The following is a 115,343-nucleotide window of genomic DNA, read 5'->3' on the forward strand; positions in this document are numbered from 1 at the left end:
GGCCTCCACGTCTCCCGGGCTGCATGGGGGCGCGTGGAGGCGCTGGCGGAGCAGATGGCCCTCGCCGGCATCCCCCGCGCTCACCGCTCCGGCGCGCTGGACATGCTCCTGGTGCAGCCAGAGTTGGCCGCGCAGGTACTCGCCGGCGGATGCCGCGTCTGCCGGTGCGCCACCTGCGGCACCTGGCTCCTGAACGCTCGCGAGGCCCTGACCCACCAGGACGAAGGGCCCGAGCACGACGTGCAGGGGTTCACCGTGCCGCCGCGCTGACGGGCAAATTACGAAATTCGTGAAGTCGTCGAGGGGCGCTCCTGCTGGCTGGGGCGCCCCTTCTCTTTCGGCACGGAGACACCCGTGCGACGAGCCCGCCCAACCGCCCCGACTCCTGAGCAACTCCACCGCCGCAACATCCGCGAGGACTTCGAGCGCGGACTGCGCCAGCTCCGTGGCGAGCCCGAACCCCAGGCACCCGCAGCGTCGGTCCTCCCGCCATCCGAGCGGTGCTACTGCGGTGGACCACTCCTGCTCGTCGGCGGTCGGAGAATCTGCGAGCGGGGCAGCCACGACGACTGATGCCTTTCGTGGCGGGTCAGGCCACGGCGCGGCAGCTCGGCCTGTTGTACCGCCACACCCGCTCGGCATCGTGCCGGGCGGGGTTGTTCTTCTCCCCTGCCGCGAGGACCCATGCTCGACGTGCGATGGCAGGCCGAGGACATGCGCGTCGTCCAGGAGCTGGGCCGCGCGCCGCGCCTGGAGGTCTACGACGCGCACGGCGACTGGTCGCCCTGGTGGGAGCCTGCGGAGCTGGCCGGACGGGACGCAGTGTCCCTCCGGCGGCTCCTGGACCGCCTCCTGGACGTACTGGCGAGGCAGGGCGGCGCGAAGTAGCAGTCGCCGACAGGGCTCACCGAAACGCGCGGCCGTCGCTCCACTCGGGCACGGGCACGAACCTGATTCCCTCAACCGGTGGCGCAAGTGCGAGCACGCGCTCCATCACCGTCCGGTGGACGAGATGGAGAACCACCTCCCGGACGCGGAATACCATCCGCTCCTCAAGAGGAGTCTCCTGGAGCACAGCCTCGTCCAGTACAAGGCTCTCGATGTCCAGGATTCCGCCGCTCGGGTACAGCGTGACGGAGGAGCGCGCCATGTCCACGCACGCCAGCCGCCGCCACATGTGGACGAGCCAGTAGCGGCGCGTGTCGCCCTCCGCAACCTCGACATCCGCGGGGACGAGTTGGACGCCAGGGAGGGCCGTCTCCCGGAGTACATCGGCCAGTCGCTGTGAGACGACGGGGGCTGGCAGCGAGTGGAAATCCACCATGCGCGGGTGCTGGGGCACCGGCTCCCCCAGGCGAAGCCTCACGGGCACAGACACGTCCACCTGCAGCCCCTTGCGAAAGGCCATGGCGGACTCCGCCCATGCGAGGAGTGGGTGTTCCTGGGAGCGGGCGCGCGTCACCACGTAGTAGTCGTCGTTCAGCGCCATCTCTACGTCCCCACTTTCAGCGGTCGTCGCGCGAGCGGCTTCCGCGTGTCGCCATGCTGCGCCCCATGCTTGCGTCCTCGCGGACACGCCCGGTCAGGCTTGCCGGGGATGCTCCCTGCCCCGGCACACCCGTTCCCTCCCGGGAGGTAGTCGAGGCCATCGGCGGAAATCGTCCAGGCGCCCTTGGCCACCTTCGTGAGGATGGATGAACTCAACGCATCGAGTTCAGTGACAAGCGCGCTGGGCGCCGGACAGAAGTCGCCATTCACCGCGCGCTCTCCCACCTGGTCCAACTTCGCTTTCACCGCGTCAGGGTACGACAGGTCCAAATCGAAGGCCCAGCCTGCGGCGTGAGGTCCCCGGTGGACGGGCACGTGTAGTTCGCAGGCGATGGGGAGTTGGCTCGGCAAGACGACGCCGTTGGGGCATCCGTTGATGTCGTAGCCGAACTGCCAGCAGATGCGGTGCCAGTCGTCGTCATCCGCCATCGCCTCTGAGCAGATGAGGTGATGCGCGGCGATGCTCCACCTGCCGGTGTACCAGGGATGGACCGTCGACTCCGCGCCACGGAGGATGTTGTTGAGCAGCACCGCAGAGTTGCCCACGCTCCAGCCGGGCGTCGCCGCGAACTCGTGCTCGGGCTTGCCGCAGTAGCTGCACGGGGGACGCTTCGGTGGCTTGGGCCCGTCGTTTGGCCCGGCCTGCTCAAAGCGGACTCTCCGACCTCGAATGACGACAGGCATAGGGCAAGCACACCTGCGGTCCTGCCGGCTGTGAACTCCAGAGGGCCGGCCCTGTCGCCGAGTCGCCAATGCAGCCCAGCGATGCCCACCGGTGCGCGGTGCCCTGCCCCGAAGTACGAGACAGGCCACCGCGCCGACGGCACGGCTCAGCCCGCGTGCTCCGGGCCCACGCGCCGTTCCTCCTCCAACCGGCGCGCCGCTGCCTCGCAGTAGCGTTCCTCCAGCTCCACGCCCACCGCGCGCCGGCCGAGCCGCTGCGCCGCCACGAGCGTGGAACCGGAGCCTGCGAACGGGTCCAGCACCATCCCTCCGGCGGGGCAGCCGCGCGCCAGCAGGAAGGCCATCAGCTCGACGGGCTTCTCGGTGGGGTGCGTGCGCCTCCGCGGGGGAACAGGGGCGATGCCGGACAGCACGGCACCGTGGCGCTTGCCGAGCAGCGCGCGCCGCTGCGCTCCGGTGGAGTGCAGCACCATCTCGTAGTTGGGTGCGAAGGATGCCGCGCAGTCGCCGACGCCACCCCGGTCCTTCCACCAGACTAGGCCGCCCTTCGACCGCAGGTGCGCGCTCAGCGCATCGGTGAAGTCGGGCCACGAAGCCCAGTGGCAGAAGACGAAGGCGTGCACATCCGGCTTGAGCGTGGGGCCCGCCGCCGTGAGCACCTGCCGCAGCATGCGGACGCCCTCGCGCGCCCCATCGGCGCGGATACTGCCGGCGGTCGCGCCATCGCCCTTGAAGGCCATTCCATAGGGTGGGTCCGTGAGCAAGCAGTCCACGGACTGAGACGGGAGGTCCAGCAACAGGTCGCGGCAGTCCGCGTTGTACAGAGTGACGGTGTCGGTCGAGTAGTACGGCTTCAAGGTCCCTTTCAGGCACGGCGAGGTTGGCGACTGCACCCGCTGTGCCTGAACCAGGACGGCCCGCATTGGTGGGAGAGCGCGGACTTGGTCGGACGGGACGCCAATGATCTCCGGCGAATCATCGACCGGGTGCTCGACGTGCTCTCGCGCCCGGGAGGCCAGCGACGGCGGCCCAGTTCGATTGTATTGACACGAAGGGGGGCGCCGACGACGACACAACTTGCCAGGTACGGCCACGGACCGTGCCCGGCAACGGTCACAGTGGGAGATGAACGCTAAGCCCACTGTTGGGCTTGTTCACCCCGAGAGCGGTGTCCGAACCAACGTTGGTACGCAGATCATTCAATAGCTTTTCGGGAACAAGCGCGCGGCCTATTCGCAACTCGCTCTCACGGCGAGGCGCACTAACGGCCTTCGCCCTGTAGATGACAAGATGCTCCACCCCGTCATCAATCGCACGGCGGCAGAGAGCTCTACAGTAAAACCGGTTGAACTCGTTTTCTGCGAACGTTTCCGGAGCAGTGACGGGCACCTCAGCGACGCCGTTCCCGTTCCGCTCATGCGTCATGAAATAGCCTGGAGCCCGCAGTGCCTCCGTCAACGAAGCTTCCGTTCCGGATTGAACCGCATTGAGCAGATGCTGAGCGTATTCAGCAGCCCCCAGCTCCGTGAACCTCTTGCTCAGGTAAAGGCTGTCGTTCTCGATATCAAGCTCAACCTCTTCCTCCATCAGCTCTCTGGTACGCGCATCCAAGTTCTTCCAAGAAAACATTCATCCGCCCTGCGAGGAGGGGATGCTCCCCGCAGACGGCAAGTAATGACGTGGCAATTTGACCGAAACCTGCCCTCAAGGGAGGGGTTGTGACGACCCATCGGGTCGGTCAGTTTCAGGCGAGTGAACGACGACGGCCCGCTCCGGGACTCGGAGCGGGCCGCGCACTACAAGCCGAACGTCAGCCGGAGCCCTGCGCCAGCCAGTCGCTCGCGCTGGTTCGCTTCGGCGAAGGCGAAGAGCCCCAGGTCCGGTCTCAACCTCGCGCCCGCCTCCATTCGCGCGTACGCACCGGAGAGAGAGGAGGCGCCAACCTGGGCTGCCAGGTAGCCCGTCCTCACCGGTACGTCACCGAGGACGAGTGTGAGCCCCGCGGCGACTGCCGCGCGCGGGGCATCTAAGGGACCGCCGAGGCCACCGGGGCCAGCGCGGTCTTGCTGCCGATGGCGCCGAGGGACAGCGCCGCGTTCATGACCTGGCCGGCGACGTCTCCGGCCCTGCTGGCCTTGACGCGGTCCAGCGCCGCCTCGATGAGGCCCGACAAAAACGTGCCCACCATGCCGTCCGTGAGCCCCAGCGCATGCTGCAGCGCCGCGAGGCCGTGCACGCCCAAGCTGGCCCTGAGCTGCTCCATCGCCTTGGCCTTGATGTGCTGGAGCTCGGCGGTGGTGAGCTTGCCGTCGGCCGCCGCGGCTTCCAACTCGGCCTTGAGCGTCACCTCCATGTCCCTGACGACGCTCTCGGCGAGCATCGTCGCCCGCGCACCGATGGCAGCGAGCTTGGACTCCTTGGCCTGGGCCTGGAGCTTCTCGCGCAGGCCAGAGAGCCACGCCACGGCGAGCGCGGCGACGGCGGCGAACAGCACCGGCACCACCTCGACGACGGCGGACGCGAGGATGGAGGCCACCGTCGGCGTGGGCGGGCTGGTGCCCTCGGCGGCGAGCGCGGGCGGCGCGGCGAGGACGGCCATCATGAGGACGGCGAGGACTGCGAAGTGCTTCTTCATGGGTGCGGCTCCTGGACTTCGAGGAAGGACAACACCCCCGAAGAAGAGGCGGTCATCCCGCGAGAGGCAGGCGCGCAAAGCCCATGAAGCCAGGGCGGTAGTGCGGTGTCTGGAACACCTTCACCCGGGCATCCGCGAGCTTCGCGTCCTCCAGCGTGAGAGTCCTCCGGCCACCACCCGCCGCGCCCACAACCAGCCCATCGCCCAGGTACACCATGACGTGCTCCGGGTCGGACGGGTCGGCCTTGGAGTGGTAGAGCACCAGGTCGCCCGGCTTCGGCGCTTCTCCGGGGCTCACGCGCACGCAGTCAGCCCACAGTCGGTCGGTGTTGTGCGAGCCCCGCCAGTCCGGGCCGCACACCTCACGCAGCGCCCACGTGACGAGGCCGCTGCAATCGAACAGGCGCTGCTGGGTGACGCCGTCGCGCTCGCCCTTGGCGCCCCACCTGTAGGGGGCGTGCATCTGCGAGAGGACGGTGGCGACGAAGGCGGTGCGTTGCGTGGGTCGAAGCATGGACAACACTCCTGGAGGCGAGGGTTACCCTCCAGGAGAAGAGGCGGCCCGCGCCGAGACGAGCACGGGCCGGGGCGCCACTCAGGAGCCGGTGCCCAGCTCACGCGGCGGCAGGTTGAGGCGCGCGACGGCGAGCCATCCGGACCGCACCAGGACGGGGCACGCGCCGAAGGGCGGCAGCTCGGCTCCCGTCACCGCCGAGCGCCCGTCGGTCGCGCTGCCATACGCCTGGTAAGCGCGCTCGGCCTCGCGCAGTTCCGTCTCGCTCGCCGCCGCCAGGGCGACGCGGGCGCGCTCCACCAGCTCGTCGGGCGGAGTGTAGGTCGGCGCCGCGGGCTTCGCCGGCTCGGGCGGCCAGAACCAGGTGCCCGGCTGGTCGGGGCCGCCGAACGTGGCGTTGGGGACGGAAGGCGTGACGGGCAAGACGTCGTCGACGGAGCGGTCGGTGAACACGTGCAGCGCGACGCGCCCGCCGTCGACGTTGGTGATGATGGCAGGACGCACCTGCCCCTTCGTTGGGCCTTCGGGGATGACGTAGTTGACGATGCGCCTGATGGTGGGCTGCTGGCTCATGTGGTGCTCCCGGGACTGCGAGGGGACAACACCCCGGGAGAAGGGGCGCGCATCAGGTGTCGGAGCGCTCGCCGCCGGCAGCCGCCACGAGGTTCGCCGCGCGATGGAGTTGCTGACGCGCCCCGCGCTCGCCCATCAGCACGTGGACGTTGTTGGTGAGCTGGCCGAGCTGGGGACGGGCTTCACCCTGCCAGGACTCCAGCGCGCGCAGACGCTGGTCCACCAGCCGAAGCTCCGCGTCGTGCTCGCGCACCACGCGCAGCTCCGTCTTGATCTCCTTCACGTCAGCAGCGATGCCCTCCATGCGCTGGACCAGCAGCGGCACTTGGTCGGCGGCCTGCTCCTGCCGCGTCGCACGGCGGGCCAGCAGGCCGTTCAGCAAGGGCACCAGGAAGCCGCTCACCGCGAGGGCGAGGACGGCGGTTTCCATCGAGGGGTTCATGTTCCGCAAAAGGGTCGCCCGGATGCCGAGGAAAGCATCGACCATCCGTGAGTGTCACTCTTGCTTGCTCTCATTCACACCCGTCACTCCTTGCGCCACAGAGGGACTCGACTCAACAACCACATCCGAAGCCGCGTTACGCACGTTCACAGCGCGCCCACCAAATCGCACCATCTCCTGGGCAATTCTCTCTTTTGCCCACATTCGCGGAGCTCCCCGAGAGACGGCCCTATCCAGAATGGTCGACTCATCAAACCCATTCCTCGCAAGGGCACGAATATAACTCCTCGCCTCATCCGGCCCAAATTCCCTTTCGGACAGCCATCTTCGTGAAGTGCCTGCTCGCCCATCCGAAAGAAGCTCGGACTTCAGCAAATCCATATCTCGCTTTAACTCCAACACCTCCTTTTGCTCAAGCGTGACAGTCGACTGCGTCTTCCTCTCGCTGACTTTCAGGAAAATCGGCAGAATACGCTCAAGTGGAGAAGCCAGAACCTCTCGGAGAGCCTTCTCGATAGACTCTCGCAGAGCCTCCCCCCAGTTTGGCCTGTTCTTATCGTAAACAAGAATACGCAAGGCTCGCAAATCGAACGGAACATCATCTATGCTCGCCGCAATCATCACAACTGGCTTTGCCGATGCATGGGCAAGACCAAGCTCATAAAAGACATTCGGATTCTTGTTTGTAAGGTCTGCGAGAATGACGCGCGCCTTCTGGGTGTAGCCCCAGATATCACTGACTATTGCCTGGGGACCATAAAGATCATCAGCGCGGTGAGCAGCAAGCCCCACTGCCTCGATGGCTGGGACATAAACCGAGCCAAAATATGAATCGGAGTACCCGCCAAACGGCATAATCACAAAACAAATATCCCCTCCCGACGGAGGGTTTTCCTTACGTGCCGACTCCTCGCGAGGAATGATCTCATTCTTCGCCCCCTTCGTCGTTCGCTTCTTGGTGGCCATGACGTTCCTCCCTAAGTCTACGTCTATAAACCGATGAGACCGACGACAAATCCATTAAATCAGAAGCCAAGAGCAACCAGAGCCCCAATCCTATGTCACACTCGAATGAGCCAATAGAACTGGGAAGCGTTCCCTGTAAATCTATTCGTCCCACCTCACATGGTAGGCCAGCGTGGATAACTGAAGCGTTCAGCTACAAGGCCCCTCACGAACACACAAGTAGGTACTTCTCGACCCCCTGGGTGGAAAACTGGGAATGGGCTCCTAACTCCGATTGCTCGGCGCCCCACAATCTCGCGTCACGGATTTATCCGCATTTCTTCGAGGGGGAACTGAGGGCAGACCCCCCATTTTTTGGGCCCCCTCAGTTCCTGAGCGGCCCGCTGGCGCGTCCTGGAGGCCCGGTCGTGGCCCCGATGGCCTGGAGGCTCGCATCGCGTGGCGGCCCGCTGGCGCCTCTTCTGCGAGGGCATGACCAAGACGACCCCCGCTGTTGAGTCGCAGTCCCAGTCCACCCCCCCGTCCGCCGAGGGCGAGGCAGTGCTCTCCGCGTACATCGGCGACCGGCACTTCACCGTCACCTGCCGCCCGGTAGACGCGCTCTCCAAGTTCGGTGAGCTGGTCGCGTCGGCCCTGCGCACCGCACCGCCCCCTGCGCCCGACGAGGGCGAGCCCACGCCCCGCCTCCGCGTCGGTGAGCTGGACGTCAAGGTCACCGCCGACACGTCCGAGGCCATCGCCAACCTGGAGCTCCTGGAGGAGCGCGTCCTGCGGACCGACGCGCGCCTCCGGGTCGTGAGTGGCGCGGGCTCGCTCCAGGGCCTGCTCGACACCATCAACACCGGGGCCGCGTTGCTCGGCGTCCTCGTCAAGGCGTCGGCGGACACCAACGCAGTCACCGAGGCAACCGTCGCGTCGGTGGCCTCCCGCATGGCGTCGCTGCTGGAGCACGCCGAGCAGGTGGCGCGCGGCAAGTAGGCGTCACCCCTTCTGAGGGGGCATGTCCCCTCCACGCGGCTACGACCCGGCCGCGCCCCCCACCGGACGGCCCCCGAAGAAGAAGCGTGGTCGGCCCTCGAAGTTCAGCGGGCCGGCCACGTCGCTGACGTACTCCCTCCAGACGGCGCTGGTGGCTGAGCTGCGCAAGGGCCGCACGCGCCGTCTCGCGGCCTCCCTCGCTGGCACCAGCCCGAAGCGATTAGAGAACTGGTTGCGGCGCGGGCGCGAGGCCATCGAAGCCGGCAAGCGCAGCCGCTACACCGAGTTCGTCCAGGAGGTCGACCGCGCCGAGGCCGAATACCAGGCAGGCCTGCTCACCGCAGTGGACGAGGCCATCCGCGACAAGACGATGAACGACAAGGCCCTGCGCTGGCGCCTGGGCATCGCGGACCGGGAGTTCCGCGCGGTGCGCGAGGCGGCCGAGTCCAGCGATGGCCAGGGGCCCTTCGAGTTGGTGAAGCCCGAGGACGCGGTGCGCGCCCTCACCGAGAAGCTGGAGCGCTTCCTCTCCGACTCATCGACAGCTCCCGCCCCCGAAGTGGAGGCCGAGGAGCAGTCCGTAGAGTCGCCGGGCGCCAGCGTCGAGGGGCCTCCCGCGGTGAGGGAGGACGACGATGACGACGAGTAAGGCCGTCGTCGAGAGCGGGAACCTATTGGATGGGCTCCCCATCCTCCGGCCGGAGAAACACGGCCGCTACTCGCGGCTGGACCGGCTGGCGCTCAAGCTGCGCGAGCGCTTCGGCGCCGTCCACGGGTTTGCCGGGCGGCTCGAGCTGACGCCCCAGGAACTGCTCACGCTCCACTACGAGCCCCAGTTCAGCCTGCGCCCCATGCAGCAACCGCCCGACCTGGTGGACGCCTCGCTGGCGCAGTGGCGCGTCTGGTTCCTGCTGGGCGGGCGCGGCGCCGGCAAGACGCACGCGGGCGCCGCCTCCGTCATCCGCGAGGCCCGGCAGGACACGGGCGCGCGCATCCTCATCGTCGGCCCCACGTACACGGAGATTCAGAAGAACCAGCTCGAAGGCCCCAGCGGCATCCTCACCCTGGCGCCGCCCTGGTTCAAACCGGAGCACCGCAAGTCGAAGAAGCAGCTCATCTTCCCCAACGGAGTGGTGGCGGACTACCTGCCGGCCGCGAAGGCGAACAAGTTCCGCGGCTACGGGTACACCTTCGAGTGGCTGGATGAAATCGTGGCCTGGGACAAGGACCCCGAGGGCGTCTACGAGGAATGCTGTCGTGTCGGCCGCGGCACGTCCACGCGGATGCGAGAGCTGGGGCTCTCCTCGCGCAAGGTCATCACCACCACGCCCGCGCCCACCCAGCTCTTTCGCGCCATCCTGAAGGACAGAGAGGGGCTGGTGTTGTCGCGCTCCTCGACGTTCGACAACGCGGCCAACCTCGACGCGGCCTACATCCGCCAGGCGCGGGCCGCTGCGGCCGGCTCCTCCATCGGCCGTCGCGAGTACCTCGGAGAGCTCGTCTTCGACCTGGACCCGGCGCTGTTCCGCAAGGTGGACTGGAACAAGACACGCATCAGCCCCAAGAGCCGCCCCGAGCTGTTCGACTTCGTCGTGGTGAGCGTGGACCCCGCCACCGGAGAGAAGCGCAACGCGGACATGCACGGCATCGTCGTGGTCGGCGTGCGCGAGGAAGCGGACGGCCTGGACCACTGCTACGTGCTGGCGGACCTGTCCCTGCGCAGTCCGGAGCCGAGCGCCTGGGCGAAGAAGGCCATTGCGGCGCTGCACCACTGGGAACGCTTCGCGCGCAAGGATGCGCGTAGTCGTCCCCGCGCCTGGGTGTTCGCGGAAACAAACACGGGCGGCAGCATGGTGCCGCACACCATCCGCCAGGTGGAGAAGGTGAAGATGAAGACGGAGCGCGCTCGCCAGTCCAAGGCTGCGCGCGCGGCCCCGGTGTCCATGCTCGCGGAGGCGGGGCTGGTCCACATGGTGGGCAAGCACCCGAAGCTCGAGGAACAGCTCGCCAAGTTTACCGGCCAGGAGGGCGGCCATGCGCGGGATGACCGTGTGGACGCCCTGTGCTGGCCCATCTTCAAGTGGGTGGTCCAGAAGAGGAAGAACGCGGGCGCGGCCGGGCGTGCCGGGTCGATGCCTGCTTTCGAGGTTCTCGACCACAACGAAGAATAGGAGCAGCCACCAAGGCGCAGCAGCGCGAATGACCGTTATTTGCCATAAAAACCCAAAACAGCCTCAACATTCACAAACTGCCGACTCCTTCTGTCAAACTTGAGAACAGGAATGTTAGTCCATCTGCTGGGCTCACCGACCTCCACAGGAACGACAAGTATCGGCTTTATCGGCCTATTGTCTCCTATGCCTCGATTGACCCGAGCAAGCATGTCGGCAGCATCCGACAATTGCAGACTCGCCATACCCACAACGCCGTGCGAATAATCAACCTGGAACTCAAAAACATACACCGCATCTGCCGCCGAAAGCAGTGCATCAAGCTCTCGAATTCTCGATCCAAACCGTACTGGGACATTTCTATTTACTGAGGTTGCACCAAACTTTCCGGAAATTCTCCAGAGGGCATCCATTGCAGAATCCTCAAACTCCTTACCCAGAGAAAGAGGCAGTGCTTTAGCAGCCGGAAGTGCCTCTTCCCAATGCGGCGTCATTTTAGCGAGATATGACTCCATGTAGCCACACTCAGGGCATGAGTAGACCGTGATTGGAATTCCCTTCATTGGCTGAAAAACCAACCCCTGTGGCCCAGCCTCCATGGCTGTGATTGCGTTAAGCCCAGCATTCTTCAGCATGATCTGGTCGGGATGATTAATGCACTCAACGACGCCGTTCTTAATTGGCATTGGTGCCCCCTTTTCGACCGCGCCCCGAGTACAAACTGACCACCACCGGTGCCACACTGCCTACTAACGACAGCAACCCGCCTAAAGATAAAATGACCCAAGTCCCGTTGGGAGGTCGCTCAGATGTAAGATAGTTGATTGCAATCCCCACCAGAATCACTCCACATAGATTTACGACTGCATAAGTCGTAAAGACAAGCACGTGGTTTTTGCTCTTGCTTTGCTCCGCATGGAGGTTACCTACTTCCTCTCTAAGGCCAGTAACGTCATTCTCAAGCGTCATAACTTCGCGCTTGGAGACGTTCAGTTCGTTGATCGCCATCCTCAGTGCAACCTCGTTACCAAGGAGATCGGCCACCGCGATGCCATAGAGATTGCCCCCCTGGAATATCGAGTCCTCGGTCGTCGGAAGATTGAGATCCGTCGTAGGCTGTTGGCTAGAAGTGGGGCTTGTCATTTTCAAGAACCACCGTCGGGAATAGGCTGGCTAGTTGGAACAATGCAGCGACAGCTTGCGGCAGGACAAACCGGGGCTCCAACCAAATTCTAGCCCCAGGAGGCGTCCGTCGCATCTCCGCACCCCTTCTGCCTTGGCATGGCGTCCCTCTTCCTCCGAGCCCTTAAGACCCTTGGGTTGCTACCGACCCTCCAGGGGCCTCTCGTCCATGCACTTCCCCTCGTCAGCTTCTCACCGCGCCGGGGCAGCCGCGCCGTCCTCGCCGCGTACCGCGAGAGCGGCTGGCTCCGCGCCGTGGTGGACACCGTGGCGGACGCCGTCGCAACCCCGCGCTGGAAGGCGTTCAAGCGCGTGGCGCACGGCGACGCGAAGCGCTGGAGTGGGGACCCGCGGTGGAAGTCCTCCGTCAAGGCCGAGCGGCGCAAGGCGCTGGAGGACGGCACCGAGGCCGGCGAGTTGGTGGAGCTGCCGTCCCACGAGATACTCCGGCTGCTGGAGTCGCCACACCCGGAGTTCCCCGGCCGGGAGCTGCGCAAGCTCGCGCAACTGCACCTGGACCTGGTGGGCGAGGCGTTCCTCTGGCTCCGGCTCGGAGAGAACGGCCGCCCCGTGGGCTGGGAGGCGGTGCCGCCGCACTGCGTGCTCCAGACGCCCCAGCCCGGCGCCCCATTCTTTGCCGTCTCGTATGGTCTCTTCCACGGGCACGTGCCGGCCGCGCACATGCTCTGGCTCAAGCACCTCGACCCGGAGAATCCCCTGGGGCGTGGCACCGGGCGAGGCATGGCGCTGGGAGACCAGCTCGACACGATGGAGGCCATCGACCGAGCGGCGAAGGCCACCTTCGAGCGCGGTGGCATCCCTGCGGCAGTGGTGGGCCTGGATTCGAAGCGCGACAGCTTCGAGGGCGAGGAGGCGGCCGAGGATCTGGAGAAGAAGTTCAAGGAGGAGCACAAGGGGCCGGAGAACGCGGGCAAGGTGTGGTTCGCCCCCGGCGGCGTCTCCCTCGCGCAGATTGCCGTCAACTACCGCGAGCTGCAGGCGGACGAGCTGGCGAAGGGCCTGCGCTCCTACGTGCGCCAGACGTACAACGTGCCGCCCGAGTTGCTGGGCGACACCGCCTCCAGCAACCGGAGCACGTCCGAGGCAGCGAAGTACCACCTTGCCGAGTATGCCGTGGCCCCGCGCCTGGAGTTCCTCCTCTCCTGGTTCCAGCACCGCCTGGTGCCGCTCGTCGACGCGGATGTCATCCTCGACTACGAGGACCCGCGCCCGCAGGAATGGGAGAGGGTTTTCCGCGCGATGACGACGCCCATCACCCCGGCCTTCACGCAGAACGAAGCGCGCGAGCTGGCCGGGCGTCAGGCGCTGCCGGAGCTGGAGGGCGTGCTCGGGCCGACGCTGCCGGGCCAGGACGGTGGCGGCAACAACGTGGAGAGCGCCGCCGCCAACGCCACGCCCGAGCCGCCGCGCGACAGGACGGGCGAGGAGGGGCGCGTGTAGCGCCGCCCCTTCTACCGGGGCATGACCAAGCCCAAGTCATTCCAGAAGCTGCTGGAGTCGAAGCCTGCCGTGAGCGGCGCCACCACCGCCGCCCCGGTGTTCCGCATCACCTCCACATCGTTGGACAGGCACAAGGACCGCGTCCTCGCCATCAAGTCGGCGGGAGACGATTTCCGGGTGCCGCTGTTGTGGAACCACGACTCCTGGAGCCCCGCCATCGGCGTCGCGCGGTGCTTCCGCGAGGGCACCGAGTGGTTGATGGAGCCCATCTTCGACGAGGTCTGCGACGCCTCGAAGATGGTGGCGGCGAAGGTCAAGGCGGGAACGCTGAACCAGTGCTCCATCCGCTTCATCCCCGCAGACAGCGAGCCGGTGCCGAACGCCGAGGGCGGCTACGACTTCCCCCTCGTCGAGACGTTGGAGGTGTCCATCGTCAACATCGGCGGGAACCAGGAAGCCGTGCGCCTGCGCTCCGCGGAGCCGGTGGCCGAGGACGAGGAGGCGAAGTACCGGGCTGCCGGACTCGCCTTCAGGGCGAAGGTGGAGGGCGCGCTCGAGGAGCTGCGGGCCAACGTGGTGAAGCTGCACAAGCTGCTGCCCGTCGACGACGAGGAGCCCGCCCCCGAGGAGGAGCCGACGGAGCCCGAGGACGAGGAGCCCGCGCCGGAAGAAGAAGAGGAGCGCGAGGCCCCCGACGAGGAAGAGGAGCCCTCCACCGAAGGAGCGGAGCCGCCCCCTGGTGAGGAGGAGACGGCGGACGAGCTGCCCGACGAGGAAGCCAAGGCGTTGCGCCTCCGTCTCACGAAGCGCTTCGGCTTCACGTCCGCTCAGTTGAAGTCCTTCTCGGGCTCGGAGCTGCGCAAGTACGCAGCCCTGCTGCCGCCCGTCGCGAACTAGCCGCCCCTTCTACCGGATGAACGCGCCGTCCGGCGCACCACCCACGAAACCTGGAGCCATCCATGAAGCCCACCCCGAAGTCCACCCCTGCGCCGAGCGCGCCCCCGCCGCTGCCCGAGTCCCTCCAGCGCGCCATCGACGCGTCCGCCACGCGCGCGGTCGAGGCGGCCGTCGCCGGCCGTCCCAACCCGCCCGCCCAGGGGCCCATCGCCTCCAGCGCGAAGGACCTGCAGATGGACGCGCCCGAGGGCCAGGCGGCCTACGCTCGCCTGGGCGTGTTCATCAAGGCGCAGTACCTGGCCGCCGCCGAGCGCCACCAGCTCATGCACAAGGACGGCATGGAGGCGCTGAAGAAGTACGTCGAGCGCTGCAAGTCGGTGGGTGCCTTTGCCTCCATCTTCGAGCAGGGCGGCGCCCTCTGGACTCGCGAGACGAGGAGCGAGGAGGTGGTGGAACTGCTGCGCGCGGACGCCATCCTCCTGCGCGCCGGAGCGCGGACCGTCTCGGGCTACGGCGGGAAGTTCGTCGTCGGCCGCATCAACGACGGGCCGCGCGTGTTCTGGGTGGGCGAGGGCCAGCCAGCGGAGAAGTCGGAGCTCAAGACGGGCACCATCGAGTTGGGCGCCCACAAGGCCATGGCCCTCTGCCCTATCAGCAATGACCTGATGCGGCTGGGGAATAGCTCCGCGTCAGCCGACGTGGGGCGGGAGGTGTCCCAGTCCATGGCGCTGGAGGCGGACGTCACTGGCCTCTACGGCAAGGGCGCGAAGAAGCCGACGGGCGTCTTCGAGGTGATTCCCAGCGGGCACAAGAACGCCATCACCGGGGTGAGCATCGACCAGGTGCGCTCGGACCTGAAGCTCAAGCTCATCAAGCCGATTCTCACTGCGAAGCTGAAGCTGGCCGGCAACAAGCCCTTCTACTTCATGTCGAGCGCGCACCTCCTCTTCCTCTCGGAGCTGCGCGACGCCGCGGGCTACGTGTTCCCGGGGCTCCAGGACCTGGAGGCGCCGATGCTGAACGGCTTCCCTGTTCAGGCCACGGAGTCGATGTATGGGAAGGGGCACATCGGCTTCGGCCTTGCGGCGCAGCTCTGGTACGGCGAGGCGTCCGCCATGGAGACCACCGTGGGTGAGGCGTCGGGCGACTTCGAGTCGGACCAGATGACGCTGCGCGCGGTGTGGAACGGGGATTGGGCGCTGCGCCACCGCGAGTCCTTCGCCTTCCTGACGGGCGTCACCTACGGCGACTGATTCCTTCCTGCCACAACCCCTCACGGAGATACCTATGCACCCGACTCGCAACAACGTTGGCGCGTACATCCACGCGGCCAACCTCTCTCACGCGCCGGCCGCCCAGGCTGCCGGCTCTCGCAACGGCGCAGTCCTCACCATCGGCACCTTCCGCAGTCTCGTCTTGAGCGTGGTGACGGGCGCCACCACGGGCGCACCCACCAGCTTCTCGGCGACGTACAAGCTCCAGACGAGCGCCGACGGAACCACCTGGGCGGACGCCAAGGACAGGGACGGCGACACGGTAGCTCTGGCTGTCGCGGCGGCCGGCAGCGTCGCCGAGTTGGACGTGGACCTGCAGGAGGTCTGCCCGGACGGGCACGACCGCTGCCGCGTCGTGGAGACGGTGGCCTTCACCGGGGGAACCGCGCCCACGGTGCTCTCGTCCTCCACCGTCATCTTCGGCGGTGGCCAGACGCTGCCCATCTGAGGTGACGACATGGCCTCGCCCCTCGACTTGCTGGTGCCCGAGCAGCTCCCCGAAGCCGCGCGCAGCGCGATGGAGCCGGCGCGGCTGGGGCTCATCATCACCGCGGTGAGCGAGGCCGTGGCCCGCTACGTGGGCTATCCGCTGCACCGTCGTCTCGGAGTCGTCGAGACGGCGGTGGGGAGCGGCGGCGTCTACCTCTGGCTGCGCAGCGGGGCCGTGAGACAGATACACCGCGTGGAGGTGCGCGGCGAGGAGCGCGACGCCGGCACCTACGCGCTGGAGTCGCCCACGCTGGGGCGCCTCCTGGCCCGTGGACAGCCCTGGCCCTTCACCGGGGAGTGGACGCAGGGCGTGTCACCGACGCCACTGGAGGCCCGGGACACGGGCGAGCTGCTCGTCACCTACGACGCGGGCTGGGGGACGCCGGGGCAACACGTCCTCGAGGAGTCCCTGGTGGTGGACCTGCCGGCGTCCATCCAGCTCGCTGCCGTCGAGGTGGTGGTGGCCACAGTGAGTCGCGACGGGAAGCCGGGCGACGTCGCTAGCGAGAACATCGGCGCGACGAGCATGTCCTACTTCGCCGGCGAAGATGGCGGGCGCACGGCACTGCCGTCCACCGCGCGCCAGCTCCTGGCTCCATACCGGAGGCCACGATGACGCTCATGGGCCACACCTTCCGCCAGACGTTCCACCTGGCGCGGCACCTCTCCACCAACGCGGGCGGGGAGAGCGAGTACTCGGAGCCGGAGCCGCACCGCTGCCGGTGCGAGGGCGACACGAAGCGGCTCGTCACTGCCGATGGGAGCGAGCGCGTCTCCGAGTTCCTGGTGTTCACCAGCGTGGCGGTGCGCCCTGAGGACCGGGTGTACCCGCCAGACGCGGACCCGGATGACGACAGCGCGGGGCGGGAGCCCTTGCGCGTCATTGCGCGGCGCGGCCTGTCCGGCGCAGTGGACCATTACGAGGTCTACCTGTGACGCCCAAGCACGTGGAGCGCGAGCTGGCGCTGTACCTGGAGGGCGCGGGCCTGGGCCTGTCCACCACCAGCTCGCCGCCGACGCTGTACTGGGGCCAGGTGCCGACGAAGACGCCGGACCTGATGGTCGCGGTGCGGGACACGGGTGGCGAGCAGAGCCTGTATCTGGGCACTCGCCGCGGGCTCCTCGCGGCTGACGTCCAGGTGGTGGTGCGCGGACTGCCCAACCGCACCGAGGCGGCGCGCGAGCTGGCGGTGGCGTGCTGGAGCGCGCTGCACCTGGCGCGGGTGCCGGGCTACGTCGACGTGCGGTGCGAGGGCGTGGGCCCTGTGGCCCAGCCCCAGGACGCGAGTGGCCGGCCGCGCTACTCGTTCAACGTCGCGGCGAGCTACGTCGCGTAGTCGTCGCCCCTTCTGACGGGGCATGCCGGTCAAGGTGAAGTTCAAGGCGTCCGAGCTGCACCGGCTGACGAGACAGCCGAAGGCGGTACTCCGCGCGCTCGACGTCCCCCTGTGGAGAACCGTCCGAGACACCCACACCATCGCGTCATTTCTTGTCCCCCGGGGCGATGACGCCGAGCGCGACTGGAGTCAGCCGTCTCTGGCGGACACCAGCTTCATCTCCGGGCCGGAACACCGCCTCGACAAGCGGCTCTCCGTGTCTTGGACGGCGGGGTACGAGCATCCGTCAGCGGGCCCCATTCACGAGGGCTTCCACTACGGGGACCAGATTTTCAACCCGCCCTCGCACTGGCTGAAGCGCTCCTTCCGCAAGACGCGAGGTGCCGGGCGCAAGGGCGTCGCGAAGGCGCTGGCGGACTTCCTCAAGAGTCAATTCCCCGCTCGCTGAGCGGGCTTCAAGGAGCAGCACCAATGCCGGAAGCAACCGTTGCGTATGTCCAGGCCATCCACCTGCTCGCCACCGCGGCGACGGCCCCTGCCGAGGCGAACAGGCTGGACGGCATCAGCGAAGCCCCCGTCAACATGTCGGCCGACACCGTCGACGGGAACTACCTCGGCGGAGACGGCTGGAAGCGCACGGCCGTCACGCTGAAGGGATTCGAGATTCCCCTCTCGGGCCACTTGATGGTGGGCTCTGCGACTCACGCGCTCCTCAAGACCCTCTTCGACACGAGCGCGACGGGCTACTTGGCCATCGTCAAGGACGCGGAAGCCGACCCGGGCGCCGTCGGCGTCCGCTACCCCGTCAAGGTGTCGAGTTACGAGGAGGGGCGCTCCGCCTCGGACGTCCTCACCATCTCCGCGACCCTCGTCGGCCAGGGCAAGCCCGTCGACTTCTAGGCCGCAATCACACGCAGGAAGGAGCCACCAACATGTCGCTGAAGGAGCGGTTGAAGAACGCGAAGCGAAAGGTCATCAAGACGGTGTCCCTCGGCGAGGAGACGGTCACGCTGTGCCGCCCGACTCACACCGAGCGCATCGCCGTCATGAGCGCCGCGAGGGCGGCGGGAGAGATTGGCGAGGACGAGAAGCCCATCGGTGTCGGGGGCGCGCTGCGGTCCATCGCGCGGATGGCGGCAGCCGTCATCTACAACCCGGAGGCGACCGAGCGGGTGTTCGACCCGACGGACAACGCGGACGTCGACGCCGTCTGCTCCGCGCCCTGGGCCGAGGACATCGCCAAGGACGTCGCGCAGGCGTTCACGCCGAGCTTTGAGGAGGTGAAGGGAAACTCCTGAGCAACCCACGGGAGAGGCTTCTCCTGCGGGTTGCACGCGTGATGAATCAGCCACCGAGCGCAGTCCGTGAATGGCCTGAGGAGGACCTGCTCGGAGTTGTCGCGGACATGGCGCTTGAGGCAGAGGAGGCCAAGGAGGCACCGCCACCACCGGCCGCCCCAGCCACACGGAGAGGGCGCGCGAAGTCCGAGTCCAAAAGCATCATCTACCGCGTCGGGAAGCCTCCTGACGCCTCTCCGTCTGGCAAGCGCACCACCCCTTCTCGGTGAGCAAGGACCAGGGGCATTTCTTGCCCCTGGTCCGCTCCAGGAGCGCGCATGAGCGGCGGACTCAAGGCAGGCGACCTCTACATCATCGCGACGGCATCGGTAGGCCAGGCGCTCAAGTCGCTGGGCGAGCTGGTCAAGGGAGCCGAGGACGCGGCCAATGCCGTGAAGGAGGCTGCCGAGCCCATTGGCGCGCTGGGTGCCGTCGTCGCTGCCGGCATCGGCGCTGCTGTCGCGGCGGCCGTCCAGTCGAACGAGGACCTGAATGCGACGGTCACCGAGCTGACCGACCTGCTCTACACCCTCGCGAGCGACATCGGGGACCTCTTCGCTCCCGCAGTGGGGAAGCTCTCCGAGTACCTGTTCAAGCTGGTGGCCACCTTCCAGCGCTTGAGCCCCGAGACGAAGCGCGCCGCTGCCAACGTCGCCCTGTGGGTCGCTGGCGCGGGGCTCGCCGTTGGTGCGACGGGCAAGCTCGCCGGCGCCGTCGAGGCTGGGGCGAAGGCCATGGGCCTCATGGTGAAGGTGCTGACGGCCCTCAACACGTCCGCCACAGTCGCGGGCGTCGCTTCGGGGTTCTCCTCGGCGGCCGTAGCGCTTCGGAAGCTCGCTGACATGCAGCCCGCCGCGCTCATGACGAACATCAGCAACGGCGCCAGCTCCGCGGCGAAGGGCATGGGCGGGCTCAAGTCCGCCCTGGTCGACGTCGCCCATGGCATCCGCTTCACTGCGGCCTACTTCGCGTATTTCGCCGCTCCTGTTGCAGCCATCGCCATAGCTGTCGCGGGACTCGCCCTCCTCGCAGGCTCCCTGTACGGCGCGTGGAAGGACACGAGTACAGGTCTCAAGGACTCCGTAATGGGCATTCTCCAGGCCATCGGCACCATGGCCCAGAAGATTTGGAACATCCTCACGGGGCTTTTCGAGGGGCTCGCGACGGTCATCGGCGCCATCGTCTATCAGTCGCTTCGCACCGTCGCATGGCTCATCCAGCAAGCCTCCAAGCTGCTCGGGAAGCTCGCGAAGGGCGCGAACATGCACACGCTCGCGCGCGTCCTCAAGGCGGCCGAGTCGACCTCAGCGGCCGACCTGGTCCAGATGGGCAAGGACGTGGGTGGGGATGCCTTCAAGGCCGTCGGTGATGCCAGCTCCAAGCTCAAGGCGAGCATCACCGACGCGTTCGCCGTCGGTTGGAAGGAGGGCAAGGAGTTCATCACTTACGGGGCCAGCAAGAGCTGGGAAGGATTGAAGCAGGCCGTCGAGGACTCCGGGGCGCTGGGACTCAAGGACCTCTTCGCCAAGCTCCTCGACATGCCGAAACTCTCCGACGGCGACGTCGACATGCGCTACTCGGAGTCCCGTCAGAAGGAGATGGCGGAGGCCGATAAGGAATGGGCCAAGTTCGTGAGGGACCTCGCGGACATGACCCGGAAGGCCAACGAGGAGGCAGCCGCCGAAGCCCTCGCTGCAGACCGGGAAGAGTCGTCCCGCTTCGCCGAGGCCATGCGGGGGATGCGCGAGGAGGCACAGCGCATCAAGGACGCCATGGAGCAGGCGCGGCAGGCCCTGGTGGACAAGATCGTCGGTGGCCTGGGGCAGCTCGGCGCCATCATCAACGCGGCGGCCCAGGGGTTCGAGGCGGGCGGCGTCTACGGAGCGGTCATCGCCGGTTTCGCGGAGCTGCTCATGCAGTCCAAGGGCTTCGCTGACGTCATCACCATGTTGAACGGCGTCATCCAGACGGTGGCCGATGCGCTGGGGACCATTCTGGAACCCGTCGGGCCGCTCCTCGGCGCCATCAAGCTGATTATCGACGCCGTCTTCTCGGTGCTCACGCCCGTCTTCGAGATGCTGAACGAGGCGATAGAGCCCATCGTCCCGCCGCTCGTCATGGTCGGGAAGATTCTCCAGGGGCTGGCGCCGCTGCTTGAAGCTGTCGCCAAGTCATTCATGTCTGTGCTGGACCCGCTCTCGAAGCTCGCCGGCCCAGTCATGGAGGCACTGTTTGGCATCCTGAAGTTCGTGGGCATCATCATCCTCGAAATCGCCATCATGCTCGGCGACGTCTGGAACGCCATCGTGAAGGCCATCCAGTGGGTCCTCCGGCAGATTTCCAAGGCCATCGAGTGGATGGGCATCAAGGCGCTGAAGAACCTCGCGAACAGCCTTGAGGGGATGAAGGTCAACACAGACGAGATGGGGCGGTCGCTGGAGGATTTGAAAGACACCACGTGGGAGTCCGCGGACGCGCAGGCTCGGCAAACCGCCGAGGTGCTGCGCGGGACCACTGCGCTTGAGAAGATGACGGAGGCCCTCACAAACGTCCCAGCGGCCTGGAAGGTGGCCTACCGCCGCTTCCAGGCCCAGGACGCCGCAGACGGGCCGGGCACGCCAACTGCCCCCGGGTCCGGCACCGGCGGGGGTGGTGGTACTGCCAGAGAGATTCCTCAGTGGTTTCTCGACTTCATGGCGCTCCCGGACGCGCTTCGCGAGCGCCGCGAGGACCGGTCGCGAGACCCGTTCATGGGTGGGCGCAGTGGCGGTGAGTACATCCCCAAGACGAGCGCGCCAGTGCAGTCGCTCAAGGGCCCCACGTACAACCTCGCAATCAACACAATCGACGCGGACGAGGGAGTGGAGCGTGCCGTGCGCTTCGTCAGACGTGTCGATGCAATGACGAAGCTGGCCGACTCCGGCAGGCGCATCTCCAAGTCATCCCGGTACGGGGGCTGAGCACATGGCGTTCCTCACACTGTCTGGCATTCCCATCCCCCTCGACGCGGGCAGCCCTCTCCAGTACCGACAGGAGCTGCTGGGCGAGGTGCGTCGCAGCTTCGCCGGGCAACTCCGCTCGAGCGAGCGCGCACGACGTTGGACGTATTCGGGCAACACCATGCCCCTGGTCCTCGAGGAGTCGCTGGCGATGAGGAACCTCATCGACGGCCGGGGCCACTCCTGGTCATTCGATGGGGGGACGGTGTCCTCGACTGGTATCGGGCCTCCCGTCGTTACTGGCGACGCTGGCGGGCAGATGGGGGGCGGGCGGTTCGGCACGGGACGCCTGCGCTGTGCGCCAGGAGGGCGCGTGCAGTGGCCGCTCTCCCTCGGCGCCGACCTCGGGCGTACCACCCTGGCCTTCTGGGTCCGAACCCCGGACCTCGACAACGTCTGGACTCACCTGGTCATCGATTGGGCGACCGCTGCGGTCTACCGCGATGGCGCGCTGTGGACCACGGTGGACGTGTTGGGCGACTACTCCATCGTCGTGGCCCTGACGGCAGCGTACCTTGAGCTGGGCTGTAACACGGACGGCGGTGGCGAGATTTCGTACGACGACCTTGTCGTCCTGCCGTACTGCGTGCCCGCGTCGTGGCTGACCGCGTGGGCAACCTCGGGCGCACCCTTCGGGCCCCTCCCAGCCCATGTCGTCGGCGGGTCAGGCGTCCACACACCGGGACTTCTCATGCGCGGGCAAGCCCGCGACGGCACGGCGATGGAGCTCTGGACCGAGGGCGGGCAGTTCCTGACGCACGAGGCGTTCGACTTCGAGTTGCGCGAGTAGCCGGCCCGCGCCCGTCTTGTCGCAGGCCGCCTCTTCTCCTGGGGGAACCCTCTCCCAGGAGTGTTGTGCCCATGAGGCCGATTACCCAAGCAGAGCAGAACCTCATGATGTCCGACGCGGGCTGCACGACGTGGCTGCGCGTGCGACTCCTCGTGGGCACCGTCGACGTGGACCTGTCGTCGGTGCGTGGCCATGACTGGCTGCTGGACGCGTCGTGGACTGCCACACTCGACGCTCCCGTCGGGACTGCGACTGTCACGCTTCGTCGCTTCGTCGGGCCGGACGAGGCCCTCACCCTGTCCCCGCAGGTGGTGTCGAGCCCCGTCAACAGCTCCGGACTCCTCTATGACCCGCTGCTCCGCGAAGGGCGGACGATTCGCATCGACTGCATGGTGGTGCCGCTCGGGCACGGCAAGGTCGGCACCTGGCGGGAGAGCTTTTACGGGCGAGTCGAGGACGTGTCCGTCGAAGGGGCGACCATCCTCCTCACCTGCCGCGACATGGCGGGCATACTCCAGGACGTGGTCATCAAGGAGGAGCGTGACTATGGGTCTGCGACCGTCGGCGTTGCCGTCCAAGTCGTGATGAACCAAATCCTCAGCGCCGAAGGGCTCGGGGCCTTCGGGCCGTACTGCCCGGTGGACCCGATGTGGCAGTTGGGCCGGTTCACCCAAGGCAAGATGCCGGTGATGGACGCGCTCCAGGACCTGGCCGGACAGCTCGGCTGGGACCTGCGGCTCCGGTGGCGGGTCGGGCACGGCTTCGCTCTCACGCTCGCGGAACCGGAGCGCACTACCACGACGCCCGTATGGTGGTTCGGACCCGAAGCGTACGAGGACCTCGACGGACTGGCGCGACGGCTCACGGACATCCGCAATGCGGTCAGGGTGGTGTACGCGGACGCCAACGACAGGGATGCCGCGGGGAACGGAAAGCGGAAGATGCTCACCGAGGTGAACTCCGTGAGCATCGCCGAGTACGGCGAACGCTGGTCCGAAATCGTCGAGGCGTCGACCAGCAACATAAATACGGAGGCCGAGGCTCGCCGGTTGGCCCGCGCCTTCATCAACGACATGTCGGAGCCCGCGCTGGAGGTGACCGTCACAGTCGCGCTCTGGTGGCACCTCGAACTCGGAGACTTCGTGCAGCTCTGGCCGGACTACATCAACTTCGATGAGCCCCAGCAGCTCGCTGTTCAGTCCATCGAGCACGTCTTCACTGCCGACAAGGGCGCTGCCACGAAGCTGGTGCTAAGGGGCCGGCCAAGCACGTCACGCGTCGCATGGCTCAAGCGAGAGGCGGTTCCGGGCATCGGGAAGGCAGCGCCCTTCACGGGGCCCGACGCGCCTACGGGACTCACCGTCGCCAACACCGTCAACGGGGGCACGGTGTCCTTCACGCCGGCCGCCACGGGCTCCGCCTGGGACGACTTCGAGTTGCACCTCTCCAGCACGTCCGGATTCACGCCGAGTTCGGCGACGTACCGCGGGCTCTCCGGCACCACGCGCTTCGACGTGACAGGGCTCACCCCGGGCACCACCTACTACGCGCGTGTGCGCGGGCGAGACGCCAAGGGCAACCTGGGGCCGGCTTCGTCCGAGGTAACCCTCATGCCGAGGTACCTGGCGCCTGTTGACCTCCAGCCCTACGTCAACATCACCACGCTCCCGCCCAACGGAGACTTCGAGGCGCTCACCGACCCGACGGGACTGCCAGACACCTGGCTCATGGACGTCGGAACCTGGGGTACGGATGCGTCCGTGGTGAGCGACGCCCTCACCGGAGCAAGAGCCCTGCATCTGTCGACTGCGGGGACGGCCATCCGCTCCCAGCTCATGGTGGTGCGGGAGGGAAACCGGTACGGCGTCGACCTCTACGCCAAGGCGTCTTCCGCATCGACGGTCTTCACGGTGTCGATTCGGTGGCTGAACTCCGCGCAGGCGTTCTTCGGCGAGTCAACGGTCATCCAAACGGCCCCACCCGTCGGTGTCTACGCGCGGTTGAGTGGCTCTTCCGGGGCTCCGCTCGGCGCGCGCTACGCGCGAGTGGTCATCACGCTTCAAAACTCGGTGGGGCCTGGCCGAACGCTGACGGTGGACTCGCTCGTCTTTGCCCCGCTGTCGCTGGTCTCGGAGCGGCCAACGCCCGTAACTGGGACGATGTTTGCGATGGGCGGTGGCGGCTGGGCGAACGTTGGGGCTCCCGAACAGGCTGCGATGTACTCGAAGGGACTGGGCGAGGAAGTGGCGCTTGAGGGCGCAATCCGCAGCGGGACCATCGGTGGCATCGCCTTCTACGTGCCTGCGGGCTATCGCCCGTCCGCCAACATCCGCTGCGTAACCGCAGCGGCCAACGGGTTCGCTCGCATCCGAATCGAGCCCACGGGCGCTGTGATTGTGGAGTCCGCGCCGGACTCGACGCGGGTCCACCTCGACGGCGCCAGGTTCGTCGCTCGTGGATAGCTCTTCACTCCGGCGCACCAGCAGGGTCGGTGGTGTCCCACCCGGCGCCCCAGGCCTACCATCCAGATTGCCAAGACCCGACTGGTCGAGCCTACGCTTGACGCATGACGACCCGTCCGCTCCTCATCCTGTTCTTGCTGCTCTCGATGGCAGCCAATGCCCAAACGCAACCCAGATTCCGCCCCACTGAGGTTCGGCAGCAGTGCAAGCGCTTGAGCGAGTCGCTGAGGATGATGGAGGGGACTTCGCTCGCGGGAGCGGCCTTCCAGATAGGGCTGAAGTCAGCAATGGCGTCTGCGCAAATGGGAGATGCACGCGCCGCCCGGGCGACGATCCGGAAGGCGACGGCGGAAATGAGAACCCTCCTTGACGGCCTCGAAGCGCTGATTGATGCGCAAGTATATTTTGCGCAACTTGTCGAGCACCTCAAGTCCCTCACCAGTCGTGAACGCGAAAAACTTAGAGTGCCGATGACAGAATGCTTCGTCGCGACTGGCCAACTGCATTTGCTTCCTTCAACGGATGACGAAGTGGCATCGGAAGAACCTGCGGAGGTCGACACGACCCAGGATGGCGTCGTGTACGACTAAGAAGCACGTCTTTACGTGCTCGCCCCCGATGCCCTTGGGAAAGAATCTCGCCCTGTCAGGCCTCCTCGTACTATTCGGGACGTATGCCGGGCTCCCTCCCGGCCAGCCGGGTAGGAGTCGAGCGTGAGAGAGGCCGAGAATATCTGGCGCGGTGGTACGTCGGAGGTTCCGCGCGGAGGTGGTGGTGGGAGCCAGGGAGGGCCGCGCGCCATCAGTCGTGTTTCGAGGACGACGCGGCAGCAGCTGGGCATCATCATCCGCAGGTATCGGGGCGTCTTGTTCGGGCGGCTCTACCAAGTGCGCCACCCAGTCTCCGGCTCTCTCTCGCTGGAGTTGGAGTTGACGGCACAGCAGCGGCACCTTGCACCGGACGTGGGGGTGGAGATGGTTATCTCTGCGCACCCCTCGACTGATGACAGCGCGCCGCCGCGGCTGAGCATGCGGCTGGCCCAGTCACCTGCCGGCGCCTCGGACGCGGACGTTGCACGCTGTGTAGAGGGTACCTTGAGCTTAAGTAAGGCGATGTTCCAGGCGGCGGCTACGCGCTCTCACTTGGCTGACACGATGGCGCACCTGCGTGCGCCGCCCGAGCGTCGCGGACCGGTGCTGCGCTCCCGACCGTTCATTCGGCGGGCGCGTCGGTCGCTGCGGCGCGCGTGGCGAAACTCAGGGACGGCAGCAACCGTGGCACTCGCGCTGGTGGGCGCGGTGCTGGCCGGCTCGTACTTCGTTCCTCCACCAGAGCCCCCCACCCCCAGTCCAACGCCGGAGTGGAGCGGCGGCGTGCCAGCCGGATGGATGGTGCCGGTGTCGATGGCACCTGTCCGGCTCGCATTGGACCTCCCACCCCGTCCATTCCCCGACCAGAAGACGCGGAACTGCGACGAAGACCAAGCTGAGGTGAAGATTAACGGCGGATGCTGGGTCGGGACCGACAGGGCGCCACCCTGCGGGGAGAAGATGTACGAGCACAAGGGCAAGTGCTACCGCCCAGTGGGGAAGGAGAAGGAGCCCGCTCGCGCGTTTATGCGCTAGGAGCTTGCACGCCTGCTCGCGGCGTGCTACCCATTTTCCCAGTATTCGACGTACCACGCAGCCCGCTGAAGCAGTGACCTTAACCAGCGCGTTGCTCCCACAGAGATTCGGCGACTCCAGGCGCATTCGCGCGTGTTTGTCGCCACCAGAAAAGGCCCGTGCACCCAGGTAGCGCTGGGACACGGCCCCTCCGGTGCCCCGTCGGCGTTTGTTAAGGTCCGCCGACGGGGCGCCACTTTGTTGTTTCTGGGGGTCTCCTCGTGGCGCCAGTTCCAATCACAGGCACCTTGACGGACACCCTCAGTGCAGCCAGGGCGGCGGCCCCCGCCCGTTGGTGTCCTGTCGGTGTCGGTGATTGCCCGCCGACAGTGCGTCACCTTCGCATGGACGTGCGTCCGTGCTCAGTCTCGGCGCGCGGACGAGCGTCCGCATCCAGTAGCTCCCGTGCCGCGCGCACCGTGTGCGTCGTTGCGACCATCGGTGGTGATTGCGTCGTGGCGCGTGGATTGGCGTGCGCTTTGCTCCGTGGTGGCGCGGCCCCTGCTGGCGACTGCGGCAGGGTGTCCTCGGGTAGTGCGGTGGCGGGCCACGGCGTCACTGCGCGCACTTCAACGCGATGTTCACCAGGGTCCCGAGCGGGGTGGGGAAGTCGATGATGACGGAATCGGAGATTGTGCAGTTGGTGGTGCGTACCGTTGAGAGCGAGTTCCAGCGCCGCGAAGCCACGCCCGAGCGCGAGTACCTGACCCAGAAGGCGGCATCGCGGCTCGCGGACTGCTCTCCGAGCACGATTCGTGCGTGGTGTGATGCTGGGCACCTCACTCGCCACCACAACGGGCGCGTGCTGAGGGCTGAGCTGGTGGCGTTTCTGGCCGGTGGCGCTGCGAAGCAGCCGGGCAACAACGTGGTGGACGCGAAGGCGTTCGCAGCGAAGGTGCTGGCACGCCGGGGTGCCCAGCGATGAGCACCGATGGGGGTGGGCTCTACCGACGCAAGGACAGCAAGAACTGGTGGGCGCACTACTACGACGTCAACGGGCAGCGCCTCCCCGTGTCGCTGGGGACTCCCGACGAGAGGATGGCCCTGGAGCGGCTCGACGCCATCCGTCGCGAGGTCGCTGCTCGTGTCGACATGGGCTTGCGCGATTTGGGGCCGGTATCGGTTCAGCGCTATGAGGACAGGTGGATTGCCGACCGGCGCAAGCGCGGGGTGGCCAGCGTCGACGACGACTTGGCCCGGCTCCGACATCTGCCAGTGGACTTCAAGGCTCGCGAACTCGCATCGGTGCGTGTTCGGCATGTCCGGGACGCGATGGCGACTGTCCGAGCCAACCCCGACCTGGCGCCGCGCACCGTCCGTCACGTCTACTCGGTGCTCCGGACCATGTTCTCGGACGCGGTTGCGGACGAGCTGCTCACGGAGACGCCCTGCAAGCTGCGCCAGCGCCGCGACGAACTGCCGGCGAACGTGGATGCTAACCCAACGTGGCGCGATACGGCCGTCTACACGAGGGAGGAGGTGGTCGCCCTGGTGACAGACCTGCGCCTCCCTCTGTATCGCCGAGTCCGCTACGGGCTCGTCTTCATCGGGGCTGCGCGCTTTGGCGAGGCGGCGGCTCTCACGTTCGGCGATTGGGATGGTGTCATCGGACCGCTGGGGGCCTTGAGCATCATCAAGACCTATGACCACCGGGAGGGGGAGGTGAAGGACTCGACGAAGACGGACGCGCCGCGGCGCATGCCGGTGCATCCCTGGCTGAGCGCATTGCTCTCTGAGTGGGGCGCCACCGGCTGGGCTCGTGAGTTCGCCCGCTCGCCCAAGTCGGACGACCTCATCATCCCCAGCCCCAAAGGACGTCACCTCAGGCCCCAGAACGCGCTTCGGGCGCTGCACAAGGACTGCGACCTGTTGGGGTTCCGCCGCCGCCGCATGCATGACGCCCGGCGCACCTTCGTGTCGCTGGCCCTGGCCGATGGCGCCTCAAAGGACCTGCTCCAGTGGGTCACCCACGGAGTGCGCCGCGACATCATGGACGCCTACACCACGCCACCGTGGGACGCCCTTTGCCGTGAGGTGGCGAAGCTGACGCTGACGCACTCGCAGACGGAGAACGACCCCATGAGCTGGTACGGCACTGGTACGGCAGGCCCAGAAAAGAAAAACCCCCTGCAAGTCCGAGGACTTGCAGAGGGTATCTTGGCGAGGAGTACGGGACTTGAACCCGTGGCCTCCGGCGTGACAGGCCGGCGTTCTAACCAACTGAACTAACTCCCCATAACCTTGGGCGGAACAGGGATTGAACCTGTGACCCTCGCCTTGTAAGGGCGACGCTCTGCCGCTGAGCTATCCGCCCGCAGGCGTGTTCCGCGTTGCGACGAGCGGGCTTTTATAAGTGGCTCACTCCACTGTCAAGCACCTGTTTCGAAGACCCAGGATCTTCCGTCACCGGCCGCGCGGAGCGTGAAAACGCTCGTGCGGCCGGTGACTTAGGGGCCTAGGGGACGGGCGCGACGTCCACTGTGCCCAGGTTCTCCGGGGCCACGCCGTTGGCTGAGCCGCCCTCGCCAGGATTGGGTTGCCAGTCGCCGTAGCAGTACGGGCCGGTGCCCACCCGGAAGCGCCACAGGTAGCCGTGGTTCAGGGCGGCGTTCACCGGAAGGTCCGCCTTGTACTCGTCGTCGTTGCCGCCATCGCTCTGAACCGTGCCAGCCACCCAGGTCCAGGCCGGGCTCACACCCGGGTCCTGTGTCTTGGGGCCGTGGCCCAGCTCCGCCGACAGGGTGGTGGCCGGAGGAGGGGCGTTGGTGACGCCGTCCTCGTAGATGAATCCGTACATGGTTCGGTTGCCGCTCAAATCACTGAGCTTCAGCGGCCACTGGAGCCGGCAGTAGTCGATGCCGGCGTGGTTTCCGACGGTGAGGGCGTGTTGCTGGCCCAGCGTGTAGCCCCCCACGTCGCTGCCGTCCTTGTCGCAATAGGTCCACGTGGAGCCATCCGTGCTGTAGCGCAGGCTCACGGCGCGACTCGTCGTGTAGGCCGGACGCAGCTCGGTGGTGAATTCATCCGTGTCCGCCTCACCCGAGGCCTCTCCGGCGTACGTCGCCGGCTTCCAGGTGAACGACGCCGAGGTGGTGGAGGCGTCCGTGTCCGCGTTGCCCAGGCCGACCTGCACCTGGATCCCTGTGCCCGCACCGGGGCCATTGGTGACTCCGGGGATGCGCACGCGGCCTGTCACGGTGACAGCGTCGCCGCTGCCCACCGTCGTCCCACTCACGCTCTGCAGCCGGCAGACGCCCGTGGCCGCCGCCTGCACCGTCAACGTGCCGGCGTCCGCGATGTCGAAGTCGTCATCCGTCCCGTCCGCGTCGCAGTACACGTAGGGGCCCGTGCCCAGCTTCACGCGGTAGGCGAACCGGAAGCTGCCCGCCGTGCCTGGGTTGGGCAGGGTGGCCCGGTACTCGTCGTTCTGGGTGTTGCCCGTGTCGGCGCCATGTGTCGCGGCCGTCCACTGCCAGCCTCCGCTCGTGTGGGCGCTGCCAGCCGGTCCGTAGCCCAGCTCCGCGACGATGCCCGCACCGGCGCCCGCGCCCGGCGTCACGCCCGCCTCGTGCACCTGGACCGCGATGACCTTCGAGGCCGCCTCACCAATGGCGTAGGCCTCGACAGGGGGCGCGGCTTGCGTCTCACCGCCCAGGCGGCACCAGTCCACCTGCGGCGGCACCACCGCGGCCACCGTCAGGACCGACGCCTGCGCCGTCTGGTAGCCGTTGGCGCTGCCGTCCCGGTCGCAATAGGCCCAGGCCTCGGTCTGATACCGGAAGCGCACGGCCACCGCGTAGGTGCCCTCCGCGGCGGGCGCCGTCAGCGACGTCTCATAGGAGTCCTGCGCGCCGCTGTCCATCTCGCCCGAGAAGCTCGCGGCCTTCCAGTTCCAGCCCGTCCCCGTCGCCGGGTCCGAACTCGCCGGGCCATACCCCACTTCCGAGGTGATTCCCGCGCCCGCCGCGCCGCTGGTGCCGTCCGTCACCGTCGTCACGAGCACCTTGCCGTGCACCACCTGCGTGGCGCCGCCCGGCGTCGCGCTCAACGTGGCCGGACCCACCAACTGGCACGCGTCCACGGCCACGGGCTTCACTTCCAAGCCACCGGCCTGGGCGAGCGTGAAGCCGTTGCCGAGGCCGTCCGCATCGCAGTAGCGGTACGCACCGCCATTCACGTTGAAGCGGATGGCGAACTTGTAGCGGCCCACCGTCCCAGGGTTGGGCAGGGCGGCCTTCCACTCGTCGTTGCTCCCGCCTCCGCCTGACTCACGGTTGAAGCTCGCGCCCGTGGAGGTCCACTGCCAGCTCGCCGTCTCCGGCGCGTCCGCCTCCGGGCCGTAGCCCACCTGTCCCTGGATGCCCGCGCCCGCGCCCGTGCCCGGCGTGACACCCTCCATGTAGACCTGGGCGTAGATTTCCTTCGTCGCCTGGCCCACGCGGTACACCTCGCTCGGCGGAGGCTCGATGGCCTCACCGCCGAGCTTGCACCAGCCGATGGAGATGTCCTGCGCCGCGCTCACGGTGAGCGTGCCCATCTTCGTCGGGTCGAAGCCCGCGGCCCCGCCGCTGTTGCCGTCCGAATCGCACAGCAGATACGCACCGTCGTTCACCTTGAAGCGATAGGCGAAGCGGTAGCTGCCCAGCGTGCCCGGGTTGGGCAGCGTGGCCTCGAACTGGTCGTTGTTGCCGACCTCGTCCTTGTACGCAGCCGTCGTCGTCCAGTTCCACTGTGCCGACGTGGCGGGGTCCTCCGCCGCGGGCCCCCAGCCCACCTGGCCCACCAGTCCGGTGCCCGCGCCGGCGCCGCTCGTCACGCCCTGCACGAACACCTGCGCCACCACCTTGCGGTTGGCCACCGCGTCCGTCGCGTACGTCACCGTCTCCGGCGTGTCGTTCCCGTTCGGGCCCAGCTTGCAGTAGCCGATGACCTTGGGGACCACCACTTCGCCCGCGACCGTGAGCTGGCCGAGCTGCGCGAGCTCGAAGTCCTGGCCGCCGTCATCCACGCCGTTGCCGTCGCAGACGCGGATGGGACCGCCGTTGGCGCTGAAGCGCACCGCGTAGCGATAGTCGCCATTGAGGCCGGGGTTGGGCAGCGTGCCCTTCCACTCGTCGTTGACCTCGAAGTTGTCCTTGGCCCAGGCCAGCGGCGTGGCCCAGTTCCACAAGGGCGAGGTGCGTGGGTCCTCCCCCGCGGGCCCCCAGCCGAGCTGGCCGGAGATGCCCGGGCCCGCGCCCACCTTGTCCGTCACGCCCGGCATGTGGACCTGGGCGAAGACCGTCTTGAGTCCCGACGTCTGCGTGGTCTGGTAGTTGATGACCTCGGGGGCCTTCTGGTCCTCGCCAATCTTGCACCAGCTGACGGGCGGCTTCGGCGCCTCGGTGCCCACGGTGAGCGTGCCCAGCTTCGCCAGGCTGAAGGTCAGCTCGCCCTCGACGCTGTCGTTGACGCCGTCCGCGTCGCACACGCGCCACGCGTTCTCACTGATGCTGAAGCGGAAGGCGAGCTTGTACGTGCCCACCGTGCCCGGGTTGGGCAGGTCCGCTTCCCACTCGTCGTTGTTGCCGTGTTCGGCCTTGTAGACGGCGGGGACCCACGTCCACGCGGCGGAGTTTCGAGGGTCCGAGTCCACCGGCCCCATGCCCAACTGCGCCACCAGTCCCGAGCCCGCGCCGGCGCCCTGGGTGATGCCCGCCGCGTACACCTGGCCCGCGACCTTGATCAGCGTCGAGTCCGTGGGGCGGTAGAACAGCTCCGGGTTGGCGCGGTTCCCGTCGGGACCCAGCTTGCAGTAGTCCACGCGCGGCCGGGTGATGAACACGCGGCGCAGCATGTCCTCCGTCACGCCGTTCGCGGTGCCATCGCCATCCGCCATCACCCACGTCTTTCCTCCGTCGATGGAGAAGCGGATGGTGATGACCCACTCGCGGCTCTCTCCGCCGATGGCTGGCTGCAACAGCACGTTGCCCTTGTAGATGTCCGCTTCACCGCTGTCGGAGTCGCCCTCGTACGTGGCCTCCTCCCAGGTGTAGCTCTCCGTCTTGAGCAGCTCGCCGTTCGCCGGAGCAAAGCCCACCTGCGCGCGCACGCCGCCGCCCTGACCCACGCCTCGGGTGAGGCCGGCCACGGTGATGGCGCCTCGCACCAGCACGCCCACCGGCTGCCCGCCGCTCACCGCGTCGGTGTTGCCGTTGATGATTTCGGCCTGGTCGATGTTCGCCGTGGGGGGCCCCTCGTAGAGGAAGCCCTTCACCAGCACGCCATAGGCGCCGTCCGGGTTCACCACGCGCACATCCACCTGCGCGGTGCTCGCGGAAGGGGAGTAGCCGTAGATGCGGAAGGCGTTGACCACGACGACGCGCAGGGCTTCCTGGTTGCCGAGGTAGAGCTTCGCGCCCGGCTCGAAGCCGGAGCCATAGACGTTGATGAGCGTGTTGCCCGCGATGGGGCCACCGGTGGGGGTGATTTCCCTCACGGTGGGCGGGGTGAGCGAGGGTGGCTGGCCGCCCTCCGGGTCATCACCACAGGCCACGACGAGCAACGACAACACGAGAAGAAGGGACCGCGGACAACGCGACGACATCGGCCATCACCCCTTGACGCCGCCAGCGGTCAACCCGCCGACGAGGTGCTTCTGGAGAGCGAAGAACAACGCCATGACCGGCGCGGAGACAATCAACGCGCAGGCGGCGAACTTGCCCCATTCCACCTTGTACTCGCCCACGTACCGCTGGAGGGCGACGGGCAGGGTGAAGCGGGTCGGGTCATTGATCAGCGTGGCGGCGAGGACGAACTCGTTCCACGCCGTCATGAAGGAGAACAGCGCCGTCACGGCCAGCGCGGGGCGGGCCAGCGGCAATACCACCTTGATGAACACCTGGAAGGGCGAGGCTCCGTCCATCACCGCCGCTTCCTCCAACTCACGCGGCAGCGTGTCGAAGTAGCCCTTCAGCATCCAGATACAGAAGGGCAGGGCGGTGGTGGCGTACACCAGCACCAGCCCGGTGAGGCTGTCGAGCAGCCTCAGCTTCTGGAGGATGCCGTAGATGGGCACCAGCATCAGCGTCGCCGGGAACATCTGGGTGACGAGCAGGGCCTGCATGCCACCCTCCTTGCCCGGGAACTTGAAGCGCGACAGCGCATAGGCCGCCGTCACCGCGAGCGTCAGCCCCACCACCGTCGTGGCGCCGGAGACGATGAAGCTCGACAGCACCTGCCGGCCGAACACCCAGCGCCCCTGCGCATCCGAGCCGAGCAACACCTCCCGGAAGTGGTCGAACGTCACCGCGTCCGGGAACGGGTTGGCGGTGAGCGACAGGCCGTCCGACGGCGACAGCGCCATCTTCACCACCCACAGCACCGGGTAGAGCGTCACCATGCACATCAGGCTCAGCCCCATGTGGATGACGGCCATCTTCAAGCCGGAGGGCTTCTTCATGACGCCTCCTCGGGCTTCATCAGGCGCCGGGTGAAGACGGACCAGCCCATCAGCACCACGAAGATGAGGACCGAGTACGCCGCCGCGAAGCCGTACTGCTCATTGCGCTGGAAGGCCCAGCGGAACGCCTCCGACACCAGGATGTCCGTGGCGCCGCCCGGCTCGCCTCCGGACACCAGGTAGATGATGTTGAACATGTTGAACGTCCACACGCTGCCCAGGATGACGGCGGGCAACATCGCGGGCTTGAGCAGGGGCAGGGTGATGCGCCGGAACTGCGTCCACTTGCTCGCCCCGTCCACCTCCGCCGCCTCGTACAGCTCCGGGGGGATGGACTGCAGTGCGCCCAGCGCCACCACCATCATGAACGGGAAGCCCAGCCACGTGTTGGTCGCCACGTTGGCCGCGAAGGCCGTGGAGAAGCGGGTGAACCAGCTCACCGGCTCCAGGTCCAGCGCGACGAGCAGGCCGTTGATGGCGCCGAACTGCCGGTGGAACATCCCCTTCCACATCAGCGCGGTGATGTAGTTGGGCACCGCCCACGGGATGATGAGCAGCACCCGGTAAATCCCCCGCAGCTTGAGCAGCGGGTCCTTGAGCACCAGCGCCAGCCCCAGGCCGATGCTCACGTGCAGCACCACGTTCACCACCGCCCACAAGAGCGTCACCGCGAGCGTGAAGTAGAACGAGAGCGGCTCGGTGATGCTGTAGCCACGGCTGGCCAGGATGTCGACGAAGTTGGCCAGGCCCACGAAGGTGTACTGCCCCGCGTCGTGGTGGAACAGCGACAGCGACAGGCCCACCACGAAGGGGATGAACACCAGCACCAGCAGACCCGCCGCCGCGGGCGCGACATACGCCACCGCGCGCGACACATCCGGATAGCGCTGACGGAATGTCTGGCTCTGTGCCGGCCGCCGCAGCACCCACGCCGTGCCTCCGCCCAGGACCATCACTCCGGCGAGACCCAGCCAGGGCATGGGGCTGGCGTCGGGTGGGCGCTCCCGGTGCAGGGCCCGGTAGCGACGGTCAGCGAGCGCACCCGCGTCCTCGGGCCGCGTTCCGCCCTGGAGCACCGCGCGCAACGTCAGCTTCATCGGCTCCCACACGCGGGCCATCTCCAGCGTGTTGGGCATGGGCGTGGCGTCCTTCGCCGCCTCGCGGAAGGAGGAGATGAGCGTGTCGTCCTTCACCTCCTGGAGCTGGTACGCGGCCACGTCCGCCGGAATCTGCCGGCCCACCGTGGTGCGCACCCGCGACGCCTCGCCCAGCGACAGGAATCGCGCCAGCTCGTGCGCCCGCGCGGCCTGCTCCGTGCGCGAGGAGACGAACGCCGCCTCCACGCCGAGGAAGGGCTTCATCGGCGTGCCTGTCTCGCTCACCGTGGGCAGCGCCACCACGCGGTACTGCACGGACGGTGCGATTTCTCCCGCGAACCAGGGGCCGCTGATGGTCATCGCCACGCGGCCGTCGTTGAAGAGCGTCTTCACCAGCGCGCCAGACACCTCCTGGGGCATCATCCGCTCGTCCTGGAGCCGCTTCACGAAGGCCAGCGAGCGCGCCATCCCCGGCGTGTCGAAGCTCGCGCGGCCCGTGGCGTCGAAGAGCGGCCCGTCGAAGCCGAAGAGGAATGGCGCGTGGAAGTAGAAGTCTCCGCTCTCGTACGCCAGCCCGAAGCGCCCCTCTTCGGGCTTCGACAGGGTGGGCAGGAGCGCCAGCAGCTCCGCGGTGGTGGTGGGCGGGCGCGGCACCAGCTTCGTATTCACATAGAGCGCCAGCGACTTGAGCGACATCGGATAGCCGTACACCTGGCCATCCACCTCCAGCGCCTCCACCGTGTTGGCGAAGTAGTCGGCCCGGACGAGGGTCGCCGTCGTGGGCGCCAGCAGGTTCTGTCCCTGGAAGTTGCGCAGCCGCTCGTGGTTGAAGATGAAGACGTCGGGCCCCGCGCCGTGGGGAATGGCGTTGGTCAGCTTGGACGCGTAGGCGTCATAGGGCAGGGCGAGCATGTCCACCCGCACGCCCGTCTTCGCGGTGAAGAGCGTGGTCGCCTGGAGGAGCGCGGCCTCTTCGCCACCCCGGTACGCGTGCCACAGCTTGAGGGGTGCTGTCTGGGGCTCCGCCGCGTGCGCGCTCCACGCCGTCGCGAGCAGCACCAGCGCCAGCAGCCTCTTCAAGACGCCACCTCGAGCGACTCGCGGTCCACCGGGTGGCGCAGGGCCACGGACCCATCCTCGGTGAAGACGTGCAGCGCGTCCGCCACCGGCGATAGCGACACCTTGTCTCCCACCGAAACCTGGGAGCCCTTGTCGAAGCGCGCGGCCACCGGACCCGCCTCCGTGCTGACGAAGGCATAGCCGTCGAAGCCCAGCCGCTCCACCGCGTCCACCGTGCCCGTCAGGGGGCCCAGCGCCGCCACGCGCAGGTCCTGGGGCCGCAGGCCCACCAGGAGGTTCGTCGCACCCGGGGCGAGGTCCGAGGGGGACAGCAGCGTGAAGCCCTTGCCCACCAGGTTCGCGCCGTCGCGCCGGGCCTCCAGGAAGTTCATCGCGGGCGAGCCGAGGAAGCCCGCGACGAAGCGGTTCGCCGGGCGGTTGTAGAGCTCCAACGGCGGTCCCACCTGCTGCAACACGCCCGCGTTGAAGACAGCCACCCGGGTGGCCAGCGTCATCGCCTCCACCTGGTCGTGGGTGACGTAGATCATCGTCGCGCCCAGCCGGCGGTGCAGCCGCGCCAGCTCCCCGCGCATCTGCACTCGCAGGGCGGTGTCCAGGTTGGACAGGGGCTCGTCGAAGAGGAAGACCTTCGGGCGCCGGACGATGGCTCGCCCCATGGCCACCCGCTGACGTTGTCCACCCGACAGCGCCTTGGGCTTGCGCTCCAGCAGGTGGCCCAGCTCCAGCATCGTCGCGACTTCAGCCACCCGGGAGGCGATCTCCGCCGGGGGGAACTTCCTCAGCGTCAGGCCAAAGGCCAGGTTCTCCCGCACCGTCATGTGCGGGTAGAGCGCGTACGACTGGAACACCATCGCCACGTCGCGATCCCTCGGGGGCACGTCGTTGACGCGCGCCCCGCCGATCCGCACCTCGCCCGAGTCCACCTGCTCCAGCCCCGCGATGAGCCGCAGGAGTGTCGTCTTTCCACAACCCGACGGCCCCACCATGACCAGGAACTCGCCCTGTCCCACCTGAAGGTCCACGCCCTTCACGATGAGGTTCGGGCCAAACGACTTCTTGATTCCGCTCAAGGTGACTTCGGACAAGACGCGCTCGAAAATGAGGGGAGAGAACGGCGGGGCACATTACCCGGAGCGTCGCGCTTTCCCCAAACCTCGCCGGTTGGGCGCGGTGCGTTATTCTCGCGCCGGGCCATCCGGAAGTTTCCGGGGTCCGTAGAGGGACAACTGGGGTGGCCGCCTTGTCAGCCCCAGAAGGCGCTTGTTATGGAAGCTGACATCCGGTCCGTCGAGGTCTACCCCACCGTATGAGCACTCCCCGTTGGTCCCTCTCGAGGGGCGCGACCCTGGTCGCTTTTCTGTTCGCCGTCGGTTGCAGCGAGAGCGACTACGTCCGGCTCTACCACAGCGAGGCCCGCGCCCCGAGCTACACCGTCGAGGACGTCGAGTCGATGAAGCACATGGGCGCGACGTTCACCGACCAGGGGGTCAACTTCGCCCTCTACTCGGAGAACGCGACGCGGCTGGAGCTGCTCCTGTTCGATGATCCGGAGAGCAACCGGCCCTCGCGCACCTATGAGCTGACGCGCTACGGGGACGTGTGGAACGTCTACGTGGAGGGCGTGGGCCTGGGGCAGCACTACGGCTTCCGGGCCTGGGGTCCCAACTGGGAGTTCGATCAACGCTGGTTCCCCGGCTCCATCCACGGCTTCCGCGCGGACGCGGACGTGGACGGCAACCGCTTCAACCCGAACAAGCTGCTGACGGACCCCTACTCGAAGGCGCTGCACCGGGACCACGACTGGAGCAAGGGCAGCACCGCCAGCGGGCCCGCGCGCACGGAGGTGACGTACGCGGCCTCCGCCAAGAGCGTCCTCGTCCAGAGCGACTACCAGTGGGGCGACGGGGAGCGGCAGTGGCGGGACAACCGCCAGAACGAGCAGTGGGCGGGCCACAAGTGGCAGGACCTCATCGTCTACGAGGTCCACGCCAAGGGCTTCACCGCGGACCCCGCCAGCGGCGTGCGCTTCCCCGGCACCTACCGGGGCCTGGGCGAGAAGGCCGACTACTTCAAGGACCTGGGCATCACCGCCGTGGAGCTGCTCCCCATCCACGAGAAGCCGCTGGACGGCGGTTACTGGGGCTACCAGACCATCAACTTCTTCGCGCCCGAGCTGTCCTACGCCGCCTTCAAGCGGCCGAACGAGGTCGTCGACGAGTTCAAGTGGATGGTGGAGGAGCTGCACAAGCGCGACATCGAGGTCATCGTCGACGTCGTCTACAACCACACCGGCGAGGGCGGCCTCTGGCGCGAGAAGCTGGAGTCGGACGACGTGCTGCCCGGTGAGCCGCTGGACTCGTTGGACCCGGCGGAGGTCGCCGGCGTGTACTCGTTCCGCGGCATCGACAATCAGGCGTACTACGGGCTCAACGGGGACCGGCGCACGTACTGGAACAACACGGGCGTGGGCAACCAGACGCGGCCCAACCACCGCCCCATGCGCAAGCTCATCATCGACAGCCTGCGCTTCTATGTCGAAGAGCTGCACGTGGATGGCTTCCGCTTCGACCTGGCGCCGATCCTGGGCGAGAGGGATCAGGACTACAACCGCTGGGACGACCCGAAGAACACGGTGCTTCAGGAGATCGTCGATGACCCGGTGCTCCAGCGCTACAACACGCGCATCATCGCGGAGCCCTGGAGCGCGGGCGGCTGGTACTGCATGCCCATGGGCGAGTTCCCCAACTCGCTCACCCAGCCCGGCAACGGCTGGTACGAGTGGAACGGCCGCTTCCGCGACTGGTGGCGCGCGTTCATCAACCGCGACGACTGGAAGCTCAACTCCAACGAGGGCTCGCTGTGCGGCAGGCCGGGCTCCGCGGACGGCGCCTTCCTGATGTACGGCAGCAAGGAGTGGTACTCGCGCAACGGCCGGCGCCCATACCACTCGATGAACTTCATCACCGTGCACGACGGCTTCACGATGTATGACTTGTTCACGTACGAGGTGAAGCAGAACAAGTGCGGCCCGCTCAACCCGGTGTGCTGCGACACGCCCAACAGCCCCTTCTGCGACAAGGTGAGCGGCGAGGACCACAACCGCTCGCGCAACTGGGGCCCGGTGGGTGACACGCGCGGGGAGAGCATGCGCCGGCAGATGATGCGCAACGCCTTCATGGCGATGATGATCAGCCACGGCACGCCCATGATTCTGGGCGGCGACGAGTGGATGCGCACGCAGCTGGGCAACAACAACGCCTACTCCACGCGCGCGGACAACCCCTTCAACTGGTACCAGTGGGGCGCCTACCTGGCGCGCGACGAGCGGCACCGGATGTACGAGTTCGTCAAGGCCGCCATCCGCCTGCGCAAGGAGCACGCCTACGCCTTTGCGCCGCCCGACTACGAGAAGGGCTCGCCCCTGGTGTGGAAGAGCGCCCAGAACACCGAGGAGGTGGGCTGGGACACCAAGCAGTTGATGATGCACTACCCCGACACGTCGTTCGGCCCGGAGCTGGTGGTGCTCATCAACATGGAGCCGCGCGCGGTGGAGTTCACCCTGCCTCCGGGGCGCCAGTGGAAGCGGCTCATCGACACCCAGGCGTACTTCGACAGTCCCGAGTACCTGTCCGCCACGGGCCTGGAGCCCCGTGTCACCGGCAACTCCTGGCTCGACGCGCCGTCCCCCGTGACGGGGGTGACCTACGGGGTGCCCGAGCGCACCATCGTCGTCCTGCGCGCGGAGTAGGGGCAGGCAGGCGAGGTGCGCTATAAGCGGGGCCCGTCCATGCGAGTCCTGCCAGCGCGCCTCGGCGCCCTCCTGCTGCTCTTCATCCCGCTCGTCACCCTGGCCGACGCGTCGAGAGATCGCTTCGGCGCCGCGGGTTACTTCCGCATCATGACCCGCCCGGATTTCTCGGGCGGCTCCGGCCAGCTCGGGTACTACTGGCTGTACGGCCGGCTCCTCAACGAGAGCCCCTACGGCGAGCTGAACCTGAGGCTGGACGTGCTCCAGTCCGCGCCGGGAACCGACGAGGCCTGGGCGGAGGTGCACACGCGCTTCTCCGGCACCTCGTTCCGCTCGGCGGACCCGGGCAACGGCTCCTTCGTCAACTTCCGCGCGGACTACCTGTTCGTGCGCGCCGGCAACATCCTGCTCGACAGGGTGACGTGGCAGCTCGGCACGCTCGAGGACCGCTGGAATGACTTGCACATCTACGACCAGCGGCCGGCGACACTGCTCTGGGACACCGTGGGCCTGTCCGGCACATACCAGGGAGACCGCTACGACGTGCTGCTGGCGGTGGGTGACAGCGGCTACACGCTGCGTCCCCAGAAGTACAACACGGTGCTCACCGGCGCCGCGTCCTTCCGCTACCGCCTGATTCCGGGGCACCTGGAGTTGGGGGTGCGCGGGCAGCTCGGCTACGAGCCGGACGTGCGGGGCAATCGCAACGCGCTCTACGCGTCGCCCAACACCAACTACGAAGACTACGTGCGGCGCGAGGTGGTGCAGCGCTACTTCGAGCAGAACCCGGGTCAGGCGGACTACGAGGTGGGCAACCTGACTCCCCGCAGCGCGCTGTCATACCGGGCCATGGGCTACGTGGGCTTCGGCAACGTGGGGCCGCTCATCTGGGACAACCTGTACCTCACCTTCGAGCGCAAGCACCCGGACCAGTCCTACACGGAGCGCGTTCGCGACAGGGAGTTCTCGGTCTTCATCGCGGACCAGACCGACGAGCGCTACGAGGCGGCGCTGGGCAACGAGGCCTACATCAAGCTCATCCCCGACAAGCTGGAGGCTCTGTGGGGCGTCTGGGTGGGGTACGCGTTCAACGAGGACAACGCCATCAAGCCCGGCGACGACGACCGCCTCATCGCGTCCACGGTGCTGCGGCTCCAGTACTTCCTCACCGAGCGCGTGCATCTGCTGGTGGAGACGAGCATCGCCACGGAGCGCAGCAAGAACGGCAACCTGTATCGCAACCACGTGGACTCGGTGTTCACCAACTCCGGGGGCATCCCGGACTCGCGCGGCCTGGAGTACGGCGACAGCGACACGCGCAACACGTGGCAGGGCAAGGTGGGTGTCGTCCTCAATCCAACGGGACGAGGCATCTACGCGCGCCCCAGCTTGCGGCTGCTGTATGGCTTGCAGCACTCCTCGCAGCACGCGGCGTTCGGCAACTCCTTCGTGGATAGCCTGGACCAGTACAACACGTACATCGGCCCCGAGCGCCACTGGCACTCGGTGGTCGCCATCGAGGCCGAAGGATGGTTCTGAGACAGCGGTGGGTGGTCGTCCTCATCCTGGCGCTCATGGCGTCGGGCTGCCTGAAGCGGCAGGGGCCGCCGGTGCTGGCGCCCGAGGGCACCGTGGTGGCGGTGGCCTATATCCGGGACGACGCGCAGCGACGCGGCACCGTGGCCCAGGTCCCCGAAGGCGTCCGTCAGCGCGTTCTGGAGGCGCTGGCCAAACGCAACCTCCAGGTGCAGGAGGTGCCCTACGAGCGGTACGCCACCGACTTCGCGAAGGTGACGGATTCGCAGCGCCGCTTCGCGATGCTCAAGGCGCAGGCCCCGGAGGCTCCGCTGCTGCTGCTGGTGGAGACGCGGGTGTCGTTCTTCGGCCAGGTGGGGGGGCGCTTCTCCTGGGACGTGTACGTGAAGACGACGGCGAACCGCGCCACGTCCACGCTGGAGCCGACCAGTGATTTGCAGGACTACGGCGCCGCGCTCCAGTTCGACCAGCAGCGCGAGGATGACGCGCAGAACGAGGTGTCGCGGCAGATTTCGGGACAGGCCGCCGCGCTGTTCGACTCGTTCCTCGCCTCTCCCATGCTGGTGCCGAACACGGAAGGGGGCCCTGGCGTGGTGCCCGGCCTGGACGCGCCGGCCGGCGAGGGAATCGAGCCGGGCAAGAGCACGCCGACGGAGCTGCCGCCTCCTGGGCCCGAGGCTCCTCCCGTGCCGCCTCCCTCTCCCGCGCCGTACAGGGGCCTGTGGACGCCGCCAGCCGGAGACGCCATCTACTTCGTGATGGTGGACCGCTTCTCCAACGGGGACGCGGGCAATGACGGGACGGTGGATGCGAAGGACGCGCAGGCCTTTCACGGCGGAGACCTGCGAGGTGTCATCGACCGACTGGACGGGCTGAAGTCGCTCGGTGTCCGCACGGTGTGGCTTTCACCCGTCTTCCAGATGCGGACGGAGAAGTTCTACGGCTACGGCGCCTTCCACGGCTACTGGGTGGAGGACTTCGGGCGGGTGGAGCCGCGCTTCGGTGACGAGGCCCTGCTGACGCGGCTGTCGGACGAGCTGCGCCGCCGGGACATGCGGCTGGTGCTGGACGTGGTGCTCAACCACGTGGGCCCGGAGACGCGGCTCACGCGCGAGAAGCCCGAGTGGTTCCACGGCCTGGGGCCCATCGACAACTGGAATGACTCGCGCGAGCTGGTGATGCGCGACGTGCACGGGCTGCCGGACCTGGCGGTGGAGCAGGAGGCGGTCTACGCGCACCTGCTGTCGAAGTCGCTGAAGTGGGTGGACGCGGTGAAGCCCGCGGGCTTCCGCCTGGACGCCGTCAAGCACCTGCCGATGGACTTCTGGGCCCGCTACAACGACGACCTGCGCGCGCACGCGGGCAACGACTTCCTCCTCCTGGGCGAGCTGCTGGACGGCGACCCGGTGCTGCTGTCGCGGGTGATGAAGGAGGGCCGCTTCGGGACGATGTTCGACTTCCCGCTGGCCTTCGCGCTGGTGGATGTCTTCTGTCGGGGTCGCTCGCCGGCGCATCTGGGCGCGGTCCTCTTCAACGACCGGCTGAACCCGGCGCCCGGCTCCATGGTGACGCTGCTGGACAACCACGACCTGCCCCGCGTCATGAGCGAGTGCGGCGGCGACGTGGAGAAGGTGAAGCGGGCGCTGGCGGTGCAGCTCACCGCGCGGGGGGTGCCGGCGCTGACGTACGGCATCGAGGAGGGGCTCACCGGCGCGAAGGAGCCGGAGAACCGGGGCGACATGCGCTTCACGCCGGACCACCCGCTGCGTGCGTGGATTGGTCGGCTGTTGGAAGCGCGGCGGGGCAGTGAGGCCCTCCAGCGTGGCGAGACCTTGGTGCTCGCCGCCCGGGAGGACCTCTTCGCCTACGCCCGTGTGACTCCCGACGAAGCCGTGTTCATCGGCATCAACTCCGGGACGAAGCCCCGGGATGTGTTCCTGCCGGAGGCGCTGGGCGAGGCCGGCCAGGGCGTGGATCCGCTGACGGGCTCGCAGGGCATGCTGGGGCGGCTCGCCGAGTCCGCGTACTTCCACGTCACGAATCCGCCCGGTCAGGTGACGCTGCGTCGGCTGAAGCCGCGCACGCCGGGTGGTTTCGCGGCGCTCGCCCGGAAGGCACGGGCGTGGTCGCGCGGCGAAGGCGAGCGGCGCACCGTGGTGCTCGCGACGGGAGATGCGTCCGTGCGCGTGGTGGGCGGCGGGCCGGAGCTGGGCGGGTGGAAGGCCGAGCGCTCGCTGCGCCCCGAGGCCGGCGCGGTGACACTGTCGCTGCCCGTGGGGGGCGTCTTCGAGTACAAGCTCGTCCGCGACGACGGCCCGGGGAAGTTCTCCTGGGAAGCGGGACCCAACCGTCTGCTCTACGTTCCCCAGTCGGATGAGTCCGACGTCGCGAGCCAGGAGCCCCTTCGCGTGGAAGTGGCCTGGGAGCAGCGCCCCGCTGCCGCGGCACCGTGGTCCCTCATCCGTCCCATCCTTCTCCGCTCCCGACCGGAGCTTTGACCCAGAGCCCGAAGTGAACGACCGACTCCTCCGCGCCGCACGCCGCCAGCCCACCGACACCACGCCCGTGTGGCTCATGCGTCAGGCGGGCCGCTACCTGCCCGAGTACCGGGCCATCCGCGGCAACATCGCCTTCCTGGACCTGTGCAAGCACCCGGACCTGGCCGCCGAAGTGACGGTGCAGCCGGTGACACGGCTGGGCGTGGACGCGGCCATCATCTTCTCCGACATCCTGATTCCCGTGGAGGCGATGGGAATCACGCTGGAGCTGGGGGACAAGGGCCCGCACTTCCCGGAGCCCGTGCGCACCGCGGCGGACATCGACAGGCTGGGCGTGCCGGACCCGGTGGAGGGCACGGGCTTCGTGGCGGAGGCCATCCGCCGCACCCGCAAGGCGCTCAACGACTCCGTGCCCGTCATCGGCTTCGCGGGCGCGTCCTTCACGCTGGCCGCGTACATGGTGGAGGGCGGCGGCTCCAAGAGCTACATCCTCATCAAGCGGCTGATGTTCGAGCAGCCCGCGCTCGCGCACCGCCTGTTCGGCAAGCTCACCGACACGCTCATCCCCTACCTCAAGATGCAGGTGGAGGCGGGCGCGAGCATCGTCCAGATTTTCGACTCGTGGGGCGGCGAGCTGTCGCCGTGGGACTACGAGCGCTTCTGTCTGCCCTACCTGACGCGCATGGTGTCCGAGCTGAAGGCCACCGGCGTGCCCGTCATCGTCTTCGGCGTGGGCATGTCCACGCACCTGCCGCTGCTCCAGCGCACGGGCGCGGACGTGGTGGGCCTGGACTGGACGCTGCCCATGGACGAAGGCCGGCGCGTGCTGGGGCCGGACATCGCCGTCCAGGGCAATCTGGACCCGCTGCACCTGTTCCTTCCGCGTGAGGAATTGGATGGGCGCGTCAAAGACATCCTCCTGCGCGCGGGCCCCGTGGGGCACATCTTCAACCTGGGCCACGGCATCCTCCCGCCCACGGACCCCGAGGCCGCGAAGTTCGCCGTGGAGGCCGTGCACCGCCACGGCTTCGCGCTTCGTCAGGGAACGCTGACACCGTAAAGCTTCAGGGCCGCTGCGCGCCGTCTGGGAATGCGCGCGGCCCGACGTAACCTTTCACGCCACACGGAGCTCGACTCTTGTGGCGTGAAAGGTCTCTGCGCGAGGCATTGAGCGGTGCGTCATCCCCGCAATGTCTTTGTTTGGTTTTGGGCACGAGCATTGCTCCCTCTCCAGCCGCAGCCCGCCATTCATTCACTCATCTCGATTCTGACCTCTTCGACCCGGACCGGTGCGGCTGAACCCGCGGCACCACGAGGAGCGTATGCAACATCGTCACTCACACCCCCGAACCATCCTTGGCTCAGCCATCACCTTGTTGGCCCTGATGGCCTTCACCTGGAGCGGCACCGCCCAGGCGCAGACCTTCACCCACGGCGTCGCGGACGGCTTCGTGCTGCCCACCGAGCCGGTGTCGCCCAGCACGGGCATGCTCAACTACATCGCGGCGAACTACACCTTCCCCGGCTCGCGTGCCTTCGACGACACGAGCATCGACCGGTGGTTCGCCACCACCTTCACCAACCTGCGTCGCAATGGCCCCATCTGTGGCGCCACCCTGCGCATGTCGGTGCGCAACCTGGGCAGCAATGACTCCATGGGTCTGCTGTTCATGGGCCCCGCGGGCACGCAGGTCGCCACCGGCTTTGGCGACTCCCTGACGAACCTGGGCATCGCCTTTGGCGCCACGGGCACCATCAACCTCAACCTGGCGGCGCTCCCCGGCGCGGTCAACCTCATCCCCACCCTCAACGCGCAGGGTTTCGTGGATGTCATCGTCCAGGACGACTCCGCGGTGGACTTCGTCTCGCTCACCATCACCCAGTGCCGCGTGGACGTGTACTCCAAGGACAACGGCAGCGACTTCGGTCTCACGCCGACGGTGGACCCCATCTGGATCAGCCCCGACATCCGCGTCTGCCAGACGGCCGGCTGCGTGGGCCACCAGAACCCGGAGTTCGGCCAGACGAACTTCGTCTACGTGACGCTGCGCAACAACGGTCCGCTCGTGCCCCCGGGCAACCCGGCGAGTGGCACGCTGCTCGTCTATTACACCGGCTCCGGTGGCGCGGCCGTGTGGCCCACGGACTGGGCGCCCATTGGCACCATCGCCGTCAGCATCCCCGCGGGCGCCACGCAGGAGTTCATGGTGCCCTGGACGGGCGTGCCGGCGCCGGGCCACTACTGCCTGCTGTCGCGGTGGGTGTCGACGCAGGACCCGATGACGCTGGTGGAGGTTGCGGGCTCCAACACGCTCAACAACACGCGTTGGAACAACAACCTGGCGTGGAAGAACATCAACGTGGTGAACCTGACGCCGTTCGCGCCCGCGAGCGAGTACGACTTCCGTCTGCGCAACCTGCTGCGTGACGCCCACGGCACGGCGGCCCTGGAGGTTCGCATTCCGGACCGCACCGGCGGCCCGTCCTTCCTGGAGCGCGGCCAGCTCTTCCTGACCCTGCCCGAGGAGCTGTGGGCGCGCTGGCAGCACCAGGGCACGGGCTTCGAGGTGGTGGGCGAGCGCCAGGTGCGCATCGTCAACCCGAACGGCGCGCGGCTGGAGGGCCTGATTCTGGACCCGAACGGCGCTCACCATGTCGGCGTGCGCTTCGTCGCGCAGGTGACTGATGCGGACCAGGGCAAGTTCGCGGTGGACCTGGTCCAGCACTCGGCCAGCGAGGAGAAGCCGGACAAGGTCGAAGAGGCGGGTGGCGTGCGCTTCGACATCACCGTGGGTCCGCAGTCGGACACCGGCGCGGGCACCAACGCGAAGAAGTAGGTGAACGGGGCCCGGCCCCGTGAGTAGCAGGACGAGGGGGTGGAGGTGCCCGTCATGGGTCCTTCGCCCCCTCGCTCTATTGGGAGCCGGACGTGCCTCGCGACAAGTGCTCGCGGATTGACTCTTGAGTCAATCGCGGGTTGACGCGGCGCATCACCGCCCGTTAGATGGACCTCACTCGTCGTCGCAGGAGGGTGAGGCACACATGGCAAGCGAGAAGCGTAACGGTCACCGCAGGGTGGCCATCGTCCGCGGCCTGCGGACCCCATTCGTCAAGGCGGGCACTGTCTTCGCCGGGCTCACCGCGTTGGACCTGGGCCGCATGGTGGTCCAGGAGCTGGTGCAGCGCTCGGACCTGGACCCGAACGTCATCGACCAGCTGGTGTTCGGCACGGTGATTCCGTCGCTGACCGCGCCGTCCATCGCCCGCGAAGTCGTCATCGCCGCGGGCCTGCCGATGAAGATTGAAGCGGCGACGGTGACGAAGGCCTGCGCGACGTCCATCCAGGCGATGACGACGGCGGCCAACTCGATTGCGGTGGGCGAGGTGGACGTGGCCATCGCCGGCGGCACCGAGGCGATGTCGGACGCGCCCGTGTTCACCAGCCGGCCCCTGGCGCATGCGCTGGCGGCGGCCTCCAAGGGGCGCTCGCTGCCAGAGAAGCTCAGGCCCTTCCAGAAGCTCAAGGCGACAGATCTGGTGCCGGTGCCGCCCGCCATCGCCGAGTACTCCACGGGCCTGTCCATGGGCGAGAGCGCGGAGAAGATGGCCAAGGAGAACGGCATCTCCCGCGACGAGCAGGACCGGATTGCATGGGCGTCGCACCGCAACGCGGCGGCGGCCTGGAAGGACGGGCGCTTCGACAACGAGGTGATGCACGTCTCGGTGCCGCCCCAGTACGAGCAGACGGTGACTCGCGACAACATCATCCGCGAGGACTCCACGCTGGAGGCACTGGGCAAGCTCAAGCCGGTGTTCGACCGCAAGTATGGCACCGTCACCGCGGGCAACGCGTCGCCGCTCACGGATGGCGCCGCCGCGCTGCTGTTGATGAGCGAGGAGCGGGCGAGGGCGTTGGGGTACGAGCCGCTGGGCTACCTGCGCTCGCACGCGTACGCGGCCACGGACCCGGGAGACCAGCTGTTGCAGGGGCCGGTGTACGCGGTGCCCACGGCGCTCAAGCGCGCGGGCATGAAGCTTTCGGACATCGACCTGGTGGAGATGCACGAGGCCTTCGCCGCGCAGGTGGGCAGCAACCTCCAGGCGCTCGCGTCCAAGGCGTTCGCGAAGAAGGCGGGCTGGAGCGAGCCGGTGGGGGAGATTGACCGCGAGCGGCTCAACGTCACGGGCGGCTCCATCGCCATTGGCCATCCCTTCGGGGCCACGGGGGCGCGCATCGTCACGCAGGCCCTCAACGAGCTGAAGCGTCGGAACAAGAACACGGTGATGTGCACCGTCTGCGCCGCCGGCGGCCTGGGCGCCGTGGTGGTCCTGGAGCGTGCGTGATGGCCATCAAGCTTGAAGAGCTGGAGGCGAAGCAGGGCTTCTCCCTCACCGTGGAGGACGGCGTCGCCGTCGTCTCGTTCGATTTGCCGGACTCGGCCGTCAACACGCTGTCCCCCGAGGTGGGCGCGGCCTTCACGCTCCTGCTGGAGGAGGTGGAGCGCGAGGCCCAGGTGAAGGCGGTGGTCTTCATCTCCGGCAAGAAGGACAGTTTCGTCGCCGGGGCGAAGATCGACTACCTGCAGACGCTCAAGACGGCGGAGGACGCCACCGCCATGAGCCAGCAGGGGCAGGTGGGCTTCGACCGGCTGGAGGCGTTCCCCAAGCCCGTTGTCGCGGCCATCCACGGCGCGTGTCTGGGCGGAGGCCTGGAGTGGGCGCTGGCGTGCCACTACCGCATCGCCACGGACAGCCCCAGGACGACGCTCGGCCTGCCGGAGGTGCAGCTCGGCTTGATTCCGGGCGCCGGCGGCACGCAGCGGCTGCCCGCGCTCATCGGTGTGCAGGCGGCGCTGGACCTCATCCTCACCGGGAAGAGCGTCAAGCCGTCCAAGGCGAAGAAGCTGGGCATCGTCGACGAGGTGGTGCCCACGCCCATCCTCCGCGCCATCGCGCTCCAGCGCGCCCGGGAGCTGGCCGCGGGCACGCTTACGCCCGAGCGCGCGCACGGCCAGGGCTTCAAGGCGGTGGGGCAGAAGAAGGGCGTCGCGGGCTTCTTCCAGGGACTTGCGAACAAGGAGCTGTGGGCGGAGGTCGCCCTGGAGGACAACCCGCTGGGCCGCAAGGTCCTCTTCGACCAGGCGCGCAAGCAGCTGAGGAAGAAGACGCGCGGCAAGTACCCGGCGCCGGAGAAGGCGTTGCAAGTCATTCGCGTGGGCCTGGAGTCCGGGCGCAAGGCGGGCCTGGAGGCGGAGGCGAAGGCGTTCGGCGAGCTGGTGATGTCGGACGTGTCGAAGCGGCTGGTGGAGGTCTTCTTCGCGACCACGGCGCTGAAGAAGGAGAACGGCACGGCGGACGCCAGCGTGAAGCCGCGCGAGGTGAAGAAGGTGGCCGTGCTGGGCGGCGGGCTGATGGGTGGAGGCATCGCCTACGTGGCCGGTGTGCTCCAGGGCGCGCAGGTGCGGGTGAAGGACAAGGACGACGCGGGGGCCAGCCGCGCGATGAAGCAGGTGCAGGGCATCCTGGACGAGCGGGTGAAGCGGCGCTCGCTCACCTGGCGCGAGGCGGCGGCGAAGCAGGCGCGGATTACGGCCGGCACCGACTACAGCGGCTTCAAGGCGGCGGACCTGGTCATCGAGGCGGTGTTCGAGGACCTGAAGCTCAAGCACCGCATGCTCGCGGAGGTGGAGGCCGTCACCGGCCCCGACGCCATCTTCGCGTCCAACACCTCCAGCATCCCGATTACCGAGCTGGCCAAGGGCAGCCAGCGGCCCGCGCAGGTCATCGGCATGCATTACTTCAGCCCGGTCAACAAGATGCCGCTGCTGGAGATCATCACCCACGCGGGCACCGCGGACTGGGTGACGGCCACCTGCGTGGAGGTAGGGCGCAAGCAGGGCAAGACGGTCATCGTCGTGAACGACGGTCCGGGCTTCTACACCTCGCGCATCCTCGCGCCGTACATGAACGAGGCCGCGCACCTGCTGGCCGAGGGCGCGGACATCGCCGCGCTGGACAAGGCGCTGGTGGAGTTCGGCTTCCCGGTGGGGCCGATGACGCTGTTGGACGAGGTGGGCATCGACGTGGCCCACAAGGTGGGGCCCATCATGGAGGCGGCCTTCGGCAAGCGCATGGCGGCGCCGAAGTCGCTGGATGGCGTGGTGGCCGATGGCCGGCTGGGCCGCAAGAGCCAGAAGGGCTTCTACCTCTACGAGAACGGCAAGAAGAAGGAGGTGGACCCCACCGTCTACGGGCTCCTGCCGCACGGCAAGGAGCGCAAGTCGTTCGATGCCTCGGAGATGGCGGAGCGACTGGTGTTCCAGATGGTGAACGAGGCCATCCGCTGCCTGGGTGAAGGCATCCTGCGCAGCGCGCGCGACGGCGACGTGGGCGCCATCTTCGGCCTGGGCTTCCCGCCGTTCCTCGGGGGCCCGTTCCACTTCGCTGACAGCAAGGGGCCCGCGGAGTTGCTGCGGAAGCTGGAGCACTACCAGGACAAGCTCGGTGAGCGCTTCACGCCCGCGCCGCTCCTGGTGGAGATGGTGAAGGCAGGCAAGACGTTCTACCCGCGCTGAGCGCGAGGTGACCGGGGTGGGGGGCGCGACTTCCCACCCCGGTGCTTGACCGGGGCGGTGTTCTAGGAACAGCCTGCCGCCCGCATGGCCCGCTCCGCGTCCCGCACCATCGCCCTGGTTGTCCTCGTCGCAGTCCTGCTCTGCGGCGCAGCCGCGGCGGCGGGGGCGTGGCGCTACTTCCACAAGAATCCGCAGAACCCCGTCGTCCGGTTGGACGAGTACGTCACCATGGGTTGGGTGGCGTGGGATTCGAGCTGGTACATGCGGATTGCCCAGGAGGGCTACCAGTACACGCCGGGCGAGCAGAGCTCGGTGGCCTTCTTCCCGCTCTATCCGCTGGTCATCCGCGCGGTGGAGACACTGGGGCCCAACGTCTATCAGGCCGGGGTGCTGATAACCCTGCTGTGTGGCCCGCTGGCGCTGCTGATGTTCACGCGCTGGGCGAAGCTGCTGACGGATGACGACACGGCGCTGAAGGCCGGGCTGTTGATGGCGCTGTATCCCTTCACCATGTACTTCTACGGCGCCATGTACTCGGACGCGCTGTTCGTCCTGCTGGTGGTGTCGTCCTTCCTGCTCCTGGAGAAGGGGCACCTGGCTCCGGCGGTGCTGGTGGCGGCCGTGGCCACGGCGGCGCGGCCGGTAGCGCCCGCGGTGGTGCTGGGGCTTCTCGTGCGGCGGCTGGAGTGGAAACACGCGCGGGGCGAGAAGTGGGGCGTGGTGGACTTCATGCCGGTGCTCTCGGGCCTGGGCTTCGGTTGCTACATGCTCTACCTGTGGCACCAGTTCGGAGACCCGCTCGCCTTCGTGAAGGTCCAGGGCGCGGCGGGCTGGTCGCAGCAACCCGGCTGGCACACGTGGCTCAAGGTGGGCTGGTTCGAGCGCGTGGTGCTCAATCCCACGGACAAGCGCGAGGCCTTCCGACTGGCCGCGCACGCGTTCTTCACCTTCCTGGCGCTCGCGTTGGTGTGGCCCACGCGCAAGCTTTTGGGGTGGGGCTACGCGGTGTATGTGCTGGCGATTGTCGGCCTGCCTGCATGGTCCACGAAGGACTTCATGGGCATGGGGCGGTATCTGCTGTCCTCGTTCCCGGTCTTCCTCACGGGCGCGCTCTTGTTGAGGCAGCGGCCGCGCGTGCTTCAAGGGGCGCTCGCGGTGGGCGCGGTGTCGCTGCTCGTCCTGTCGTGGGCCTTTGGCGCGGACTACTACATCTCATGAGCACGCTCCTCGAGCAGGCCCTCGCGCTGTACGCCGGACTCCCTGCCGCCGAGCGCTTCCATGTGCATGCGCGGGCGTCCTCCGCTCCGCTGCTCGCGGTGGCCGAGCGGGTGTCGGGTGGCATCGTGGCGGACATCGGCTGTGGACACGGCCTGCTCTCCGCGCTGCTCGCGTTGGCGGAGCCGAGTCGCACGGTGCACGGCGTGGACCCGGACCCCCGAAAGGTGACGTGGGCGCGCGAGGCGCTGTCGGGGTTGCCGCAAGTGAAGCTCGCGGAGGGGACGGTGGAGGACGTGCTGGCCCCCGCGCTGCCGCGCGCATGTGACACGGCGGTGGTGTGCGACGTGCTCTACCTGCTGCCCGAGGCGAAGTGGCCCGCGTTCCTTCGCACGGTGCATGGCCTGCTCAAGCCGGGAGGACGCTTCCTGTTGAAGGAGGTGGAAGGCGACGGCTCCTGGAAGCACCGCAAGGCGCTGGCGCAGGAGTGGGTGATGGTGTCGCTGCTGGGGCGCACGAAGGCGAGCGGTGGAATGGTGCTCAAGCCTCGCGCGGAGATGATGGCCCTGCTCCAGGACGCGGGCTTCACCGTGCGCGAGGTGGTGGACCTGGGGCGCGGCTACACGACGCCTCACGTGCTGTACGTCGCGGAGGCGAGTGCTCCGTAGGTCGTGCCGCGACGACGCGAGGCGGCCGCCTTCTGTCGTGAGCCAGGCGAGCGACGCGAACGTTGTGCCGCGATTCAATGCGGGCTGAACTCGGTCGTGCGCGCCATTGCGCCGCGGCGAGTGACGCGAGGCGGGTTGCCTTCGCTCGTGTGCTCTACGTCGCGGAGGCGAGCGTCCCGTAGCTGTGGAGCCGGATGCCTCGCTCGTCGAGGCGCGCCCTCACGCGAGGACTGGTGAGCGCCGCCAGCTCCGCCTGCCAGCCATAACGCCACGCCGGGTCCTCTGGCACCTGCGGCGCGCCCTCACCGGGATGGCAGCCCAGCTCGAAGTCACCCGAGGGCAGGGCGTCCAGCGCGGCGAGCAGCGCGGCCTCGTCCAGTCGCCCCGCCTCGAAGACGCCTCCCGCGCTCACCCGTCGCACGCCTTGGGGCGCACGAGGCGCGGTGCGCGCCAGCACCGTCAACAGCGTCGTCTTCAGCGCGGGCCCAGGCGTTCGCAGCCACGACACGCGGGGCAGGGCGTCCGGCCAGCGCACGGGGAGCTTCTCGCGCGCGGCCAGTGACTCCACGAGCGGCCGGATGCCCGGCAGCACATGCAGGTGCTGGTGCCCGTCCAGATGGTCCACCGCCACGCCCAGCTCGCGCGCTCGCTGAAGCTGCGCGTCAAGCTCCAGCGCCACTTCCTCGCGTCGCACCTTCCCCAGGAGCCAGTCCCGCGCGAAGTCCGCCCAGCTCCCCCGCAGCCTGCCTCCAGGGGCCACCGTGCTCACCGCCTCCGCGGGCGCGGCCGGAGCCAGCCGCGTGGACAGCGCCAGGTGCAGCCCCACCGCGAGCCCCTGCGCCTTCGCGCGGGAAGCGGCCTCGCTGGCCGTGGGCCCCATGGCCAGCAACGTGGCACTGGTGACGATGCCCTCGCGGTGCGCTCGGAGGATGCCCGCGTCCAGCGACGGGTGCAGCCCCAGGTCGTCCGCATTCACCACCAGGCGCGTGGGGCGCGAAGTCACGGCCCGCTCAGCCCCGCGCCGTACGGCCGCCCGAGGACACCGTGCGCAGCGGCTGCACCGACGGAGGCAGGCGCACCGGCTGCGTGGGCGGGGTCGGCGTGCGCGTCTCCGGGTACAGCTTCACCAGCTCCTTCACCATCTTCACGATGACCGAGGGCGAGGCCAGCGTGGACACGCCACGGGTGCGCGGGAAGTAGTCCACGCCCATCTGGAACACGCGGAAGCCCTTGCGGATGGCCTTCACCACCAGCTCCGCGTCGATGAACGAGCCCTGGCTCTTGAGCTCCATCGACTCCAGCACCCGGCGGTGCATCACCTTGAAGCTGAAGTTGACGTCCTTGATCTGGATGTCGAACAGCGCCCGGATGAGCATGTTGTAGACGAACGAGTAGACGATGCGCTTGGGCCCCTCGCTCGTGCGGTCGAACCGGAAGGCGCAAATCATGTCCGCCTCCAGGTACTCCAGCAGGTGCAGCGAGCGCTCCAGCTCCCGCAGGTCCCACGGCAGGTCGATGTCCGAGTAGACGACGATGTCCTTCGTCGACGCCGCGAGGCCGGTGCGCATCGCCCCGCCCAACTTCAGATTCACCGGATGGGTGATGACCCGCAGCTGCGGAATCCGCTGCGCCATGGCCTCCGCCAGCTCCTGCGTCCGGTCCGTCGACGCGTCGTTGACGACGATGATTTCAAAGTCGTCCGTCAGTTGCGGCAGCACCTCCATGGCCCTCCCCACCGCCCGTTCGACGTAGTCCTCCTCGTTCCAGGCGGGAAGGAAGAGGCTGATGCTGGGGTACTTGGCCACGGAGGACCTCGGGGTACGGGGGGACTGCTCGGGCGGTTCGGTACCAAGCCCTGGGTCCTAAATCAATCATGGGGCTCCCACCCGAGAGCACCTGTGTGGTACCGTGGAGTTACCATTTTCCGGGGATACTGTGACCCTCAGGCCCTGCACCTTGTTGGTGGTGGACGAAGCGGAGTCAACCCTGGCCCGGCTGGCGCGGGCGCTCGGGCCGGAGGACTTCTGCCTCCGGCTGGCCTCCCCAGGGCCCGAGGTAGGCCGGCTGGCGCGAGAGGTGGACCTGGTGGTGTGGGTCGCCCGCTCGGCTGGCGAGCCGTCATCCCTGGAGTGGCTCGACAAGTTGCTGGCCCTGGAAGGACCGCCAGGTCCCCCCGTCGTGCTCCTGGCGGACAGGGAAACCCGGGGCGTCTGGTTGGGTGCGCTCGCCCAGGGAATTGAGGTCGTCTTTGACCCATGGGATGCGGAAGAACTGCGGGCCCGGGTGGAAAAAAGCCTGCGGACCCAGGCCCGGCTGACCCAGCTATCCAACCAGGTGGGTGAGCTGCAGCGGCTGTCCTCGACGGACGGGCTGACGGGGGTCCACAACCACCGCCATTTCCAGGAGCGGCTGCGCGAGGAGTTCCGCCGGGCACAGCGTTACGACGACCCGCTGGCACTCATCCTGTTGGACCTGGACCACTTCAAGCAGGTGAACGACAGGCACGGCCATACCGCGGGGGACGGAGTGCTCCGGGAGGTGGCCGCCGCCCTCCAGCGCAGCGTGCGCGAGACGGACCTGGTGGCTCGATATGGGGGCGAGGAGTTCGCCGTCCTGCTGCCTCGCACCCACCTGACGGGTGCCCTTTCCGTCGCGGAGCGTGTCCGCCGGGATTTGGCGACCCTGCGGGTAGGGCCGGATGGAGCACTTCTGGTGACGGCCTCGTTGGGCGTCTCCAGTTTTCCCCACCGCACCGTCCTCAGCCCCGAGCAGCTGCTGCTCACCGCCGACGAGGCCCTCTACCGGGCCAAGGACGAGGGGAGGGATCGCATCTGTCTCCACTCTCAAATGTCCCTCTTGCCGCCCTCCTCCTCGCAGGGCGACTGACCTGGGTCAAAGACCCTGGGTTGGCATTGACCCATGAATAGGGGATGAGTCTAAGATGACCCCGGCCCTCGATTGTCGGGGAGTCGAATCATCTCGTGATTCCATGGGTTTGCAGTGCCCCACCGGCTGGCAAACGCATTGCAAATGTCATGGGACGGAAAGAATCCCATGGGACCCCTCGCCGCACAGCTCCCGAAGCCCGAAGCCGCCCCGCGCGGCCGGCTGCTGCTCGTGGACGACGAGGAGAACATCCTCAAGTCCATCCGCCGGGTGCTGCGTCGGGGTGACTGGGATATCGAAACCGCGACGGACGCCGAGCAGGCGCTGAGGACGGTGGAGGAGTTCCGTCCCGAGGTCGTCATCTCCGACTTCCGCATGCCGGGGATGAACGGGGTGGAGTTCCTGACGCGGGTGAAGCAGCAGGAGCCGCGCGCCCAGCGCATCATGCTCACCGGGCAAGCGGACCAGCAGGCCATTGAAGAGGCCATCAACCGCTCCGAAATCTTCCGCTTCATCTCCAAGCCCTGGAACGACAGCCACCTGGTGCTGACGGTGAAGAGCGCGTTCGAGCAGTACGCGCTGCAGGCGGAGAACGAGCGGCTGTACCGGGTGACGCAGGCGCAGAACGCGGAGCTGAAGCTGCTCAACGCGGACCTGGAGGAACGCGTCGCGCAGCGCACGCGGATGCTCAGCCAGGCCAAGCGCGAGTGGGAGCTGTCGTTCGACTGCATGGAGACGCCGCTGTGTGTCGTCCGCGGTCGCGACTTCGCGGTGCGGCGGGCGAACCTGGCGTACGCGCATGTGGCCGGGCGCTCCATCGAACAGATTCCGTCGGACGTCGCCTGCTATCGCTACCTCTTCGGCCGCAACGAGCCGTGCACGGGCTGCCCGCTGCCGGCGGCGATGGAGAGTGGCAAGGGCGCGCGCGGTGAGGTGCAGCAGGGGGGCAGGACGTACGTGGTGGCCGCGTACCCCATGGCCGGGGATGAGCGGGTGGTGTGCACGTATCGCGACGTCACCGAGGAGCAGGCGATGACGCGCCGGCTCATCGAGACGGAGAAGATGGCGGCGGTGGGGCAGCTGGCGGGGGGCGTGGCGCATGAAATCAACAATCCGCTGGGCGGCATCCTGGCGTTCGCGCAGCTCATGTCGCGCGACGCGGGCCGCGATGACGCGGACCTGGAATCGCTGGGACTGATTGAAGAGAGCGCGCTGCGCTGCAAGCGCATCGTCGAGAGCCTGCTGAAGTTCAGCCGGCACAGCCGCGTGGAGGACCGGCGGCTGTTCGACCTGTCGCGCTGCGTGGAGGACGCCGCGGTGCTCTTCCGCGCGCAAATCAAGGCCACGCCTCGCGCGGAGCTGTCCCTGGGTTTGAAGGAAGGGCTCCCCAAGGTGTACGGGGACCCCGGCACGCTCGCGCAGGTGGTGCTCAACCTGCTCCAGAATGGCCTTCAGGCGCTGCCCCGGCGCGAAGGAAAGCTGACGCTGGAGACGGGCCGCGAGGGAGACCGCTGCTTCTTCGCGGTGTCCGACACCGGCTGCGGAATCGAGGAGCGGCACCTGCCGCGCATCTTCGAGCCCTCCTTCACCACCAAACCCCCCGGTGAGGGCACCGGGCTGGGTCTGTCCATCGCGTACCGCATCGTCCAGGACCACGGGGGCAGCTTCCACGTCGACACCCAGGTGGGCGCCGGCTCCCGTTTCACCGTCTTCCTGCCCATTCCCCTGCAGCTCGAGAGGTTGCCGTGAACCAAGTCAAGCGCGCCAAAGTCCTCGTCGTGGATGACGACTCCGTCGTCCTCAAGGCCGTGACGCAGATTCTCCAGCGCGAGGGCCACCCGGTGGTGGCCATTGATGACGCGGTGGAAGGTCTGACGGCGGCCAAGGACCCGTCCATCGACGTCGTCGTCCTCGACATCAAGATGCCGAACCTGTCCGGCATGGACCTGCTCCGCGGAATCAAGGCGGACCGTCCGGACGTGGAGGTCATCATGATGACGGCCTTCGCCACCGTGGAGACGGCGGTGGAGGCGGTGAAGGCGGGGGCGTACGACTACCTCACCAAGCCCTTCGAGAACATCGACGAGGTGAGCCTCACGGTGGCCAAGGCGGCCGAGCGCAAGGCGCTCAAGGACCGCACCCGCGCGCTGGAAGAGGCGCTCACCGTGCGCAGCCAGTTCGAGGACCTCATCGGCCAGTCGCCGCAGATGCGCTCGGTCTTCAAGCTGGTGGAGACCGTCAGCCACTCCACCGCCACGGTGCTCATCCAGGGCGAGAGCGGCACGGGCAAGGAGCTGGTGGCGCGCGCCATCCACTACCGCAGCTCGCGCAAGGACAAGCCCTTCGTCGCCGTCAACTGCTCGGCGCTCACGGAGACCTTGCTGGAGAGCGAGCTGTTCGGCCACATCAAGGGCAGCTTCACCGGCGCCACGGGCAACAAGAAGGGCCTGTTTGAAGCGGCCGACGGCGGCACCATCTTCCTGGATGAGATTGGCGATGTGCCTCCCGCCACCCAGGTGCGCCTCTTGCGCGTGCTGCAGGAGGGTGAAGTCAAGCGCGTGGGCGCCAACGAGCCCGTCAAGGTGGACGTGCGCGTCATCGCCGCCACCCACGTGGACCTGTCCCGCGCCAAGGAGCAGGGCAAGTTCCGCGAGGACCTCTTCTATCGCCTCAACGTCATCACCATCGACCTGCCGCCCCTGCGCGACAGGCCGCAGGACGTGCCGCTGCTCGCGCACCACTTCCTGAAGCTGTACGCCTCCAAGGCGGACAAGAAGGTGGCGGGCATCTCCCCGCGCGCCATGGAGGCCCTCACCTGCAACCGGTGGACGGGCAACGTGCGCGAGCTGGAGAACGTCATCGAGCGCGCGGTGGTGCTCACCAGCAACGAGGTCATCGACGTGGAGGACCTGCCGCCCGGCTTCCAGTCGGCGCCGCAGGCCGACTCGGCGGTGGAGGTCTTCTCGCTGGCGCACCTGCCGTACGCCCAGGCCAAGCGCCTGGCGATGCGCGCCTTCGAGCGCCGCTACCTGTCCGCGCTCCTGGAGAAGAACAACCAGAACGTCTCCAGCGCCGCGCGCGCCGCGGGCGTGGACCGCTCCAACTTCCGCCGCCTGCTCAAGCAGTACGAAGTCGCCGGCCGCTCCATGAAGCCGCGCGTCCTCAAGGACGACGACGTCGACGGAGTGGAGACGTTGGAAGCAGCCTCCTAGTTCATCCCTCCTCGCCAGGCTCGCGGACTCGCTCCGCGAGCTGGCGTTGGATGGCTTCGTAGCGCTCGGCCAGCTCCGCCTCGTGCCCGTTGCGGGTGGGGGTGTAGAAGCTCCGGGCGCGCAGGGCCTCGGGCAGGTAGTCCTCCGGGACGTAGTTGCCCTCGAAGTTGTGCGGGTACTTGTAGCCGCCCCCGTAGCCCAGGGACTTCATCAGCTTCGTGGGCGCGTTGCGCAGGTGCAGCGGCACCGGCAGCGCGCCCTCCTTCGTCACGGCCTCGCGCACGGCGGTGTACGCGGCGATGACCGCGTTCGACTTGGGTGCCAGGGCCAGGTACGTCACGGCCTGGGTGAGGGGCAGGGTGCCCTCCGGCAGGCCCACGAGCTGGAAGGCTCGCAGCGCGTCCACCGCAACGCTCAACGCGCGCGGGTCCGCGTTGCCGATGTCCTCCGAGGCGAAGATGACCATGCGCCGGAGGACGAAGATGGGGTCCTCGCCCGCCTCCAGCATGCGCACCATCCAGTACAGCGCGCCGTCCACGTCGCTGCCGCGCATGGATTTGATGAAGGCGCTGATGACGTTGTAGTGCTCCTCGCCGCCCTTGTCGTAGAGCAGCGTCTTCTGCTGGAGGGCCTCCTCGGCGACCTTGCGGTCCACCTTCTCTCCGCCGTGGGCCGCGGCCACCTCCAGGCCGGTGAGGGCCTTGCGGGCGTCTCCGCCGGCCGTGCTCGCGAGGAAGCTCAGCGCCTCGTCCTCCACCACCACCTTGCCGCCCAGGCCGCGCGCGTCCGCGACGGCCCGGCGCAGGAGCGGCACCAGCTCCTCCTCCTCCAGGCCGCGCAGGGTGACGACGCGGCAGCGGGACAGGAGCGCGGCGTTGACCTCGAACGACGGGTTCTCCGTGGTGGCGCCGATGAGCGTCACGGTGCCCTTCTCCACGTGGGGCAACAGGGCGTCCTGCTGCGACTTGTTGAAGCGGTGGATTTCGTCGATGAACAGGAAGGTGCGCTGGCGATGCAGGTTCCACCGCTCCTGGGCGCGGGCCACCGTCTCGCGGATGTCCTTCACGCCGGCGAGGACGGCGGACACCGAGTCGAAGGCGGCGCCGGTGGAGCGGGCCACCAGCCCCGCGAGCGTCGTCTTGCCGGTGCCCGGAGGCCCCCAGAGGATGAGGCTGGGCACCTGGTCGCTCTCGATGGCCCGGCGCAGGAAGCGGCCCTCTCCGGTGATGTGCTCCTGGCCGACGAACTCGTCGAGGGCGCGTGGACGCATCCGCTCCGCGAGCGGGGCCCGACGGGCCTGCTCCTTCTGGCCGGCATGTTCGAAGAGGTCCATGGAAGCTCCAAACCTAGCGCCCCGAAGGGCTCCTCGCCGGGGCGTCTGTCCGATGGGAGAGCCCTTGCGCAAATCAGGGGAGCGCCCGGGTGCCCGCCTGGATTAAAAAGCCTCCCGCGTGCAGACCCTCGTCATCGTCGCGAAGAAGGACAACCCGGAGGCGGTGGCGCTGGCGGCCCGTATCCGCGAGCACTACCCGCATCTCACCGTGCTGGGGGACCGCTCCCTGGCCCATGTCCTGGGGTGGCCTCGGGTGGAGGACCGGGAGCTGGCGGCCCGAGCGGACCTGACGGTGGTGCTGGGAGGTGACGGCACCCTCATCTACGCGGCGCGGCTCCTGGGAGGGCGCGGCGTCCCCATCCTGGGCGTCAACCTGGGCAGCCTGGGCTTCATGACGGAGGTTCCCGTGGAGGAGCTGTTCTCCACGCTGGAGGAGGTGCAGGCCGGCCGCTTCCAGGTGGACTCGCGCATGAAGCTGACGTGCCGGCTCATCCGCAACGGCAGCGTGCTCATCGAGGACGAAATCCTCAACGACGTGGTCATCAACAAGGGCGCCCTGGCGCGCATCGCCGACCACGAGACGTCCATCGATGGGGTGCCCATCACCACGTACAAGGCGGACGGCGTCATCCTCGCCACGCCCACGGGCTCCACGGCCTACTCGCTGTCGGCCGGTGGCCCCATCGTCCACCCGTCGGTGGACTGCACGGTGCTGTCGCCCATCTGCTCGCACGCGCTCACCCAGCGCTCCATCGTCGTGCCGGCGGACCGGACCATCCGAATCACGCTGCGCAGCGAGACGGCGGACACGTACCTCACGCTGGATGGGCAGACGGGCCACGGCCTGCAGGGCGGCGACTGCATCGAGGTGGTGCGCTCCGCCAACCGCGTCAACCTGGTGCGAAACCCCCGCGTGGCCTACTTCTCCATCCTTCGCCAGAAGCTCCACTGGGGCGAGCGCTGAAGGGCCTCCGCGCCACGTGTTCCTGATTCTCTCGAAGGTGCTGGACCTCTTCCTGGCACCGCTCACCTGGGCGTTGCTGCTCCTGCTCGTCAGCGGCCTTGTTCGCCGCGGGCCCCGGCTCTCCCGAGGGCTCGCCGCCGCGGGACTGCTGGTGCTCTACCTCTTCTCCACCGAGGCGGTGTCCACGCTCCTGACGTACGCGGCGGAGTCGGGCGCACAAGACACGTCCGTGCCGGGCGTGACGTACGACGCTGTCATCGTCCTGGGCGGAGGGTTGGACCCGTCCGCCACGGAGCGCTCGGGCCGCATCGAGTTCAACGCCGCGTCGGAGCGCGTGCTGAAGGGCTTCGAACTCGTGCGCGAGGGGCGCGCGAGTCACGTCTTCATCTCGGGAGGCTCGTTGGACCCGCGTCCCCAGGCGGTGGTGGAGGCGGACGTGCTGTCGCGCCTGCTCCAGGAATGGGGCGTGCCCTCGGAGCGCATCGTCACCGAGGGCAGGAGCCGGAACACGCGGGAGAACGCGCTGGAGTCCGAGCGCATCATTCGCGAGCGGGGCTGGAAGCGGCTGCTGCTGGTGACGAGCGCGGCGCACATGCCTCGCGCCGCGGGCTGCTTCGCCGCGGTGGGCCTGCGGCCGGACACGCTGCCGGTGGACGCGCGGATGCCGGCCACGCGCCCGGGGCGATTGAGCTGGGTGCCTCGGGCGTCCTCCTTGTCGCAGAGCACCGACGTGCTGCGCGAGCTGGCGGGGCGAATCGTGTATCGGCTTCGAGGGTGGACGACGCCGTGACGGTGGCGTCGTCGTCCTGAGGGCTCAGCTCGCCGCGCGGTGCAGGGGCAGGGGCAGGTCTTCCACGGGCGCGGTGCGCAGGACGGCGTCCTCTCGCAGCCAGGCGAGCGTCGTCAGCCGGTCCTCGTCGAGGATGCGCTGGGTGGTGATGCGGTCCGGGTAGCAGCGCATGAACATGTTCGTGAAGTGCGAGCCGTAGTGGATGTACTCGTCGGGCCCGGGCGTCATCAGGGGGCGGACGCACGCCTCGAAGTGGGGCTCGTGGAAGTAGGCCATCGCGAAGCGCTCGCGCGTGTTGAGCGCCACCTTGTGCGGCGTCGACAGGAGATATCCCCGCGTGAGGAACTGGAGGATGTCGCCCGGGAACACCGTCAGGACATCGGGCACGGGCTTCACGAAGGTCCACGGCTCGTCGTGCTCGTACATGCCCGCGGAGCTCTCACCTGGCAGCCAGTTGCGGCGGCGCTTCTCTCCCTCGACGGGCGGGCGGATGTAGAGCCCTCCCACGTCGTCCTGCGCGGCGATGACCAGCAGCCCGTAGTCGGTGTGCGCGCCGATGCCGCGCGTCGCCGTGGCGGAGCGGGCGGGGAAGCGCAGCACGCGCATGTGGTGCCAGCCATCCCGCGTCAGCGCCGTGAGGGCGCCCACCTCCAGCCCCAGGCCCAGCGCGACCAGTCGCAACAGGCGCTCTCCCGTGGAGCCGAGCTCGTCGGTGTGGTCCTTCATGTCGCGGCGGTACGTCTCGTCCGGCCAGGGCGCGGGGCCATGGCAGGGCCAGCGCGCCTGCACGCGCGCATCCGTGAGGGGCACGTCCTTGCAGACGGTGAAGATCTCCGAGTAGTCCGCCTCGCCCGCCGTCAGCTCCTCGCCGGAGGCGACGTAGCCGCTGTACGTCGAATCACTCACGCACCGGGCCTTGTCCTCCAGGGGTTGGCGGAAGAAGCGGCGGCTCGACTCGAAGGCGCGTTGGGCCTTCTCCGACTGGGCCTCACTCATCCGGAGCTGGAAGATGCCGTCGCGTCGCCAGGCTCGAATCAGGGTGAGCCCGAGCGCGACGTCGGACTCGCTTCCACTCACGGATTGCGGCAATTGAAACGTCTCCAACTCGGCCATGGGAACTCCCGCGTGGGGGTGGTGGGGAGCTCTCCCGGGCCGGGTTTGTCTCGTCGGAGATGAAGGGGTGCTCCGCCGGCGCGCGAGTGGAGCAATCCCTCGCGTTCATTGCCAGACACGGGGCGAAATGCACCCAGGTTTCAAGCGGTCGGATTGTCTGAAACTGGATGCGAGGGCGCGCGAATTCCAGCCAGGGCTATTTCAGCGCAGGTGCGGGTCTGCGCGCATCCGGGGCGAGCGCGCTTCCGCCCAGGCGGGTGATGCGGCCTTCGGCCTTCGCGCGCGGCGCGGGCTTGCCTGACTTGAACGCGTCCGCGAGCACGTCCAGCGGCGAGCGTCCGTCCTTCAGCGCGGGCGTGGTGGGCTGGCCCTTGAGCACGTCGTAGCCATCCTTGCCGCTGGTGAGGAAGCTCAGCGTGGCGAGCCGGTACGTGGCCTCGGCGTCCAGCGGCTTGCCGTGGACCTTCACGTCCACCACGCGCGCTCCGGCGGGCTTGCGCGGGTCGAACGTGAAGCGCATGCCGGAGACCTGGAGGAAGCGGCCCGGCCTCGAGTCCTCGCGAGCCAGGCTGACGCCATTCTCCAGGGCCGCGCGCAGCGTGGCGCCTCGGAGCTCCACCACCACGAGCTCGTCCGTGTAGGGCATCAGCGAGTGCAAATCCCGGCGCGTCATGACACCCGCGGGCAGCACGGTGTCCGCGCGCAGCGCGCCCCCGTTGACGACGGCCACGTCCGCGCCCGCGGCCTCGCGGAAGGCGTCCGCGACGAATGAGCCCAGGTTCGTCTCCCGCGTGCGCACCTGCGTGCTGCGCGCATCCAGGGCCACCGGCGTGCGGCCCACGGGCTCCGCCAGCCGGGCGAACAGCGGCCCATAGGCCTTCATCGCCTCGTTGAACTCCGCGTCCTCCGGCACCTTCTTCGTGACGGGAATCCGCGTCCAGGACACCTTGCGCACCGTGCCCGTCGCGGGGTCCACGTCCAGCGAGAGCCGGCCCAGCTCCTCCGCCTCCGCGGGCACCTTGAAGATGGGCGTGCCCGTGGTGCGGTCCGCCGCGCCCACGTGGTCATGCCCGCCCAGAATCACGTCCACCTTCACGCACTTCGCCAGCTGCCGGTCCTGCTCCAACGGCAGGTGCGTCAGCCCCACGACGACCTTGGCCCCGGCCTCGCGCAGCTTCGCCACCGCGTCCTTCGCCGCCGCGCAGATGTCGCCAAACTGGGTGTCCGGCCCCGCCTTCGTCGAGGTCTTCGTCTCGGTCAGCACCACGCCGAACAGGCCCACGGGGATGCCCCCCAGCTCGCGGACCTCGTAGGCCTTCACGCCCTCGAACAGCGCGCCCGTCTTCGCGTCCGTCACGTTGGCGCCCAGCCATGGGAAGCGCGACTGGCGGATGCGCTCGCGCAGCACGTCGTCGCCGAAGTCGAACTCGTGGTTGCCCAGCACCGCGACATCCAGGCCCAGCGCGTTCCACGCATCCACCATGTGCCGGCCCTTGAGCTGCTTGCCGTCCACGTCGAGCAGCGACTCCACCGACGGCGACAGCGTGTCGCCTCCCAGCAGCGTCAGCACATGCGGAGCAGGGGACTCCTTCAGCACCTGCTTGCGCAGCGTGGCCACCCGCGCCAGCCCTCCCCGGTCGCCATGCTCCTGGGGCTGCACCTGGTACACGTCCGCCAGGTGCAGGAATGTCAGTCGCGTCGTGCCCTTGGGCGCGGCGGGGACGGCGGCCCGCGCGTGGCTCGGAGTCAGTGCCAGGAACAGCGCGAGCGGCAGGAGCAGGGCCCCACGTCGGGCCAGCGCTGTCGAGGTCGTCATCGCGAGTCGTTCTCCAGGGGCGCCCGCACGGCGCCGGGGCTCGCGGAAGTAGCGCACTCACGAGGCGAAGGCGAGCACCCCCGCCTTCACGCCCCGCCTTGATTCGACGTCATCCCTGGAAAACGTGAATCGCTGCTGCGGCGTGTCATGACCGAAAGTTACAGGAATCACACGTAGGCGGTTTGCTCGCACTTCACTGCGGTTGCTAGGACCCGCCTTGACCACAAGAGGAGGTTGTCACCATGCGACACAACGTGTTGAGCGCGTTGCTGCTGGCCGGTTTGTTCGGCTGCGGCGAGGCCGCGCTCGAGAAGCAACAGGGCTCCGGTCAGGAGACAGCGCAGGTCGTCCAGCAGCTCACGTCATCGACGCGGCCGGGCATGGGAGCCACTGTCTATTCGGGTGGTACGACGTTCCGCACCTGGGCGCCGCTGGCCAGTCGCGTCTTCGTGGCGGGCGACTTCAGCAGTTGGGGTTGGGTGGAGCTGGGCAACGAGTTCAACGGCAACTTCTCCGCCGACGTCGCGGGCGCGGTGAAGGGGCAGAAGTACAAGTTCGTGACGCGCAACCAGTGGGGCAGCGACGCGTGGCGCGCGGACCCGCGCTCGGCGTGGCAGGAGAACTCCACGGGCGCCAGCATCATCTATGACCACGGCGAGTACTGGTGGAACGCGCAGCAGTTCAGCACGCCGGCCTTCAACGACATGGTCATCTACGAGATGCACGTGGGCACGTTCCACGACTCTCCGGGCTTCGGGCCGGGCAACTGGAACAGCGCCATCGCCAAGCTCGACTACCTGCGAGACTTGGGCGTCAACATGGTGAAGGTGATGCCGGCGTATGAGTTCGCCGGGGACTTCTCCTGGGGCTACAACGCGGCCTTCCCGTTCGCGCCGGAGAGCGCGTATGGCTCGCCCAACGACATGAAGCACTTCGTGGACGAGGCGCACTACCGGGGCATCGGCGTCATCTTCGACGTGGTGCACAACCACTACGGGCCCAGTGACCTGCCCATGTGGTGCTTCAGCGGCGACTGCCTGGGCAACGGCGGCGAGTACTTCTTCACCGACAACCGCAAGGTGACGCCGTGGGGCGACACGCGCCCGGACTACGGCCGTCCCGAGGTGCGTGCGTACATCCGCGACTCGATGATGAACCTGCTGGACAACTTCCGCGCGGACGGTCTGCGCTGGGACGCCACGAAGTACATGCGCACGATTGACGGCTCGGGTGACATCCCGTCGGCGTGGCAGGTGTTCCGCTCCATCAACCGTGAAATCAACGCGAACAAGCCCTGGAAGATCTCCATCGCCGAGGACTTCGGCGGCGGTGACTCCATCACCAACGACGCGACGAGCGACTTCGCGGGCGGCGCGGGCTTCGACGCGCAGTGGACGGCGGAGTTCGTGCACCCCCTGCGCACGGCGGCCATCGAGCAGAACGACGCCAACCGGAACATGCTCGCGGTGCGTGACGCGATTACCCAGCGCTTCAGCGGCCGCTCTCACGCGCGCGTCATCTACACGGAGAGCCACGACGAGGTGGCCAACGGCCATGCGCGCGTGCCGGAGGAAATCTGGCCGGGCAACGCGGGGAGCTGGGCGGCGAAGAAGCGCTCCACGCTCGTCGCGGGGATTACGTTCACCTCTCCGGGCATCCCGATGATGTTCCAGGGGCAGGAGTTCCTGGAGGATGGCTACTTCGCGGACGGGGACCCGCTGGACTGGGGCAAGCTGACCCCCTATGGCGGCATCAAGACGCTGTACCGCGACCTCATCCGCCTGCGCCGCAACTGGAACAACAACACGCGCGGCCTGCGCGGTGGCAACGTCAACGTCCACCACGTCAACAACACCAACAAGGTGCTCGCGTATCACCGCTGGGACAGCGGTGGCGGAGGGGATGACGTCGTCATCGTCGCCAACTTCAGCGGCACCTCCTACTCCAGCTACAACATCGGCTTCCCCCGGGCGGGGACGTGGTACCTGCGCTTCAACAGCGACTGGAACGGGTACTCGTCCGACTTCGGCAACACCCCGTCGGCGAACACCTCCACGAACAGCGGCGCCAAGGACGGCATGGCCCAAAACGCGAACTTCGCCATTGGCCCGTACTCGCTGCTCATCTTCTCGCAGTAACGGGTGACTGGGACGTGGGCGCCCGTTGCCTCACCGGGCGGGCGCCCGGTCCTCAGACGGTGTAGCGACGGCCTTGCTGCAGCGGCTCGATGACGCTGGCCGCGGTGTCGAAGTCGTCGGGGTAGTGGATGAGGCGCATGCGCGCGCGCAGTCCTTCGGGCAGCGCGGCGAGCTTTTCGTAGGGCGTGTGCACGCCGTAGTTCGTCTCGTGGATGACCAGGTCCGCGCGTGACAGCCAGTCGATGAGGCCCTCGTCGAAGGCGGTGTCCGCGCTGTAGCCCAGGCATCGGCCTCCCGCGTGGATGCGCAGCGCGGTGGTGGGCACGTGGTGGTACGTCATCCGGGCTTCGATGAGGAAGGGCCCGTGCCGCACGGCCGACTCGGTGGAGAGCGGCGTGTGCTCGAAGTAGTCCTCGAAGTGCTTCGGGTTGGGAGGCTCTCCCCGCTTCTCGATGAGGCACTCCATGCCCGCGGCCAGGTGGCCCTCCCAGAGCCGTTCGGCCACGTCCGGATGGGTGAGCAGCTCCAGCTTCTTCTTGAGCACGAAGAAGGAGAAGTAGCCCAGGCCCTCCAGGCCGGAGGCGTGGTCCGCGTGCAGGTGCGTGAGGGCCACGGCGCTGACGCGGTCCACGTCGAGCGGGACGCCGGAGGACAGGGCCGCCTCGCGCATCATCTTCCGGATGGGGTGCGGACAGTCCACGAGGAGCACCTGGTCCTCCGCCTCCACCGCCAGACACGAGGAATAGTAGAGGGCGGAGAAGGCGTCACCGACGCCCAGGGGAGTGAAGGACAGGCTCATGGCTGGCTCCGGAGGGACGGGTCGAGTCGCTCGCGCAGCTTCGCCGCGACCGAGGGAGGACAGAAGGCCGAAACGTCCTCGCCCCGGGCGACGCGCTGCTTGAGGCCGCTGCTGCTCACCTCGGCGAGGTGGGCCTCGGCGGGGAGGAAGAGGGTGGAGATTTCGGGGGCGAGCGCGCGGTTGTTCTGGGCGAGCTCCGTCTCGAATTGCGCATCGGTGGCCCCGCGCACGCCGCGCAGGAGCACGCTTGCGCCGATGGCCCGCGCGTAGTCGACGATGAGGCCTTGCGTCCACGCCACCGTGACGTTGGGGTGCATGGCCACGGCCTCGCGCACCAGCGCCATGCGCTCGTCCTGGGAGAGCAGGGTGTTCTTGGCGGGGTTGATGGCCACCACGACGACGACGTGGCCGAACAATCGCGCGGCCTGTCGCACGACGGACAGGTGTCCCGCCGTGACGGGGTCGAAGCTGCCTGCATAGACGGCGATGGTCACGACGACACCTCGGGTGTCCCGGGCGTTGGCTCTCGGGACGGGTGGAAGGCGAGTGCCACGTAGAGCGTGCCCGCGAGGCAGAGCATCGCGGACAGGGCGAAGTGTCCGGGGTAGCCCAGGGCCTGCGCGCTGAAGCCGCTGACGGCCGCCGCCGCGCCGGTGGCGAGCACCACCAGCGAGGCCTGCACGGTGTAGTCGGTGGCGGCGTGCTCGGGCCTGCATGCGTCCATCATCGCGGTGAAGACGGTGGCGGTGGCCATGCCGCTGGCCACGTGCTCCACGGCGCACACGGCGGTGAGCCAGGGCATCGACGAAGGGAAGCTGGCGACGAGCGCGTACAGCAGCACCGCCGTGGCCTGGATGACGCCGAAGAGCAGCAGCGCCCTGCGCCGTCCGAGCTTCACCACGAGGCTGCCGCCGATGAGCGCGCCCAGGAGCCCCGCCGTGAAGCCCACGCCTCCCAGCAGCCACGCGATGTCCGTCAGTGTCAGGCCCCGGTCCACCAGGAAGGTGCGCAGCATGCCCGTGGCCAGCGCCTCGCCCGCCTTGTAGACGACGAGCAGGATGAGCCACGTCGCGGCGCCCGGGCGTCGCCACCACCATTCGAGGCCCAGGCTCGCGCGGGGGGCGGGCTCGGTGGGCGGCTCGCGGTAGAGGGCCACGGGCACGGTGGCGACGAGCAACGTCAGGCCGAGGGCCAGGAGCGTGGGGCGCCAGCCCGCCTTGTCGAACACGGCGAGCATGACGCCGCCGCCCAGAATCATGCCCACGCGATAGGCGGCCACCTGGATGCCGTTGCCCCAGCCGCGCTCGGAGGGCGAAAGCAGTGTCACCGCGAGCCCGTCGGTCGCCACGTCCTGTGTCGCCGCCAGCAGGTTGACGCCGAGCACCGCCGCGAGCAGCAGGCGCGTGTCCACCGTGGAGTCGGGCAGCGCGAGCGACAGCAACAGGCCCGCGCTGAGGCACTGCAACGGGAGGATGTAGCCGCGACGCAGCCCCCAGCGCGCGGAGCCATGCCGGTCCATGAAGGGGGCCCAGAGGAACTTCAGGGCCCATGGCAGCGCGAGCAGATGGGCCAGTCCGATGGCCGGAAGCGACAGGCCCTGGTGGCGCAGCAGCACCGGGAGCGCCTGTGTGAAGAAGCCGAACGGCAGGCCCTGCGAGAGATAGAGGCTCGAGAGGAGGCCCAGCTTCGTGGAGGTCTTCATGCGCCCTCCCTCGCCGCCGAGGTGTCCAGGAGGCCCGCGGCCATGTGCTTCACGGTGTTCGCGGCGGAGCCTGCCGGCACCAGTCCGGGCGAGCTGGCCGAGAGGACGAAGTAGCCCTGCACCGCCGCGAAGAGTCCCGCCGCCAGCGCCCGCGCCTTGCGCTTTCCCACCAGCATCGCCACCAGCGCCTCGAGCTGCTCCAGGTCCGCGCGCACCACCTGCTCGTAGGCGGCGCGGACCTCCGGCTGACGAATCGCCTCCGCGCTGATGGTGACCCAGCCCGCCACCGCGCTCGTGTCCGCGTCCGCGCCCGTCGCGAGGAAGGCGTCCAGGAAGGCGTCGATACGGCCGCGCGCATCGTCGGCTCCAAGCCGCTCGAAGCGCTTCGCCACCCGCTCCCGCGCGCGCGCCGCGAGCTGCTGCACCAGCACGAGCAGAATCTCCTGCTTGTCGCTGAAGTGGTAGTGCACCAGCCCCGGACTCAGGCCCGCCGCCTTCGCGATTTCGTTGACGGAGGCCCGCTCATAGCCGCGCTCCGACATGACCCGCAGCAGGCCCGAGACGATTTGCTGTCGGCGCTCCTCGGTGTTGGACGGACGGGGCATGATGGCCTTGTTTATTGGTTGTGTGACCAACTTATAAACAGGCGGAGTCGTGGTGTCAATCGCTCCTGGGGCGGCGGGGGGAGGTCAGCCCTGGGGGCCGAGGTCCGGGTGGGTCGTGCTGACGGCGGTCCTCCGTCCCGAGACGAGGGCCTCGATTCCGACGGCGACGAGCCCCGGTACCTCCAGCGTGGGCAGGTGGCTGACGGCGGGCAGCCTCATGACGTGGAACCACGGATGGGTGGCGGCGAAGGCCACCTGGGTCTCCAGGTAGTCGTGCGTGTCCGGCTGCGAGTACAGGTGCAGCGTCGGCGTCGCGGGGCTCAGTCCGGCGAGTGCGCGAAGCGGTGAGCCCTCCCGCGAGTAGGCGGCGGCGATTTCGCGCGCGGCCCGGGCCCACATCTCCTCGGAGAACTCGAGCATGTCCTCATGGACGGCGCGCAGGACGTCCTTGTTCTCCACGCCCCGGGTCCACTGCTGGAACAGCTCGTCGCGCGTGCGTCCCCAGCGCTCCGACATCAGGCCCCGAAGCGTCGCCAGGAAGGGCGGGGGCGGCTCGGTGACAATCCAGTCCAGCACCACGAGCTGGGGGATTCGCTCCGCGCCCAGCTCGCGCCGCAGCTCCAGCGCCAGGAAACCCGCATGGGAGATGGCCACCGGCACCACCTGTCGCGCGCCGCTGGCGTCAATCACGGCGAGCAGGTCCTCGAGCACGGTGTCGCTGTCGAAGTCTTCGTCACCGTGTTCGGATTCTCCGTGGCCGCGCAGGTCCACGCAGAGCACCCGGTGTCGCTCGGCACAGAGGGTGACGAGAGGACTGAAGATGTCGCGGCGGGTGCACCAGCCGGGAATGAAGAGCAGCGTGAGCGCTCCCTGGCCGACGTCGTCGTAGCGAATGCGGGCACCACCGGTGGAGCGCACCTCGGGCATGTCTCCCCCTGTCGAACGAGGCTTCTTTCCTCAGGTGGACATGCGCCGGAAGCGTGGCAGCAGGCGGGCGGGGAAGGGATGGAGGCCCGGGCCGCTCGGACTTGCCGGGGCGTCCCGTCAGAACGTCAGCAGCGTCGTCACCTTGTCGCGCCCCAGTCGCTGGGGCCCCTCGAGGAAGTCGAGGCTGATGAGGAAGCTGAAGCCCACCAGCTCTCCGCCCAGTCGCTTCACCAGCTTCGCGGTGGCCTCCGCCGTGCCTCCGGTGGCGAGCACGTCATCCACCACCAGCACGCGCTCGCCCTGGAGGATGGCGTCCTCGTGCATCTCCACGCCATCCGCGCCGTACTCCAACGAGTAGCGCTCCACGATGGAGCGGTGGGGCAGCTTGCCCGGCTTGCGCGCCGGGACGAAGCCCGAGCCCAGCGCGAGGGCGATGGGCGCTCCGAGGAGGAAGCCGCGGGCCTCCACGCCGACGACCTTGGTGATGTGCTGGCCCCGGAACGGCGCGGCCATGGCGTTGATGACCCGGCCGAACAGGCGCGGGTCCGCGAGCACGGGGGTGATGTCCTTGAAGACGATGCCCGGCTTGGGGAAGTCCGGCACGTCGCGCAGGCGGGCATTCAGGTCGGCGACGAGGGTGGTGTCGGTGATGCTCGCGGCGGGCAGGCTCATTCGAAGACCTCCGGGTTGACGCAGTGGGGTGGCCGCCGTCCCCCCAGCGCGGCCAGCAGGTTGTCCACCGCCATGGAGGCCATGCGCCCCCGCGTGGCATGTGACGCGCTGGCGATGTGCGGCGCCAGCAGGACGTTGGGCAGGGTCATCAGCGGGCTGTCCGGGGAAAGGGGCTCGGGCTGCGTCACGTCCAGGGCCGCGCCGCCCAGCTTTCCCTCGCGAAGGGCCTCGACGAGGGCGTCCTGGTCGATGACTCCGCCTCGCGCCGTATTGACGAGCAGCGCCCCCGGCTTCATCGCCGCCAGCTCCGCGCGTCCCACCCAGTGCTTCGTCGCGGGCGTCAACGGGACATGCAGGGTGAGGATGTCCGCTTCGGCCAGGAGCGTGGCCTTGTCCACCTGGCGGGCGCCCGTCTGGGCCTCCAGCGCCGGTTTCGGCTCGCGGCTGACGTACAGGATGCGCATCCCGAAGCCCCGGGCCCGCCGGGCCACCGCCAAGCCGATGGCCCCCGGGCCGACGATACCCAGGGTGGCGCCGTACACATCCGTCCCCAGGAGGAGGGTGGGGCTCCAGGTCTTCCACTTGCCCGCCCGGACGAAGGCGTCCGCCTCCGCCACGCGCCGGGCCAGCCCCAGAATCAGGGCGAAGGCGAAGTCCGCGGAGGTCTCCGTGAGGGCGCCTGGGGTATTTCCCACCGCCACGCGCCGCCCGGTGCAGGCGGGAACGTCGATATTGTCGTAGCCCACGGCCACGTTGCTGACCGCCCGGAGGTTCGGGGCGCAGTCAAGCAGGCGAGCGTCGACCCGGTCCGTCAGCAAGGTGACGAGCCCCTCGCAGAGGGCCGCCTGGGCCATCAAGGTGTCACGGGAAGGTGGCAGTTCCTCCTCCCAGACGGACAGGTCCACATGCCTGCTCAGTCGGCCGAGGGCCTCTCCAGGGAGCTGGCGGGTCACGAAGACACGGGGGCGGACGGTCCGGGCCATGGCGAGCGTTGATGGTCTCATAGCCTGATGTCGGTGGCTGCTTCCGCTGGCCGACTCATCCACATTTCCCGCGAGCGGGAGCCCTCTTGCTGTGCTAGTGGCAGGGGTTCCCCGGCGCTTAGGAGCCAGGGGCCTGTGCCAGCCGTGCAATCCACCGCCGACATCCGAGACGCCCTCCCTCCTCAGGACACCCAGTGGCTCAGGGCCCTGAAGGCTGAAGTCCAACCCACCATCTTCAAGAAGGGCCGAGAGGTGGCGGAGTCCCGCCGCGTCTTCGGGCTCCAACGTGAAGGGGACCACATCCGCGCGCAGGTCGCCTCCTCCACGGGCGAGCGCTATGAAGTCGTGCTCGCGCTCGGAGATGGTCGAGCCACGTCCACCTGCACGTGTCAGTCGTGGAACGTCGATGGTCCCCACTGCAAGCATGTGGTGGCCGCCGCGCTCATCTATGCCGCGCGTTTCCGGCCGCCTCCCCGGCCCCAGCCGGTGGTCGCCGCGCCTGTCGAACCCACCGCGCCCAACGGCAACAACGAGGTGGTGGACAACGAGGTCCCCGTGGAGCCGGAAGGCCCCGTGGTGGACGCCGTCAACCTGCCCGCGCTCGCGAAGGTGGAGAGCTGGCTGGGCCTGTCCTCGCAGCCGGACTATGAGTTCTTCTACCGGCTGACGGCGGCGAACACGAACTCGGGCAGTCGCCAGTGGGTCGTGGACGTGCGTCGGCAGGACGCGCAGACCAAGGGGCCCATCCACGTCAAGCGGACCCTCCAGACGGGGGGGCGCATCTCCCCCGCCGACGAGCGCGTCTTCATGGCGTTGTCGCGCCACGAGCATCGCTACGACTCGCGCATCGTCCTGTCGGACGAGGAGTTGAGCGAGGCGATGGACCTGCTGCGCCAGCGGCGGGTCATCTACCGGGGCACGGCGCTCATCAACACGGAAGTGCCCATCCGTCCGCAGATTCGCCTGGAGTCCCGGCCGGACGGCGCCACGGCGCGCATCGAGCTGCTCTTCCCGGACGGGCTGAGCTACTCGCTCAAGGACGTCATCATCCTGTCGGGCCGGCGCACCTGGGTCATCCAGGCGCAGAACCTCCACCCCGTGGAGCCCGACTTCCCGCCCCGGCTGCTGCGCAAGTGGCTGCTGGAGCCCAGCATGTCCTTCCCCTCGGGACAGTTGGACCGGGTGCTGACGTTCTTCGCCGCGCACCTGCCGCGCTTCCGCATGTCGTTGAAGGCGGACGACATCGAGGTGGACGAGGCGGTGGAGCCGCACTTCGTGCTGACGCTCGAGGGCACTCCGGAGCGCGTGAAGGCGCAGCTGGCCGCGCGTTACGGGCAGACGACGGCGCCGGTGTCTCCCACGGCCACGCACCTGGGCTACGCCAGTGGCGTGGGTGGGGACAGCCGCAAGTTGTACCGTCGTCGTGAGGACCTGGAGCGAGCCGCGGGCAAGCTGCTGTTGGACCAGGGCCTGCGCTTCGAGCCGCAGGCGCAGGTGTTCGACGCGACGGGCGACGTGGCGCTGGAGTTCTGGGCGCGCGGGCTCGCCTCGCTGCCGGCGGAGTGGGAGCGCTTCGGCGTGCAGGCGCCCAAGGTGCGGCTGCGCCCGAAGCTCAAGCCGCGCATCCGCGTGGGCATGAGCGGCGTGCAGTGGTTCGACCTGGACGCTGAGTTCGTCACGGACGACCAGGCGGTGGACCTGGGCGCGGTGCGCATGTGGCTGGACTCCGGCCGCAAGTTCGTGCCGCTGAAGGACGGCTCGTTCGCTGAAGCGGACCCGGTCGAAATCAAGCGCGTGGCGGACCTGCTGGAAGAGGCGGGTGCGCTGCCGGGCCGGTCCCGCACGCGGCTGCCGTTGCACCAGGCGGTGGCGTTGGACCTGCTCGCGGACCTGGGTGAGTTCACCGAGGTGGAGGCGAAGGCCCGGCAGGCGATGCTGGAGCTGCGCGAGACGGCGGGGGTTCCGAAGGTCGCGGTGCCCGACGGGCTCCACGCCACGCTCCGGCACTACCAGGAGGCGGGCCTGTCCTGGCTCTGGTTCCTGCGCCGCCATGGCCTGTCCGGCATCCTCGCGGACGACATGGGCTTGGGCAAGACGGTGCAGTCGCTCAGCCTCCTGCAGAAGATGGCGAACGAAGAGGGGCGCAAGCCGTCGCTCGTCGTGGCGCCCACGAGCGTGCTCGCCAACTGGGAGCGCGAGGCGGAGCGTTTCACCCCGGGCCTCAAGGCCATGGTGTGGCACGGGCAGGACCGCAAGGAGCGCGCCGAGGACCTGAAGGGCATGGACCTGGTGCTCACGTCCTACGCGCTGGTGCGAAGAGACCTGGATCAGCTGTCCCAGGTGGGCTTCCGCTTCGTGATTCTGGACGAGGCGCAGAACATCAAGAACGCGGACAGCGCCACGGCGCAGGCGTGCAAGTCGCTTCCGAGCGACACGCGACTGGCGCTCACGGGTACGCCGCTGGAGAACCGGCTGTCGGAGCTGTGGAGCATCTTCGACTTCCTCATGCCGGGCTTCCTCGGCAGCGCGGACAGCTTCAGCGACAGGTACGAGCAGCCCATCCAGGTGGCGAACGACGCCTCCGCGAGGGACAGGCTGCGCCGGCGCATCCAGCCCTTCATCCTGCGTCGCCTGAAGACGGAGGTGGCCAAGGACCTGCCGCCGAAGACGGAGAGCGTCGCCTGGTGCGAGATGGAGCCGGGTCAGGCCGCCCTCTATCGCGAGGTGATGGAGGAGAGCCGCCGCAAGGTCAGCGAGAGCATCGAGAAGGTCGGCTTCAAGCGCAGCCGCGTGTCGATTCTCGCCGCGCTCATGCGGCTGCGGCAGGTGTGTTGTGATCCGCGCCTGCTCAAGATGCCCCCGGGCACGTTGTTGCCGCCCAGCGCGAAGGTCGAGCGCTTCATGGAGCTGGTGGAGGACCTGGTGGCGGAAGGCCACCGGGCCCTGGTGTTCAGCCAGTTCACGGAGATGCTGGAGCTGCTCAAGCAGGAGGCGGACAAGAAGGGCCTGCGCTACCTCTACCTGGACGGTCGCACCAAGGACCGCATGGGCAAGGTGGACGAGTACAACCGCCCGGACGGACCGCCCCTGTTCTTCATCTCCTTGAAGGCGGGTGGCACCGGCCTCAACCTCACCGCGGCCGACTACGTCATCCACTTCGACCCGTGGTGGAACCCGGCCGTGGAAGACCAGGCCACGGACCGTACGCACCGCATCGGTCAGACGCGCGCCGTCATCAGCTACAAGCTGATTACCCGCGGCACGGTGGAGGAGAAGATTCTCTCCCTCCAGCGTCGCAAGCGAGACCTCGCCGCCGGAGTGCTCGGTGGAGAGGGTGACGAGATGGCGAGGACCCTCACCGAGCAGGACATCCAGGAGCTCTTCACCGAGAGCCAGTCCTGAGACGGAGGGGAGGGTTGGGGTTCCAACGGAACTTCGCCCTCCCCCCGCCCGCCATCCGTGCGGCTGACCAGAACGCCTGTGCAGTGTCAGTGGGACCTGCTAGGGTGTTCAGTGCCAGGGCCGTCGTACGGACATTGGAGGGCGCGCGTGCTGCTGGGTCTGCGGATTTCGAACGTGGCGGTGATCGAGGAGGTGGAGGTGGCGTTCGGAGCCGGCCTCACCGTCCTCACGGGTGAGACAGGTGCGGGCAAGTCCATCCTCGTGGATTCATTGGGCTTGCTGCTGGGAGGCAGGGCGGACGCGGATGTCATCCGCGCCGGCTGCGAGGAGGCGTCCGTGGAGGGCGTCTTCGCACGCACGCCGGTGCTGGGCGCGCGCCTGGAGGAGCTGGGCCTTCCAGACTTGGGCGAGGAGGTGCTGGTGCGTCGCGTGTTGGGGCGCACCGGAAGGGGCAAGGTCTACGTCAACGGCGCCCTCGTCACGGTGGGGGTGCTGGCCAAGCTGACGCGGGGGGCGGTGGACCTCGCGGGGCAGCACGAGCACGTCAGCCTCTTCGACTCGGGCCTGCACCGGGTGCTCCTCGACAGGTACGGGGAGGTGGAGGTGGCGCTGGCGTCCTACTTCGGGGAGTACTCCGCGCTGCGGGAGGTGGACGCGCGCATGGAGGCCCTGGGTGGGGACGAGGCGAAGGTGCGGGAGCGCGCGGAGTTCCTGCGCTTCCAGCTCGACGAAATCGCGCGCATCGACCCGGAGTCGGGCGAGGACGTGAAGCTGGACGTCGAGCGCAAGCGCCTGTCGAGCGCGGAGAAGCTCAAGCGCCTGGGGGCGGAGGCGGAGCTCCTCGTGGCGGGGGAAGAGGCCTCGGCGCTGGAGACGGTGGGCCGCGCCCTGGGGCTGGTGCACGACGCGGTGAAGTTCGACGCGACGCTGTCGCCGGTGGCGCAGTCGCTGAGCACGGCCCTGTCGGAGCTGGAGGAGGCGCAGCGGCGGCTCAACCGGTACGTGGAGGGGCTGGAGTCGGACCCGACGCGGCTGGCGGACGTGGACGAGCGGCTGGATGGCCTCAAGCGGCTGTGCCGCAAGCACGGCGCCACGCTGGACGGCGTGCTGAAGAAGCGCGGCGAAATCGAGGCGGAGCTGGGCACGCTGGAGAACCGCCAGGAAGTGCTCGAGGAGCTGGCCACGGAGCGGCGCAAGGTGGAGGAGCGCGCGCGCAAGGCGGCCCGGGTGCTGTCGAAGGCCCGGACGACGAGCGCGGTGGAGTTCTCCGCGCAGGTGCGCGAGGGCCTGGGGCACCTGGCCATGGGCAAGGCGGCCTTCGAGGTGCGCGTGACGCCCGGGGAAACGCTGCGTCCGGATGGCGCGGACGAGGTGGAGTTCTTCTTCAGCGCGAACCCCGGTGAGCCGGCGCGGCCCTTGGCGAAGGTGGCCTCGGGTGGTGAGGCGAGCCGGTTGCTGTTGGCCCTGAAGCGGGCCCTGGCGGGCAGCGACGCGTGTGGCTGCTACGTGCTGGACGAGGCCGACGCGGGCGTCAGCGGCGCCATCGCGGACGTGGTGGGGCGGATGATCAAGGAGGTGAGCGGTCACCGTCAGGTGCTCTGCATCACCCATCTGCCCCAGGTGGCGGCCTACGCGGACGCCCACCTGCTCATCCGCAAGGCGGTGAAGGCGGAGCGAACCGTCTCCCAGGTGACTGTTCTGGCGGCGGGCGCGGACCGCACGCGGGAGCTGGCCCGGATGATGTCCGGCGTGGAGGTCACGCGGGAGGCGCTGGGGGCGGCGGAGGCCCTGGTGCGCTCGGCCCACCGTTCCCTGGGGGCACCGAGGACCCGGCGGGAGTCCGGACCCGAGGGAGGACCCCGTGGCCGCCTCCGAAGATTGGCTTGACGCGCTGCAAGGTCATCCGTGTCCTTGCCCCATCGGTGGGTCTCACATAGCATCATTGGTGTGTCCAACACCGCAGGGCTGACCGCGGCCTCCCGCCTCAAAGTCGTTTCCGCTGGCCTGACGGACGTCGGGCGGAAGCGCAACCACAACGAGGACAGTTTCCTCATCGACGATGAGCTGCAGCTCTACGTCGTGGCGGATGGAATGGGCGGCCATGCCGGCGGCGGTACCGCGTCGCGCATCGCCGTCGAGACCATCGACAAGGAGCTCCGGCGGGCTCGGGAGGGAAAGGACAATCCGTTCCTGTCCGTGCCCAACCTCCAGGACTCACCGATACCGGAGGCCCTGCGCACGGCCGTGGAGAAGGCGTGTCTCGCCATCTACACGGCGGCGCAGGAAGACCCGCGGCTGTCCGGCATGGGCACCACGGTGATTTCCCTCGTGGTGCGCGATGAGCACGCCTTCTTCGCCCACGTGGGTGACAGCCGCGCGTACCTCATCCGGGGCGACCTCATCCAGCAGATCTCCGAGGACCACTCGCTGGTCAACGAGCAGATCAAGGCGGGGATGATCACGCCGGAGGAGGCCAAGCACTCCCGCTACAAGAACATCATCACCCGCTCCGTGGGCTTCGAAGAGGAAGTCCAGGTGGACGTGATGGGGCTCGTCTCCGAGCCCGGCGACGTGTTCCTGCTGTGTTCGGACGGCCTGGCCAACATGCTCGAGGACCGCGAAATCCACGAGGTCGTGGCCCAGGCGCAGAGCTTCGAGGACGTGCCCAAGCGCCTCGTCGACTTCGCCAACGAGCGCGGCGGCGACGACAACATCACCGTCATCGTGGTGCGGGTCGCCCCCTGAGGCACCCGGCCCCGTGGCCGACAAACACCTCGTCAGGTCACTGTTGACCTTGACACTCTTGGAAACTGAATGGTAGCTGCCCAAACGTTTCCAACCCTGGCAGACGTCGCCGGGAGACGAAGCAGGCGGGGTGTGGCGGTGGGGGGAGGTGTTGGGCGACACGGAGCGACTTAGCTTCTGGCGCCGGATGTCCCACGCAAGCAGGGAGCTGTCCCGTGGCGAAAAAGTCCTTCACGTTGATGGTGATCCCGGACCATGACGCGCCGGTGAAGCGGTACACCATCCAACGCTCGTTCCTGATGCAGGTGGGGATGGGGTTGATGCTGGTGGTGGGACTGAGCGCGGGTGCGAGCATCCACTACTTCCAGGTGGCGGCGGACGCCTCCGAGAACCGCATCCTCCGCGAGGAGAACCTGACGCTGCGCTCGCAGCTCAAGTCGGTGCGGGAGCGAATCGAGCACATCGGCTCCACGTTGGACCGGGTGGAGCGGTTCGACCAGAAGCTCCGGGCGATGACGCTGCTGTCGGACCCGCAGCGCAACCTGGCCATGGGCCCCACGGAGCCGGAAGCGGGCACCCAGGTGCCGACGACGGACACCCAGTTCACCCAGCTGACCACCACCGAGACGCCCAAGCTGCTGATGGGCCGGTTGGACAAGCTGAGCGCGGAGGCCACCCGTCAGGAGCAGAGCCTCCAGGAGCTGCAGGCGTACTTCCAGGACCAGAAGTCGCTGCTCGCCTCCACGCCGTCCGTCTGGCCCGCGCGCGGCTGGGTGACGAGCGACTTTGGCCAGCGAGTGGACCCGTACACCGCCGACCGCGTCATGCACGCGGGTCTCGACATCGCCGCGCCCCATGGCAAGGAAGTCTTCTCGCCGTCGGACGGCACGGTGGTGTTCGCGGGCCTGGAGGGCGGCTACGGCAACGTCATCGTCGTGGACCACGGCTACGGCATCAAGACGCGCTACGGCCACCTGGCGAAGATGCTGGTGAAGGCGGGAGACCGCGTGAAGCGCGGCTCGCTCATCGCCGCGGTCGGCAACACGGGCCGCTCCACCGGACCGCACCTGCACTACGAGGTCCGCGTCAACGGCATCCCCCAGAACCCGCGCAAGTTCATCCTCGAGGAGTAGTCCTCGGAGTGCGCGGTGCCTCTCGGGCCTGGCTCGGGAGGGTGGTTGCGGGTGTTGAACCCCAGGGACGTCGGGCCTTCCGGCTCGCCCCTGGGACGCAAAGCCCCCCTGGCCTTCCTCAACGAGAGAGCGTGGCGGGCCCTGGGATGGATGCGTCCAGCCGGAGCCGTCGCTGCTGGAGTCCATCGGCGCGTCCGCTGCGCTGCATGACGTGGGCGCGCTCCAGCTCCGCCCAGAGCAGGGGGCCCAGCACCTGCCAGTGCGAGGGCGAGTCCACCGTCACCTCCAGCAGGCTCACCGTCCAGCTCGGGGCGTCCGTGTCGGGCGTGCCCTCGGGGAGCACCCGGCGCACGTCGCGTGAGAGGCGCTCGTGGGTGGGGCCGGCCAGGTCCGCGCTCACGGTGAGCTGTGAGGTGGGCACCAGCAGCGCGGCGAAGGCGTCCGGGTGCAGGCGAATCACCTTGGCGCCCGGGTACTGCGCGGCGAGCGACTCCACGGTGGCGCGCAGAATCGCGTCGCCAATGGCGAAGCCGAAGCGGGCGTTGAGGGAAATCATCTCCTTCACATCCGCGATGACGGCGCCCACGCGCCAGCCGTCATGGTGCGCATGCGTGGACAGGTCGTACTCCTCTTTCAGGAGACTCCCCTGGGTGAGAGCGGGGACCTGGAGCGCGCCCGTCTTCGGGTCCGGGTGGCCGCGACGGGCCTGCTCGGCCTGGAGGAGCACCTCGACGGCGGCCTGCACGGGCGCCTGGGGGCTGCGGGTCAGCACCCAGGGGTGGAGGGCGATGAGGGCGGTGGCGGTGGCGTCGTCGAGCGGATAGGGCATCTGACTGGCTTCTCTAGCGCGTCGCGAGGACGCGCGCAGGGGCTTCCCGTCAGCGCAGCCGGTGGGCCGTCACCGTCACTTCATCCCGGTCATGGTAGAGCTGGCGGACGGTGAGGCCCTCCCAGCCGCCCTCCTCGACGAGCGTGTGGCGCACGCGCAGGAGGACCGGGTTCTTGTCCTTCATGGGCAGCTTGATGTTGGCCACCAGGTGGCTTGCCCAGCCACGGCGCCCCCACTTGGCGAGCAGCTGGGCCACCTCCAACGGACGCCACGCCATGTCGCAGAAGAGCCAGTCGGCGGGCTCCTCGGGGGCATAGGAGAAGGCGCTCTCCTGGATGTGCTTCACCCGGCCATTCGAGGCCAGCTCGGGCATCAGCTTCGCCGGGTCCACCGCCACCACCTTCGCGCCCCGGGCCACCAGCCGCTGCGTCCAACCCCCGGGCGCCGCGCCCAGGTCCACGCAGACGTCGCCGCGCCCTGGCTCGAAGGCCAGGCCGTCCAGCGCTTCCTCCAGCTTCATGGCGGCGCGCGAGGGGGACTCGACCTCCCGGCGCATGCGTCGTCGCCCTCCGGGGGCCAGGGACAGGGCTTCGCGCGCGGAGACCGCGCCCACGGCCGTCACGCCGTCGGGTGCCACGCACAGCGTCACCAGCCGGGCGCCGGACTCCCGCGCCCGCGCCGCGTCGTCGAGCAGCCGCTCCGAGGGCAGCCGCGTGCGCACCGCCGCCTCCAGCGCCTCCGCCACGGCCGCCAGCGTGTTGCCCCGAGGGCTGTCGGGCGTGAAGGACTGGAGGACCCAGGGGGCCGTCCCCGGCAGGGAGATGATGGCCCGGGCCGCCGCGTCCGCCTGGACGTCGGGCGTTCCCGGAGGCAGCGAGGCGACCACCCGCCAGGTTGCGCGGGCGAAGGCGGGAGCGAGGCCCGGCTGCGAGTCGCTCTCCACCAGGGCCTCTCCAAGCAGGCGAGGGGCCATGCCCGCCCAGGCCAGCTCCTCGAAGAGGTGGGGCTCGAACCCGGCCCGACAGGTCCACAGCCAGCGTCCCACCTGGGGCGGCTGCGTCTGTGCGGGCATGGGGGGAACGCGCGCCCTCGGGGGGGCGGGGGGAGGGGGCGGCGCGGTGCGTGCAGGGGCCGACCCACCCTGGGTGGGGGCGGGCTTGCGGTGGGCGGGCGGCGCCGGGCGGCCGGGGCGACGAGGGGACTTCGAGGGGGCGCCCCGGGCAGGCCGGCGGCGGGGATTTCGCGGAGGGGACATTGCGTGGGCTCCGTTCCGCTTTACTCTGAACCGATGCGCGCTGGGCAACCGGCCGAGAGGAAGTTTCAAGAGGCGCGCGTGGTTTCCCACCAAGCCTCCCTTACATCTCCAGGGATTTCCCTTCACTCGCCGCCGTCCTTCGAGGATTCTCCGGCCGCGAGAGAGTCAACGAATGATCGAATGGACGCTGAAGAAGCTCATCGGGACCAAGAATGAGCGCGAGCTCAAGAAGGCCCGCGAGAAGGTCATCCGCATCAACGAGCTGGAGAGCCGGATGCGGGCCCTCAAGGACGAGGACTTTCCTGCCGAGACGGCTCGGCTGAAGCAGGAGATTCAGAACGGGAGGCCGCTCGACAGCATGCTCTTCGAGGCCTTCGCGCTCATCCGTGAAGGCGCGCGCCGCGAAATCGGCCAGCGTCACTATGACGTCCAGCTCATCGGCGGCATGTTCCTGCACGAGGGGTGCATCGCGGAGATGCGCACCGGTGAAGGCAAGACGCTGACGGCCACCTTGCCCTGCTACCTCAACGCCCTGTCCGGGCGCGGGGTGCACGTGGTGACGGTGAACGACTACCTCGCCCGCCGCGACGCGGAGTGGATGGGGCGCGTCTACAAGTTCATGGGCATGACGACGGGCTGCGTGCTCCACGAGCTGTCGGACAAGCAGCGCCAGGAAGCCTATCGCTCGGACATCACCTACGGGCAGAACAACGAGTTCGGCTTCGACTACCTGCGCGACAACATGAAGTTCCGCCTGCAGGACTACGTCCAGCGCGAGCTGAACTACGCGATTGTGGACGAGGTGGACTCCATCCTCATCGACGAGGCCCGCACCCCGCTCATCATCTCCGGTCCCACCGAGGACAGCACGGACAAGTACTACCGGGTGGACCAGGTCATCCCCGGCCTCGTCCCGGACCAGGACTTCACCCTGGACGAGAAGCACCGCTCGGTGTCCCTGACGGATGACGGCATCGAGAAGCTGCAGAAGCGGCTGAGCGTGTCCAACCTCTACGACCCGGGCGAAATCGAGACGCTCCACCACGTGGAGCAGGGCCTGCGCGCGCACACGCTCTACAAGCGCGACAAGGACTACGTGGTGAAGGACGGCGAGGTCGTCATCGTCGACGAGTTCACCGGCCGCCAGATGCCGGGCCGCCGCTGGTCCGACGGCCTCCACCAGGCGATTGAGGCCAAGGAGGGCGTGAAGATCGAGAACGAGAACCAGACGCTGGCGACCATCTCGTTCCAGAACTACTTCCGCATGTACACCAAGCTGTCCGGCATGACGGGCACCGCGGACACGGAGGCGGAGGAGTTCGCGAAGATCTACAACCTGGACGTCCGCGTCATCCCGACCAACCGCACCAACGTCCGCAAGGACCAGCAGGACGTGGTCTACAAGACGGAGCGCGAGAAGTTCGAGGCGGTGGCCGCGCAGATTGAAGAGCTGCACAAGAATGGCCAGCCGGTGCTGGTGGGCACGGTGTCCATCGCCAAGAGCGAGGTGGTCGCCAACTTCCTGAAGAAGCGTGGCGTCCCCCACAACGTCCTCAACGCCAAGCAGCACCAGCGCGAGGCGGACATCGTCGCGCAGGCGGGCCGCAAGGGCGCCGTCACCATCTCCACCAACATGGCCGGCCGTGGAACGGACATCCTCCTGGGCGGCAACGCGGAGGTGCTCGCCAAGGCCTCCGTGGGCCCCCCGCCGGAGGCCCCCGCGCCGCTGCCGCCCCCGGTGGATGGCGCCGCGCCGCAGGTGGACCCGATGGTCGCCTACCAGCAGGAGCTGGCGGACTGGGAGCAGCGGCTCGTCGCCGCCCAGGCCCGGCTGGAGACGGAGACGAAGCAGGAGCGCGAGGAGGTGATGGCGGCCGGCGGCCTGTTCATCATCGGCACCGAGCGCCACGAGTCGCGCCGCGTGGACAACCAGCTGCGCGGCCGCGCCGGTCGCCAGGGTGACCCGGGCGCCAGCCGGTTCTTCCTCTCGCTCGAGGATGACCTGATGCGCATCTTCGGCTCGGAGCGCATCCAGGGACTCATGGAGCGGCTGGGCATGGAGGAGGGCGAGGTCATCGAGCACATCTGGCTGTCCCGCGCGATTGAAGGGGCCCAGAAGCGTGTCGAGGGACACAACTTCGACATCCGCAAGAACCTGCTCGAGTACGACGACGTGATGAACCAGCAGCGGCGCACCATCTACAAGCTGCGTCGTCAGGTGCTGGCCGCGGGCGCGGGCGTCCCCCTGGTGGAGTTCACCGAGGACCCGAAGACGCGCGTGAAGAGCCGCTCCGAGCGGATGGTGAGCTGGGCGGACTTCAAGGAGATGGTCCTGGACGCGCTGGAGGACGTCATCGTCTCCACCGTGGACACGTACGCGCCCACCAAGGGCTCGGACGGGTGGGACCTGGACGCCTTGTCGAAGAACGTGAAGGAGACGTTCGACCTGGAGATGGGCTTCGAGGGCGTGGGCAACCGCGACGAACTCCAGGACCACATCTACAAGGCGGCGGAGAAGGTCTTCCGCACGCGCGACGAGGAGTTCGGCGAGAACTTCCTGCGCTTCCTCCAGTACAACTACCTGGCGACCATCGACCGGCTCTGGAAGGAGCACCTGCTGGGCATGGACCATCTGCGCCAGGGCATCGGCCTGCGTGGCTACGGCCAGAAGGACCCGAAGCAGGAGTACAAGCGCGAGGGCTACCAGGGCTTCATCCAGACCCTGTCCGCCATCAAGGCGCAGTTCGTCTCGCAGCTCATGCGCGTACAGCCCCGCTCCGCCACCAGCGCGGAGGAAGAGGCCGTCCGCATCCAGCGCCAGCTGGCCCAGCAGCAGCGCAAGGCGGTGGAAGGCCGTGGCACGGCGGAGGGCAAGCTGGACGAGGCCTCCGTGGCCGCGGCGGCCCGTACGCCGGCCGCCCAGCAGGGCCCCCGCGTGGGCCGCAATGACCCCTGCCCCTGCGGCAGCGGTCGCAAGTACAAGAAGTGCCACGGCGCGGCGGAAGCCAGCGTCTAGGCGCCTCTTCGCGGGACGTCGGAAGTAGGGCGCCGGCGCGGCGCCGTCCGGGGTTGTCGGACGGCGGGCCGCGCCGGTCCTCTTTCTGGCGCTCGGTCCTGTCCCCGGGGCCCTGGAAAGGGGCCCGGAGGGTAGGGGAGCGAGCACGAGCCTTCTTCCCGCCACGGGCGGTGAAGCGAAGCTTGCGCCGCCGGGAAGGGTTCTGTTAAGGACCCCCCGCCTCGTAGTCTGGGGCCGGGGGTGTTGACCCCGAGTCGTACCCACTTCACACACGCCCGTGCCGGTCGCCGGTGCTCCCGTGAGTGGAGGACTTCTCCGAAAGGAGAGCCCTCGCTCCCGGCAGTCACGGCCGGAGCAACACCCGGGTGTGGCGGAATAACCGGAGAAACAACATGTCGATCGACACGCAGGAAACGCAGACGCAGCAGCAGGCCATGGCCGCCGCCGGCGGCATCACGATGCGGCAGCTCCTGGAGGCCGGCGTCCACTTCGGCCACCAGACGAAGCGCTGGAACCCGAAGATGAAGCCCTACATCTTCGGTGCCCGCAACGGCATCTACATCATCGACCTGCAGAAGACGGTCTCCATGGCCCGCTCGGCGTTCCGCTTCGTGGCGGACGTGACGGCCCGTGGCGGCACGGTGCTCTTCGTCGGCACCAAGAAGCAGGCGCAGGACGTCATCCGCGAGGAGGCCGCGCGCGCCGGTCAGTACTTCGTCACCAGCCGCTGGCTGGGTGGCACGCTGACCAACTTCAAGACCATCAAGCAGGGCATCGACCGGCTGAAGACGCTGGAGAAGATGGCCGAGGATGGGACGTTCGAGCGCCTGCCCAAGAAGGAAGTCGCCTCGCTGGAGCGCGAGCGCGAGAAGCTCGAGAAGAACCTGGGCGGCGTGAAGGAGATGTCGAAGCTGCCCCGCTGCGTCTTCATCATCGACCCGAAGAAGGAGCACATCGCCATCCACGAGTCGACCCGCCTGGGCATCCCCGTGATTGGCCTGGTCGACACGAACTGCGATCCGGACGGCATCGACTTCGTGATTCCCGGCAACGACGACGCCATCCGCTCCATCAAGCTCTTCACGTCGAAGATCGCCGAGGCCTGCATCGAGGGCGCCGCCCGTTACCGCGCCTCTGGCGCGGCGGAGCGCGACGAGCAGGAGGAGCGCGAGGGCCGTGATGACCGCCGCGACCGCGACGACCGCCGTGGCCCGCGCCGTGACAACCGGGATCGCCGGGGTGGCGACCACCGCGGTGGTGGCGACCGTGGCGGCGAGCGCCGGGGTCCTCTCGTGGAGATGAAGGGCGCGCCGGCCGTGGCCGAGCAGCCCGCGGCCGAGCAGCCCGCGGCGGCCGAGGGTGGCGAGGCGGCGAAGGAGTAGTCGCCTCTCGCTGTACTCCAGTGTTCGTGGCGGCCGGGTGGCGCATCAGAATGCCTGCGACCCGGCCGTCCTTGTTTTTCGCTGTAGCCGTATCCCTTGAAACCGGATGCTCCGCCCGGCGCCTGGCGCCCTCGTGACGGTGGAGACAGGAGACGAACATGGCCGAAATCACGGCCCAGATGGTGAAGGACCTGCGCGAGCGGACCAGCGCGCCCATGATGGACTGCAAGAAGGCGCTCACGGAGACGGGCGGCGACTTCGCGAAGGCCGAGGAGTGGCTGCGCAAGAAGGGCATCTCCAAGGCGGCGGGCAAGGAAGGTCGCGTCGCGGCCGAGGGCCTCGTCGGCACGTACGTCCACGGCGGCCGTATCGGCGTGCTGGTGGAGGTCAACTGCGAGACGGACTTCGTCGCCCGCAACCCTGACTTCCAGGACCTGGTGAAGGAAGTGGCGATGCAGATCGCCGCGACCGGCCCCAAGTTCGTCCGTCGCGAGGAAGTCCCCACGGACAACATGGAGAAGGAGCGCGAGATTCAGCGCGACCTGCTCAAGCAGCAGGGTAAGCCCGAGGCGATGCTGGACAAGATCCTCGTCGGGAAGATGGAGAAGTACTACGAGCAGGTCTGCCTCGTGGACCAGCTCTGGGTGAAGGACGACAAGAAGAAGGTCGGTGACATGATCACCGAGCGCGCCGCGAAGATTGGCGAGAAGGTCTCCGTGCGCCGCTTCGTCCGCTTCGAGGTGGGTGAGGGCATCGAGAAGAAGAAGGACGACCTCGCCGCCGAAGTCGCCAAGACGCTGCAGGGCTGAGCCCCCTCGCGGCCCTTTCGGGGGCCGTGAAATGGTTCGAGCAGGGCCCTGAGGGCCGCGCGCTCCGTACCCCTGATGGGGGCGGGGGACGCGGCCCTCGCCTTTGCGGGCCTTTCCAGCCCCTCCAGGCGATTGGCATCTGACGGTGTGAGCAGGGGTGTCCGACTCGGGCGTTGATATGGCGCCAGACGGGGGATAGAAGCGGACGCGCATGTCCTCCGACACGACCCAACCGCTCCGCTTCAAGCGCATCCTCCTCAAGCTCTCGGGTGAGGCCCTGATGGGAGAAGGGAAGTACGGCATCCACCCACCCACCCTCAGTGGCATCGCGGACGAGGTCATCAAGCTGGCGGCGGCCGGCGTGGAGGTGGCCCTCGTCATTGGCGGAGGCAACATCTTCCGCGGGGTGGCGGGCGCGACGGAGGGGATGGACCGGGCCAGCGCCGACTACATGGGGATGCTGGCCACGTGCATCAACTCCATGGCCATGCAGGACGCGCTGGAGAAGAAGGGCATGCACACGCGCGTGCTGTCGGCCATCAAGATGGAGCAGATCGCCGAGCCCTACATCCGCCGGCGCGCGGTGCGCCACCTGGAGAAGGGGCGGGTGGTGATTTTCGCGGCGGGCACGGGCAATCCGTACTTCACGACGGACACGGCCGCGTCGCTGCGCGCCATGGAAATCAACGCCCAGGTCATCCTCAAGGCGACGAAGGTGGACGGCATCTACAACGCGGATCCGAAGAAGGACCCGACGGCGCGCCGCTACCGCTCGCTGACGTACATGGACGTGTTGAAGCAGAACCTCAACGTGATGGACTCCACGGCCATCTCGCTGTGCATGGACAACAAGCTGCCCATCATCGTCTTCGACCTCACCGTGCCGGGAAACATCCAGCGCGCGGTGCTGGGGGGCGGAGAGATTGGTACCGTCGTGGGCGGCAGCGAGACGGTCTGGGCCTGACCGCTCGCATTCATCCCGACTCGTGTTCAAGGAGAGCTCGCATATGAGCGGTGACATCGTCGTCGAATTGAAGGGCCGTATCGACAAGTCCCTCGAGGACCTCAAGCGGGAGCTGACCAAGGTGCGCACCGGGCGCGCCAGCACCGCCATCCTCGACAACATCCGGGTGGACTACTACGGCACGCCCACCCCGCTGTCCGGCGTGGCCAGCGTCAGCGCCCCGGAGCCCCGGCTCATCATCATCAAGCCGTGGGAAAAGACTGTCCTGAAGGAAATCGAGAAGGCCCTTCGCGAGGCCAACCTCGGCATCAACCCGATGAATGACGGGGAGATGATTCGCCTGCCCTTCCCGCCGCTCACCGAGGAGCGCCGCAAGGACATCGCCAAGCAGGTGAAGACGAAGGGTGAGGACCACAAGGTCGCCATCCGCAACATCCGCCGTGACGCCAACGAGGCGCTCAAGACGCAGTTGAAGGACAAGAAGATCACCGAGGACGACCACAAGCGCATCTCCGAGAAGGTCCAGAAGGAGACCGACGGCGGCGTGGCCCAGGTGGATGAGATCATCAAGAAGAAGGAGAAGGAGGTCATGGAGGTCTGATGGCCTTCGTGCTCCTGGCCGAGCCCGCCGCTCCGGTGGCGGGTGTCTTGCGCCGGTTCCTCGAGGGAGCCGGCCACGAAGTGAGTTGGGTGGCCAGCGCCGACGAGGCTCAACGCGCCTCGCGAGAGCGGCCGCCCTCGGTGGTCCTGGCTTCGGGGCTGGGGCCGCTGGATGGAGAGGCGCTGTGCCGGAGCCTGCGTGCCCAGGGGCTCCACGTGCCGGTGCTACTGGTGTACCCGCCGGACGAGGAGCAGGCCGACGAGCGTGCCGCCCAGGCCGGTGCGGATGGCAGTCTGGTGGGCCCCCTCAAACGCGGCACCGTCCTGACGTGTGTCTCGCTGCTGCTGCAGCGCGAGGAGGCCCGGCGCACCGCCGTGGTGCCTTCCGTTCCGGTGCCGCCTCCTGCCCCAGCTCCGTTGGTGGAGCCCGAGGCCCGGCGCGTCACCCGTCCGGAGCCGGCTCCATCCACGGGCGGCACGTCGGCGGACTTCGAGTTCCTCAAGCGGCTGATGCTGATGGAGGTGAAGCGCAGCCGGCGCTACCGCTATCCCATCGCCCTGCTGATGGTGGAGGTGGACCGCTTCACGGAGCGGTCCGCGGCGCTGTCACCCACGGCGAGGCGGGGCGCGCTGGCGGAGACGCTGGGTCTGCTGGTGGAGGGCGTGCGAGACATCGACGTGGCCGTGCCCTTCGCGGACAGCCGCTTCGTCGTCTTCCTCCCGCACACGCCTCGCTCGGGCGCACGGGTGGTGGCCGAGCGCCTGAGAGAGAAGCTGAAGGCCGTGCAATCCCTGCCCGCGGGCACCGCATCCGTGGGCGTGGCGGTGTCGGAGCCTCCCGCCGGAAACAAGAGCGCGCCGCCGGGCGCCACGGGCCAGCAGGTCAGCTTCGGCGGTCTGCTGAAGGACGCGGGAGACGCGCTGCGACGCGCGCAGGCGGCGGGTGGTGACTGGGTGGAAGTGGCCAGCGATGCCGCCAGCCGCACTCAGGACGGGTAGATGAAGTCCACGTCGCTGATGTCGTGCACGACGTCGGCGACGAAGCGGAACAACTCCATGCCGCGTGCCTTGTCGTCCTGCCAGGTGCCGCTGGCTTCGTCGTAGTTGAAGTGGATGCCCTGGCCTCGCCCCGCCACCCAGATCTGCTTCACGGCGCGCTGGGTGTTGACGATGCACTTCTCCCGGGAGCGGGCGGTGAGGGTGAGCATGTCACCCGTGCTCTCCGCCTCCAGGAGGTCTGGATCAATGGCGTCCGCGGCGGCAAGCATCCGCTTGAAGACCATGGCCACGAGCTGGTTGTAGCGGGCTTCTTCCATCATGGCCGCACGGGCCTCACTGAATGACGTCAAGCACCTGCTGGCCAGGGGCCGCGTAGAACAGGAACTTGAAGTGCGGCGACGTCTCGCTCTCGACGCGCTCCAGGGCGATGACGGTGCCCGGGTGAACGGACTTGGGGAAGGACTGCATCCCCGTCAGGTGCGCCGCCAGGGCGCCCATGGATGGCTGGTGGCCGACCAGGACGAGGTTCTCATCCGCGTGCTCGGCCAGCACCGGCTCCACCGCGCCCACCGGCATGTCCGGCAACAGGCAGCGATGCGCCCGCAGCAGCCCTTCGTGTTTCGTCACGAAGGACAGAATCTGCGACGTCTGGACCGTGCGAACCAGCGGGCTGGTCAGGATGAGGCCGATGGGGCCCATGCGCTCGGACAACGATGCGAAGTGCGCGGCGGTGTTCGCCCGAGCCTTCGCTGTGAGCGCGCGCGCCTCGTCACCGAGACCCTCGGGGATCTCAGCGTCCGCATCGCCGTGCCTAACCAGGAAAATCCTCAAAGTCCCTCCACCGGTACGACAGGACCGCGGTTCGTACATGACCGCAGCCGGGTTGGTCAAAGGTAATGCGGCGATTGTTCAGTGGCCGCAACAACCTCGGCATGACAGACAGGAGTTGGCCGCCCTCCTCCGCACGCGTCCGCGCAGCATACACGCGGGGACTGACGTGCCGTGTCTCTCTGGAAGGAGTCTGGATGCGCAAGGCGCTGTGGGTCCTGGCAGGGCTGTTGGCCTTCTCGGGCTGTAAGAAGGATGGGGCCACGGGTAGCGATGCACCCGGGGTGGCGGATGGTGGTGGTGTCGCCGGCCTGGTGGCCGAGGAGGCGACCGGCGCGGGGCCCTATGTGGTGACGCCCGAGAAGCTGACCGCCTACGTGGCCTACCAGCGGCGGATGCTGGAGGTGTACGGCTCCCAGGTGAAGGGACTCCAGGGGTTGGGCGCGCTGGTGGATGCGGGCACTCCGGAGGCGATGGCGGAAGTCCGCGCGGGCCTCAAGGTGGTGGAGGCGAAGGCCAAGGCGGAGTCGGAGGCGCGCACGCAGGCGGGGCTGAGCGTGAGTGACGTCAACGGCCTGGCCGAGGTCGTCACGGCCGTCATCAGTCAACGGCAGCTCGGGCGCACGCTCCAGTACGAGGAGGAGCTTCGGAAACTGGAGGAACTCCAGGAGAAGCTGCCGCCCGAGCAGCGTCAGGAGCTGGCGGCGCAGGTGGCCTCCATGCGCCACCAGGTGGAGTCGTTCCAGAAGCTGACGGATGTGCGGCGTGAGTACGGCGACGCCAACGTGGACGTGGTCCTCACGCGCGAGGACGAGCTGATGAAGAACTACCAGGAGATGCTGCGGGTCTTCACCGGCACGCGTCGATGAAGACCCGGGAAGGCGTGCACCTCAGACGCGCTTGAGGTGCGGTGCCTTCTTGAGCAGCTGCGCCAGGTAGAGGTCGGCGACCTTCTCCATCACCGTGTTGCCGCGCAGGCGCTGGTTCAGGTTGACGAAGTCCACCTGGTCCAGCCGCTGGTCCTGGTTGTAGCAGGAGAACACCCACGTCTCCTTGCCGGTGCGCGGGTCCACGTGCCGCTGGAGGCACTGGGCGCAGATCTCCTTCATCATGCACTGCATCGGCGAGTTGATCGAGCCGATGGCCTCGTGGTCCGGCTTCAGGTACGGCTGGAGCACCTTGTGCCGGGCCTCGGCCACCGCGCGCATCATCCGGTCCGATCCGATGGCGATGATGCGGTCCACTTCCGACAACGGGATGAGGCCGGGCGTGGCGAGCTTGCCCTCGGCGTACGCCACCATCGCCTGCACCACGTTGCCTCGGAAGGCGGCGTCCTGCGGACGGCGCGGCTCAATCAAGTCGCCGCTGTCCACGGACCACACAATCTGGTCCGTGCCGGCCTCGATTTCGTCGTGCTTGAAGGAGTCCGACTTGAGGCGGTAGGCGGCGAAGTAGACGACGCGGCAACCCGCCGCCTTGAGCGAGCGGGCGATGGAGAAGAGCACCGCGTTGCCCAGGCCACCGCCCACGAGCACCACCGTCTCGTTGTGGGCAATCTCGGTGGGCGCGCCGGTGGGGCCCATCAGCACCACGGACTCGCCCGGGGTGAGCGCGGAGCACAGGCGCGACGAGGAGCCCATCTCCAGGACGATGGTGCCCATCAGTCCCTTCTCCTTGTCCACCCACGCGCCGGTGAGGGCCAGGCCCTCCATGGTGAGTCGCATGCCGTCGACGACGGGCGCGTTCCGCTCGAAGTTCTGGAGCCGGTAGAACTGGCCGGGCTGGAAGTGGCTGGCCGCGAAGGGCGCCTTCACCACCACCTCCACAATCGTCGGCGTCAGGCGGGTGACGGACACCACGGTGGCGTTGAACGCGGCGTCCAGCTTCGCGAAGTGCGCGGCGCGCAGCTCCTCGCGACGGGCCTGGGCGACCTCGTCGTCGAAGTCGAGCGACGCCACTTCCTTCGCGTACAGGCGCGCCACTTCCGAGTAGCCATCCTTCGCGCTGGCCATGGCCTTCACCACGTTGCCCGCGTACGTCGGGTGGTTGTCTCCGTAGAAGGAGATGAAGCGCCCGTCCTTCGCATACGACGTGAAGAAGCCCACCTTGGAGTCCAGGTCCTCGCTGGCCTCCACGGGCTCCAGCGTGAAGCCCTGCTCACCGTCCACCAGGGAGTAGCCCTGGAAGTAGTCGCCGCCCTCGTCGAGCTTGAAGGTGCCCGGGTACTCGCGCTCGTACGTGACGTTGGGCGAGGTGCCGGCGGCCACGCACACGGTGCGCGCGGGCAGCTCGAAGAACTGGCCGCTGCCCTTGAGCTTGCCGTCCACCGTCACCATGCGCTCGAAGCGCAGCGCTCGCACCGCGCCCGTCTCGTCCTGCAGCGCCTCCACCGGGCTCATGCGCTCGATGAAGCGGATGCCCTCCTCCAGCGCCTTGGACACTTCCTCGTGGTTGAGGCGGTAGGCGGGGGACTCGGTGAGGCCGCGGCGGTAGGCCAGGCTGACGCCGCCCCACGCTCGCACCAGCTTGATGAAGTCCGGCGTGCGGCCCTCCGCCTTCGCCTGCTCGCGCTCGGCGCGCACCGCGCGGCCGTGCTCCAGGAAGGTCTGGTAGGTGGCGCGCTCCTCGGCGTCCAGCTTCGCGAGGATGGCCTCGTCGCCCAGCTCCGCGGAGAGCTTCTCGTGGCGGGCGAGCGCCTTCTCCACCTGCACCGGGTAGTACGCCATCAGCTCCGTGGCGGTGTCGACACCGGTGAGGCCGCCGCCGATGACGATGGCGGGCAGCTGCACCTGGAGATTCGCCAGCGAGTCCTTCTTGAAGGCGCCCGTGAGCTGGAGCGCCATGAGGAAGTCGCTCGCCTTGCGGATGCCCCGGATGAGGTTGTTCTTCATCCCGATGATGGTGGGACGTCCGGCGCCCGCGGCGATGGCGATGTGGTCGAAGCCCAGCTCCCACGCGTCCTCGATGGTGAGCGTGCCACCGAAGCGCACGCCGCCGTGGATGCGGAAGCCGTCCCGCCGCGCCAGCGTCAGGTGGATGAGCGTGAGGAAGTTCTTGTCCCAACGCACGGTGATTCCGTACTCGGACACGCCGCCGAAGCCCTCCAGCACGCGCTCATCCAATTCGCGCGTGAGCGAACGCCAGTCGCGGATGGGCTTGAGGGCGTGGCCATTGCGGCCGGCCAGCTCGTCGGAGAACGGCTCAATCTTCAGGCCGTCCATGCCCGTGACGCCGAAGCCCTCGTTGAGCAGGTAGTGCGACAGCGTGTAGCCGGCGGGCCCCAGGCCCACCACCAGCACGTTGCGACCCACGTAGGGCAGCGCGTACGGACGGCGGATGTTGAGCGGGTTCCAGCGCGTGAGCAGTCCGTAGATTTCAAAGCCCCAGGGCAGGTCCAGCACGTCCGTCAGCGCGGCCGTCTCCGCCAGCGGGATGTTCACCGGCTCCTGCTTCTGGAAGATGCACGCCTTCATGCAGTCATTGCAGATGCGGTGGCCGGTGCCGGGGCACATCGGGTTGTCGAGCGTGATGACCGCCAGCGCCGCGAGCGAGTTGCCCTCGCGCTTGAGCAGGTGCGCCTCGGAGATGCGCTCGTCGAGCGGACAGCCCGTGAGGGGGATGCCCAGCGGGTTCTTCTTGTAGCTGTGGCCCTCGGCCACCTTGTCCTTCGCGGGGAAGCCCGTGGAGCAGGAGTCCTTCTGGCGCTCGTGGCAGAGCACGCAGTAGTCCACCTCGTTCATCACGTCGCGCGCTGTGCCGCGGCGGTCGGTGAGCTTGAAGCCGTCGCGGTGGCGAAGGTGGTGCGGGAGTCCTTCGGTGGCCTCGGGAAGAGCGGCGTCCGGGCGCTGGAGCTGCACGAGCTGGTCGAACACCAGCGGCTTGGGCACGCGGTGGGTGGGCCAGGTGTGGAACTGCTCCTTGGTCTCCGGGTGCAGCGCGCGCGCGTACGTCCAACGGTCCGCCAGCGACAGCAGCGCGCGGACGGCCTGCAGCTCCGCGGCGTCATCGCCCTGGGTGACGAGGCTGGAGCCGAAGGCCTCTCGGCCCTCCGGCGTGGCCGTCAGCGAGGTGCGCAGCGCCGACCAGCGGGCGCGCAGGGCCTCCGCCTTCGCCTGCTCCTCCGCGGGCAGGTTGCCGGAGAACAGCCGCTCCAGCTCCATGAGCGTGAGGACGGACTCGGCGAGGCCGCGCTCGAAGTCGCCCAGGGAGAGCGCCTCCGGGAAGCCGAGCTGGAGCAGCAGCCGCATGCGCCCATCCAGCGACGGGAACTCGGCCAGCGCCGGACGGTCCGGCGCGCCCTTCTTGAAGACGCGGCGGGTGATGAACTCGCGCTTGAAGTCGAAGAGGGGCAGCTCTCCCTTCAACTGGCCCATCTGCCGCTCCAGCTCCTGGTCGACTCGGAAGAGCCGGGAGATGAAGCGCGACGTGTGCCGGGCCACCCGCACCAGCAGGTCCGACTCGGCGGGGCCGGTGAGGCTGGTACCGCCGGACTGGCGGTAGGCGTCGAAGGCCTTGAAGAGCTCGGGCTCGTCCTCGGCGAGCTGCGCGTCGAAGCTCTTGGCCAGCCGGCGCAGTCCGCGCGGGCGGTAGAGGTCTTCGAAGGTGAAGCCCGGCAGACCCAGTTGAAGGGAGGGGCCAGGGTCGGAGGGCAGGTCGGTCAGGGCGCGCATATCACTGAAGGTGTAGGAGGAACCCGGAGCAACGGCTCGCGTGCGGGGCCTATTTCGCGGTGAGCCGCCCGGAAAGCAAGCGGCCTCGCGACGCCGCGTGAAAGCAGGCGATGGGAGGGAGTGGCTCTGCTGGAGTTGTAACGCGGGAGCCCGACGCCGGCCTCCCTGTCGGCCCGGGCCCCGGGGGCAGGAGCTCCGTCCCGGGGTGCGACGGCACACCGCGCCATGTGTTGAGGTGCCCGCACAGGGGGGCGGCTGTGTGCCGACCCGGCTGGATTTCCTCTGGAGCAGCACCCGGAGGCGGCCCCTGACGCCCTGTCGGCCACTCTCCTGGCGAGGAAGGGGGCCCTTCGCCATGTCGCGGGAGCCCCGTGGGTGGCACGCCGGTCCACGGCGCTGCCGCTGTCACCGGGTTTCGATACCCGGCAGCGAGGTAGGCAGCGCCCTTCCTTGCCCGGGGGCGGGCAGGGTGACGTGTTCCAGGCGGCGGCGGAGCTTGAACAGCCCCCAGAACATGCGGGCCGCGTCCAGGCCGGGGATGACCTTGGAGCCACCGAAGTCCTCCCAGTCGATGGGGACCTCGAGACAGCGGGCCCCCTGTCGCTGGAGCAGGGCCAGGAGCTCCACGTCGAGCAGCCAGCGCTCCTCGCGCAGCACGTCCAGCAGCGGGCGCAGCACCGAGGCTCTCATGAGCTTCACGCCGCATTGCGTGTCGTAGAAGCGCAGGCCGAAGTGCAGGTCCGTCAGGGTGGCGAAGATGCGGCCCTGGAGGTGGCGGTGGAGATTGCGCACCACGCGGCGGCCAGCCATGAGGATGCGGGAGCCCGCCAGCACGTCCACGCCCTCGGCGTCGGGAGTGTCGGTCAGCCGCACCAGTCGGAAGAGCTCCTCGGCGTTGATGGCCCCGTCCGCGTCCAGGAAGGCGAGCCAGGTGGCTCCAGGAGAAGCGTGGCGCCAGCCGAGGCGGATGGCGGAGCCCTTGCCGCCATTGCGGGGCGCGGCGACATACGTGAACCGGTGGGGCGAACTCGCGGCCGACAGTCGGGCCTGGGCCGCCTCGATGCTGGCTTGGTGCAGCGTGGCGTGCTCTGGCGCGCTGCCATCATCCGCGACGATGAACTCCACCCGGGGCGTCGGCTGGAGCAGGGCGACGCGGGTGAGGGACTCCACGAAGCGAGGCAGTCGCTGCCCCTCGTTGTAGGCGGGGATGACGACGCTGATGGAGGGCGCTTCCACGCGCCGGGTTTGAGCACGGTGGGGGAGGGGCGTCAATGCGAGCGCGCGAGGCCCTCACTGCCTCGGCGCGAGGGGTGCTCGTCAGGTGTGATTCCCCGGGGCTGGGTGGCCTGACGGCACGAGCGGCGAGAGGGCGTGCCTGCCTCCTGCGTTTCGGCGGTGGGGATGCAGGTGTCCATCCGTGTCGTCGACCTGCCGGGCGGAGCGACGGGCGGAGGCTTCCGTCGCGCCGGGTTCTCGGCAGGGGTCGGCGCCCTCGCTACCTTCGCTTCGGACGTCGCGGCTTGGAGGTGTTGGGTCCGCGAGGGTGCTTCTCGGGCGGGGACGCCGGCTTCTTCTTCGCCGAGACGCCAGCCGGAGTGGGGGGCGACTGCACCTGCCGAGGCTCCGTCTCGTTCTTGGGAGACCGGGGCTTGGGGAGTACGGCCGCGGCGCCTGTTGACGGAGACGCGGCGTCGTGAGCTGCACCTCGCGCACCGTGGCTCCGCGCAGCGGGGCTCGCCTTCGGCACGGGGGGCGTCGGTCGCGACTGCTCCGCCTGGGGGCGAGCAGGGCCGGTTGAACTCTCGGCGCGCGGCCGGGGTGCATGCCGCGCGGCCGGGGGCTGTTCGGTGCGCGCCGGTTCCTTCGTCACCTGCGGAGAAGGGGAGCGCTGTGCTTCCAGCGAGGGCTCGGCGGCCCGTACCTGAATCGTGCTCGACGAATCACTGGCCTGACGGGCGCGCAGTTGCTCCACCTCGCGGCGCAGGCGGACGACCTCGGCGGAGAGCTGGGCGTACGAGTCGCGCACGTGTCCGTTGAAGACGCGCTGTCGACCCAGGGCCTCGTTGATGAACACCTGGCACGACTTGCGGAAGGCCCACTTGGCCACCACCACGAGCTGACCCACGCCACCCCGGTGCGTCTGCAGCGGCAGCGCGCGCGTGGCGTCGGCGTTCTCTTCCAGCGCGTGCAGGTTGAAGGTCAGTGGCTCCACTCGGGGCTCCACGCCTTCGGCGGGCACCTCCACCGCTTCGGAAGTGGGCAGGCCTCGCGTTCGCAGGCGCTCTTCGATGCGGGTCAGCAGCTCCCGCGCCGGAATGTCGCGTCCCAGCAGCTTCATCGATGCTTCTCCTCGAGGATGCGTTGCAGCTCGTCCCGATAGGCGGCCACCACCTGCGGCCACCCTTGTTTCTTCACGTACGCCAGACCGCTAGCGCCCAGCGCGCTTCGCGCCTCGCCCACTTCGCGCAGTCCCTGGATGAACGAATCCAGGTCCGTATACGCGCGGCCCGCGCCACTGCGTTGAACCTGTCCCACCAGCACGTCCGAGCGCCCGTTCACCAACACCGGCGTGCCCTGCGCGAAGGCCTCCAGCGTGAGCAGTGACAGGCTCTCGTAGCGAGAGGGCACCACCACCGCCAGGGCACCGGCCAACGCGTCGTGCTTGTCCTGCTCGGGGATGCGTCCCAGGTAGCGCACGCCATCGCCCTCCAGCGGCATGTGCGCGTCACCCGCGAGCACCAGGTCCGGCGCGTCCGCGTACCGCTGCTTCAAGGCCTGGTGGAACTGGAGCAGCTCGGGCACACCCTTGCCCGGCTCTTGCCGGCCCACGTAGAGCAGGTAGTCGCGGTGCACGCCGTGCTTCTCGCGGAAGCGAGCCCCATCGGCGGCCGGCCGCTCCACGCCCACGCCCACCACGCGAGTCCTCGCATGGCCCGGGAAGTACTTCTCGATGATGGTCAGCTCCTCCGGCGTCAGGCAGAGCAGCGCGCGAGGGAGCTCGAAGACGTCACGGTACGCATCGAACCGGATGGGCGCTTCGTCATGCGTGGTCGGAACCAGCAGCGCGCGGTCCGCCACCAGGGGCATGCCCCACACCGTCGGCGCGTAGAGGTACGTGAAGAACAGGTAGCCGTCGTACGCGTTTCGCGTGTCGGCCAGATGGCGCAGAAGCCCCGGAGCCAGCGGGCCCTGCTCGGCAATCCACTGCTCTTCGCGCAGCCGCTCGTTGCTCTTGTCGAAGAGCTTTCGCGACAGCCCGTTGAAGCCTCGGATGTTGCGCACCCGCGTCACGGGGAAGCGCAGCACGTCCACGCCGCGCACCGTGTCCGGCCCCGCCGGGAAGTCGTTCTCCCAGGAGAGGTGGTTCTTCGCGCACGTGGTCAGCACCGTCAGGTCCCAGTGCGGCGTGAGGCGCTCGGCCACCTGCGCGGCCAGCATCTCCGCGCCTCCTGTCACCTCGCCATAGCGCTGCACGACTACCGCCACGCGAGGCCGCTTCGGAGGCGCACGACGGGGACGCGACGCGGGCAGGGACGAACCCAGCGCTTCCGACAGCGCCCGCTGCACGGACGCGGCGGAGAAGTGCTCCAGCCTGCGTCGCTGACCGGCGATGACGGGCTCGCGAAGCGACAGGTCCTCGCTCAGGTCCACCGCCAGCTCCGCGAGGAACGCGAAGCGTTTCTGGTCGAACGCGATGCCCGCGCCGCCCAGCGTCTCCGGCACCGCCGCGGCGGCGTACGCCAGCACGGGCACGTCCGACGCCATGGCCTCGATGAGCGGGACGCCGAAGCCCTCGTGCTCGCTCATCGAAACGAACACGGAGGCGGAGCGGTACGCGGCAACCAACTCCGCGTGGCTCAGCCGGCCCAGGAAGCTCACGCCGCTCAAGCCCCGCGCCTCGCGCTTGAGCGAGCGGAAGTAGCGACTGCCCGGCTCGTACCCGCCCACCATCAACAAGCGCGCCTGGGGGCGCAGTCGCAGCACCTCTCGGTGCAGGGCGATGAGGTCCTCGAAGCGCTTGTGCGGCATCACCCGGCTGACGCCGAGCAACACGGGACCGGGGCCCGACAGCTTGCTCAGCAGCTTCGCGTCCGCGCGCTCGGGACCGAAGCGCTCCGGTTCGATGAGCAGCGGCACCGTATGGACGTTGCGGTAGCCCGCGACGCGCAGCTCGGCGGAGTTGTAGTCCGACACGCCGATGGCCACGTCCACGAAGGGCGCCATCGCCGCGAGCTGGGCGCGGCCGGCCACCAGCGCGTTCTCCAGCGACAGTCCCGAGTAGAAGCGCGCGGGGCTGATGTTGTGGAACACGAGGCCGCGCCGACACGGCAGGTGCATGAGCCGGCTGCTCAGCGGAGAGGCGATGCCGTGGTGATAGAGCACCAGGTCGCCCGGCTCCGGCTTCAACGTCGAGGCGGGACTGGCCAGGCCCTCCAACCCCGCGCCGACTTCATCCGCGTACAGGCCGCCCCACACACCCAGCCGGCGCAGGAGGAGCTGCAGGTGCAACGCGGCCTGCCCGGTGGCGTCGCCGGGCACGAAGCTCGCTATCAGCTGGTGAATCGCCATGCGCGCCCTGCCTATCACAGGGGCGTGGTATGAGGCGCACCGTGTCCACCGGCCCCATCGCTTTCGACGCGACGCTCTGGGATGAGCCCACCACCGGAATCGGCCTCTACACCCGCTGTCTCGCGGGCGCGCTGGAGGCCAAGGGTGTGCGGTTGGAGAAGCTGGGCGCGCGCGGCTCGGGCGACCATCCGAGGGGAGCCAGCGGCCGCACCGCCTGGACGCTCGCCCGACTCCCTCGGGTGCTGGAGCGCTCGAAGCCCGCGCTGTACCACGCCCTGGGCAACTTCAATCTCCCCCTGACGCGGATACCCGGCACGGCCTACGTGCTCACGGTGCTGGACCTGATTCCGCTCATCATGCCGGACACCGTCTCGGCGAAGTTCCGCTGGCAGTTCCGGCTGTGGCTGTCACGCAGCCTGATGCTGGCCGACCGGGTGGTGTGCATCAGCGAGCGCACGCGGCAGGACCTGCTGGAACGCTTCCCGGAAGTGGAGTCGCGCGCCGTGGTGGTGCCCATCGGCGTGGACCATGTCCACGCGCCCGTGCTGGACGCGACGAGCGTGGACTTCCTGCGCGCCCTCGCCCTGCCCAAGGACTTCGTCCTCTACGCGGGCTCGCTCGACGTGCGCAAGAACGTGGACCTGGTGCTGGACGCGATGGAGCGACTGAAGGCGCAGGGGCGGCCCGCGTCGCTCGTGCTGGCGGGACAGAGCTGGTTCGGCTCGGGGCGCGTGGAGTCGCGCATCGCGCGGCTGCGCTCGGAGGGGCTCGATATCCGCCCGCTGGGCTATCAGTCCGAGCCGGTGTTCTACGAGCTGATGCGGCGCGCGGCCTTGTTCGTGTTCCCCTCGCGCTACGAGGGCTTCGGACTCCCCCCGCTGGAGGCGATGCGGCTGGGAACTCCGGCCATCGTCTCGACGGCGGGCTCGCTCCCGGAGGTCTGCGGCAGCGCGGCCCTGGCGGTGAGTCCGGACGACGCGGAGGGGCTCGCGGAGGCCATCCATCGGCTGCTGCGCTCACCCGGAGAGCGCGGCGCCCTCGCCGAGAAGGGCCGGGCGCGGGCCGCGGAGTTCACCTGGGAACGGACGGCGGAAGGAACGCTGGCGGTGTATGAGGCCGCGCTCCGACGCTGAGGGTTGGAGCCTCGCCGTCGGAGCCTCGGCGGCGAATCGAGAGTGGAGGATGCGGATGCGAAAGCTCGTGTGGAGTGGTCTCGTGCTGAGCGGTCTTCTGGTCGGGTGCGCCAGCGCTCCGGCGAAGCAGGACCCCGCGGAGCCGCAGGTGGAGCAGGACGTGGCGGTCTCGCCCGACGCGGAGGCCAGGGCCCCGTCGCCCGGTGAAGAGGCGAAGCCGGCCGAGGCGCTGCCCATCCTGGTGAGGGCCAACCCCCAACCCAAGGACCCCATCAACATCGAGGGGGCGAGGGTGGACGGCAACATCCTGACGCTCAACGTCTCGCACGGCGGTGGTTGCGCGGAGCACTCGTACACGCTGGCCTGGGACGGCACGTTCCAGCAGAAGTCTGGCGCTGCGCCCGTGGCAAATTTGGTGATGATTCACGACGCCAACGGAGACCGGTGCAAGGCCATGAAGTTCGCCGAGCTCCGGTATGACTTGAACACCGTCTCCCAGACCTGGGCCGCGCAGCCCGGCAAGGACTCCGGCACGGTGGAGCTGGCCCTGCCCGGCCTGTCCGCGCCGGTGAGCTACTCGTTCTGAGCCCCATCGAGAACCTGGACGCGACATGAAGCTATCGGAGGCCCTGGCCGTACTGGAGCGCAGCTTCAGCGGCCTGGAGGAAGGAGCCCCTCGGCTCGTCGAGGCGGAGGATGACCGCTTCGCCTTGCGGCCGAGCGCGGTGTGGCTGGAGTACCGCTGGTACGTGCGCACGGGCGGAATGGCGGAGGTGTTCCTCAAGTCCGAGCGCGTCCGCGCAGGAGTCCGCTTCCACGCGGAGGCCACGGTGCTGCGGGTTCATCTGCTCGGCGCTTCGTCGGAGCTGTCGGAGCGCGCGGCGCAACTGCTCGTCGGAGGGCGCCCCGCGCCGGAGCGGCTGATGGGACTGTTCGGTGACGATGGTGTGCGCCGCGAGGTGGTCGCCTTCGGACGCACGAGCGTCACCGTGGAGCACTGGGACACGCCCGGCCCGCGCCCTGTCCTGGCCGAGGCGCGCTTCCGTGCGCTCGCGGAGCGCCTGGCGGACCCGGCCTCGACGCCGGAGGAGCGCCACGAGGCGGTGCAGCGCCTCGCTGACGAGCGCAGTCCTCGCGTCGTGGAGGTGCTGCTGGAGCTGCTCTCGCGTCAGTCCTCGCTGATGGCGCTGCGCGTGTTGTCCGAGTGGGGTGAGGAGCGCTCCAGGGCGCCTCTCCTGCGCGCCCTGGACGCGGTGCGCCCCGACAACCCCGCGGACTTGTGGACGCTCACCGCCCTGGTGCGGCGTCTGGATGCGTGGACGCACGTGAAGCGCTGACGGAGGCCACGGTGATGCCCTCCGCGATGAGGTCTTCACGCAGGCGCGTCAGCACCTTGCCCAATAGATTCAGTCCCCTCCACTTAGACGGGTCCTGGATGTTGGGATTGTCCATGCTCAACCCCACACCCCAGATGCGGTCCATGGGACTGGCTTCCACCAGCTCCGTGCCAGCCGTGGCCAGCAGGGCCTCCAGCAGCGAGGCGTTCTGGGTGAACTTCGCGCGATTGCCCTCATGGACGACGCGCTCCCGCTCACGCTCCCACGTGGCGGCATCGAAGTTCCGCACCTTGCGACCCAGCGCCTTCTGCGCCTTGGGCGCCGAGGTCTTCAGGATGCTGGCGAGCACCTCCATGTCACCGAAGACGCGCGCCTTGCCCGCCATCATGTACTGCTCCGTGCAGCCGTAGTGGACCCCGTCCACCACGAACTCGGAGCGGTGCCACTGCGAGAAGGGCGACTCCTCTTTCCAGAAAAAGGTGAACCTGCCCTGCCGCTGAGTGCCAGCCATCGCGAGCCTCCTGGTTGGTGTTGATTGTACACCAACGCTCGGGGCGCGAGGCCCTGACAAGCGCCATGCGGTCGGCCAGCCGCTGGACGGGAGGCGCCCCAGGCGAGGCACCTCCCGTGCAGGGCGATTCAGCCCTGGGCTCGGGCGGCGCCCGGAACCTTGGGGCCGAGCACGTCGCGCAGCGCGTCCGTCACCGTCAGCTTCGGCGTCCATCCCAGCGCGCGCAGCTTGTCCGGAGCCCCGATGAGGCTGGGGATGTCGGAGGGACGCAGGCGCGCGGGGTCCAGCTCGATGCGCGCATTGACGCCCGCGAGCGACAGCATCTCCTCCAGCAGGCTGCGGATGGTCCGCCCCTCGCCGCTGCAGATGTTGTACGCCTGCCCGGGCTCGCCCTTCACGAGCAGCAGCCGGTAGGCCTCCACCACGTCACGCACGTGGGAGAAGTCGCGCACCGCGTCCAGGTTGCCGGTGCGCAGCACTGGGTCCACCGTGCCCAGGCCAATCGCTCGAATCTGCGAGGCGAAGGAGGGCACGACGAACGTCGGGTCCTGACCTGCGCCCAGGTGGTTGAAGGGCCGCGCCATCATGACTTCCAGCCCGTAGCTGCGGTGGAACTGCACACCCGCCAGCTCCGCCGCGGACTTGGAGGCCGCGTAGGGACTCAGGGGCACCGCGGGGGTGTCTTCGGTGGCGCGCGTTCCTTCGGGCACCGGGCCGTACACCTCACCCGAGCCCACGAGGACGACGCGCGTCTTCGGCGCGTTCTCCCGCAGCGCCGTCAACAGATGCACCACCCCCATGGTGTTCACCGCGAACACGCGCGAGGGGTTGTGGTGGCTCTTGGCCACCGAGCTGAAGCCCGCGAGGTGGATGACGCCGTCCGGCTTCGCCTCGGCCACGGCGGCCTTCACCGCGGCCTCGTTGGCCACGTCGAAGTGCAGGGCGCTGCTGCTGACGCCCTCACCGCGCGGCCCGTGCGCTTCAACCACCTCGTCACCGGCGGCGCGCAGAAGCGCGCACAGATGCCTGCCGACGAACCCATCCGCTCCCGTGACGAGAACCCGCATCTACCGCTGCCCCGCCTTCACGCGCTCCAGGTCCGCGTCGACCATCATCTCCACCAGCTGCTTGAAGCGCACCTTCGGCTCCCAGCCCAGCTTGGCCTTGGCCTTCGCCGGGTCGCCGATGAGCAGGTCCACCTCGGCCGGGCGCACGAAGGCCGGGTCGGTGAAGACGAACTTCTGGTAGTCCAGACCGACGCGGCCGAAGGCGATCTCCACCAGCTCGCGCACCGTGTGCGTCTCGTTGGTGGCCACCACGTAGTCCTCGGCCTGGTCCTGCTGGAGCATCAGCCACATGGCTTCCACGTAGTCGCCCGCGAAGCCCCAGTCGCGCTTGGCGTCCAGGTTGCCCATGGGCAGCTTCTCCTGGAGGCCCAGCTTGATGCGCGCCACGTTGTACGTGACTTTGCGCGTGACGAACTCGAGGCCACGGCGCGGAGACTCGTGGTTGAAGAGGATGCCGCTCACCGCGAACAGGCCGAAGGACTCCCGGTAGTTCACGGTGATGTGGTGGCCGTACGCCTTGGCCACGCCGTACGGGCTGCGCGGATAGAAGGGCGTGTCCTCCGTCTGGGGGACCTCCAGCACCTTGCCGAACATCTCGCTCGAAGACGCCTGGTAGAAGCGCACCTGGGGCCGCGTGTGGCGGATGGCCTCCAGCATCTTCGTCACGCCCAGCGCGGTGAACTCACCGGTGAGCACCGGCTGGTTCCAGCTGGTGGGGACGAAGGACTGGGCCGCGAGGTTGTAGACCTCGTCCGGCTTGACCAGATTGAGCAGCGCCGCGAGCGAGAACTGGTCCAGCAGGTCTCCCTGGTGGAGCTGAATCTTGCCGTGCAGGTGCTGGATGCGCTCGAACTTCTCTTCCGACGAGCGGCGCACCATGCCGTGCACCTCGTAGCCCTTCGACAGAAGAAGCTCCGCCAGATAGCTGCCGTCCTGCCCCGTGATGCCAGTAATGAGTGCGCGCTTGGTCGCCATGGTCTTTTTCGCTGTTGGCTGGAAGACGCACTTTGTACCTGACGCGGTTGCCCGGAGCCAACCGTTCCCTCTGGCTTCGTACTTGAAAGGCACACCCCTCGTGCGAAGTTAGGGAGGACCCACCTGCCTGGAGCCTTGGTCATGCGTCACCCTCTCGTCTTCGCCCTGGCGGCTGTCGTCGCCGGCTCCGTTGCCTCCGCTCAATCCACCCAACCCTTGCAGGTCCCCGCCTTCCGGGAGACGACGCCCGGGCCCGCCGCGACAGGCGGTCTCATCCAGGACGTCGCTGTCTGGGTAGGGTCGCCCGTCGCGGGGCAGGGGGATGCGGGCATCGGGCTGCTGCTCACGGCCTATGACAATCAGAACTCCGGCCTCTCCACCTTCGGGTTGGATGGTCAACAACTGGAGCAGGAGCAGGATGGACCCACGGTGAGCGTCGCGGTCCGGGATGGCTTCCGGCTGGGGCCGTCGACGCGTTCCCTGGCGGTGACGGCGAACACCGTCGTCGGGTTGTCGGCCTACGTCGTGGATGGTTTCCAGACGACGAATCGGGTGCAGCGGATTGGCGTGGGGCCGTTCGTCGCCAACAGCACGACGTTCAACACCGTGGCGCTCTATCGCAGCCCCGGCACCGGTCGCTTCTTCGTGTTCGCGGGGACCGCGGACGGCTCCCTGCAGCAGTTCGAGTTGTCCGGAGAGGATGGCGGGTTGTCCTCCACGCTGGTGCGTCCGGCCATCGACGTGGGAGGCCCCATCACCGGGCTGGTCGCCGATGAGGAGCTGGGCTTCGTCTACGTCGTGCAGGCTGGCGAGGCCATCTGGCGCTACAACGCGGAGCCCAACGGCGGTACCAGCCGCGTCCTGGTGGCGTCCCTGTCGGCGACGGGCAGCAACCTGTCCAGCACCGTCAACCGCCTGGCGCTGTACCGCGCGGCCAACGCGGAGGGTTACCTGCTGGCGGCGGACACGGGCGCGGGCACGTTCGCCGTGTTGGATCGCCGCACGTATGCCTTCCTGGGTTCGTTCCGTGTGACAGCGGGGGATGGAGGCCTCGACGCGGTGGAGGCGCCGCGCGCGCTGGCGGTGTCGGCGCTGCCGATGGGGCTGGAGTTCCCCCAGGGACTCTTCGTCGCGCAGGACTCCAACAATGGCGGCACGGACAACCTGAAGCTGCTGCGGTGGGAGGCCGTGGCCGCGGCCTTCACGCCGCCGCTGCGCGTGGACACCCGGCCGTCGACGGGCGACGGTGGCACCGACGCGGGCTCGGATGGCGGCTTGGATGGGGGCGGAATCGGAGGGGGCGGCGGGCGCCCCTCGCCGGGCGGTGGCGGTATCGACCTGGACAACGACACGTCTGGCTGCACGTGTGCCGCCGCCTCCGTGCCCGGTAGTGTGCTCCTCGGCCTGCTGGCCCTGGGGTTGTCGGTGCGCCGACGCCGCGAGCGCTGAAGCGCGTTGCCATGGGGCGCGGGGCACGATGAAGTGCGGCCGCTCATGCGTTCCTCGCGTCCCTTCCTCCTCGCGCTCGTGACTTGTGCCGCCGCCTGCGCCGGCACCCAGCCCTCCGCGCCTGTCTCCTCGCCTCCCGCGTCACCAGTGCGAATCACCCTGGTGGGCCTCAACGACTTCCACGGGCAGGTGGAGCCGCACCGCGCGCGGCTCGCGGATGGTCGGACGGTGGAGGAGGGCGGCGCCGCCACCCTCGCCGCGTATGTCGCGCGGTTGCGCGAGGACAACCCCGGAGGCGTGCTGCTCCTGGATGGTGGCGACCTCTTCCAGGGCACGCTGGCGTCCAACCTCACCGAGGGGGCCATCGTCGTTGACGTGTACAACCACCTGGGGTTCACGGCGGCGGCCATCGGCAACCACGAGTTCGACTACGGGCCCGTGGGACCCGCGCCCATGGCCTCGGGCTCTGGCGAGGACCCGCTCGGCGCTCTCAAGGCGCGCGTGAAGCAAGCGCGCTTTCCGTTCCTGTCCGCCAACCTCCGCGACGCGACGACGGGGAAGACTCCCGCGTGGCTGGGCAACGACGGCACGCACATCGTCGTGGTGAAGGGCCTTCGCGTCGGCGTGCTGGGCCTCACCACCGAGTCGACCCCGAGCGTCACCAATCCGGCCAACGTCGCCTCGCTGCGCTTCGCGCCCCTGGCGTCCTCGGCGCTCGAGGCCTCACGCTCCCTGCGTGAGCGCGGCGCGGACGTGGTGGTGGCGGTGGCGCACGCGGGCGGCCAGTGCTCCGACATGCGCAACCCCCGGGACACGTCGAGCTGCGACAGGGGCGACGCTGAGATTCTCGACATGCTGGCCGCGCTTCCCCAGGGCACGCTGGACGCGGTGGTGGCGGGGCACACGCACCAGACGATGGGCCACTTCTTCGACGGGGTGCCCATCATCGAGACGACAGGGCAGGCCCGCTCGCTGGGCGTGGTGGAACTCTTCGTGGACCCCGTGCGCCGCCGCGTGGACCCGTCCCTCACTCGCATCCAGGCCGCCATTCCCCTGTGCACCCAGGTGGAAGCGACTCACGGCGGCTGTGATGCACGGCGCCTGCGCGAGCGCGCCGAGGTGAAGCTCGCGCCCGCGGTCTTCCTGGGCACCCCGATGCAGCCGGATGCGGAAGTGACGCGGCTGCTCGCGCCCACGCTGGCGGAGGTCGATGCGTCGCAGGGACGTGCGTCGGGCGTCTCCTGCGCCTCACCCCTGGCGCGCGGCTTCACGGAGGAGGGGGCCTTGGGCAACCTCATCGCGGATGCGCTGCGCGAGGCGGCCGGCGCGGACGCCGCGGTGATGAACCCCGGAGGCATCCGGGCCGACCTGCCAGGTGGGACGCTGTCCTTCGGCCACGTCTACCAGGCGCTGCCGTTCGACAACACCGTGGCCGTGCTCACGCTCACCGGCGCCGAGCTGCGGCACCTGCTGGAGCTGGCCCATGGGGTGGAGCGCGGCGCCGTGTTCGCGGTGTCGGGCCTGGAGCTGACGCTGGCCCGCTGCCCCGGGCCCGGCCGGCTACAGGGGGTCACGCTGGAGGGCGGCAAGCCGCTCGTGCCAGAGCAGCGCTACCGCGTGGCGGTGCCGGACTTCCTCGCCCGGGGTGGTGACGGCGTGGATGGCGTGACGCGGCCGTTGCCCCCCGAGCGCACCGAACTCTCCCCGGTCCGGGGAATGGACCTGCGCCAGGCGCTGATCTCCTACGGCCGTTCCCACGGGGGCGTCCTGCCCACGCCCGCGCTGGGACGCGTGCGCTACAGCGGTGTCGCACAGGTGTGTCCCACAGCCTCTCGCTGAGAGAACCTGGGCTGAAAATTCGACCGCGAGCTGATCCGCTGGCGGTGAATGGGGCCGCCAACCCTTGGAAAGATCAGCGGAAACGCTCCCGGGCCGATTTTTCGGCCTGGGATCAGTTTTCAACGGAAGGAAGAGTCCTTACTCTAGGGCTCGCGAGTGCCCGTGCCGAGGTGGCCCCGTCATCAGGGACTGCGTGCGAGGGCCTCCGAGAGCGGAGGGACTGACATGCTCTACAAAGTGACCCCGATGATGCCGCCGCCGCCGGACAAGGCGAAGCCGCGTGAGCCGGGGCAGGCCCAGCCGCGCAAGCGGCGCAAGTCCGCCGTCTACGACGCGGATGGCCACGAGGTGCTCATCTCGTTGATGTGCATCAAGTGTCGCACCCTGAAGCCCCTGGCCCAGTTCGGCCTGCGGAAGATGGCGGACGGCGCCATCCGCAACCAGCCCTGGTGCCGGACGTGCCGCTCGGGCGCGGGCACCAAGAAGCCCAAGGCTGGCAAGGGCGAGGCCACCGCCGCGCCCACCGAGGCCGCGCCGGTGCTCCAGGTCGTCGAGCGCGCCGCTCCCAAGGCCACCGCCGAGGTCGCCGAGCCCGCAACGCCCGCGCGGGGCTGAAGGCTCTTCGCTCCGAAGTCACCCCTCCGGGTCGACCATGTCCTGGCCGACCTGAAGGGACGTTTTCGAGTCCCTCGTCACGACAGTCGCAGGCCCGCCGGCAGCGTGTCGCCGAGCGCGCGTGCTTCATCCGCGGCTTCCAACGCCACCACTTCGCGCACCATGCGCACCCACGTCTCCGACGCCTGCGCGGCGACGAGCGCCTGCGCCGCGCGCTCGCGCAGGGCCGGGTCCACGTCTCGCGTGCGGTCTCCCGTGAGGCGGGCGAGCTGCGCGGCGGCGAACGGCGCGCCGTCAATCTTCCGCAAGTCGAGCTCCAGCAGCAGCGTGAGCCACGCCTCCGCGGTCTCCACGTCCACCACCTTGTGGCCGCTGCCGTAGAGGGGCACGCGTGCGCCCAGGCGGCCCAGCGCCCAGGCCCACGGCCCGCCAGATTTTGCCTCGGCCTTCAGCCGCTCGGCGATCCACCGCCCCACCTCCGCCTTGTCCGAGGGCGACAGGTGCTCCAGTGAGGCCGCCGTGCGCACCATCTCCTCCAACCCCTCGGGTTGGATTCCCTTGAGCTTGCCGGAAGGCGGCGCGCCAGGGGGTACCTTCCTCGCGAGGTGCGGCTGGAGGTAGACGTAGAGCTTCTGCTGCTGCGCCTCGTTGAGTCCGCCGGCGATGCGGCGCCACATCACCCAGAACTCCGTCCACACCGCCTTGTCCGAGTGGTGCTGCACCAGCGCGTCGAAGAGGCTGAAGGTCTGCTCCGCGCGCCATCCGTCCAGCGGGTAGCCGAAGCCCGGGCGCAGGGTGAAGCCCGCGAGGCTGTAGAAGACGCGCTCGTGGTCCTCGCTGCGACGGCGCTTGCTGGCGCCCGCGTACAGGGTGCTCCACATCTCGCGCAGCACCGGCACGCGCCACGTGTCGCGAGGCCCCAGTGCCTTCTCCAGCGTGCGCGAGAGCTGCTTCACGTCCTTGGAGCCCAGCGGCAGCGGCTTGTTGCCGTAGACGCGCTCGATGTTGTCCTTCGCCTCGGCGAAGCGCGCGGGCATGGACTCGGTGACGGTCAGCTCGTGGGAGCCGCCGGTGCCGCGCAGCTCGAACTCCAGGCGCCACCGCTCGTCCGCGACGTCGGAGACGCAGTACAGCTCCAGCGTGCCAATCTCCGTCAGCGCCGCCTGGAGGTGCACCGGCACGTCCGCGACTTTTCCCGCCGCGCCCTTGAGCAGCGTGTGGATGGGCGGCAGGGGCTTCAAGTCCTCCGCCAGCGGCACCAGGTCCCCAGGCTTGTCGATGCGGTCGCTCGTCGTCGAGTAGAGCTGGAACTGCACGGGCCGGCCGAGCGTGAGGGTGAAGGGGCGCTCACCCAGGTCGACCTTCTGGCCCTCCTCGAAGCCTCGGGGAATGAGGCAGAGGGCGGGCTGCTCCGCGCTGTCCGCCGCGCGCTGCAGGCCCACGTAGTACGCGCGCGCCGCGCCACCGCCGATGCGCAGGCCGTGACCACGCCGCACCAGCCCGTAGTACGCCGCGCCCCGCGCCACGGCCAGCTCCAGCGATTCGTGGCGCAAGAGGGAGATGGTCGGCGCGTCCGGCCACCACGCGGACACGGCCTCCACCAGTCGCTGCGAAATCCAGGGCGAGTTGAAGACGCCGCCGTTGAGGAGGATGGCGTCGGGGCGGGGGAGGGCGCCCTCGAAGGCAGGCGTCTCTCCCAGGGCCGCGAAGCCCGCCGCCGCGTGCTGCGCGAGGAAGGCCGCCAGGTGCCGTGTCACCGCCGCGTCCTGCACGTACGGCAGGCCCAGCTCCTGGAGCGCCATGCGCGCGGCGCGGCGAGGCCGCTCCGTGGGTGGGGTGCGCGGGAAGAAGCCGTCCAGCACCAGCGCGTGGGCCTCCTCGCGCGTCAGCTCGGACGACAGCGTTCCTCCCAGCAGTCGGCTGCCCTCGCCCGCGAGCGACACGCCGTACTTCTCCGGTGGCGCCTTGCCCAGCAGCGCTTCCTTCGCGGTGCGCGCGGCCTGAATCGCCTGCGTCCACTGCGTAGCGGACAGGCGGCGTCCGTCCGTCAGGAGCTTCTCCTCGACGCGCCGGGCCAGCGCGGCGTCCATGTTGTCGCCCCCCAGCATCAGGTGGTCACCCACCGCGAGGCGCCGCAGCATGGGGCCTTCGGGCGATACTCCCGCGTGCACCAGCGTGAAGTCCGTGGTGCCGCCACCCACGTCCACCACCAGCACCAGCCGGACGTGCGCGAGCGTCTGCTCCAGCTCCGCGCGGTGGCGCGCGGTGTAGTCGTAGAAGGCGGCCTGGGGCTCCTCGAGCAGGGTGAACTTCTCGAGCCCCGCCTTGCGCGCGGCGCTCACCGTGAGGGCGCGCGCGGCCTCGTCGAAGGAGGCGGGGACGGTGATGACCACCTCCTGCTTCGACAGGGGCTCATCCGGGTGCGTGAAGTCCCAGGCGCGCGCCAGGTGCGTCAGGAGCAGGGCGCTGGCGTCGACGGGGGACAGCTTCTGGACGTCGGCCGGAGCGCCCCAGGGGAGGATGGGCGCGGAGCGGTCCACGCCCGGGTGACACAGCCAGCTCTTGGCGCTGGCCACCAGTCGCCCCGGCACGCGAGCACCCTGCCAGCGCGCAAGCTCCCCCACCACCCACGGACCGCCGTCATCGCCCCAGGGAAGCCGGAGGGACTCGGCGCTCAGCTCGTGCCCCGCCGGCACGTACACGGTGGAGGGAAGCAGCGCGCGCGGCGCCACCTCCCCCTGACGGACCAGCTGAGGGACGGGGAAGTCCTCCACGGGCGCGCTCGCGCCCCGGGCGGGGTCCACGGACGCCACCGCGCAGTGGGTGGTGCCCAGGTCGATGCCAACGATTCGCATACACCTCCGTTTGCCGGCCGGCGTTCTACTCCTTCATGCGGACGTTGAGCTCCAGCTTCCAGCGTCCGGCGCCACCTTTCTCCAGGCACCGCAGCTCCAGCGTCCCCACCTCCGTCACCGCGGCCTGCAGGTTGACGGGGGTCAGGTCGCCAAAGGCCGAGGCCTGTCCGGGCATGGTGGTCTCGATGGGGGCCAGCTCCTCCATCTCCCCCTTCGCCAGCTCGTCCGCCACGTCATCCACCATGACGCCGACCTTGTCGTCGCGCCGCATGGAGGAGGAGAAGAAGCGGAAGCTGGTGGGCTCGCCGGTGACGAGGCCGAACTCCTGCGGCGGCACATCCGCCTGCGTGCCTTCCTCCATGCCGAAGGGCGCCACGCACAGCGCCTTCACCGGAGGCTCGAAGCCGGGCACCGCGGGCATCGCCGACTCCACGCCCACGTAGTACGCGCGCGCCGTGCCACCGCGGATGCGCAGGCCGTTGCCCTGGCGCACCCAGCCGTAATACGCCGCGCCGCGCGCCACCGCGAGGTCCAGGTCCGCGCCCTCCAGCTCCTTGGCGGGCTCCCCCCCGTCCGCCTTCAGCCACATGTTGAGCACCTCCATGACGCGCTCCTTGAGAGGGCCCGCCTTGAAGACGCCACCGTTGAAGAGCACCGCCGTCGGGTGGAGGAAGGACTTGTCGCCCACTTCCACCGGCGCGTCGTGGCTGGCCGCCAGCGCCTGGGCCTGCCGCGTGAGGAAGGCCGCCAGATGCCGCGAGACGCCCGGGTCCTGCGCGTAGGGCAGCGCCATCTGCGCCAGGCCCATGCGCCGCGCGGTGCGGGGCAGCTCCGCCAGGGGTGTCACGGGGAAGAAGCCGTCGGTGAGGACGCGGTCCAGCTCCTCGCGCGTCAGCTCCGTGCGCAGCGTGCCGCCGATGAGCGACGAGCCCCGGCCGGGGATGGAGATGGGCACCTTGTCCAGCGAGGTGTCACCGTACAGCGTCTCCTTCGCCTGCCGGCAGCCGTGGGTGAGGGCGTTGAACTGCCACGGGTCCAGCTTCTTGCCGTCGGCGGCCAGGCGCTGGTTGAGCGTGTGCGCCAGCGCCAGGTCCATGTTGTCGCCGCCCAACAGGATGTGGTCGCCCACCGCCACGCGCAGCAGCTCCACCTCGCCACCGCTGTCTCGCACGGTGATGACGGAGAAGTCGGAGGTGCCGCCGCCCACGTCCACCACGAGGATGACCTCGCCGGGCTTCACCTGCTGCCGGAAGTTCTCCCCCATCGCCTCCAGCCACGCGTACAGCGCGGCCTGCGGCTCCTCGAGCAGGGTGAGGTGCTCGATTCCCGCCGCCTTCGCGGCCTCCAGCGTCAGCTCGCGCGCCGCGGCGTCGAAGGACGCGGGGACGGTGACGATGACGTCCTGGGAGGCCAGCGCGTTGCCGGACTCGTCATCTCCCTGGGCGAAGGTCGTGTCCCATGCCTCCTTGAGGTGGCGCAGGAAGCGCGCGGACGCGTCCAGCGGGGACACGCGCTGCACGTCCTCCGGGGCCTGCCACGGCAACAGCGCCGAGCGCCGGTCCACGCCGGGATGGGACAGCCAGCTCTTGGGGGAGGAGACCAGCCGGGTGGGGACCTTGGCCCCGTGGGAGCGGGCGAACTCTCCGATGATGGAGGTGGCGTCCTTGTTCCACGGCAGGGCGAGGCTGCCCTGGGGAAACTCCTGGGCGGAGGGCAGATAGAGGAAGGAGGGCAGCAGCGGGCGCGCTTCCAGCGTGCCGGGCGCGGTCAGCTGGGGGATTGGCAACATCGACTGCGCGCGTCCCCGGGCCTTGCTGTCCTCGAGGTTGAAGTAGGACACCGCGGAGTGCGTGGTGCCAAGGTCGATGCCGATGGAATAGCGGGCCATATCGGGCTTGAACTCCTTGAGGGCTCCCTTTTGTCCGGTCTGCGCGTCCGCTGAGCGACGCTCAGGCGAGCTCGACTTCCGCTGGAGCGAGCACTCGCGGGTCCATGGCGGGGCTCACGACCGGAAACTTCACCTCCGACGTCACCCACCCGTGGTGGCGCAGCGTGCCGGTGTGCGGAGGCTGGCCCGTCACGTTGCCGATGAGGCGGATGCGCTGGGCATCGAAGGACACGGGCACGGTGACCTGGTCCCCCTCCGACTGGGGGAGCACCGCCTGGAGCGTGAAGTACTGGCCCATCACCTTGCGGCACCCCTCATGGACGGTGCGGCAGGCGGCGCCCACCTCGGCGTCCGAGAAGGCGGCCACGTTCTCCTGGAGGAAGTCCACCAGCCGACCTTCCCGCTGGAGCATGGCCAGCAGCGCCAGGGCGCTGGCGTGCTCCCGCTCGGGCGGCAGGGCAGGGGGGGGCGGGGGGGCCTTCTCCACCGTGGGGGTGGGGGACGGGGTCTCGGAAGACAGGAGGTTCAGCTGCCCGGCGTCGTAGGCCCGGCTGGCGGGCAGCACGGCGCGAGCGAAGTCGCCGGACACGAGGCAGCGCCAGAAGCAGAGCCAGGCGAGCCAGAAGCGCGCGAAGAACGACAGCGAGGCAGACGGGTCAGTCATCGACTCCGGATAACAAAGCCCGCCTGCTTTGCAATTCGGCAGTTGCCCGAAATGCCCCCAAATGCAAAGGGCCTCACGGTTTCCCGTGAGGCCCTTCGTTTTCAACATGGTGGAGGTGGACGGGATCGAACCGACGACCTTCGCATTGCGAACGCGACGCTCTCCCAACTGAGCTACACCCCCATTACGGGCCCTGCGCGCTGCGCCCCGGCGTTTGGGCCGCCGAGGTGAACGGGCTAGTACCGGACCCCTTTCTTGCTGTCAAGCGCAAGCCTTCGCAACGCATCCGTGCGATTGACGTGCCGCGCAGCGGATGCCATAAAAACCCTTCTTCTCAGGCGTACCCTTCCCGCCCGGTGTCCCTCCCCCCGGTAATGTCTACCTCCCCTTCAAAGACGTTGAGCCCGGCCGAGCTCGCGAAGCTCGAACACGCGTTCGCTTCAGACCCTTCGTCCGCCGCCTATAAGCCCTTGGCCGAAGCGTACCTGAGCATGGGTCGCTTCATGGAGGCGATGGTCGTCTGCAAGAAGGGCGTGAAGGCGCATCCCAACGCCGCGGACCCGCGCGTCCTCTTGGCCCGTGTCTATGCCGACCAGGGCAAGGACAAGAAGGCCCTGGAAGAAGCGCTCGGCGCGCTCCAGGTCCAACCCGAGGACAAGGCCGCGCTGCGGCTGGCTGGCGCCATCCAGCTCAAGACGGGTGAAGCCGAGCCCGGCAAGGCGAACCTCCTCAAGGCCTACAGCGTGGATCCGGGAGACCCGGACACCGTCACGCTGCTGCAGCAGCACAAAATCGAGCCGCCGCGCCCCGCCGCGCCCACGCCGGTCGTCGCGCCGCCGGTGCTGACTCCGTCCGCCACCCAGCAGTCCGCGTCGGCCCTCTCCAACGTCGCCGCCACGGCGGGCGCGGAGGCGCAGGCTTCCGTCGCGCCCACGCCGAGGCCCCCGTCGACTCCGCGCCCTCCTGCGGGCCCTTCCGCCCCGGTGCGCAACGAGGCGCCCCAGCGCGCCACCCCCCAACGCCGCCCGCAGCAGGTGGTGGTGGAAGAGGTGGACGACGAGGATGACGACTCGCCCCGGCATCGCGGCGGTGGGCGTGCCTCCAGTGGACGCGGCAAGCTGGTGACGCTGGCGCTGCTGGTGGCCATCCCGGTGTTCGCCGGTGGCTACGGCTGGTACACGGCGCACACCCGGAAGATCTCCCGCGAGCTGAAGAAGCACCTGGAAGGCTCCGCGGAGCTCCTCAAGCGCGACTCCTTCGACAGCTACAAGAAGGCGTGCGAGGAGGCCGACAAGGCGCTGGAGGTGAACTCCGACTCCGGTCTGGCCCATGGTTACCTGGCGTACGCCTACGCCATCCGCTGGGGTGAGCACGGCGGTGGTGACGATGCACGCCGTCGCGCCGAGGAGCATCTGGCCGCGGGCATGAAGGCGGGCGACGTCAGCTCGCACCTCATCGCGGCCGAGGCGCTCGTCCAGACGTACGGCGGCAAGGGCAAGGACGCGCTGGGCAAGCTGGAGGAGAAGGTGCGGGCCCTGGACTCACAGGGACGCTCCAGCTCGCTCCTGTACCTGACGCTGGGCCTCATCCAGATGAACGCGGGCGACC

94 protein-coding genes and 3 tRNA genes (2 of these 97 running past the window's edge) are annotated in these 115,343 nt (G+C 68.6%); 53 read left to right on the top strand and 44 right to left on the bottom strand.

Annotation, left to right across the window (positions count from 1 at the left end; genetic code table 11):
* Positions 1-270 carry the 3' portion of a hypothetical protein gene (locus HUA74_RS02585; RefSeq protein WP_174453277.1) on the top strand. The gene continues 72 nt to the left of window position 1, outside the view, so only the last 270 of its 342 coding nucleotides appear in the window; its start codon lies off the left edge, out of view; the stop codon is at positions 268-270.
* Positions 271-684: 414 nt separating this feature from the next.
* A complete protein-coding gene (locus HUA74_RS02590) occupies positions 685-888 on the top strand; it encodes a hypothetical protein (protein WP_174453278.1) in 204 nt (67 codons plus the stop codon).
* A gap of 16 nt (positions 889-904) precedes the next feature.
* Here the strand turns inward: HUA74_RS02590 and HUA74_RS02595 are convergent, their stop codons facing one another.
* The 9 genes from HUA74_RS02595 to HUA74_RS02635 form a co-directional block, all read right to left on the bottom strand.
* Positions 905-1,408, bottom strand: a complete 504-nt coding sequence (locus HUA74_RS02595; protein WP_254624870.1) for an imm11 family protein — start codon at positions 1,406-1,408, stop codon at positions 905-907.
* A gap of 83 nt (positions 1,409-1,491) precedes the next feature.
* Positions 1,492-2,232: an AHH domain-containing protein gene (locus tag HUA74_RS02600; RefSeq protein ID WP_174453279.1), complete on the bottom strand. Its 741-nt coding sequence runs from the start codon at positions 2,230-2,232 to the stop codon at positions 1,492-1,494.
* A 146-nt stretch (positions 2,233-2,378) separates the two neighbouring features.
* Positions 2,379-3,089, bottom strand: a complete 711-nt coding sequence (locus tag HUA74_RS02605) for a site-specific DNA-methyltransferase (RefSeq protein WP_174453280.1) — start codon at positions 3,087-3,089, stop codon at positions 2,379-2,381.
* 256 nt (positions 3,090-3,345) lie between these two features.
* Positions 3,346-3,861 carry a hypothetical protein gene (locus tag HUA74_RS02610; protein WP_174453281.1) on the bottom strand — a complete coding sequence of 172 codons (516 nt, stop codon included), beginning with the start codon at positions 3,859-3,861 and terminating at the stop codon, positions 3,346-3,348.
* 397 nt (positions 3,862-4,258) lie between these two features.
* On the bottom strand, positions 4,259-4,867 hold the full coding sequence (locus HUA74_RS02615) for a hypothetical protein (RefSeq protein ID WP_174453282.1): 609 nt from the start codon (positions 4,865-4,867) through the stop codon (positions 4,259-4,261).
* Positions 4,868-4,919: 52 nt separating this feature from the next.
* Positions 4,920-5,381, bottom strand: a complete 462-nt coding sequence (locus HUA74_RS02620; protein ID WP_174453283.1) for a C40 family peptidase — start codon at positions 5,379-5,381, stop codon at positions 4,920-4,922.
* Between the two features lie 81 nt (positions 5,382-5,462).
* On the bottom strand, positions 5,463-5,954 hold the full coding sequence (locus tag HUA74_RS02625) for a hypothetical protein (protein WP_174453284.1): 492 nt from the start codon (positions 5,952-5,954) through the stop codon (positions 5,463-5,465).
* A gap of 52 nt (positions 5,955-6,006) precedes the next feature.
* On the bottom strand, positions 6,007-6,384 hold the full coding sequence (locus tag HUA74_RS02630; RefSeq protein WP_254624871.1) for a hypothetical protein: 378 nt from the start codon (positions 6,382-6,384) through the stop codon (positions 6,007-6,009).
* 66 nt (positions 6,385-6,450) lie between these two features.
* Positions 6,451-7,362: a hypothetical protein gene (locus HUA74_RS02635; protein WP_174453286.1), complete on the bottom strand. Its 912-nt coding sequence runs from the start codon at positions 7,360-7,362 to the stop codon at positions 6,451-6,453.
* Positions 7,363-7,800: 438 nt separating this feature from the next.
* Between HUA74_RS02635 and HUA74_RS02640 the strand changes: the two genes are divergently transcribed.
* Genes HUA74_RS02640 through HUA74_RS02650 form a run of 3 tightly spaced genes read left to right on the top strand, consistent with a single transcriptional unit; the run spans position 7,801 to position 10,511 of the window.
* Complete coding sequence (locus tag HUA74_RS02640; protein WP_174453287.1) at positions 7,801-8,340, top strand: hypothetical protein; 540 nt, start codon at positions 7,801-7,803, stop codon at positions 8,338-8,340.
* Positions 8,341-8,362: 22 nt separating this feature from the next.
* Positions 8,363-8,989 carry a hypothetical protein gene (locus tag HUA74_RS02645; RefSeq protein ID WP_174453288.1) on the top strand — a complete coding sequence of 209 codons (627 nt, stop codon included), beginning with the start codon at positions 8,363-8,365 and terminating at the stop codon, positions 8,987-8,989.
* Positions 8,976-10,511 carry a terminase large subunit domain-containing protein gene (locus tag HUA74_RS02650; RefSeq protein WP_174453289.1) on the top strand — a complete coding sequence of 512 codons (1,536 nt, stop codon included), beginning with the start codon at positions 8,976-8,978 and terminating at the stop codon, positions 10,509-10,511. Before HUA74_RS02645 ends, HUA74_RS02650 begins: the two co-directional genes overlap by 14 nt.
* A 35-nt stretch (positions 10,512-10,546) precedes the next feature.
* On the opposite strand, the gene HUA74_RS02655 is transcribed toward HUA74_RS02650, so the two are convergent.
* Positions 10,547-11,197 (bottom strand): hypothetical protein, encoded by a 651-nt coding sequence (locus tag HUA74_RS02655; protein WP_174453290.1) that lies wholly within the window; start codon positions 11,195-11,197, stop codon positions 10,547-10,549.
* A complete protein-coding gene (locus tag HUA74_RS02660; protein WP_174453291.1) occupies positions 11,187-11,519 on the bottom strand; it encodes a hypothetical protein in 333 nt (110 codons plus the stop codon). The genes HUA74_RS02655 and HUA74_RS02660 overlap by 11 nt, the downstream gene beginning before the upstream one ends.
* Positions 11,520-11,831: 312 nt before the next feature.
* Here HUA74_RS02660 and HUA74_RS02665 point away from each other — a divergent pair, with 312 nt between their 5' ends.
* From HUA74_RS02665 to HUA74_RS02735, 15 genes are all read left to right on the top strand, one after another.
* A complete protein-coding gene (locus tag HUA74_RS02665; protein WP_254624872.1) occupies positions 11,832-13,154 on the top strand; it encodes a phage portal protein in 1,323 nt (440 codons plus the stop codon).
* Between the two features lie 21 nt (positions 13,155-13,175).
* On the top strand, positions 13,176-14,051 hold the full coding sequence (locus HUA74_RS02670) for an HK97 family phage prohead protease (protein ID WP_174453293.1): 876 nt from the start codon (positions 13,176-13,178) through the stop codon (positions 14,049-14,051).
* 62 nt (positions 14,052-14,113) lie between these two features.
* Positions 14,114-15,304, top strand: a complete 1,191-nt coding sequence (locus HUA74_RS02675) for a phage major capsid protein (protein WP_174453294.1) — start codon at positions 14,114-14,116, stop codon at positions 15,302-15,304.
* A 34-nt stretch (positions 15,305-15,338) separates the two neighbouring features.
* Positions 15,339-15,773 (top strand): hypothetical protein, encoded by a 435-nt coding sequence (locus tag HUA74_RS02680; RefSeq protein WP_174453295.1) that lies wholly within the window; start codon positions 15,339-15,341, stop codon positions 15,771-15,773.
* 9 nt (positions 15,774-15,782) lie between these two features.
* The gene (locus HUA74_RS02685; protein WP_174453296.1) at positions 15,783-16,430 is read left to right on the top strand and encodes a hypothetical protein; all 648 of its coding nucleotides are present in this window, start codon (positions 15,783-15,785) and stop codon (positions 16,428-16,430) included.
* Complete coding sequence (locus tag HUA74_RS02690; RefSeq protein WP_174453297.1) at positions 16,427-16,750, top strand: hypothetical protein; 324 nt, start codon at positions 16,427-16,429, stop codon at positions 16,748-16,750. The genes HUA74_RS02685 and HUA74_RS02690 overlap by 4 nt, the downstream gene beginning before the upstream one ends.
* Positions 16,747-17,151, top strand: coding sequence for a minor capsid protein (locus tag HUA74_RS02695; RefSeq protein ID WP_174453298.1), 405 nt, complete (start codon positions 16,747-16,749; stop codon positions 17,149-17,151). Before HUA74_RS02690 ends, HUA74_RS02695 begins: the two co-directional genes overlap by 4 nt.
* 22 nt (positions 17,152-17,173) lie before the next feature.
* Positions 17,174-17,599, top strand: coding sequence for a hypothetical protein (locus tag HUA74_RS02700; protein ID WP_141644267.1), 426 nt, complete (start codon positions 17,174-17,176; stop codon positions 17,597-17,599).
* A gap of 23 nt (positions 17,600-17,622) precedes the next feature.
* Positions 17,623-18,051, top strand: coding sequence for a phage tail tube protein (locus HUA74_RS02705; protein ID WP_141644266.1), 429 nt, complete (start codon positions 17,623-17,625; stop codon positions 18,049-18,051).
* A 32-nt stretch (positions 18,052-18,083) separates the two neighbouring features.
* Complete coding sequence (locus tag HUA74_RS02710; protein WP_141644265.1) at positions 18,084-18,449, top strand: phage tail protein; 366 nt, start codon at positions 18,084-18,086, stop codon at positions 18,447-18,449.
* A 317-nt stretch (positions 18,450-18,766) separates the two neighbouring features.
* The gene (locus tag HUA74_RS02715) at positions 18,767-21,448 is read left to right on the top strand and encodes a hypothetical protein (RefSeq protein ID WP_174453299.1); all 2,682 of its coding nucleotides are present in this window, start codon (positions 18,767-18,769) and stop codon (positions 21,446-21,448) included.
* Between the two features lie 4 nt (positions 21,449-21,452).
* Positions 21,453-22,277 (top strand): hypothetical protein, encoded by an 825-nt coding sequence (locus HUA74_RS02720; RefSeq protein ID WP_174453300.1) that lies wholly within the window; start codon positions 21,453-21,455, stop codon positions 22,275-22,277.
* Positions 22,278-22,348: 71 nt separating this feature from the next.
* A complete protein-coding gene (locus HUA74_RS02725; protein WP_174453301.1) occupies positions 22,349-24,739 on the top strand; it encodes a fibronectin type III domain-containing protein in 2,391 nt (796 codons plus the stop codon).
* A gap of 104 nt (positions 24,740-24,843) precedes the next feature.
* On the top strand, positions 24,844-25,329 hold the full coding sequence (locus HUA74_RS02730; RefSeq protein WP_174453302.1) for a hypothetical protein: 486 nt from the start codon (positions 24,844-24,846) through the stop codon (positions 25,327-25,329).
* Positions 25,330-27,016: 1,687 nt separating this feature from the next.
* Entirely contained in the window at positions 27,017-27,328 is a 312-nt protein-coding gene (locus HUA74_RS02735) for a helix-turn-helix domain-containing protein (protein ID WP_174453303.1), read from the top strand.
* 1,233 nt (positions 27,329-28,561) lie between these two features.
* Here the strand turns inward: HUA74_RS02735 and HUA74_RS02740 are convergent.
* The 6 genes from HUA74_RS02740 to HUA74_RS02765 all read right to left on the bottom strand — a co-directional run bounded on the left by HUA74_RS02740 (position 28,562) and on the right by HUA74_RS02765 (position 37,106).
* A tRNA-Asp gene (locus HUA74_RS02740) sits at positions 28,562-28,638 on the bottom strand.
* A gap of 7 nt (positions 28,639-28,645) precedes the next feature.
* A tRNA-Val gene (locus tag HUA74_RS02745) sits at positions 28,646-28,717 on the bottom strand.
* A 141-nt stretch (positions 28,718-28,858) separates the two neighbouring features.
* Positions 28,859-32,989 (bottom strand): IPT/TIG domain-containing protein, encoded by a 4,131-nt coding sequence (locus HUA74_RS02750; protein WP_254624873.1) that lies wholly within the window; start codon positions 32,987-32,989, stop codon positions 28,859-28,861.
* A gap of 6 nt (positions 32,990-32,995) precedes the next feature.
* Complete coding sequence (locus tag HUA74_RS02755) at positions 32,996-33,844, bottom strand: sugar ABC transporter permease (protein ID WP_174453304.1); 849 nt, start codon at positions 33,842-33,844, stop codon at positions 32,996-32,998.
* The gene (locus HUA74_RS02760; protein ID WP_174453305.1) at positions 33,841-36,021 is read right to left on the bottom strand and encodes an extracellular solute-binding protein; all 2,181 of its coding nucleotides are present in this window, start codon (positions 36,019-36,021) and stop codon (positions 33,841-33,843) included. The genes HUA74_RS02755 and HUA74_RS02760 overlap by 4 nt, the downstream gene beginning before the upstream one ends.
* A complete protein-coding gene (locus HUA74_RS02765) occupies positions 36,018-37,106 on the bottom strand; it encodes an ABC transporter ATP-binding protein (RefSeq protein WP_174453306.1) in 1,089 nt (362 codons plus the stop codon). Before HUA74_RS02765 ends, HUA74_RS02760 begins: the two co-directional genes overlap by 4 nt.
* A 221-nt stretch (positions 37,107-37,327) precedes the next feature.
* Between HUA74_RS02765 and HUA74_RS02770 the strand changes: the two genes are divergently transcribed.
* The 9 genes from HUA74_RS02770 (at position 37,328) to HUA74_RS02810 (ending at position 52,261) form a co-directional block, all read left to right on the top strand.
* Complete coding sequence (locus tag HUA74_RS02770) at positions 37,328-39,769, top strand: glycogen-debranching protein (protein WP_174453307.1); 2,442 nt, start codon at positions 37,328-37,330, stop codon at positions 39,767-39,769.
* A gap of 39 nt (positions 39,770-39,808) precedes the next feature.
* On the top strand, positions 39,809-41,308 hold the full coding sequence (locus HUA74_RS02775) for a hypothetical protein (RefSeq protein WP_174453308.1): 1,500 nt from the start codon (positions 39,809-39,811) through the stop codon (positions 41,306-41,308).
* Positions 41,299-43,803, top strand: a complete 2,505-nt coding sequence (locus HUA74_RS02780; RefSeq protein ID WP_174453309.1) for an alpha-amylase family glycosyl hydrolase — start codon at positions 41,299-41,301, stop codon at positions 43,801-43,803. The genes HUA74_RS02775 and HUA74_RS02780 overlap by 10 nt, the downstream gene beginning before the upstream one ends.
* Before the next feature lie 13 nt (positions 43,804-43,816).
* Positions 43,817-44,863, top strand: a complete 1,047-nt coding sequence (hemE, locus tag HUA74_RS02785; RefSeq protein WP_174453310.1) for a uroporphyrinogen decarboxylase — start codon at positions 43,817-43,819, stop codon at positions 44,861-44,863.
* A gap of 325 nt (positions 44,864-45,188) precedes the next feature.
* Positions 45,189-46,640 carry a hypothetical protein gene (locus HUA74_RS02790; protein ID WP_254614256.1) on the top strand — a complete coding sequence of 484 codons (1,452 nt, stop codon included), beginning with the start codon at positions 45,189-45,191 and terminating at the stop codon, positions 46,638-46,640.
* Positions 46,641-46,845: 205 nt separating this feature from the next.
* Positions 46,846-48,147, top strand: coding sequence for an acetyl-CoA C-acyltransferase FadI (fadI, locus tag HUA74_RS02795; RefSeq protein ID WP_141641046.1), 1,302 nt, complete (start codon positions 46,846-46,848; stop codon positions 48,145-48,147).
* Complete coding sequence (gene fadJ / locus HUA74_RS02800; RefSeq protein WP_174453312.1) at positions 48,147-50,378, top strand: fatty acid oxidation complex subunit alpha FadJ; 2,232 nt, start codon at positions 48,147-48,149, stop codon at positions 50,376-50,378. Before fadI ends, fadJ begins: the two co-directional genes overlap by 1 nt.
* 84 nt (positions 50,379-50,462) lie before the next feature.
* Positions 50,463-51,596, top strand: coding sequence for a mannosyltransferase family protein (locus HUA74_RS02805; protein ID WP_174453313.1), 1,134 nt, complete (start codon positions 50,463-50,465; stop codon positions 51,594-51,596).
* The gene (locus HUA74_RS02810; protein WP_174453314.1) at positions 51,593-52,261 is read left to right on the top strand and encodes a bifunctional 2-polyprenyl-6-hydroxyphenol methylase/3-demethylubiquinol 3-O-methyltransferase UbiG; all 669 of its coding nucleotides are present in this window, start codon (positions 51,593-51,595) and stop codon (positions 52,259-52,261) included. Before HUA74_RS02805 ends, HUA74_RS02810 begins: the two co-directional genes overlap by 4 nt.
* A 154-nt stretch (positions 52,262-52,415) precedes the next feature.
* Here the strand turns inward: HUA74_RS02810 and HUA74_RS02815 are convergent, their stop codons facing one another.
* Together HUA74_RS02815 and HUA74_RS02820 are read right to left on the bottom strand one after the other, a co-directional pair.
* Positions 52,416-53,264 carry a ChbG/HpnK family deacetylase gene (locus tag HUA74_RS02815; protein WP_174453315.1) on the bottom strand — a complete coding sequence of 283 codons (849 nt, stop codon included), beginning with the start codon at positions 53,262-53,264 and terminating at the stop codon, positions 52,416-52,418.
* A gap of 7 nt (positions 53,265-53,271) precedes the next feature.
* Positions 53,272-54,066, bottom strand: a complete 795-nt coding sequence (locus HUA74_RS02820; protein WP_174453316.1) for a glycosyltransferase family 2 protein — start codon at positions 54,064-54,066, stop codon at positions 53,272-53,274.
* 130 nt (positions 54,067-54,196) lie between these two features.
* Here HUA74_RS02820 and HUA74_RS02825 point away from each other — a divergent pair, with 130 nt between their 5' ends.
* The 3 genes from HUA74_RS02825 to HUA74_RS02835 all read left to right on the top strand — a co-directional run bounded on the left by HUA74_RS02825 (position 54,197) and on the right by HUA74_RS02835 (position 58,359).
* Positions 54,197-55,147: a diguanylate cyclase gene (locus HUA74_RS02825; RefSeq protein WP_371745476.1), complete on the top strand. Its 951-nt coding sequence runs from the start codon at positions 54,197-54,199 to the stop codon at positions 55,145-55,147.
* Positions 55,148-55,315: 168 nt separating this feature from the next.
* A complete protein-coding gene (locus HUA74_RS02830; protein WP_141641053.1) occupies positions 55,316-56,896 on the top strand; it encodes an ATP-binding protein in 1,581 nt (526 codons plus the stop codon).
* Positions 56,893-58,359 carry a sigma-54 dependent transcriptional regulator gene (locus HUA74_RS02835; protein WP_141641054.1) on the top strand — a complete coding sequence of 489 codons (1,467 nt, stop codon included), beginning with the start codon at positions 56,893-56,895 and terminating at the stop codon, positions 58,357-58,359. Before HUA74_RS02830 ends, HUA74_RS02835 begins: the two co-directional genes overlap by 4 nt.
* A gap of 1 nt (position 58,360) precedes the next feature.
* On the opposite strand, the gene HUA74_RS02840 is transcribed toward HUA74_RS02835, so the two are convergent.
* Entirely contained in the window at positions 58,361-59,692 is a 1,332-nt protein-coding gene (locus tag HUA74_RS02840) for a replication-associated recombination protein A (protein WP_141641055.1), read from the bottom strand.
* Positions 59,693-59,810: 118 nt separating this feature from the next.
* Between HUA74_RS02840 and HUA74_RS02845 the strand changes: the two genes are divergently transcribed.
* The gene (locus tag HUA74_RS02845) at positions 59,811-60,656 is read left to right on the top strand and encodes an NAD(+)/NADH kinase (RefSeq protein ID WP_174453318.1); all 846 of its coding nucleotides are present in this window, start codon (positions 59,811-59,813) and stop codon (positions 60,654-60,656) included.
* A gap of 16 nt (positions 60,657-60,672) precedes the next feature.
* On the top strand, positions 60,673-61,446 hold the full coding sequence (locus HUA74_RS02850) for a YdcF family protein (RefSeq protein WP_174453319.1): 774 nt from the start codon (positions 60,673-60,675) through the stop codon (positions 61,444-61,446).
* Positions 61,447-61,470: 24 nt separating this feature from the next.
* Here HUA74_RS02850 and HUA74_RS02855 read toward each other — a convergent pair whose 3' ends face one another.
* Both HUA74_RS02855 and HUA74_RS02860 read right to left on the bottom strand, forming a co-directional pair.
* Positions 61,471-62,559, bottom strand: coding sequence for an isopenicillin N synthase family oxygenase (locus HUA74_RS02855; RefSeq protein ID WP_174453320.1), 1,089 nt, complete (start codon positions 62,557-62,559; stop codon positions 61,471-61,473).
* A 196-nt stretch (positions 62,560-62,755) separates the two neighbouring features.
* Positions 62,756-64,375: a bifunctional UDP-sugar hydrolase/5'-nucleotidase gene (locus tag HUA74_RS02860; protein WP_174453321.1), complete on the bottom strand. Its 1,620-nt coding sequence runs from the start codon at positions 64,373-64,375 to the stop codon at positions 62,756-62,758.
* Positions 64,376-64,617: 242 nt separating this feature from the next.
* On the opposite strand from HUA74_RS02860, the gene HUA74_RS02865 reads away from it, so the two are divergent.
* Entirely contained in the window at positions 64,618-66,513 is a 1,896-nt protein-coding gene (locus tag HUA74_RS02865) for an alpha-amylase family glycosyl hydrolase (RefSeq protein ID WP_174453322.1), read from the top strand.
* Positions 66,514-66,565: 52 nt separating this feature from the next.
* Here the strand turns inward: HUA74_RS02865 and HUA74_RS02870 are convergent, their stop codons facing one another.
* The 7 genes from HUA74_RS02870 to HUA74_RS02900 form a co-directional block, all read right to left on the bottom strand.
* On the bottom strand, positions 66,566-67,312 hold the full coding sequence (locus tag HUA74_RS02870; protein WP_174453323.1) for an MBL fold metallo-hydrolase: 747 nt from the start codon (positions 67,310-67,312) through the stop codon (positions 66,566-66,568).
* Positions 67,309-67,806, bottom strand: coding sequence for a pantetheine-phosphate adenylyltransferase (gene coaD, locus HUA74_RS02875; protein ID WP_141641062.1), 498 nt, complete (start codon positions 67,804-67,806; stop codon positions 67,309-67,311). The genes HUA74_RS02870 and coaD overlap by 4 nt, the downstream gene beginning before the upstream one ends.
* Positions 67,803-69,014 carry an MFS transporter gene (locus tag HUA74_RS02880; RefSeq protein ID WP_174453324.1) on the bottom strand — a complete coding sequence of 404 codons (1,212 nt, stop codon included), beginning with the start codon at positions 69,012-69,014 and terminating at the stop codon, positions 67,803-67,805. Before HUA74_RS02880 ends, coaD begins: the two co-directional genes overlap by 4 nt.
* Positions 69,011-69,619, bottom strand: coding sequence for a TetR/AcrR family transcriptional regulator (locus HUA74_RS02885; RefSeq protein WP_174453325.1), 609 nt, complete (start codon positions 69,617-69,619; stop codon positions 69,011-69,013). Before HUA74_RS02885 ends, HUA74_RS02880 begins: the two co-directional genes overlap by 4 nt.
* 84 nt (positions 69,620-69,703) lie before the next feature.
* Positions 69,704-70,546 (bottom strand): alpha/beta fold hydrolase, encoded by an 843-nt coding sequence (locus HUA74_RS02890; protein ID WP_174453326.1) that lies wholly within the window; start codon positions 70,544-70,546, stop codon positions 69,704-69,706.
* 117 nt (positions 70,547-70,663) lie between these two features.
* Positions 70,664-71,218, bottom strand: coding sequence for an adenine phosphoribosyltransferase (locus HUA74_RS02895; protein WP_141641066.1), 555 nt, complete (start codon positions 71,216-71,218; stop codon positions 70,664-70,666).
* Positions 71,215-72,201 (bottom strand): D-glycerate dehydrogenase, encoded by a 987-nt coding sequence (locus HUA74_RS02900; protein ID WP_174453327.1) that lies wholly within the window; start codon positions 72,199-72,201, stop codon positions 71,215-71,217. The genes HUA74_RS02895 and HUA74_RS02900 overlap by 4 nt, the downstream gene beginning before the upstream one ends.
* 135 nt (positions 72,202-72,336) lie before the next feature.
* Between HUA74_RS02900 and HUA74_RS02905 the strand changes: the two genes are divergently transcribed.
* From HUA74_RS02905 to HUA74_RS02920, 4 genes are all read left to right on the top strand, one after another.
* Positions 72,337-75,603 carry an SNF2-related protein gene (locus HUA74_RS02905; protein ID WP_371745475.1) on the top strand — a complete coding sequence of 1,089 codons (3,267 nt, stop codon included), beginning with the start codon at positions 72,337-72,339 and terminating at the stop codon, positions 75,601-75,603.
* 147 nt (positions 75,604-75,750) lie between these two features.
* Entirely contained in the window at positions 75,751-77,490 is a 1,740-nt protein-coding gene (recN, locus tag HUA74_RS02910; protein ID WP_141641068.1) for a DNA repair protein RecN, read from the top strand.
* 60 nt (positions 77,491-77,550) lie between these two features.
* Complete coding sequence (locus HUA74_RS02915; RefSeq protein WP_141641069.1) at positions 77,551-78,348, top strand: Stp1/IreP family PP2C-type Ser/Thr phosphatase; 798 nt, start codon at positions 77,551-77,553, stop codon at positions 78,346-78,348.
* Between the two features lie 215 nt (positions 78,349-78,563).
* Positions 78,564-79,481: a M23 family metallopeptidase gene (locus tag HUA74_RS02920; protein ID WP_141641070.1), complete on the top strand. Its 918-nt coding sequence runs from the start codon at positions 78,564-78,566 to the stop codon at positions 79,479-79,481.
* 118 nt (positions 79,482-79,599) lie between these two features.
* Here the strand turns inward: HUA74_RS02920 and HUA74_RS02925 are convergent, their stop codons facing one another.
* Together HUA74_RS02925 and rlmM are read right to left on the bottom strand one after the other, a co-directional pair.
* Positions 79,600-80,310: a diguanylate cyclase gene (locus HUA74_RS02925; protein WP_174453328.1), complete on the bottom strand. Its 711-nt coding sequence runs from the start codon at positions 80,308-80,310 to the stop codon at positions 79,600-79,602.
* A 49-nt stretch (positions 80,311-80,359) separates the two neighbouring features.
* A complete protein-coding gene (gene rlmM / locus HUA74_RS02930) occupies positions 80,360-81,382 on the bottom strand; it encodes a 23S rRNA (cytidine(2498)-2'-O)-methyltransferase RlmM (RefSeq protein WP_174453329.1) in 1,023 nt (340 codons plus the stop codon).
* Positions 81,383-81,737: 355 nt separating this feature from the next.
* On the opposite strand from rlmM, the gene secA reads away from it, so the two are divergent.
* The 6 genes from secA (at position 81,738) to HUA74_RS02960 (ending at position 89,335) form a co-directional block, all read left to right on the top strand.
* Positions 81,738-84,581 carry a preprotein translocase subunit SecA gene (gene secA, locus HUA74_RS02935; protein ID WP_174453330.1) on the top strand — a complete coding sequence of 948 codons (2,844 nt, stop codon included), beginning with the start codon at positions 81,738-81,740 and terminating at the stop codon, positions 84,579-84,581.
* A 392-nt stretch (positions 84,582-84,973) separates the two neighbouring features.
* Complete coding sequence (rpsB, locus tag HUA74_RS02940) at positions 84,974-85,963, top strand: 30S ribosomal protein S2 (protein ID WP_141645589.1); 990 nt, start codon at positions 84,974-84,976, stop codon at positions 85,961-85,963.
* Between the two features lie 158 nt (positions 85,964-86,121).
* Positions 86,122-86,772: a translation elongation factor Ts gene (gene tsf / locus HUA74_RS02945; RefSeq protein WP_141645588.1), complete on the top strand. Its 651-nt coding sequence runs from the start codon at positions 86,122-86,124 to the stop codon at positions 86,770-86,772.
* Positions 86,773-86,983: 211 nt separating this feature from the next.
* A complete protein-coding gene (pyrH, locus tag HUA74_RS02950) occupies positions 86,984-87,736 on the top strand; it encodes a UMP kinase (RefSeq protein WP_141645587.1) in 753 nt (250 codons plus the stop codon).
* Positions 87,737-87,779: 43 nt separating this feature from the next.
* Positions 87,780-88,337, top strand: coding sequence for a ribosome recycling factor (frr, locus tag HUA74_RS02955; RefSeq protein WP_174453331.1), 558 nt, complete (start codon positions 87,780-87,782; stop codon positions 88,335-88,337).
* Positions 88,337-89,335 carry a diguanylate cyclase gene (locus HUA74_RS02960; RefSeq protein WP_174453332.1) on the top strand — a complete coding sequence of 333 codons (999 nt, stop codon included), beginning with the start codon at positions 88,337-88,339 and terminating at the stop codon, positions 89,333-89,335. The genes frr and HUA74_RS02960 overlap by 1 nt, the downstream gene beginning before the upstream one ends.
* Here the strand turns inward: HUA74_RS02960 and cyaY are convergent.
* Together cyaY and HUA74_RS02970 are read right to left on the bottom strand one after the other, a co-directional pair.
* Complete coding sequence (gene cyaY, locus HUA74_RS02965) at positions 89,323-89,655, bottom strand: iron donor protein CyaY (RefSeq protein ID WP_174453333.1); 333 nt, start codon at positions 89,653-89,655, stop codon at positions 89,323-89,325. The genes HUA74_RS02960 and cyaY overlap by 13 nt on opposite strands.
* A 13-nt stretch (positions 89,656-89,668) precedes the next feature.
* Positions 89,669-90,166, bottom strand: a complete 498-nt coding sequence (locus HUA74_RS02970; RefSeq protein ID WP_174453334.1) for a histidine phosphatase family protein — start codon at positions 90,164-90,166, stop codon at positions 89,669-89,671.
* A gap of 194 nt (positions 90,167-90,360) precedes the next feature.
* On the opposite strand from HUA74_RS02970, the gene HUA74_RS02975 reads away from it, so the two are divergent.
* Positions 90,361-91,032 (top strand): hypothetical protein, encoded by a 672-nt coding sequence (locus HUA74_RS02975; protein WP_174453335.1) that lies wholly within the window; start codon positions 90,361-90,363, stop codon positions 91,030-91,032.
* Positions 91,033-91,053: 21 nt separating this feature from the next.
* Here HUA74_RS02975 and HUA74_RS02980 read toward each other — a convergent pair whose 3' ends face one another.
* The 4 genes from HUA74_RS02980 to HUA74_RS02995 form a co-directional block, all read right to left on the bottom strand.
* Positions 91,054-94,833, bottom strand: a complete 3,780-nt coding sequence (locus HUA74_RS02980; protein ID WP_174453336.1) for an FAD-dependent oxidoreductase — start codon at positions 94,831-94,833, stop codon at positions 91,054-91,056.
* A gap of 405 nt (positions 94,834-95,238) precedes the next feature.
* Positions 95,239-96,069 carry a glycosyltransferase gene (locus HUA74_RS02985; RefSeq protein ID WP_174453337.1) on the bottom strand — a complete coding sequence of 277 codons (831 nt, stop codon included), beginning with the start codon at positions 96,067-96,069 and terminating at the stop codon, positions 95,239-95,241.
* 259 nt (positions 96,070-96,328) lie between these two features.
* Complete coding sequence (locus HUA74_RS02990; protein ID WP_174453338.1) at positions 96,329-97,171, bottom strand: hypothetical protein; 843 nt, start codon at positions 97,169-97,171, stop codon at positions 96,329-96,331.
* Complete coding sequence (locus HUA74_RS02995) at positions 97,168-99,402, bottom strand: glycosyltransferase family 4 protein (RefSeq protein ID WP_174453339.1); 2,235 nt, start codon at positions 99,400-99,402, stop codon at positions 97,168-97,170. The genes HUA74_RS02990 and HUA74_RS02995 overlap by 4 nt, the downstream gene beginning before the upstream one ends.
* Positions 99,403-99,431: 29 nt before the next feature.
* Between HUA74_RS02995 and HUA74_RS03000 the strand changes: the two genes are divergently transcribed.
* Genes HUA74_RS03000 through HUA74_RS03010 form a run of 3 tightly spaced genes read left to right on the top strand, consistent with a single transcriptional unit; the run spans position 99,432 to position 101,872 of the window.
* Positions 99,432-100,535: a glycosyltransferase family 1 protein gene (locus tag HUA74_RS03000; protein ID WP_174453340.1), complete on the top strand. Its 1,104-nt coding sequence runs from the start codon at positions 99,432-99,434 to the stop codon at positions 100,533-100,535.
* Between the two features lie 55 nt (positions 100,536-100,590).
* A complete protein-coding gene (locus tag HUA74_RS03005; protein ID WP_174453341.1) occupies positions 100,591-101,121 on the top strand; it encodes a hypothetical protein in 531 nt (176 codons plus the stop codon).
* A 25-nt stretch (positions 101,122-101,146) separates the two neighbouring features.
* A complete protein-coding gene (locus HUA74_RS03010; protein WP_174453342.1) occupies positions 101,147-101,872 on the top strand; it encodes a hypothetical protein in 726 nt (241 codons plus the stop codon).
* On the opposite strand, the gene HUA74_RS03015 is transcribed toward HUA74_RS03010, so the two are convergent.
* From HUA74_RS03015 to gmd, 3 genes are all read right to left on the bottom strand, one after another.
* Positions 101,823-102,383: an NADAR family protein gene (locus HUA74_RS03015; RefSeq protein ID WP_174453343.1), complete on the bottom strand. Its 561-nt coding sequence runs from the start codon at positions 102,381-102,383 to the stop codon at positions 101,823-101,825. The two genes, HUA74_RS03010 and HUA74_RS03015, sit on opposite strands and share 50 nt — an antisense overlap.
* Before the next feature lie 128 nt (positions 102,384-102,511).
* Positions 102,512-103,450 carry a GDP-mannose 4,6-dehydratase gene (locus HUA74_RS03020; RefSeq protein ID WP_141645573.1) on the bottom strand — a complete coding sequence of 313 codons (939 nt, stop codon included), beginning with the start codon at positions 103,448-103,450 and terminating at the stop codon, positions 102,512-102,514.
* The gene (gene gmd, locus HUA74_RS03025; protein WP_141645572.1) at positions 103,451-104,425 is read right to left on the bottom strand and encodes a GDP-mannose 4,6-dehydratase; all 975 of its coding nucleotides are present in this window, start codon (positions 104,423-104,425) and stop codon (positions 103,451-103,453) included.
* Between the two features lie 141 nt (positions 104,426-104,566).
* On the opposite strand from gmd, the gene HUA74_RS03030 reads away from it, so the two are divergent.
* From HUA74_RS03030 to HUA74_RS03040, 3 genes are all read left to right on the top strand, one after another.
* Positions 104,567-105,874, top strand: coding sequence for a myxosortase-dependent phytase-like phosphatase (locus HUA74_RS03030; RefSeq protein WP_174453344.1), 1,308 nt, complete (start codon positions 104,567-104,569; stop codon positions 105,872-105,874).
* 45 nt (positions 105,875-105,919) lie between these two features.
* Entirely contained in the window at positions 105,920-107,713 is a 1,794-nt protein-coding gene (locus HUA74_RS03035) for a bifunctional UDP-sugar hydrolase/5'-nucleotidase (RefSeq protein ID WP_174453345.1), read from the top strand.
* 225 nt (positions 107,714-107,938) lie between these two features.
* Complete coding sequence (locus tag HUA74_RS03040) at positions 107,939-108,328, top strand: hypothetical protein (RefSeq protein WP_141645569.1); 390 nt, start codon at positions 107,939-107,941, stop codon at positions 108,326-108,328.
* Positions 108,329-108,405: 77 nt separating this feature from the next.
* On the opposite strand, the gene HUA74_RS03045 is transcribed toward HUA74_RS03040, so the two are convergent.
* From HUA74_RS03045 to HUA74_RS03060, 4 genes are all read right to left on the bottom strand, one after another.
* Positions 108,406-111,183 (bottom strand): Hsp70 family protein, encoded by a 2,778-nt coding sequence (locus tag HUA74_RS03045; protein ID WP_174453346.1) that lies wholly within the window; start codon positions 111,181-111,183, stop codon positions 108,406-108,408.
* Between the two features lie 25 nt (positions 111,184-111,208).
* Entirely contained in the window at positions 111,209-113,071 is a 1,863-nt protein-coding gene (locus tag HUA74_RS03050) for an Hsp70 family protein (RefSeq protein ID WP_174453347.1), read from the bottom strand.
* Positions 113,072-113,132: 61 nt separating this feature from the next.
* Entirely contained in the window at positions 113,133-113,735 is a 603-nt protein-coding gene (locus HUA74_RS03055) for a DUF2760 domain-containing protein (protein WP_174453348.1), read from the bottom strand.
* A 107-nt stretch (positions 113,736-113,842) separates the two neighbouring features.
* Positions 113,843-113,918: transfer RNA gene (locus tag HUA74_RS03060), tRNA-Ala, on the bottom strand.
* 308 nt (positions 113,919-114,226) lie between these two features.
* On the opposite strand from HUA74_RS03060, the gene HUA74_RS03065 reads away from it, so the two are divergent.
* Positions 114,227-115,343 carry the 5' portion of a tetratricopeptide repeat protein gene (locus tag HUA74_RS03065; RefSeq protein WP_174453349.1) on the top strand. 1,130 nt of this gene lie beyond the right edge of the window, so only the first 1,117 of its 2,247 coding nucleotides appear in the window; its start codon is at positions 114,227-114,229; its stop codon lies off the right edge, out of view.

Source organism: Myxococcus sp. CA051A, assembly GCF_013336705.1.
Lineage (GTDB): Bacteria > Myxococcota > Myxococcia > Myxococcales > Myxococcaceae > Myxococcus > Myxococcus llanfairpwllgwyngyllgogerychwyrndrobwllllantysiliogogogochensis.

Bases quoted from the DNA above. Each gene is read 5' to 3' on its own strand.
- HUA74_RS02590 (WP_174453278.1), top strand. From the start codon at position 685: ATGCTCGACGTGCGATGGCAGGCCGAGGACATGCGCGTCGTCCAGGAG.
- HUA74_RS02595 (WP_254624870.1), bottom strand. From the start codon at position 1,408: ATGGCCTTTCGCAAGGGGCTGCAGGTGGACGTGTCTGTGCCCGTGAGG.
- HUA74_RS02600 (WP_174453279.1), bottom strand. From the start codon at position 2,232: ATGCCTGTCGTCATTCGAGGTCGGAGAGTCCGCTTTGAGCAGGCCGGG.
- HUA74_RS02610 (WP_174453281.1), bottom strand. From the start codon at position 3,861: ATGTTTTCTTGGAAGAACTTGGATGCGCGTACCAGAGAGCTGATGGAG.
- HUA74_RS02615 (WP_174453282.1), bottom strand. From the start codon at position 4,867: ATGAAGAAGCACTTCGCAGTCCTCGCCGTCCTCATGATGGCCGTCCTC.
- HUA74_RS02620 (WP_174453283.1), bottom strand. From the start codon at position 5,381: ATGCTTCGACCCACGCAACGCACCGCCTTCGTCGCCACCGTCCTCTCG.
- HUA74_RS02625 (WP_174453284.1), bottom strand. From the start codon at position 5,954: ATGAGCCAGCAGCCCACCATCAGGCGCATCGTCAACTACGTCATCCCC.
- HUA74_RS02630 (WP_254624871.1), bottom strand. From the start codon at position 6,384: ATGGAAACCGCCGTCCTCGCCCTCGCGGTGAGCGGCTTCCTGGTGCCC.
- HUA74_RS02635 (WP_174453286.1), bottom strand. From the start codon at position 7,362: ATGGCCACCAAGAAGCGAACGACGAAGGGGGCGAAGAATGAGATCATT.
- HUA74_RS02645 (WP_174453288.1), top strand. From the start codon at position 8,363: ATGTCCCCTCCACGCGGCTACGACCCGGCCGCGCCCCCCACCGGACGG.
- HUA74_RS02650 (WP_174453289.1), top strand. From the start codon at position 8,976: ATGACGACGAGTAAGGCCGTCGTCGAGAGCGGGAACCTATTGGATGGG.
- HUA74_RS02655 (WP_174453290.1), bottom strand. From the start codon at position 11,197: ATGCCAATTAAGAACGGCGTCGTTGAGTGCATTAATCATCCCGACCAG.
- HUA74_RS02660 (WP_174453291.1), bottom strand. From the start codon at position 11,519: ATGGCGATCAACGAACTGAACGTCTCCAAGCGCGAAGTTATGACGCTT.
- HUA74_RS02670 (WP_174453293.1), top strand. From the start codon at position 13,176: ATGACCAAGCCCAAGTCATTCCAGAAGCTGCTGGAGTCGAAGCCTGCC.
- HUA74_RS02675 (WP_174453294.1), top strand. From the start codon at position 14,114: ATGAAGCCCACCCCGAAGTCCACCCCTGCGCCGAGCGCGCCCCCGCCG.
- HUA74_RS02680 (WP_174453295.1), top strand. From the start codon at position 15,339: ATGCACCCGACTCGCAACAACGTTGGCGCGTACATCCACGCGGCCAAC.
- HUA74_RS02685 (WP_174453296.1), top strand. From the start codon at position 15,783: ATGGCCTCGCCCCTCGACTTGCTGGTGCCCGAGCAGCTCCCCGAAGCC.
- HUA74_RS02690 (WP_174453297.1), top strand. From the start codon at position 16,427: ATGACGCTCATGGGCCACACCTTCCGCCAGACGTTCCACCTGGCGCGG.
- HUA74_RS02700 (WP_141644267.1), top strand. From the start codon at position 17,174: ATGCCGGTCAAGGTGAAGTTCAAGGCGTCCGAGCTGCACCGGCTGACG.
- HUA74_RS02705 (WP_141644266.1), top strand. From the start codon at position 17,623: ATGCCGGAAGCAACCGTTGCGTATGTCCAGGCCATCCACCTGCTCGCC.
- HUA74_RS02710 (WP_141644265.1), top strand. From the start codon at position 18,084: ATGTCGCTGAAGGAGCGGTTGAAGAACGCGAAGCGAAAGGTCATCAAG.
- HUA74_RS02715 (WP_174453299.1), top strand. From the start codon at position 18,767: ATGAGCGGCGGACTCAAGGCAGGCGACCTCTACATCATCGCGACGGCA.
- HUA74_RS02720 (WP_174453300.1), top strand. From the start codon at position 21,453: ATGGCGTTCCTCACACTGTCTGGCATTCCCATCCCCCTCGACGCGGGC.
- HUA74_RS02725 (WP_174453301.1), top strand. From the start codon at position 22,349: ATGAGGCCGATTACCCAAGCAGAGCAGAACCTCATGATGTCCGACGCG.
- HUA74_RS02730 (WP_174453302.1), top strand. From the start codon at position 24,844: ATGACGACCCGTCCGCTCCTCATCCTGTTCTTGCTGCTCTCGATGGCA.
- HUA74_RS02735 (WP_174453303.1), top strand. From the start codon at position 27,017: ATGATGACGGAATCGGAGATTGTGCAGTTGGTGGTGCGTACCGTTGAG.
- HUA74_RS02750 (WP_254624873.1), bottom strand. From the start codon at position 32,989: ATGTCGTCGCGTTGTCCGCGGTCCCTTCTTCTCGTGTTGTCGTTGCTC.
- HUA74_RS02755 (WP_174453304.1), bottom strand. From the start codon at position 33,844: ATGAAGAAGCCCTCCGGCTTGAAGATGGCCGTCATCCACATGGGGCTG.
- HUA74_RS02770 (WP_174453307.1), top strand. From the start codon at position 37,328: ATGAGCACTCCCCGTTGGTCCCTCTCGAGGGGCGCGACCCTGGTCGCT.
- HUA74_RS02775 (WP_174453308.1), top strand. From the start codon at position 39,809: ATGCGAGTCCTGCCAGCGCGCCTCGGCGCCCTCCTGCTGCTCTTCATC.
- HUA74_RS02780 (WP_174453309.1), top strand. From the start codon at position 41,299: ATGGTTCTGAGACAGCGGTGGGTGGTCGTCCTCATCCTGGCGCTCATG.
- HUA74_RS02790 (WP_254614256.1), top strand. From the start codon at position 45,189: ATGGCCTTCACCTGGAGCGGCACCGCCCAGGCGCAGACCTTCACCCAC.
- fadI (WP_141641046.1), top strand. From the start codon at position 46,846: ATGGCAAGCGAGAAGCGTAACGGTCACCGCAGGGTGGCCATCGTCCGC.
- fadJ (WP_174453312.1), top strand. From the start codon at position 48,147: ATGGCCATCAAGCTTGAAGAGCTGGAGGCGAAGCAGGGCTTCTCCCTC.
- HUA74_RS02805 (WP_174453313.1), top strand. From the start codon at position 50,463: ATGGCCCGCTCCGCGTCCCGCACCATCGCCCTGGTTGTCCTCGTCGCA.
- HUA74_RS02810 (WP_174453314.1), top strand. From the start codon at position 51,593: ATGAGCACGCTCCTCGAGCAGGCCCTCGCGCTGTACGCCGGACTCCCT.
- HUA74_RS02830 (WP_141641053.1), top strand. From the start codon at position 55,316: ATGGGACCCCTCGCCGCACAGCTCCCGAAGCCCGAAGCCGCCCCGCGC.
- HUA74_RS02840 (WP_141641055.1), bottom strand. From the start codon at position 59,692: ATGGACCTCTTCGAACATGCCGGCCAGAAGGAGCAGGCCCGTCGGGCC.
- HUA74_RS02855 (WP_174453320.1), bottom strand. From the start codon at position 62,559: ATGGCCGAGTTGGAGACGTTTCAATTGCCGCAATCCGTGAGTGGAAGC.
- HUA74_RS02860 (WP_174453321.1), bottom strand. From the start codon at position 64,375: ATGACGACCTCGACAGCGCTGGCCCGACGTGGGGCCCTGCTCCTGCCG.
- HUA74_RS02865 (WP_174453322.1), top strand. From the start codon at position 64,618: ATGCGACACAACGTGTTGAGCGCGTTGCTGCTGGCCGGTTTGTTCGGC.
- HUA74_RS02870 (WP_174453323.1), bottom strand. From the start codon at position 67,312: ATGAGCCTGTCCTTCACTCCCCTGGGCGTCGGTGACGCCTTCTCCGCC.
- HUA74_RS02880 (WP_174453324.1), bottom strand. From the start codon at position 69,014: ATGAAGACCTCCACGAAGCTGGGCCTCCTCTCGAGCCTCTATCTCTCG.
- HUA74_RS02885 (WP_174453325.1), bottom strand. From the start codon at position 69,619: ATGCCCCGTCCGTCCAACACCGAGGAGCGCCGACAGCAAATCGTCTCG.
- HUA74_RS02890 (WP_174453326.1), bottom strand. From the start codon at position 70,546: ATGCCCGAGGTGCGCTCCACCGGTGGTGCCCGCATTCGCTACGACGAC.
- HUA74_RS02895 (WP_141641066.1), bottom strand. From the start codon at position 71,218: ATGAGCCTGCCCGCCGCGAGCATCACCGACACCACCCTCGTCGCCGAC.
- HUA74_RS02900 (WP_174453327.1), bottom strand. From the start codon at position 72,201: ATGGCCCGGACCGTCCGCCCCCGTGTCTTCGTGACCCGCCAGCTCCCT.
- HUA74_RS02925 (WP_174453328.1), bottom strand. From the start codon at position 80,310: ATGCCCTATCCGCTCGACGACGCCACCGCCACCGCCCTCATCGCCCTC.
- rlmM (WP_174453329.1), bottom strand. From the start codon at position 81,382: ATGCCCGCACAGACGCAGCCGCCCCAGGTGGGACGCTGGCTGTGGACC.
- secA (WP_174453330.1), top strand. From the start codon at position 81,738: ATGATCGAATGGACGCTGAAGAAGCTCATCGGGACCAAGAATGAGCGC.
- rpsB (WP_141645589.1), top strand. From the start codon at position 84,974: ATGTCGATCGACACGCAGGAAACGCAGACGCAGCAGCAGGCCATGGCC.
- tsf (WP_141645588.1), top strand. From the start codon at position 86,122: ATGGCCGAAATCACGGCCCAGATGGTGAAGGACCTGCGCGAGCGGACC.
- pyrH (WP_141645587.1), top strand. From the start codon at position 86,984: ATGTCCTCCGACACGACCCAACCGCTCCGCTTCAAGCGCATCCTCCTC.
- frr (WP_174453331.1), top strand. From the start codon at position 87,780: ATGAGCGGTGACATCGTCGTCGAATTGAAGGGCCGTATCGACAAGTCC.
- HUA74_RS02960 (WP_174453332.1), top strand. From the start codon at position 88,337: ATGGCCTTCGTGCTCCTGGCCGAGCCCGCCGCTCCGGTGGCGGGTGTC.
- cyaY (WP_174453333.1), bottom strand. From the start codon at position 89,655: ATGATGGAAGAAGCCCGCTACAACCAGCTCGTGGCCATGGTCTTCAAG.
- HUA74_RS02975 (WP_174453335.1), top strand. From the start codon at position 90,361: ATGCGCAAGGCGCTGTGGGTCCTGGCAGGGCTGTTGGCCTTCTCGGGC.
- HUA74_RS02980 (WP_174453336.1), bottom strand. From the start codon at position 94,833: ATGCGCGCCCTGACCGACCTGCCCTCCGACCCTGGCCCCTCCCTTCAA.
- HUA74_RS02990 (WP_174453338.1), bottom strand. From the start codon at position 97,171: ATGAAGCTGCTGGGACGCGACATTCCGGCGCGGGAGCTGCTGACCCGC.
- HUA74_RS02995 (WP_174453339.1), bottom strand. From the start codon at position 99,402: ATGGCGATTCACCAGCTGATAGCGAGCTTCGTGCCCGGCGACGCCACC.
- HUA74_RS03000 (WP_174453340.1), top strand. From the start codon at position 99,432: ATGAGGCGCACCGTGTCCACCGGCCCCATCGCTTTCGACGCGACGCTC.
- HUA74_RS03005 (WP_174453341.1), top strand. From the start codon at position 100,591: ATGCGAAAGCTCGTGTGGAGTGGTCTCGTGCTGAGCGGTCTTCTGGTC.
- HUA74_RS03010 (WP_174453342.1), top strand. From the start codon at position 101,147: ATGAAGCTATCGGAGGCCCTGGCCGTACTGGAGCGCAGCTTCAGCGGC.
- HUA74_RS03015 (WP_174453343.1), bottom strand. From the start codon at position 102,383: ATGGCTGGCACTCAGCGGCAGGGCAGGTTCACCTTTTTCTGGAAAGAG.
- HUA74_RS03020 (WP_141645573.1), bottom strand. From the start codon at position 103,450: ATGCGGGTTCTCGTCACGGGAGCGGATGGGTTCGTCGGCAGGCATCTG.
- gmd (WP_141645572.1), bottom strand. From the start codon at position 104,425: ATGGCGACCAAGCGCGCACTCATTACTGGCATCACGGGGCAGGACGGC.
- HUA74_RS03030 (WP_174453344.1), top strand. From the start codon at position 104,567: ATGCGTCACCCTCTCGTCTTCGCCCTGGCGGCTGTCGTCGCCGGCTCC.
- HUA74_RS03035 (WP_174453345.1), top strand. From the start codon at position 105,920: ATGCGTTCCTCGCGTCCCTTCCTCCTCGCGCTCGTGACTTGTGCCGCC.
- HUA74_RS03040 (WP_141645569.1), top strand. From the start codon at position 107,939: ATGCTCTACAAAGTGACCCCGATGATGCCGCCGCCGCCGGACAAGGCG.
- HUA74_RS03045 (WP_174453346.1), bottom strand. From the start codon at position 111,183: ATGCGAATCGTTGGCATCGACCTGGGCACCACCCACTGCGCGGTGGCG.
- HUA74_RS03050 (WP_174453347.1), bottom strand. From the start codon at position 113,071: ATGGCCCGCTATTCCATCGGCATCGACCTTGGCACCACGCACTCCGCG.
- HUA74_RS03055 (WP_174453348.1), bottom strand. From the start codon at position 113,735: ATGACTGACCCGTCTGCCTCGCTGTCGTTCTTCGCGCGCTTCTGGCTC.